At 58.2% G+C, this 112,127-nt stretch carries 108 protein-coding genes and 2 tRNA genes (2 of these 110 only partly in view); 55 read left to right on the top strand and 55 right to left on the bottom strand.

What is annotated here, in order from left to right:
• Both gltA and gltX read right to left on the bottom strand, forming a co-directional pair.
• Positions 1 to 1,187 carry the 5' portion of a citrate synthase gene (gltA, locus tag B30_RS07770; RefSeq protein ID WP_009571495.1) on the bottom strand. Its footprint begins 109 nt before the window's first position, so the window shows 1,187 of its 1,296 coding nt (coding positions 1-1,187); the start codon lies at positions 1,185 to 1,187; its stop codon lies beyond the left edge, outside the window.
• A 296-nt stretch (positions 1,188 to 1,483) separates the two neighbouring features.
• Entirely contained in the window at positions 1,484 to 2,941 is a 1,458-nt protein-coding gene (gene gltX, locus B30_RS07765) for a glutamate--tRNA ligase (protein WP_009571494.1), read from the bottom strand.
• Positions 2,942 to 3,032: 91 nt separating this feature from the next.
• Here gltX and B30_RS07760 point away from each other — a divergent pair, with 91 nt between their 5' ends.
• Entirely contained in the window at positions 3,033 to 5,183 is a 2,151-nt protein-coding gene (locus tag B30_RS07760; protein ID WP_009571493.1) for a ComEC/Rec2 family competence protein, read from the top strand.
• A gap of 88 nt (positions 5,184 to 5,271) precedes the next feature.
• Here B30_RS07760 and lexA read toward each other — a convergent pair whose 3' ends face one another.
• The 5 genes from lexA to B30_RS07735 form a co-directional block, all read right to left on the bottom strand.
• Positions 5,272 to 5,985, bottom strand: a complete 714-nt coding sequence (gene lexA / locus B30_RS07755; protein ID WP_009571492.1) for a transcriptional repressor LexA — start codon at positions 5,983 to 5,985, stop codon at positions 5,272 to 5,274.
• 387 nt (positions 5,986 to 6,372) lie between these two features.
• Positions 6,373 to 7,545, bottom strand: a complete 1,173-nt coding sequence (locus tag B30_RS07750; RefSeq protein WP_009571491.1) for a molybdopterin molybdotransferase MoeA — start codon at positions 7,543 to 7,545, stop codon at positions 6,373 to 6,375.
• On the bottom strand, positions 7,542 to 8,021 hold the full coding sequence (gene moaC, locus B30_RS07745) for a cyclic pyranopterin monophosphate synthase MoaC (protein WP_009571490.1): 480 nt from the start codon (positions 8,019 to 8,021) through the stop codon (positions 7,542 to 7,544). Before moaC ends, B30_RS07750 begins: the two co-directional genes overlap by 4 nt.
• A 13-nt stretch (positions 8,022 to 8,034) precedes the next feature.
• Positions 8,035 to 8,841, bottom strand: a complete 807-nt coding sequence (gene trpC / locus B30_RS07740) for an indole-3-glycerol phosphate synthase TrpC (RefSeq protein ID WP_009571489.1) — start codon at positions 8,839 to 8,841, stop codon at positions 8,035 to 8,037.
• 51 nt (positions 8,842 to 8,892) lie between these two features.
• Complete coding sequence (locus B30_RS07735; protein WP_009571488.1) at positions 8,893 to 10,077, bottom strand: cytochrome P450; 1,185 nt, start codon at positions 10,075 to 10,077, stop codon at positions 8,893 to 8,895.
• A 178-nt stretch (positions 10,078 to 10,255) separates the two neighbouring features.
• On the opposite strand from B30_RS07735, the gene B30_RS07730 reads away from it, so the two are divergent.
• The 6 genes from B30_RS07730 (at position 10,256) to B30_RS07705 (ending at position 17,902) form a co-directional block, all read left to right on the top strand.
• The gene (locus B30_RS07730) at positions 10,256 to 11,995 is read left to right on the top strand and encodes a sensor histidine kinase (RefSeq protein WP_232616904.1); all 1,740 of its coding nucleotides are present in this window, start codon (positions 10,256 to 10,258) and stop codon (positions 11,993 to 11,995) included.
• Positions 11,992 to 13,236, top strand: coding sequence for a sigma-54-dependent transcriptional regulator (locus tag B30_RS07725; protein ID WP_009571486.1), 1,245 nt, complete (start codon positions 11,992 to 11,994; stop codon positions 13,234 to 13,236). The genes B30_RS07730 and B30_RS07725 overlap by 4 nt, the downstream gene beginning before the upstream one ends.
• A gap of 113 nt (positions 13,237 to 13,349) precedes the next feature.
• The gene (locus tag B30_RS07720) at positions 13,350 to 14,360 is read left to right on the top strand and encodes a DctP family TRAP transporter solute-binding subunit (RefSeq protein WP_009571485.1); all 1,011 of its coding nucleotides are present in this window, start codon (positions 13,350 to 13,352) and stop codon (positions 14,358 to 14,360) included.
• 329 nt (positions 14,361 to 14,689) lie between these two features.
• The gene (locus tag B30_RS07715) at positions 14,690 to 15,694 is read left to right on the top strand and encodes a DctP family TRAP transporter solute-binding subunit (RefSeq protein ID WP_009571484.1); all 1,005 of its coding nucleotides are present in this window, start codon (positions 14,690 to 14,692) and stop codon (positions 15,692 to 15,694) included.
• Between the two features lie 106 nt (positions 15,695 to 15,800).
• Positions 15,801 to 16,502: a TRAP transporter small permease gene (locus tag B30_RS07710; protein WP_009571483.1), complete on the top strand. Its 702-nt coding sequence runs from the start codon at positions 15,801 to 15,803 to the stop codon at positions 16,500 to 16,502.
• 5 nt (positions 16,503 to 16,507) lie between these two features.
• Positions 16,508 to 17,902 carry a TRAP transporter large permease gene (locus B30_RS07705; RefSeq protein ID WP_009571482.1) on the top strand — a complete coding sequence of 465 codons (1,395 nt, stop codon included), beginning with the start codon at positions 16,508 to 16,510 and terminating at the stop codon, positions 17,900 to 17,902.
• An 80-nt stretch (positions 17,903 to 17,982) separates the two neighbouring features.
• Here the strand turns inward: B30_RS07705 and trpD are convergent, their stop codons facing one another.
• Both trpD and B30_RS07695 read right to left on the bottom strand, forming a co-directional pair.
• Positions 17,983 to 19,014: an anthranilate phosphoribosyltransferase gene (trpD, locus tag B30_RS07700; protein WP_009571481.1), complete on the bottom strand. Its 1,032-nt coding sequence runs from the start codon at positions 19,012 to 19,014 to the stop codon at positions 17,983 to 17,985.
• Entirely contained in the window at positions 19,011 to 19,598 is a 588-nt protein-coding gene (locus B30_RS07695; protein ID WP_009571480.1) for an anthranilate synthase component II, read from the bottom strand. Before B30_RS07695 ends, trpD begins: the two co-directional genes overlap by 4 nt.
• A 287-nt stretch (positions 19,599 to 19,885) precedes the next feature.
• On the opposite strand from B30_RS07695, the gene B30_RS07690 reads away from it, so the two are divergent.
• Both B30_RS07690 and B30_RS07685 read left to right on the top strand, forming a co-directional pair.
• Positions 19,886 to 21,346 (top strand): divergent polysaccharide deacetylase family protein, encoded by a 1,461-nt coding sequence (locus B30_RS07690; RefSeq protein ID WP_009571479.1) that lies wholly within the window; start codon positions 19,886 to 19,888, stop codon positions 21,344 to 21,346.
• A gap of 54 nt (positions 21,347 to 21,400) precedes the next feature.
• Positions 21,401 to 22,837 carry a S1C family serine protease gene (locus tag B30_RS07685; RefSeq protein ID WP_009571478.1) on the top strand — a complete coding sequence of 479 codons (1,437 nt, stop codon included), beginning with the start codon at positions 21,401 to 21,403 and terminating at the stop codon, positions 22,835 to 22,837.
• Here the strand turns inward: B30_RS07685 and B30_RS21695 are convergent.
• A complete protein-coding gene (locus B30_RS21695; protein ID WP_085952020.1) occupies positions 22,733 to 23,257 on the bottom strand; it encodes a carboxymuconolactone decarboxylase family protein in 525 nt (174 codons plus the stop codon). The genes B30_RS07685 and B30_RS21695 overlap by 105 nt on opposite strands.
• Positions 23,190 to 23,633 carry a MerR family transcriptional regulator gene (locus B30_RS07675; RefSeq protein WP_009571476.1) on the bottom strand — a complete coding sequence of 148 codons (444 nt, stop codon included), beginning with the start codon at positions 23,631 to 23,633 and terminating at the stop codon, positions 23,190 to 23,192. The genes B30_RS21695 and B30_RS07675 overlap by 68 nt, the downstream gene beginning before the upstream one ends.
• 153 nt (positions 23,634 to 23,786) lie before the next feature.
• On the opposite strand from B30_RS07675, the gene B30_RS07670 reads away from it, so the two are divergent.
• Entirely contained in the window at positions 23,787 to 24,557 is a 771-nt protein-coding gene (locus B30_RS07670; protein ID WP_009571475.1) for a DUF2189 domain-containing protein, read from the top strand.
• Between the two features lie 15 nt (positions 24,558 to 24,572).
• Here the strand turns inward: B30_RS07670 and B30_RS07665 are convergent, their stop codons facing one another.
• The 6 genes from B30_RS07665 to bcp form a co-directional block, all read right to left on the bottom strand.
• The gene (locus tag B30_RS07665) at positions 24,573 to 25,469 is read right to left on the bottom strand and encodes a DMT family transporter (RefSeq protein ID WP_009571474.1); all 897 of its coding nucleotides are present in this window, start codon (positions 25,467 to 25,469) and stop codon (positions 24,573 to 24,575) included.
• A 97-nt stretch (positions 25,470 to 25,566) separates the two neighbouring features.
• On the bottom strand, positions 25,567 to 25,701 hold the full coding sequence (locus tag B30_RS22640; RefSeq protein WP_269771040.1) for a hypothetical protein: 135 nt from the start codon (positions 25,699 to 25,701) through the stop codon (positions 25,567 to 25,569).
• A 266-nt stretch (positions 25,702 to 25,967) separates the two neighbouring features.
• On the bottom strand, positions 25,968 to 26,504 hold the full coding sequence (locus B30_RS07660; RefSeq protein WP_009571473.1) for a bactofilin family protein: 537 nt from the start codon (positions 26,502 to 26,504) through the stop codon (positions 25,968 to 25,970).
• Positions 26,494 to 27,798 (bottom strand): M23 family metallopeptidase, encoded by a 1,305-nt coding sequence (locus B30_RS07655; protein ID WP_009571472.1) that lies wholly within the window; start codon positions 27,796 to 27,798, stop codon positions 26,494 to 26,496. Before B30_RS07655 ends, B30_RS07660 begins: the two co-directional genes overlap by 11 nt.
• 299 nt (positions 27,799 to 28,097) lie before the next feature.
• Positions 28,098 to 28,949, bottom strand: a complete 852-nt coding sequence (locus tag B30_RS07650) for a ferritin-like domain-containing protein (RefSeq protein WP_009571471.1) — start codon at positions 28,947 to 28,949, stop codon at positions 28,098 to 28,100.
• Positions 28,946 to 29,404 carry a thioredoxin-dependent thiol peroxidase gene (gene bcp / locus B30_RS07645; RefSeq protein ID WP_009571470.1) on the bottom strand — a complete coding sequence of 153 codons (459 nt, stop codon included), beginning with the start codon at positions 29,402 to 29,404 and terminating at the stop codon, positions 28,946 to 28,948. The genes B30_RS07650 and bcp overlap by 4 nt, the downstream gene beginning before the upstream one ends.
• Positions 29,405 to 29,535: 131 nt before the next feature.
• Between bcp and B30_RS07640 the strand changes: the two genes are divergently transcribed.
• The 6 genes from B30_RS07640 (at position 29,536) to B30_RS07615 (ending at position 39,001) form a co-directional block, all read left to right on the top strand.
• A complete protein-coding gene (locus B30_RS07640) occupies positions 29,536 to 32,994 on the top strand; it encodes a YhdP family protein (RefSeq protein ID WP_009571469.1) in 3,459 nt (1,152 codons plus the stop codon).
• A 25-nt stretch (positions 32,995 to 33,019) separates the two neighbouring features.
• Complete coding sequence (queA, locus tag B30_RS07635) at positions 33,020 to 34,093, top strand: tRNA preQ1(34) S-adenosylmethionine ribosyltransferase-isomerase QueA (protein WP_009571468.1); 1,074 nt, start codon at positions 33,020 to 33,022, stop codon at positions 34,091 to 34,093.
• An 85-nt stretch (positions 34,094 to 34,178) separates the two neighbouring features.
• The gene (locus tag B30_RS07630) at positions 34,179 to 35,471 is read left to right on the top strand and encodes an MFS transporter (RefSeq protein WP_009571467.1); all 1,293 of its coding nucleotides are present in this window, start codon (positions 34,179 to 34,181) and stop codon (positions 35,469 to 35,471) included.
• A 119-nt stretch (positions 35,472 to 35,590) separates the two neighbouring features.
• Positions 35,591 to 36,199, top strand: coding sequence for a DUF924 family protein (locus B30_RS07625; protein WP_009571466.1), 609 nt, complete (start codon positions 35,591 to 35,593; stop codon positions 36,197 to 36,199).
• A 280-nt stretch (positions 36,200 to 36,479) separates the two neighbouring features.
• Positions 36,480 to 37,889, top strand: coding sequence for a dihydrolipoyl dehydrogenase (lpdA, locus tag B30_RS07620; RefSeq protein ID WP_009571465.1), 1,410 nt, complete (start codon positions 36,480 to 36,482; stop codon positions 37,887 to 37,889).
• A gap of 146 nt (positions 37,890 to 38,035) precedes the next feature.
• On the top strand, positions 38,036 to 39,001 hold the full coding sequence (locus tag B30_RS07615) for a LysR family transcriptional regulator (RefSeq protein WP_009571464.1): 966 nt from the start codon (positions 38,036 to 38,038) through the stop codon (positions 38,999 to 39,001).
• Positions 39,002 to 39,075: 74 nt separating this feature from the next.
• On the opposite strand, the gene B30_RS07610 is transcribed toward B30_RS07615, so the two are convergent.
• A complete protein-coding gene (locus tag B30_RS07610) occupies positions 39,076 to 39,435 on the bottom strand; it encodes a rhodanese-like domain-containing protein (RefSeq protein WP_009571463.1) in 360 nt (119 codons plus the stop codon).
• Positions 39,436 to 39,691: 256 nt separating this feature from the next.
• On the opposite strand from B30_RS07610, the gene uvrA reads away from it, so the two are divergent.
• Together uvrA and B30_RS07600 are read left to right on the top strand one after the other, a co-directional pair.
• Complete coding sequence (uvrA, locus tag B30_RS07605; protein WP_009571462.1) at positions 39,692 to 42,586, top strand: excinuclease ABC subunit UvrA; 2,895 nt, start codon at positions 39,692 to 39,694, stop codon at positions 42,584 to 42,586.
• 4 nt (positions 42,587 to 42,590) lie between these two features.
• Positions 42,591 to 43,013: an NUDIX hydrolase gene (locus B30_RS07600; RefSeq protein WP_009571461.1), complete on the top strand. Its 423-nt coding sequence runs from the start codon at positions 42,591 to 42,593 to the stop codon at positions 43,011 to 43,013.
• A 70-nt stretch (positions 43,014 to 43,083) separates the two neighbouring features.
• Here B30_RS07600 and B30_RS07595 read toward each other — a convergent pair whose 3' ends face one another.
• From B30_RS07595 to B30_RS07580, 4 genes are all read right to left on the bottom strand, one after another.
• Positions 43,084 to 43,710: a GNAT family N-acetyltransferase gene (locus tag B30_RS07595; protein WP_009571460.1), complete on the bottom strand. Its 627-nt coding sequence runs from the start codon at positions 43,708 to 43,710 to the stop codon at positions 43,084 to 43,086.
• An 18-nt stretch (positions 43,711 to 43,728) separates the two neighbouring features.
• A complete protein-coding gene (locus B30_RS07590; RefSeq protein WP_009571459.1) occupies positions 43,729 to 43,956 on the bottom strand; it encodes a hypothetical protein in 228 nt (75 codons plus the stop codon).
• 62 nt (positions 43,957 to 44,018) lie between these two features.
• Entirely contained in the window at positions 44,019 to 45,311 is a 1,293-nt protein-coding gene (serS, locus tag B30_RS07585; RefSeq protein ID WP_009571458.1) for a serine--tRNA ligase, read from the bottom strand.
• Between the two features lie 36 nt (positions 45,312 to 45,347).
• Positions 45,348 to 46,862 (bottom strand): pentapeptide repeat-containing protein, encoded by a 1,515-nt coding sequence (locus B30_RS07580; protein WP_009571457.1) that lies wholly within the window; start codon positions 46,860 to 46,862, stop codon positions 45,348 to 45,350.
• A 97-nt stretch (positions 46,863 to 46,959) separates the two neighbouring features.
• On the opposite strand from B30_RS07580, the gene B30_RS07575 reads away from it, so the two are divergent.
• The 9 genes from B30_RS07575 (at position 46,960) to B30_RS07535 (ending at position 53,788) form a co-directional block, all read left to right on the top strand.
• Positions 46,960 to 47,358 carry a VOC family protein gene (locus B30_RS07575; protein ID WP_040402005.1) on the top strand — a complete coding sequence of 133 codons (399 nt, stop codon included), beginning with the start codon at positions 46,960 to 46,962 and terminating at the stop codon, positions 47,356 to 47,358.
• A gap of 157 nt (positions 47,359 to 47,515) precedes the next feature.
• The gene (gene yajC, locus B30_RS07570; protein ID WP_009571455.1) at positions 47,516 to 47,839 is read left to right on the top strand and encodes a preprotein translocase subunit YajC; all 324 of its coding nucleotides are present in this window, start codon (positions 47,516 to 47,518) and stop codon (positions 47,837 to 47,839) included.
• A 75-nt stretch (positions 47,840 to 47,914) separates the two neighbouring features.
• A complete protein-coding gene (secD, locus tag B30_RS07565) occupies positions 47,915 to 50,542 on the top strand; it encodes a protein translocase subunit SecD (RefSeq protein ID WP_009571454.1) in 2,628 nt (875 codons plus the stop codon).
• A 99-nt stretch (positions 50,543 to 50,641) separates the two neighbouring features.
• The gene (locus B30_RS07560; RefSeq protein WP_009571453.1) at positions 50,642 to 50,995 is read left to right on the top strand and encodes an Mth938-like domain-containing protein; all 354 of its coding nucleotides are present in this window, start codon (positions 50,642 to 50,644) and stop codon (positions 50,993 to 50,995) included.
• A gap of 30 nt (positions 50,996 to 51,025) precedes the next feature.
• Positions 51,026 to 51,646 (top strand): heme ABC exporter ATP-binding protein CcmA, encoded by a 621-nt coding sequence (gene ccmA / locus B30_RS07555; RefSeq protein WP_009571452.1) that lies wholly within the window; start codon positions 51,026 to 51,028, stop codon positions 51,644 to 51,646.
• Positions 51,643 to 52,299, top strand: a complete 657-nt coding sequence (ccmB, locus tag B30_RS07550; protein WP_009571451.1) for a heme exporter protein CcmB — start codon at positions 51,643 to 51,645, stop codon at positions 52,297 to 52,299. The genes ccmA and ccmB overlap by 4 nt, the downstream gene beginning before the upstream one ends.
• Before the next feature lie 58 nt (positions 52,300 to 52,357).
• Complete coding sequence (locus B30_RS07545; RefSeq protein WP_009571450.1) at positions 52,358 to 53,095, top strand: heme ABC transporter permease; 738 nt, start codon at positions 52,358 to 52,360, stop codon at positions 53,093 to 53,095.
• Positions 53,092 to 53,247, top strand: coding sequence for a heme exporter protein CcmD (gene ccmD, locus B30_RS07540; RefSeq protein WP_009571449.1), 156 nt, complete (start codon positions 53,092 to 53,094; stop codon positions 53,245 to 53,247). The genes B30_RS07545 and ccmD overlap by 4 nt, the downstream gene beginning before the upstream one ends.
• Positions 53,240 to 53,788, top strand: a complete 549-nt coding sequence (locus B30_RS07535) for a DsbE family thiol:disulfide interchange protein (protein WP_009571448.1) — start codon at positions 53,240 to 53,242, stop codon at positions 53,786 to 53,788. The genes ccmD and B30_RS07535 overlap by 8 nt, the downstream gene beginning before the upstream one ends.
• Positions 53,789 to 53,884: 96 nt before the next feature.
• On the opposite strand, the gene B30_RS07530 is transcribed toward B30_RS07535, so the two are convergent.
• Complete coding sequence (locus B30_RS07530) at positions 53,885 to 55,165, bottom strand: O-acetylhomoserine aminocarboxypropyltransferase/cysteine synthase family protein (RefSeq protein WP_040402004.1); 1,281 nt, start codon at positions 55,163 to 55,165, stop codon at positions 53,885 to 53,887.
• A gap of 438 nt (positions 55,166 to 55,603) precedes the next feature.
• Here B30_RS07530 and arsC point away from each other — a divergent pair, with 438 nt between their 5' ends.
• Positions 55,604 to 55,945, top strand: a complete 342-nt coding sequence (gene arsC / locus B30_RS07520; RefSeq protein ID WP_009571445.1) for an arsenate reductase (glutaredoxin) — start codon at positions 55,604 to 55,606, stop codon at positions 55,943 to 55,945.
• A gap of 39 nt (positions 55,946 to 55,984) precedes the next feature.
• Here the strand turns inward: arsC and B30_RS07515 are convergent, their stop codons facing one another.
• Complete coding sequence (locus B30_RS07515; RefSeq protein WP_009571444.1) at positions 55,985 to 56,704, bottom strand: helix-turn-helix transcriptional regulator; 720 nt, start codon at positions 56,702 to 56,704, stop codon at positions 55,985 to 55,987.
• A 101-nt stretch (positions 56,705 to 56,805) separates the two neighbouring features.
• Here B30_RS07515 and B30_RS07510 point away from each other — a divergent pair, with 101 nt between their 5' ends.
• The 4 genes from B30_RS07510 to B30_RS07495 all read left to right on the top strand — a co-directional run bounded on the left by B30_RS07510 (position 56,806) and on the right by B30_RS07495 (position 59,544).
• Positions 56,806 to 57,429, top strand: a complete 624-nt coding sequence (locus B30_RS07510; protein WP_009571443.1) for a glutathione S-transferase family protein — start codon at positions 56,806 to 56,808, stop codon at positions 57,427 to 57,429.
• A gap of 88 nt (positions 57,430 to 57,517) precedes the next feature.
• Entirely contained in the window at positions 57,518 to 58,135 is a 618-nt protein-coding gene (locus B30_RS07505) for a flavin reductase family protein (protein ID WP_009571442.1), read from the top strand.
• 71 nt (positions 58,136 to 58,206) lie between these two features.
• Positions 58,207 to 59,004 carry a heme-dependent oxidative N-demethylase family protein gene (locus B30_RS07500; RefSeq protein WP_009571441.1) on the top strand — a complete coding sequence of 266 codons (798 nt, stop codon included), beginning with the start codon at positions 58,207 to 58,209 and terminating at the stop codon, positions 59,002 to 59,004.
• A 96-nt stretch (positions 59,005 to 59,100) separates the two neighbouring features.
• Positions 59,101 to 59,544 (top strand): EVE domain-containing protein, encoded by a 444-nt coding sequence (locus B30_RS07495; protein ID WP_009571440.1) that lies wholly within the window; start codon positions 59,101 to 59,103, stop codon positions 59,542 to 59,544.
• Between the two features lie 4 nt (positions 59,545 to 59,548).
• Here B30_RS07495 and B30_RS21325 read toward each other — a convergent pair whose 3' ends face one another.
• The 3 genes from B30_RS21325 to acnA form a co-directional block, all read right to left on the bottom strand.
• Positions 59,549 to 60,139, bottom strand: a complete 591-nt coding sequence (locus B30_RS21325) for a RipA family octameric membrane protein (RefSeq protein ID WP_442852427.1) — start codon at positions 60,137 to 60,139, stop codon at positions 59,549 to 59,551.
• Positions 60,073 to 60,279 (bottom strand): RipA family octameric membrane protein, encoded by a 207-nt coding sequence (locus B30_RS21320; protein WP_152002120.1) that lies wholly within the window; start codon positions 60,277 to 60,279, stop codon positions 60,073 to 60,075. The genes B30_RS21325 and B30_RS21320 overlap by 67 nt, the downstream gene beginning before the upstream one ends.
• A 122-nt stretch (positions 60,280 to 60,401) precedes the next feature.
• Positions 60,402 to 63,155 carry an aconitate hydratase AcnA gene (acnA, locus tag B30_RS07485; protein ID WP_009571437.1) on the bottom strand — a complete coding sequence of 918 codons (2,754 nt, stop codon included), beginning with the start codon at positions 63,153 to 63,155 and terminating at the stop codon, positions 60,402 to 60,404.
• A gap of 306 nt (positions 63,156 to 63,461) precedes the next feature.
• Between acnA and B30_RS07480 the strand changes: the two genes are divergently transcribed.
• Both B30_RS07480 and B30_RS07475 read left to right on the top strand, forming a co-directional pair.
• Positions 63,462 to 64,211, top strand: coding sequence for a DUF1223 domain-containing protein (locus B30_RS07480; RefSeq protein WP_009571436.1), 750 nt, complete (start codon positions 63,462 to 63,464; stop codon positions 64,209 to 64,211).
• A 113-nt stretch (positions 64,212 to 64,324) separates the two neighbouring features.
• Positions 64,325 to 64,984: a hypothetical protein gene (locus B30_RS07475; RefSeq protein WP_009571435.1), complete on the top strand. Its 660-nt coding sequence runs from the start codon at positions 64,325 to 64,327 to the stop codon at positions 64,982 to 64,984.
• Between the two features lie 24 nt (positions 64,985 to 65,008).
• Here B30_RS07475 and B30_RS07470 read toward each other — a convergent pair whose 3' ends face one another.
• The 5 genes from B30_RS07470 to purB form a co-directional block, all read right to left on the bottom strand.
• Entirely contained in the window at positions 65,009 to 65,950 is a 942-nt protein-coding gene (locus B30_RS07470; protein ID WP_009571434.1) for a lysophospholipid acyltransferase family protein, read from the bottom strand.
• 7 nt (positions 65,951 to 65,957) lie between these two features.
• Positions 65,958 to 66,857: a DMT family transporter gene (locus B30_RS07465; RefSeq protein ID WP_009571433.1), complete on the bottom strand. Its 900-nt coding sequence runs from the start codon at positions 66,855 to 66,857 to the stop codon at positions 65,958 to 65,960.
• Positions 66,858 to 66,944: 87 nt separating this feature from the next.
• Entirely contained in the window at positions 66,945 to 68,066 is a 1,122-nt protein-coding gene (locus tag B30_RS07460; RefSeq protein ID WP_232616902.1) for a flagellar motor switch protein FliG, read from the bottom strand.
• A gap of 175 nt (positions 68,067 to 68,241) precedes the next feature.
• Entirely contained in the window at positions 68,242 to 68,406 is a 165-nt protein-coding gene (locus B30_RS22125) for a hypothetical protein (RefSeq protein WP_157789797.1), read from the bottom strand.
• Between the two features lie 75 nt (positions 68,407 to 68,481).
• Positions 68,482 to 69,786: an adenylosuccinate lyase gene (gene purB / locus B30_RS07455; protein WP_009571431.1), complete on the bottom strand. Its 1,305-nt coding sequence runs from the start codon at positions 69,784 to 69,786 to the stop codon at positions 68,482 to 68,484.
• 204 nt (positions 69,787 to 69,990) lie between these two features.
• Between purB and B30_RS07450 the strand changes: the two genes are divergently transcribed.
• Complete coding sequence (locus tag B30_RS07450) at positions 69,991 to 70,491, top strand: GAF domain-containing protein (RefSeq protein WP_009571430.1); 501 nt, start codon at positions 69,991 to 69,993, stop codon at positions 70,489 to 70,491.
• A gap of 59 nt (positions 70,492 to 70,550) precedes the next feature.
• The gene (locus B30_RS07445; protein ID WP_009571429.1) at positions 70,551 to 71,015 is read left to right on the top strand and encodes a DUF6314 family protein; all 465 of its coding nucleotides are present in this window, start codon (positions 70,551 to 70,553) and stop codon (positions 71,013 to 71,015) included.
• Positions 71,016 to 71,088: 73 nt separating this feature from the next.
• On the opposite strand, the gene B30_RS07440 is transcribed toward B30_RS07445, so the two are convergent.
• The 4 genes from B30_RS07440 to B30_RS07425 form a co-directional block, all read right to left on the bottom strand.
• Positions 71,089 to 71,616, bottom strand: coding sequence for a hypothetical protein (locus tag B30_RS07440; RefSeq protein ID WP_009571428.1), 528 nt, complete (start codon positions 71,614 to 71,616; stop codon positions 71,089 to 71,091).
• Positions 71,617 to 71,715: 99 nt separating this feature from the next.
• Positions 71,716 to 72,141: a DUF1284 domain-containing protein gene (locus B30_RS07435; protein WP_009571427.1), complete on the bottom strand. Its 426-nt coding sequence runs from the start codon at positions 72,139 to 72,141 to the stop codon at positions 71,716 to 71,718.
• A 124-nt stretch (positions 72,142 to 72,265) separates the two neighbouring features.
• A complete protein-coding gene (gene glnA, locus B30_RS07430) occupies positions 72,266 to 73,672 on the bottom strand; it encodes a type I glutamate--ammonia ligase (protein ID WP_009571426.1) in 1,407 nt (468 codons plus the stop codon).
• Between the two features lie 71 nt (positions 73,673 to 73,743).
• Positions 73,744 to 74,082, bottom strand: coding sequence for a P-II family nitrogen regulator (locus B30_RS07425; protein WP_009571425.1), 339 nt, complete (start codon positions 74,080 to 74,082; stop codon positions 73,744 to 73,746).
• 262 nt (positions 74,083 to 74,344) lie between these two features.
• Here B30_RS07425 and B30_RS07420 point away from each other — a divergent pair, with 262 nt between their 5' ends.
• The gene (locus B30_RS07420) at positions 74,345 to 75,919 is read left to right on the top strand and encodes a bifunctional ADP-dependent NAD(P)H-hydrate dehydratase/NAD(P)H-hydrate epimerase (RefSeq protein ID WP_009571424.1); all 1,575 of its coding nucleotides are present in this window, start codon (positions 74,345 to 74,347) and stop codon (positions 75,917 to 75,919) included.
• 171 nt (positions 75,920 to 76,090) lie between these two features.
• Here B30_RS07420 and B30_RS07415 read toward each other — a convergent pair whose 3' ends face one another.
• The gene (locus tag B30_RS07415; protein ID WP_009571423.1) at positions 76,091 to 76,288 is read right to left on the bottom strand and encodes a hypothetical protein; all 198 of its coding nucleotides are present in this window, start codon (positions 76,286 to 76,288) and stop codon (positions 76,091 to 76,093) included.
• 272 nt (positions 76,289 to 76,560) lie between these two features.
• On the opposite strand from B30_RS07415, the gene B30_RS07410 reads away from it, so the two are divergent.
• Positions 76,561 to 76,645: transfer RNA gene (locus B30_RS07410), tRNA-Leu, on the top strand.
• 106 nt (positions 76,646 to 76,751) lie between these two features.
• Here the strand turns inward: B30_RS07410 and B30_RS07405 are convergent.
• Positions 76,752 to 79,283, bottom strand: coding sequence for a Hint domain-containing protein (locus tag B30_RS07405; RefSeq protein ID WP_009571422.1), 2,532 nt, complete (start codon positions 79,281 to 79,283; stop codon positions 76,752 to 76,754).
• A 335-nt stretch (positions 79,284 to 79,618) separates the two neighbouring features.
• On the opposite strand from B30_RS07405, the gene B30_RS07400 reads away from it, so the two are divergent.
• Positions 79,619 to 81,454 (top strand): Hint domain-containing protein, encoded by a 1,836-nt coding sequence (locus B30_RS07400; RefSeq protein ID WP_009571421.1) that lies wholly within the window; start codon positions 79,619 to 79,621, stop codon positions 81,452 to 81,454.
• Here the strand turns inward: B30_RS07400 and B30_RS07395 are convergent.
• From B30_RS07395 to B30_RS07365, 7 genes are all read right to left on the bottom strand, one after another.
• Entirely contained in the window at positions 81,420 to 82,358 is a 939-nt protein-coding gene (locus B30_RS07395) for an AEC family transporter (RefSeq protein ID WP_009571420.1), read from the bottom strand. The two genes, B30_RS07400 and B30_RS07395, sit on opposite strands and share 35 nt — an antisense overlap.
• Position 82,359: 1 nt before the next feature.
• Positions 82,360 to 83,160, bottom strand: a complete 801-nt coding sequence (locus B30_RS07390; protein WP_009571419.1) for an MBL fold metallo-hydrolase — start codon at positions 83,158 to 83,160, stop codon at positions 82,360 to 82,362.
• Positions 83,157 to 83,963: a TatD family hydrolase gene (locus B30_RS07385; RefSeq protein WP_009571418.1), complete on the bottom strand. Its 807-nt coding sequence runs from the start codon at positions 83,961 to 83,963 to the stop codon at positions 83,157 to 83,159. Before B30_RS07385 ends, B30_RS07390 begins: the two co-directional genes overlap by 4 nt.
• A 43-nt stretch (positions 83,964 to 84,006) precedes the next feature.
• Positions 84,007 to 85,173 (bottom strand): DNA polymerase III subunit delta', encoded by a 1,167-nt coding sequence (locus tag B30_RS07380; protein WP_009571417.1) that lies wholly within the window; start codon positions 85,171 to 85,173, stop codon positions 84,007 to 84,009.
• Positions 85,170 to 85,805: a dTMP kinase gene (gene tmk / locus B30_RS07375; protein ID WP_009571416.1), complete on the bottom strand. Its 636-nt coding sequence runs from the start codon at positions 85,803 to 85,805 to the stop codon at positions 85,170 to 85,172. Before tmk ends, B30_RS07380 begins: the two co-directional genes overlap by 4 nt.
• 25 nt (positions 85,806 to 85,830) lie before the next feature.
• On the bottom strand, positions 85,831 to 87,036 hold the full coding sequence (locus tag B30_RS07370; RefSeq protein WP_009571415.1) for a D-alanyl-D-alanine carboxypeptidase family protein: 1,206 nt from the start codon (positions 87,034 to 87,036) through the stop codon (positions 85,831 to 85,833).
• 103 nt (positions 87,037 to 87,139) lie between these two features.
• Complete coding sequence (locus tag B30_RS07365; protein ID WP_009571414.1) at positions 87,140 to 88,069, bottom strand: SPOR domain-containing protein; 930 nt, start codon at positions 88,067 to 88,069, stop codon at positions 87,140 to 87,142.
• A gap of 271 nt (positions 88,070 to 88,340) precedes the next feature.
• On the opposite strand from B30_RS07365, the gene B30_RS07360 reads away from it, so the two are divergent.
• The 8 genes from B30_RS07360 (at position 88,341) to B30_RS07325 (ending at position 96,280) form a co-directional block, all read left to right on the top strand.
• Positions 88,341 to 88,430 (top strand) — tRNA-Ser (locus B30_RS07360).
• A 148-nt stretch (positions 88,431 to 88,578) separates the two neighbouring features.
• Positions 88,579 to 89,769: a tyrosine-type recombinase/integrase gene (locus tag B30_RS07355; RefSeq protein ID WP_009571413.1), complete on the top strand. Its 1,191-nt coding sequence runs from the start codon at positions 88,579 to 88,581 to the stop codon at positions 89,767 to 89,769.
• Positions 89,756 to 90,070, top strand: coding sequence for a hypothetical protein (locus B30_RS07350; protein ID WP_009571412.1), 315 nt, complete (start codon positions 89,756 to 89,758; stop codon positions 90,068 to 90,070). Before B30_RS07355 ends, B30_RS07350 begins: the two co-directional genes overlap by 14 nt.
• 115 nt (positions 90,071 to 90,185) lie before the next feature.
• A complete protein-coding gene (locus B30_RS07345) occupies positions 90,186 to 90,398 on the top strand; it encodes a MerR family transcriptional regulator (RefSeq protein WP_009571411.1) in 213 nt (70 codons plus the stop codon).
• Complete coding sequence (locus B30_RS07340) at positions 90,398 to 90,817, top strand: helix-turn-helix domain-containing protein (RefSeq protein WP_009571410.1); 420 nt, start codon at positions 90,398 to 90,400, stop codon at positions 90,815 to 90,817. The genes B30_RS07345 and B30_RS07340 overlap by 1 nt, the downstream gene beginning before the upstream one ends.
• 114 nt (positions 90,818 to 90,931) lie before the next feature.
• Positions 90,932 to 91,954 carry a site-specific integrase gene (locus B30_RS07335; protein WP_009571409.1) on the top strand — a complete coding sequence of 341 codons (1,023 nt, stop codon included), beginning with the start codon at positions 90,932 to 90,934 and terminating at the stop codon, positions 91,952 to 91,954.
• Between the two features lie 97 nt (positions 91,955 to 92,051).
• Positions 92,052 to 93,626 (top strand): site-specific DNA-methyltransferase, encoded by a 1,575-nt coding sequence (locus B30_RS07330; RefSeq protein ID WP_009571408.1) that lies wholly within the window; start codon positions 92,052 to 92,054, stop codon positions 93,624 to 93,626.
• Complete coding sequence (locus tag B30_RS07325; RefSeq protein WP_009571407.1) at positions 93,623 to 96,280, top strand: DEAD/DEAH box helicase; 2,658 nt, start codon at positions 93,623 to 93,625, stop codon at positions 96,278 to 96,280. The genes B30_RS07330 and B30_RS07325 overlap by 4 nt, the downstream gene beginning before the upstream one ends.
• Positions 96,281 to 96,854: 574 nt before the next feature.
• On the opposite strand, the gene B30_RS07315 is transcribed toward B30_RS07325, so the two are convergent.
• Positions 96,855 to 97,757, bottom strand: coding sequence for a LysR family transcriptional regulator (locus B30_RS07315; protein ID WP_009571405.1), 903 nt, complete (start codon positions 97,755 to 97,757; stop codon positions 96,855 to 96,857).
• Between the two features lie 88 nt (positions 97,758 to 97,845).
• Between B30_RS07315 and B30_RS07310 the strand changes: the two genes are divergently transcribed.
• A complete protein-coding gene (locus B30_RS07310; RefSeq protein ID WP_009571404.1) occupies positions 97,846 to 98,859 on the top strand; it encodes an NAD(P)H-binding protein in 1,014 nt (337 codons plus the stop codon).
• Between the two features lie 82 nt (positions 98,860 to 98,941).
• On the opposite strand, the gene B30_RS22350 is transcribed toward B30_RS07310, so the two are convergent.
• The 4 genes from B30_RS22350 to B30_RS07290 all read right to left on the bottom strand — a co-directional run bounded on the left by B30_RS22350 (position 98,942) and on the right by B30_RS07290 (position 102,898).
• Positions 98,942 to 99,262, bottom strand: coding sequence for a hypothetical protein (locus tag B30_RS22350; RefSeq protein WP_009571403.1), 321 nt, complete (start codon positions 99,260 to 99,262; stop codon positions 98,942 to 98,944).
• Between the two features lie 480 nt (positions 99,263 to 99,742).
• Positions 99,743 to 100,855 carry an alanine dehydrogenase gene (gene ald / locus B30_RS07300; RefSeq protein ID WP_009571402.1) on the bottom strand — a complete coding sequence of 371 codons (1,113 nt, stop codon included), beginning with the start codon at positions 100,853 to 100,855 and terminating at the stop codon, positions 99,743 to 99,745.
• A 175-nt stretch (positions 100,856 to 101,030) separates the two neighbouring features.
• Positions 101,031 to 102,128, bottom strand: a complete 1,098-nt coding sequence (locus B30_RS07295; RefSeq protein ID WP_157789796.1) for a surface lipoprotein assembly modifier — start codon at positions 102,126 to 102,128, stop codon at positions 101,031 to 101,033.
• Positions 102,129 to 102,196: 68 nt separating this feature from the next.
• Positions 102,197 to 102,898, bottom strand: a complete 702-nt coding sequence (locus B30_RS07290; RefSeq protein ID WP_009571400.1) for a hypothetical protein — start codon at positions 102,896 to 102,898, stop codon at positions 102,197 to 102,199.
• A 363-nt stretch (positions 102,899 to 103,261) separates the two neighbouring features.
• Between B30_RS07290 and tig the strand changes: the two genes are divergently transcribed.
• From tig to B30_RS07275, 3 genes are all read left to right on the top strand, one after another.
• Complete coding sequence (gene tig, locus B30_RS07285; RefSeq protein ID WP_009571399.1) at positions 103,262 to 104,590, top strand: trigger factor; 1,329 nt, start codon at positions 103,262 to 103,264, stop codon at positions 104,588 to 104,590.
• A 198-nt stretch (positions 104,591 to 104,788) separates the two neighbouring features.
• On the top strand, positions 104,789 to 105,478 hold the full coding sequence (gene aqpZ, locus B30_RS07280) for an aquaporin Z (protein WP_009571398.1): 690 nt from the start codon (positions 104,789 to 104,791) through the stop codon (positions 105,476 to 105,478).
• A 93-nt stretch (positions 105,479 to 105,571) separates the two neighbouring features.
• On the top strand, positions 105,572 to 105,883 hold the full coding sequence (locus B30_RS07275; protein ID WP_009571397.1) for a hypothetical protein: 312 nt from the start codon (positions 105,572 to 105,574) through the stop codon (positions 105,881 to 105,883).
• Here B30_RS07275 and B30_RS07270 read toward each other — a convergent pair.
• The 4 genes from B30_RS07270 to rpsF form a co-directional block, all read right to left on the bottom strand.
• The gene (locus B30_RS07270) at positions 105,880 to 106,365 is read right to left on the bottom strand and encodes a lytic transglycosylase domain-containing protein (protein ID WP_100220067.1); all 486 of its coding nucleotides are present in this window, start codon (positions 106,363 to 106,365) and stop codon (positions 105,880 to 105,882) included. The genes B30_RS07275 and B30_RS07270 overlap by 4 nt on opposite strands.
• A 203-nt stretch (positions 106,366 to 106,568) precedes the next feature.
• Positions 106,569 to 107,174 (bottom strand): 50S ribosomal protein L9, encoded by a 606-nt coding sequence (rplI, locus tag B30_RS07265; protein WP_009571395.1) that lies wholly within the window; start codon positions 107,172 to 107,174, stop codon positions 106,569 to 106,571.
• A gap of 11 nt (positions 107,175 to 107,185) precedes the next feature.
• A complete protein-coding gene (rpsR, locus tag B30_RS07260) occupies positions 107,186 to 107,413 on the bottom strand; it encodes a 30S ribosomal protein S18 (protein WP_005852865.1) in 228 nt (75 codons plus the stop codon).
• 21 nt (positions 107,414 to 107,434) lie between these two features.
• The gene (rpsF, locus tag B30_RS07255) at positions 107,435 to 107,791 is read right to left on the bottom strand and encodes a 30S ribosomal protein S6 (protein WP_009571394.1); all 357 of its coding nucleotides are present in this window, start codon (positions 107,789 to 107,791) and stop codon (positions 107,435 to 107,437) included.
• A gap of 510 nt (positions 107,792 to 108,301) precedes the next feature.
• On the opposite strand from rpsF, the gene B30_RS07250 reads away from it, so the two are divergent.
• The 4 genes from B30_RS07250 to B30_RS07235 all read left to right on the top strand — a co-directional run bounded on the left by B30_RS07250 (position 108,302) and on the right by B30_RS07235 (position 111,032).
• Positions 108,302 to 108,586, top strand: a complete 285-nt coding sequence (locus B30_RS07250) for a hypothetical protein (RefSeq protein ID WP_152002135.1) — start codon at positions 108,302 to 108,304, stop codon at positions 108,584 to 108,586.
• A gap of 206 nt (positions 108,587 to 108,792) precedes the next feature.
• Entirely contained in the window at positions 108,793 to 109,722 is a 930-nt protein-coding gene (gene fabD / locus B30_RS07245) for an ACP S-malonyltransferase (RefSeq protein WP_009571392.1), read from the top strand.
• Between the two features lie 111 nt (positions 109,723 to 109,833).
• Entirely contained in the window at positions 109,834 to 110,571 is a 738-nt protein-coding gene (fabG, locus tag B30_RS07240) for a 3-oxoacyl-[acyl-carrier-protein] reductase (protein WP_009571391.1), read from the top strand.
• 227 nt (positions 110,572 to 110,798) lie between these two features.
• Entirely contained in the window at positions 110,799 to 111,032 is a 234-nt protein-coding gene (locus B30_RS07235; RefSeq protein WP_009571390.1) for an acyl carrier protein, read from the top strand.
• A gap of 102 nt (positions 111,033 to 111,134) precedes the next feature.
• Here the strand turns inward: B30_RS07235 and B30_RS07230 are convergent, their stop codons facing one another.
• A protein-coding gene (locus tag B30_RS07230; RefSeq protein ID WP_009571389.1) for a PilZ domain-containing protein crosses the window boundary here: on the bottom strand, positions 111,135 to 112,127 show its 3' portion. It continues 183 nt past the right edge of the window; the window shows 993 of its 1,176 coding nt (coding positions 184-1,176); its start codon lies beyond the right edge, outside the window — the gene reads right to left on this strand; the stop codon is at positions 111,135 to 111,137.

Raw genomic sequence — 112,127 nt, 5'->3', positions numbered from 1 at the left:
ATCCAGCCGACGGTGCGCGAGAGCGCAAAGATCGGGGTGAACATCGCAGTCGGGAAACCCATGGCCTCCAAAATGATGCCGGAGTAGAAATCGACGTTCGGGAACAGTTTCTTGTCGTGGAAATACGGATCGGCAAGCGCTTGTTTTTCCAACTCTTTTGCGACCTGAAGCGTCGGGTTGTTGTCCACACCCAAGAGTTCCAAAACCTCGTCGGCGGACTGTTTCATCACCGTCGCGCGGGGATCGAAGTTTTTGTAAACGCGGTGACCAAAGCCCATCAGGCGGAACGGATCGTTCTTGTCCTTGGCGCGGGCGATGTATTCCGGGATACGGTCCACGGTGCCAATTTCGCGCAGCATTTCAAGACAGGCCTGGTTGGCACCACCATGCGCCGGACCCCAAAGACAGGCGATGCCCGCAGCGATACAGGCGAACGGGTTGGCACCCGAAGAGGAGGCCAAACGCACGGTCGAGGTCGAAGCGTTTTGTTCGTGATCGGCATGCAGCGTAAAGATCCGGTCCATGGCGCGGGCCAGGATCGGGTTCACCACATATTCTTCGGCAGGGACCGAGAAACACATGTGCAAGAAGTTGGACGCGTAATCCAAATCGTTGCGCGGGTAGACCATCGGCTGACCGATTGTGTATTTATAGGCCATCGCCGCGATCGTCGGCATTTTTGCCAACAAACGGATGGTCGCCACTTCGCGCTGATGCGCATCGGCGATGTCGATCGAGTCGTGGTAGAAGGCAGACATGGCGCCGACAACACCGACCATAATGGCCATCGGATGCGCGTCACGACGGAAGCCGGTGAAGAATTTATGCATCTGCTCATGCACCATGGTGTGACGGGTCACCAGCGCCTCGAAGTCTTCCATTTCTTTCGCGGTCGGCAGGGCCCCGTAAAGCAACAGGTAGCACACTTCGAGGAAATGCGATTTTTCGGCCAGTTCACCGATGGTGTAGCCCCGGTGCAAAAGAACGCCTTCGTCCCCGTCGATAAAGGTGATGGCACTGTCGCAGGCGGCGGTGGAGGTAAAGCCCGGATCGTAAGTGAAAACACCGGCCTGGCCGTAGAGTTTTCGGATGTCGATCACGTCAGGCCCCACGGTGGGCGAATAAATCGGAAGATCGAAAGTCTTGCCGTCAAGCGTCAGGGTCGCGGTCTTTTGAGTGTCTGCCATGGTCGTTCCTTCGGTTGGCAACGGTGCCCTTTTGATCCGCGTCTGCAGACGCCAAAGGGCCGTTGGTGATCAGGCGAGCGCCCAAGAAACTCTCGGGCACCGTCTTGGCTTGGGAACCTCATATCTGGTTCCAGTTCCGATCCCGCGGGCGAGGGGGGCGCATATTCTGCGAGGCCTTACCCTACGGGCGTCCGAAGCCTGTCCAGCCTCGGCATAAATCTCATGTGACCGTCACCAAAACGCTTCGGTCACCACATGCCGAAGTGACCCTGATCTCAGGTGGTCTTTCGGCCAAATTAAGCAGTCCCGCCCGTTTGTTCAGGCTCACTTGCCATAAAATCCGCGATCCGGGCGAGGCTTTCGTCGCGGCCCAAAACCACCATCATATCAAGCACGCTTGGGGTTGCACTGCGGCCAGCGAGGGCGGATCTCAAAGGCGCGGCCACCTTGCCAAACCCGATCTCTTGCGCCTCCATAACGCGGCCGACAGCCTCCTCCAACGCGTCGCGCTCCCAGCTAACACTTTGCAGGTGCGGCGTCAATTCTTCCAGTATACCGTTGGATACTGAACCCACCAGTTTTTGCGCCTTTTCATCCATCGAAACAGGTCGATCCACCAAGGCAAATCGTGCTTTTTCAATGAGTTGCGGATATGTCTTGGCCGAGCCTTTGAGAAACGGCAGAGACGCCAAAAGCCGCGTTTGCTGTGCATCCGTCAATTTTGTCTCACCGGCGGCGGCAAGATAGCCGATGATTTCGCCCAAGATTTCGGCATCTTCCATCACCGCAAGATGCTGACCACAGATGTTTTCAAGTTTTTTGGTGTCAAACCGTGCCGGAGCCTTATTGATTCCATCCAGTTCAAACCACTCTTGCGCCTGCGCATCGGTGAAAAACTCATCATCGCCATGGCTCCAGCCCAGCCGTGCCAAATAGTTGCGCATCCCGGCGGCGGGGTAACCCATGGCCTGATATTCCTTGACCCCGGTCGCGCCGTGGCGTTTCGACATTTTCTTGCCATCAGGCCCAAAAATCAAAGGGATATGGGCATAAACCGGGAGGGGCCAGCCCATCGCAGTATAGATCGTCATCTGGCGTGCAGCGTTGCTCAGGTGGTCATCTCCACGGATCACATGGGTCACCCCCATGTCGTGATCATCGACGACCACGGCCAACATATAGGTGGGTGTGCCATCCGAACGTAACACGATCATGTCATCAAGCAATTCGTTCTTGAACGTCACCTCGCCTTGCACAGCGTCTTGCACCACGGTGACGCCCTCGCGCGGGGCTTTCATGCGGATCACATAGGGCGCATCGGGGTAGGTGCTTGGGTCGGCGTCACGCCACGGGCTGCGGTAGAGCGTGGATGTGCCCGTCGCCCGCGCTGCCTCGCGAAAGGCTTCGATCTCCTCTTGGGTGGCAAAACACTTATAGGCGGTGCCTGCCGCCAACATCTGATGCGCGACCTCGGCGTGGCGCCCGGCGCGTTCGAATTGGCTTACCGCCTCGCCGTCATAGTCCAGGCCCAGCCACGCCATCCCGTCCAAAATGCCCTGCGTTGCCTCGGGGGTAGACCGCGCCCGATCCGTGTCCTCGATCCGCATCAAAAACGTGCCACCATGGCCGCGCGCAAACAGCCAGTTGAACAGGGCTGTGCGGGCGGTGCCGATATGCATATCGCCGGTGGGCGAGGGGGCGATACGGGTAACGACAGGAGAGGTTTTGGCGGATGCGGAAGAGGTGGCGGACATGCGAGAATTAACCCTTTGGTAACCAAGATTGCGCCATGATGGCAGACAGGTGTTGAGCACGGAATAAGGGAACGGGGATAGGGAAACAAGGGTGCGCCTCTTCACGCTCATTGCACAGGTGCCTCTCGATATCGTCGACGCGCAACGCGGGCGGCTTTTCCTTTGGCTGCCCGTGTGTTTCGGCATCGGCATTGGCGTGTTTTTCGCCCAACCTCTGGAGCCCTCGGTCACCCTGCTGGGCGTGATCCTCGCCGGGGTCATCCTGGGCCTTTTGGCCCTGATCAAAACCCCGCCGCGCGTAGCCCCTCTGTTGATCGCGATGCTGACGGTTTCAATGGGTTTTTTCGCGGCAGGGTTGCGCAGCCATATGGTCGCTGAGCCGGTGCTGACCTTCCGCTATTACGGCCCGGTCGAGGGGCGGGTGATCCATATCGACCGCTCCGCCTCCGACGCCCTGCGCCTGACTTTGGATCGGGTCACGTTGCGGAACTTTTCCCCGGACCGCACGCCCTATAAGGTCCGTATTTCGCTGTATGGCGACCAAAGCTTTGTCGCCCCCGAACCCGGTATGCGCCTTGCACTGACCGCCCATTTGTCGCCGCCCTCCGGCCCCGCTGAACCCGGCGCGTTCGAGTTTCAACGCATGGCCTGGTTCGACAAACTGGGGGCGGTGGGTTACGCCCGCGTGCCCGCCCTGCGCATCGCTGACACCGATCGCTCGCTCACGCTTTGGGTCCATCGTCTGCGCCAAACCCTGTCCTCGGCGCTCCAATCCCAAATCCCCGGCCAACCCGGTGCCTTCGCCGCCGCCATCCTCACCGGCGACCGATCCGGCATCACCTTGGACACGGCCGAGGCCCTGCGCGGGGCCAACCTGTCGCATCTCTTGGCGATTTCAGGTCTGCATATGGGGCTTTTGACCGGGTCCGTGTTCTTTGCCCTGCGCCTCTGCCTCGCCATGATTCCCGGCGCAGCACTTACTTGGCCGCTCAAGAAAATCGCCGCCTCCGGTGCCTTGGCCGCAGGTCTGTTTTACCTCGCGCTTTCTGGCTTCAACGTCGCCACCGAACGCGCTTTTGTCATGGTTTCGGTCATGCTTGTCGCCGTGCTGTTGGACCGCCAAGCCATTTCCTTACGCGCCGTCGCCATTGCCGCACTTCTGATCCTCGTGTTGCGCCCCGAAGTCCTGCCCGAACCCGGGTTTCAAATGTCTTTTGCCGCCACCACCGCCCTTGTCGCGGTCTTCACTATCGTGCGTCGATTGCGGTTGATGTCGGGCTGGCCCACTTGGCTGCGCGGGATTGCCACGGTCGTTCTGTCCTCTGCCGTGGCGGGGATCGCCACCGCTCCGGTTGCTGCCGCGCATTTCAATCGCATCGCGGATTTCGGCCTGTTGGCCAATGTCATTTCCGTGCCGATGATGGGTGCTGTGATCATGCCCGCCGCCATTTTAGCACTCCTGCTGACGCCCCTCGGGCTTCAAGGCCTTGCCCTTGCCATTATGGGCGGTGGCATCCGGTGGATTTTGGCGGTGGCTCATACGGTCTCGGGCTGGGACGGCGCGGTCAGTCACCTTGCCGCCCCGCCGCCCGAGACCTTGCCTCTCATCGCGATCGGTGGGATTTTTGTTATCCTTTGGCGTGGGCGTGGACAGCTTTTGGGCATCTTGCCGGTGTTGGCCGGGTTTGTGCTTTGGTTCATGGCGGATCGCCCGGCGATTTTGATCTCGGATGATGGCAGTTTGATCGGTCGGATCGGGGCCGAGGGGCGGGTGCTGAACAAAGCCAAAGGCGCGGGCTTTGTCGCCTCTGTCTGGTTGGAGAATGACGGCGATTTTGCCGATCAAATCACGGCCGCCGCCCGCGATATGCCGGTTTTGGACCTGCCCGGTCTGAGCATCGCCCATGTCAGCGGACGAGGCTGGCAGGAGGCCACCCGCAGGGCCTGTGTCGACCATGATTTCGTGGTGATCAACCAGATTTGGCAGGAGGCAGTGCCGGAGGGCTGTCTTTTGGTGGATGTTGGTTTCCTACGTCAAAGCGGCGCTTTGGCGCTCTCGCCTCGGGGCGAGACGGTGGAGATGCGCACGGCCTATGCCACCTCCGGTGTGCGCCTTTGGAACACGCCCGCCTTGCGTGGGCCGCGCGGGGGCGAGGCGCGAGAGGTGCGCGATGCATTACCGCCCATGGTTTTGGGAGCACGGTTTGCCCCCGATACGGTGCGTTTGGCGAACAGGCAATAAACCGACGGAAACGAAAAACATGACGGAAACGAAATCATAAAAAACCGCCACCAAAGGGGACTTTGATGGCGGTTTTAGCAATGCGCGATCAATAGCTGCGGATCAGGCCCACAAGTTTGCCCTGTACCTCGACCTGATGGGCGGGCAATACGCGGGTTTCAAAGGCCGGGTTCGCCGCCTCCAAAGCCACCATATCGCCTTGGCGTTTGTAGCGTTTGAGCGTGGTTTCATAGCCTTCGACCATTGCCACAACGATGTCGCCATTGTTGGCACTTGAGGTCTCGCGGATGACCACAATATCGCCGTGGTTAATCCCGGCCTCGATCATGGATTCGCCTTTGACTTCAAGTGCATAGTGATTGCCGTGGCCGGAAAGCATTGACCCCGGCACAGCCACGTTCATCGTCCCGTCAGAGACCGCTTCAATCGGCACGCCCGCGGCAATTTTGCCCATGATCGGCAGGTTGATCGCAGAGACCACCTCCACATCCAAAGCATGGCTCGGCGGCGGGCTGTTGGGGTGGTCGCCGTCGATCACGCGCGGTGAAAATCCGGCGGAGGTCGGCGCGGTCGATGGCCCCCCCATGGATTCGGGCAGTTTCACAATCTCGATAGCGCGGGCGCGGTGGGCGAGGCGGCGAATAAATCCACGCTCTTCCAAAGCGGTGATCAAGCGGTGAATGCCCGATTTCGAGCGCAGATCCAGCGCTTCTTTCATTTCATCAAAGGAGGGTGGTACGCCGTCCTTGTGCATCCGCGTGTTGATAAATTCCAACAGCTGGAGTTGTTTGCGTGTCAGCATCTGCTCGGTCCTCTTCCCCGGTTCGGGATCGTTTGGTCCCGATTGGATCGGGCCGTGGGTCACGGCATCCCCCGAAAGCGTTTTGACCCAATGCACCGGCACGGACGGGATCACGCCCGAAATCCGCATCGTTAATTGGTCATTACGCCCAATCTGGCCCTTTTGTCCAAAGGCGACAGGTCCGCCATTGTCCGCGAGTCCCCAGACGGGTTTTGCACCATGTTCTAATAATGTTCTACCGTCGTTCCCGAAATGTGTCAACGTTCCTCTCCTTTTGGACCGCGCGGCTTTGGGCCTGTTGCGGAGAGAAGATGGGAGCTTGGTTAATTCGGCGTTAAAACGTACGGTCGATTTGGAAAATTTTATCAAAAGGCGCCTGAGTAAAATTCAGAGCGCAATATAGGTGACGATTTCTCCGCATATGCGCGCCGGATCAAGCGGCGGGCGGACCAAAAGCACATTGGCCGAGGACAGGATCGACATCAGCGAGCTGTCTTGGCGCTCAAAGGGGCGAATGCCGCCGGTTTCAAGCCGCGCCCGCATATAATGAGCCCGCGGACCGTTTGAGGAAATATCCTGTAAAAGCGGGGCTTTATGGTGCGGGGCAGGGGCGGCGGGCAGGCCTTGCATTGCGCAGAGTGCGGGGATCAAAAACAGCTTGGCCGTGACCAAAGAGGACACCGGATTGCCCGGCAGGCCGATCATCAAAGCCCCGTTCAACCGCCCCGCCATCAAAGGTTTGCCGGGCCGCATCGCCACTTTGTAAAACGCCCGATCCAAGCCCATGTCAGCGGCGACCTTGCCAACCAAATCATGATCGCCCACCGAGGCTCCGCCGATGCTGACGATCGCATCCGCGCCTTGGGCCAACTCAAACGTTGCGCGCAACGCGGTCTCATTGTCGGGCGCGATGGGCAACATCCGCGCGATCCCGCCGGCCTCTTCGATCATCGCGGCCAAGCCGAAAGAATTCGAGGCGATGATTTGCGACGGCCCAGGCGTTTCGCCCGGCATGACCAATTCGTCGCCCGTGGCGATCAGGGCCACGACGGGGCGGCGGCTGACGCGGACCTCGGGAATGTTCATCGCGGCCAAAAGCGCCACATCTTGCGCGCTCAGGCGGCGCGGGGCCGTGACCCGGTCACCGACGCGAAAATCGCCGCCAAGGGGGCGGATGTTGGTGTTCTCTGACAAGGTCTCGGTGACGGTGATGACATCGCCCTCGCGCGTCACGTCCTCTTGGATGATCACGCGGGTGACGCCCTCAGGCACCGGCGCGCCAGTGAAAATGCGTATGGCGCAGCCTTTGGACAACGTGCCGTCAAACCCGTGACCTGCGGCGGATTCACCGACAACGGTGAACTGCGCCCCCACGGGCACATCAAGGTCCAACACCCCGTAGCCATCCATCGCCGAAGAGGCAAAGGGCGGCTGGTCGCGTTTGGCCACGGCATCCTCGGCCAAGACGCGGCCATGGGCGTGGCGCAGCGGCACGGTTTCCAGCTCAAGTGGGCTGCACAGGGCAAAGATTTTGTCGAGTGCTTCCGCGACAGAAATCATTGACCCGCCTCATACACCCCGGATTTTCCACCCTCTTTGCGCAGCAATCGAGTTGGCCCGATTTCCATGCCTTTTTCGGCGGCTTTGAGCATGTCGTAGATGGTCAAGGCGGCAATCGAGGCGGCGGTGAGCGCCTCCATTTCCACGCCGGTTTGCCCCGATGTTTTCACCGTGGCGCGGATGCGCACGCCGGGTAGGGTCTCGTCAGGGGTCAAATCCAAGGTCACTTTGGTGATCGGCAAAGGATGGCACAAAGGGATCAGATCAGCGGTCTTTTTCGCCGCCATGATGCCCGCAAGCCGTGCGACACCCAACACATCGCCCTTTTTCGCCGTGCCTTGCACGACCAAGGCCAACGTCTCAGGCGTCATCGTGACCGAAGACTCCGCCACGGCCAAACGATCCGTGACCGCTTTGCCGGAAACATCGACCATATGGGCGTTGCCAGAGTCGTCAAAATGGGTGAGTTCGGCCATAAGCGCGCCTCCGTTACAGCGTGGCTGGGGCTGGGTTGGCCAAAAGCGCGCGGGTGGCGGCCTCGACATCGTCTTGCCGCATCAGGCTTTCGCCAATGAGGAAACAGCGCGCGCCATATCCTGCCATGTCGGCCAAATCTTCGGGGGTGAACAACCCACTTTCGCAGACTAGTGTGCGCTCGGGCGGCGCGAGTTTGGAGAGCATGCGGGTGGTGTCCAATGTGGTTTCAAAGGTCTTAAGATTGCGGTTGTTGATGCCCAGAAGCGGCGATTTCAACACCTGTGCCCGTTCCAATTCCTCGGCGTCATGCACCTCGACCAACACATCCATGCCCCATGCAAAAGCGGCATCTTCCAACTCAACCGCTTGCGCGTCGGACACCGAGGCCATGATGATCAGGATCGCATCTGCCCCCCAAGCGCGGGCCTCGGTGATCTGATACGGGTCATACATGAAATCCTTGCGCAAGACGGGTAGGGACACCGCCGCGCGGGCTTGCACCAAAAACTCCGGTGCGCCTTGGAAGGACGGCGTGTCGGTCAGCACCGACAGGCAGGTTGCGCCACCCGCCTCATAGGCGCGCGCGATGCTGGGCGGATCGAAATCCGGCCGGATCAAGCCCTTGGAGGGGGAGGCCTTTTTGACCTCCGCGATCAACCCATAGCCGGTTGTGGCGGCCTGTTGCAGCGCCAAGCCAAAGCCGCGCACGGGGCTTTGGGTCTTGGCTGTCGCCTCCAACTCCGAGAGCGGCACGGCGGTCTTTGCCGCAGCCACCTCTTCGAGTTTATAGGCTTTGATTTTATCGAGTACGGTTGCCATGGGGCAGGGATACCTTGGGTTGGGATCAAAGGAAAGATGTCAAACGCGCCATCAGGTTCGTACCATGAGCCGTTCCAGCCCATGAAAATGCCAGGTCTGGGCATAGCGCGGCACCTCAAGCAGGCGCAGGTTGGGGCAGCGGGCAAACAGGATCGGCAGGGCCACCCGCAATTCAAGCCGCGCCAAGGGGGCGCCGACGCAAAAATGAATACCGGCGCCAAAGGCCATGTTTTGTTTCACCGGACGGGTCGGATCAAACACATTAGGATCGTCCCACGCGTCATCATCACGCCCCGCCGCGCCGAGCAAAAGCCCGATCTTGTCGCCGCGTTTCAACGCTTGGCCCAAAAACGTGGTGTCCTCGTAGACCCAGCGTTGGAACAGATGCAGCGGCGGATCAAAGCGGATCACCTCTTCGATCACCCCGTCAATGCGCCCGTCCATGATCATCTCACGCGGGGTGTGATGTTCAAGCAGGGTCTTCACCGCGATGCCAAGACTGTGCACCGTCGCCTCATGCCCGGCATTGAGCAACAGGATACAGGTGGTGATCAACTCATCGGTTGACAGTTTCTCACCCTCTTCCTCGGCGGCAATCAGACTGGTGATCAGATCGTCGGCGGGGCTGGACCGGCGCTCGTCAACATAGCCGCGCATAAAGGCGGCAAACTCGGTGGCGGCGGTTGCCGCCGCCCTCTCGATCTCAATCGTGCGCCCCGGCGTGTAGACCGCGACCATGGCGTTGGACCACCCCAAAAGCTGTTCGCTCATCGCTTCGGGCACGCCCAAAAGCCGACAAATAATCCGCACCGGCACCATTTTGCAAAAGGCGGGCAACAGGTCAAAATCCGCATCTTGCGGGAAGTGGTCAATCAAATCATTGGTGATCTCTTCCAGATCGGGCACCAAGCCCTTGATCCGCCGGGACGTAAACGCCCGCAGCACCAGCCCGCGCAACCGCTTGTGCCGGTCGCCCTCAAGCTCCAACATCGAATGGTCTTCGATGTCATAAAACGGGCGCAGATGCACCGGGATGTCGGGCTCAAACCCGCTTGGCGCCTCGCGGCCAAACCGCGCGTCACGCAGCGCCATCGACACGCCATCATAGCCCGCAATCACCGGAAGGCCCAAGTCCTCCCACCACACCATGCGACCCGCCTCACGCAGGTGATCGTAAAACGGATAAGGATTTTGGACAAAACCGGGGTCGGCGGGGTCGCAGCTGAGTTTTTTCATTGTTTATGTTTTCGCGGTCTGTTTTTCAGGGTCTGTTTTTCATGGCGCGAACTTGTCGGGAACCGCTTTCCTTTGCAAGACAGGTTTTCTACTCTCGGTTCAGATGACCACAGAGCATACCCCAGCCCTTGATCCGGCCTCCCCCCCGGTCCACCCCCGCCTGTCTTGGGCGTTGGGGATGTTCGTCGCTGTCGTGGCCTTTGGGCTTTTGGTCTTTGGTCTGAGTTTTCGGGCGGGGTTGGATCAGGCGTCTGCACGGGGCGCATCTGATTTGGCCTTGGCCTCGGATCGGTTGACCACGGGCCTGCAACGCTACCGCGAATTGGCGGTGTTCCTGTCGGATCACCCCACTGTTTGGGCGCGGGCGCTCAGCCCCGATCAATCTGCGGACGTCGCCCGCGCCGCCACCGATGTGTTGCAAAATCTGGCGGATAAAACCGGCGCGCATTCGTTGATGTTGGTGGCCCGCGATGGGACTGTTTTGGCCGCGGCGGGCGAACAGACTCTGCCCAAAGGGGCTCAAGCCGCCTTTAACCGTGCCATGAGCGGAGCGTTGGGCGTGGCGCATTTTGTCGATACCGACCAGCAGCGCCGCTATGTGTTTGCCGCCCCGGTTTTTGATCCGGGCGGCCCGGCCCGCGCCGCCGTGATCGTCAACGTCAACATCGGCCTGTTGGAATGGGGCTGGCCGACCGAACCCTCGGCGATCTATTTCACCGATGACTATGGCGTGGTCTTCGTGTCCAACCGTTCCGAATTGGTGCTGCGTGGCGGCTTGGCCGGGCCGATGCCGGTCACCGCGCGCCGTCAGATTTCGGGCCATGATCTTTGGTTGCATGAGGCCGGGCCCTATATTCCCTCGCCCGCGCTGCACATCACCCAGCCCCTGCCGGTCGTCGGCTTGGAGGCCGAATTGCTGATGGATCTCAAACCGGTGATCGCGCTCTCAAGCCTTCAGGCCGGGATGGCGTCGGCGCTGGCTTTGGTCTTTGCGACGTTTTGGTTTTTCGCCCGTGAACGCAGACGCACCTTGGCCGAGGCCAACACACGGCTGGAGGCCCGTGTGGCGACCCGCACCCAGGCCCTGGAAATCGCCAACCGCGACCTGACCCGCGAGGTCACAGAGCGGCTTGAGGCCGAAGCCCGCCTCAAACGCGTCCAAGCCGATTTGGTGCAGGCCGGGAAACTTTCGGCCCTGGGCGAAATGTCGGCGGGGATCAGCCACGAATTGAACCAGCCGCTGATGGCGATCCGGTCCTTTGCCGAGAATGCACAGGCGTTTTTAGAGCGCGACAATGCGGCCAAGGCGGCGGAAAATCTGGGCCGGATTTCCGAACTGGCGCGCCGCATGGGCCGGATCATCAAAAACCTGCGCGCCTTTGCCAGACAAGAATCCGAGACCATCACCAATGTCGAACTGACCGCAGTGGTCGAGGCGGCGTTGGAAATGACCATGGGCAAGGTCGCGCGGGCGGGGGTCACTTTGGACTGGACGCCGGGGGAACCGGTCTGGGTGCGAGGCGGCGAGGTGCGGTTGCAACAGGTGGTGATGAACCTGTTGTCCAATGCGGTGGACGCGATGTCGGACAGTCCTGATAAACGGATTGAGATTCGCATATTTGCGGGCCAGGCGGGAGTCACACCCACCCGGCTGACTGTGGCCGACACCGGGCCGGGCATCGCCGAGCCGGACAAAATCTTTGATCCGTTCTACACCACCAAAGAGGTCGGCGCGTCCGAGGGCATGGGGTTGGGCCTGTCGATTTCTTACGGCTTGATCCAATCTTTCGGCGGGCGCATTCGCGGCGCCAATCGCGCCCAAGAGGGGCATCCGCCGAAGGGGGCGATTTTCACCATCGAATTGATCCCGGCACGTTTGACAGCAGGTTTGACACTGGCACAGGAGGCGGATGAATGAACCGGGCAGGGCGCGTGGAACGGGTTTTATTGGTCGATGATGACGCTTCGGTGCGTGAGGCCCTGGGGCAGACGCTGGAGCTGGCCCATCTCGTGCCGACCCTGGCGGGCAGCTATATCGAGGCTAAAGATCACATCACGCCCCGCTTTGAGGGGGTGATCGTATCCGACATTCGGATGCCCGGCAAAGACGGCTTTGCCTTATTGGAGTTCGCCCAATCGGTCGATGCGGAATTGCCGGTGATCTTGCTGACGGGGGAGGGCGATGTGCCGATGGCGGTGCGCGGCATCTCGTCTGGGGCTTTTGATTTTTTGGAAAAACCCTGCGCCCCGAAAGACTTGATTGCCGTGGTCGAAAAGGCGCTGAAAACCCGCGCGCTGGTGTTGGAAAACCGGCGGTTGAAACGGCAAGTGGCCCAAGGCGATGCCGCCGCACGGCTGTTGCGCGGCACCTCCGAGTTCTCCAAGCGGATGCGCGAAGAGGCCCGCGCGGTGGCGCGCTCCGCCGCCGATGTGTTGGTCACGGGCGAGCCGGGCGTGGGCACCGCGAAAATGGCCGAGGTGGTGCATTTGCTCTCGGCGGGCTCCATGGCGCCGTTTTTGAAATTTCCAGCCGTGTCGCAAACCCCCGAAAGCCTCGCCGCCGCCTTTGACGCCGCCAAGGATGGTTCGGTATTTTTGGATGAAATCGTCGCCCTGTCGCGTCCGGCGCAATTCGCGCTTTTGGAGCTGCTCGAAGGCCATGATCGCCCGCGCCTGATTGCGGGCACCTATGCCGATCTGCGCCATGAGACCATTGAAGGGACGTTTTCGCCCGATCTGTTTTACCGGCTTGAGGCGGCGGTGATCCGCATTCCGCCTCTGCGCGAACGGCGCGAAGACATCCCGACCTTGTTTCGTCATTACGTTGATATTGCTTGCGAGCAATCCGACCTGCCGGTGCCGGAGATCACGCCCGAGGTGATTTCCAACCTGATTGCACAGGATTGGCCGGGCAATGCGCGCAGCCTGATGAATGCAGCGATGCGCTTTGCCATGGGCTTGTCCGAAGGCGAGGCGCAAGAGGACGAATTGGGACTGGCCGAACAATTGGCGCAAGTCGAACGTTCGCTTTTGATCGCCGCACTGCAACGCCACGGCGGCAATGCCACAGAGGCGGCGAAGGGATTGAAATTACCACGTAAAACCTTTTACGACAAACTCGCGCGCCACGGCGTGCGGGCGGAATTGTATCGCGGTTGAGACCCTTGCTGTGCCTCTAAAGCATGATCTGATACCTTGCTAAAATATGCGACCTTTGTTTCCTGCCTCCAGTCCCGACCGAAAGCACGGGACGAAATACGGGAGGGAAATCCATGAGAAATTTGACCTGCGCCTTGGCCGCTGGACTGTTGACGCTGTCCGTCTCTGGCGCATTCGCCGGAACCGAGGGCTGTGATCCGGGCGAGATGGTGATCAAGTTCAGCCATATCGTGAACACAGACAAACACCCGAAAGGCATTGCCGCGACCCTGTTGGTGAACCGGGTGAATACAGAGATGGACGGGACCGCCTGTATGGAGGTTTACCCCAACGCCACGCTCTATAACGATGACCAAGTGTTGGAGGCGATGCTTCAGGGCGATGTCCAACTTGCGGCCCCGTCCTTGTCGAAATTCGAATCCTTCACCAAGCAATTCCGCATATTCGATCTGCCGTTCATGTTTAAAAACATGGAGGCCGTGGATGCGTTTCAGGCCTCGGACACCGGGCAGGCGATGAAAGAAGGCATGGTGCGGCGCGGGCTTTTGGGCCTTGAGTTTTGGCACAATGGCATGAAACAAATCACCGCCAACAGGCCGCTTGTCCTGCCCGAAGATGTGGCCGGGCTTAAAATGCGGGTTCAGCCCGCCGAGGTGATCATTGAACAGATGCGCGCCCTGAACGCCAATCCGCAACCGCTGGCCTTTCCTGAGGTCTACGGCGCGTTGCAAACTGGCGTCGTGGATGGTCAGCAAAACACATGGTCGAACATTTATGGTCAAAAGTTCCATGAGGTTCAGGACGGGGCAACCGAGACCAACCACCTGTTGCTTGACTATATGGTCGTGACCTCGGTCGATTGGTGGGAGAGCCTTGATGCGGATGTCAGGGATCAGTTTGCCACCATCCTTCATGAGGTGACCGTGGCGCGCAATGGCGAGTCTGAGCGGGTCAATCAGGAGGCCAAAGAGGGGATTTTGGCAGCAGGCGGTGTCGTGCGCACCCTGACGCCCGAACAGCGCCAAGCCTGGGTCGATGCGATGAAACCCGTTTGGAAAATGTTTGAGGCCGACGTGGGCGCTGACAATATTGCCGCCGCGCAGGACTTCAACGCGCGCAATTGAGCGCGATTGAACGCGATGTGTCCGACGCGTCAGGCGCTGAGTCGCGCAGGTCGCGATGTTTTGAGAATCTGTGATGTGTGCGGATTTTCGCACGTCTGAGAAATTTGGGCGTGTGGAGAACCGCACACCATGCAGGTGCAGCATGGCTGCTATGCGTTTGAGCCGTGCTGCAACCAAATGAAAAATAAAGGGAATTATAAAATTTTCATGCCCCCGTCACGAAACCTTGTTCCAAATCTCTTGCCCCTGTTTGGTCTGCCCCAGAGGTGTACGGGCCAAAATCGCCTGCACCGCGACTGACATTCGATTTCATGACAGGGAGGAAACCCATGAAATTTCTTGCAACCGCTGCCACCGCACTCGCGCTCACCGCAACCGGGGCTTTTGCCGATACGATGGGCTGTGATGCTGGCGAAATGGTGATCAAATTCAGCCATGTCACCAACACCGACAAACACCCGAAAGGCATTGCTGCGAACCTGTTTATGGAGCGCGTGAATGCCGAGATGGACGGCAAAGCCTGTGTCGAGGTCTACCCGAACTCCACGCTCTATAACGATGACCAAGTGCTGGAAGCGATGCTTCAGGGCGACGTTCAAATGGCGGCGCCGTCGCTGTCGAAATTTGAATCCTTTACCAAAGTCTACCGCATTTTCGATCTGCCCTTCATGTTCAAGAACATGGATGCCGTCGAGGAGTTCCAAAGCTCCGAAGTCGGTCAGAATATGAAAGAAGTCATGGTACGCCGCGGGCTTTTGGGCCTTGGGTTCTGGCACAATGGTCTGAAACAATTCTCTGCCAACAAACCGCTTGTGATGCCCGAAGATGCCGCAGGCCTGAAATTCCGGGTGCAGCCCTCCGACGTGTTGGTCGCCCAGATGGAAGCGCTCGATGCCTCGCCGCAGCCGATGGCCTTTTCCGAGGTCTACGGCGCGCTGCAAACCGGCGTTGTCGATGGTCAGGAAAACACATGGTCCAATGTCTACGGCCAGAAATTCTTTGAGGTTCAGGACGGCACCACAGAAACCAACCACGGCGTGCTTGACTATATGGTCGTGACCTCCGTCGATTGGTGGGAAGGGCTGGATGCCGACACCCGCGATCAATTGGCAACGATCATGAACGAAGTGACCGCCGAGCGGAACGCCGCGATTGCCGAAGTGGACGCAGAAAACCGTCAGGCTGTGTTGGATGCGGGCGGTGTGATCCGCGAATTGACCGACGAGCAACGTCAGGCCTGGGTCGATGTGATGAAACCGGTTTGGGCACAGTTTGAAGCCGATGTCGGCGCAGACAACATTGCCGCAGCCCAAGAGATCAATGCCAAACACTAAGGCGTAAGCCTTTGAACACGAACGGTTCCCGCGCATTTGACGCGGGGCCGTTTTCTGCATCCTTTGCCCGTATCCGGGCATCTGGGGCCAAAAGAGGGGGCCAGTGATGACACAATCTCAAGACAACCTGCCTACAACGCCCATCGCCGAGTTTTTCGACGCTTTGGAAGAAAACCTGATCGCTTTGATTTTGGGACTGATGACGCTGGTCACCTTTGTGAATGTGGTGATGCGCTACCTGTTCAATGACTCCCTGATTTGGGGGCTTGAGGTGGTGCTGATCCTGTTTGCGTGGCTGGTGCTTTTGGGCATCCCTTACGGGTTTAAAAAGACCTCGCATCTGGGTGTGGATGCAGTGATCAATATGCTGCCTTCGCGGGGGCACAGAATTTTGGCCATCCTTTCGGCGCTGGCCTGTGTCGTCTATGCGGCGCTTTTGATGAAGGGGGCGTGGGATTACTGGGCACCCTTCGCCGGGCTTCAACCCACAACAGGCCGCTGGTTCCCGACCGGCATCGACTCGGGCGTGCGCGACCGGGCGTTTTATGTCACCGATCAAATCCCGATGCTGGGGATTTTCCGCTGGTTAGAGGCGGCGATCAACTATGGCGACAGCTATGACAAGCTGCCCCGCGTTGTGCCCTATTTCATCATCCCGCTCTCCGCCGCCCTTTTGCTCTTACGCGTGGTTCAGGCGACGATCCGCATCATCCTCGGCACCCAGTCGATCCTGATCGTTTCCCATGAAGCCGAAGAAGACGTCGAGCGTGTCGCGGCCCATCCTGCGCACCCCGAATACGAGGAATAACCCCTATGGATGTCATCCTTCTTTTCGTCATGATCATCGGGCTCCTGCTGATCGGCGTGCCGATTGCGGTCTCTTTGGGCCTGTCCTCGATGATCTTTTTGTTGGTCTTCTCCGACACCTCCCTGGCCTCCGTCGCTCAATCTTTATACCAAGCGATGGCCGGGCATTACACGCTCCTCGCGATCCCGTTTTTCATCCTCGCCTCCTCCTTCATGTCCACAGGCGGCGTGGCCACGCGCATCGTGCGGTTTTCCATCGCATGCGTCGGCCATATGCATGGCGGTTTGGCGATTGCGGGCGTGTTTGCCTGTATGATCTTTGCAGCTCTGTCCGGCTCATCGCCTGCGACTGTGGTGGCCATCGGCTCCATCGTCATCGCGGCGATGCGCAAAATGGGCTATTCGCGGGACTTTGCCGCGGGCGTGATCTGTAACGCGGGCACTTTGGGCATCCTGATCCCGCCCTCCATCGTGATGGTGGTCTATGCCTCCGCCGTGGACGTGTCGGTCGGTCGGATGTTCCTTGCAGGCGTCATTCCGGGCATTTTGGCGGGCACGATGTTGATGATTGCGATCTATGTCATCGCGCGGATCAAGCACCTGCCAAAAGGCGAATGGGCGGGCTGGGGCGAGATCTACGCCTCGTTCAAAGACGCGTTTTGGGGCCTGATGTTGATCGTCATCATCATGGTCGGCATTTACGGCGTTCCGGGCCTCACTGGCGCGATCTTTACGCCGACCGAAGCCGCCGCCGTTGCCTCCGTTTATGCCTTCCTGGTGGCCTCCTTTGTCTATCGTGACATGGGACCACTGGCGGGGCGGAACGGGGCGGGACCGACCCCTTTGTTGCGAAAACCGCAGGCCTTGCTCACCGCATGGTTTCACGCAGACACGCGCCAGACCCTGTTTGATGCGGGCAAGCTGACCGTGATGTTGATGTTCATCATCGCCAACGCTTTGATCCTCAAACATGTGCTGACCGACGAACAAATCCCACAACAAATCGCCAATGCGATGCTGTCGGCGGGCTTCGGCAAAATCATGTTCCTGATCATGGTCAACGTCATTTTGCTTATTGGTGGCCAGTTCATGGAACCGTCGGGCCTGATCGTCATTGTTGCACCCTTGGTGTTCCCGATTGCGATTGAACTTGGGGTGGACCCGATCCATCTGGGTATCATCATGGTGGTGAACATGGAGATTGGCATGATCACGCCGCCGGTGGGTCTGAACCTGTTCGTCACCTCCGGCGTCGCCGGGATGCCGATGATGGCGGTGGTCCGCGCAGCCCTGCCGTTCCTCGCGATCCTCTTTGTGTTCTTGATCCTTGTGACCTATGTGCCGTGGATTTCGACGGTTCTACCGAATGCGTTGATGGGGCCAGAGATCATAACGAAGTGATCTGAGCCAAAGCACAGACATGAAAAAGGGGCCTCTTGGGGCCCTTTTTGTTTGAGTATTTATGTCACGGTAAAGGGGACTTAGTGCCGCGAGGTCAGTTCCGCCAGTGCGGTCAGGCGACCGATGGCCGCGCCCGAGGCGATGCTGTCTTTGGCAATCTCGACGCCCTCTTTCAGGGTTGCCGCCTTGTCGGCCACAACCAGTGCCGCTGCCGCGTTGAACAGGACCGCATCACGGTAGGCCCCCGCTTCGCCGTTTAAGAGCGCAATCATCGCGGCGCTGTTTTCCTGTGGTGTGCCGCCAAGGATGTCTTTCAGGCGATGCACCGGCAGGCCCGCGTCTTCGGGGTGGATTTCCATCGACTTGATCACGTCCCCCTCAAGAGCCGCCACCGCCGTTGTGCCAGTGATCGAGATTTCATCCATCCCATCCGCGCCATGCACCAGCCAGGCTTTTTCAGAGCCGAGCATTTGCAGCGTTTCGGCCATCGGAAAGATCAGATCGGGGGCGAAAGCTCCGGTCAGTTGACGTTTCACGCCCGCCGGATTGGTCAGAGGGCCCAAGATGTTGAAGATGGTTTTACAACCCAATTCGACCCGCACAGGCCCGACATATTTCATTGCCGGGTGGTGCATCGGTGCCATCATAAAGCCGATGCCAATCTCGCGCAGCGCCTCTTCGACCACGTCCTTGCCGACCATGACATTGACGCCACTGACCGACAGGGCATCGGCCGCGCCTGATTTCGAGGACAGGTTGCGGTTGCCGTGTTTGGCCACGGGCACCCCTGCGCCGGCGACGACAAAGGCGGTGGCGGTGGAGATGTTGAGCGTGCCCAAGCCGTCACCGCCAGTGCCAACGATGTCCATCGCGCCCTCGGGGGCCGTGACTTTAACGCATTTGGAACGCATCACCGAGGCGGCTGCGGCATATTCCGACACCGCCTCGCCGCGCGCGCGCATCGCCATCAAAAAACCGCCGATCTGGGCGTCGGTTGCTTGGCCTTCAAACAGAATTTCAAAGGCCTCCACCGCTTGCGACCGGCTCAAAGGCCCCTCGGAGGCGGCAAAAATCAGCGGTTTCATCGCATTGGGGTTTGCAGGTGCGCTCATGCCGCTTCCTCCGCTTTGAGTTGATTGAGAAAGGTGCCGATCATCTCGTGACCATGTTCGGATCGGATGCTTTCCGGGTGAAATTGCACGCCTTCAATCGGCAGGGTTTTGTGACGCAGCCCCATGATGGTGCCATCCGCCAATTCCGCCGTGACCTCAAGACAGTCGGGCAGGGTGGCGCGGTCGACGATCAGCGAATGGTAGCGCGTGCCTTGCAAGGGCGAGGGCAGGCCGGCAAAGACGCCTTTGCCCTGATGATAAATCTCGCCCATCTTGCCATGCACGATCTCATGACAGCGCACGACGTTGCCACCAAAGGCCTCGCCAATGGATTGATGTCCCAAGCAGACGCCAAACAACGGAATGCCCGCATCGGCTGCGGCATGAACCAAAGGCACACAAATGCCCGCCTCATGCGGCGTTTTCGGTCCGGGTGACAACACAATACCAGACGGGCGCAACGCCATGGCCTCTTGCACGTTCAAAGCATCATTGCGCACCACCTTGGCTTGCCACCCCATCTCGCCAATGTAATGGACGAGGTTGTAGGTAAAACTGTCGTAATTATCGATCAGAAGCAGCATCGCTTTGGTCCTTTGGCGTGACATGACGCGGTGAAATCCGCACATAAATCCGCACTGGCACCGGCCAAGCGCCGCGCGGGGAGAGTTTGTGGCATGAAAGGGGGATGATCCTTTGATAAAGCCGGGTTATACATGGTCACAAGGACCTCAGAGGGTCAAGGGGTTCGCCTTGATCAAAAAGGTGTAATCACGGCCTGATACCGCTGATCGTAAAAGGGCCGATAGAGCAAATGACAGGGCCGATGTGTGTGACACATCCGGCAACAGGGCAAGGAGCGCCAAAGACAATGGGGCGGGGAATTTTCACTGGGTTGATTTGGGGCGGTGTCGTTGGATTTGGAATCCTGACGGTCGCAAATGAGATCGTCGCACCTGTGACGTTGGAGATGACCCCAGTGGCGTCGGCCCCAGTGGCATCACCCCCTGCGTCCGCCGAGACGCAAGTGATCCCAGAGGGTACAACAGAGGCCGCCCCCGCCTTGACCACCGCGCCTGAGGGCGAGGACGCCCCGGAGATTGCCCCGGATATGGCCGCGGCGGACCCAAACCGGTCTGGCACCCAGCCTGATGTGCGCACGCCCGAGGGCCAGGAAACGCCGCCCGAGGCTGAAACAGCCGCCGCAGCCGCCCCGGACATCACCGCCCCCACCGGGCCACAATTCGCGCCCGACGACACAATGGAGACGGCGGCAAAAGCGCCCGCAATCGAACCGGTTTTGACCCCGCCGCTAGGGCTGGCCCCCGAAGCGGAAGCCCCAGACGCGCTCCCGACTGCGGAAGAGAGCGTGCCGGGATCAACGCCTGAAGGATCGGATGTCGCACCAAACATGCCCGGATTGCCGGAAAGCAGCTCGGTCGACACTGTGCTGATGGATACCACACCTGAGACGCCGCCGGTGCCTGGCGACCCGGTCCAAGAACAGACCGACAGTCTTCTGGCACCACAAGGCGAGACCCAACTGGGCGAAAAAGTTGGCTCTTTCACCGACCGGGACGACGCCCGCAAATCCTCGCGCTTGCCGTCTATTTCGGCGCAACCCACCCCGGATGACGCGGTCCCCATGGTACTGGCCGATGATCTTCCCGCCCTTGTGGCCTTTTCCGCCGATTATGCCGGGACACCAACAGGGCCGATGATGAGCATCGTTTTGGTGGATATTGCCGAGCTTGGCCCCAATGATCCGATCCTGTCCAAACTGCCGTTTCCGGTCACTTTTGCCGTTGATGCGGTGGCGGCGCGGGCGGGCGATCGGGCCAAGACCTACCGCGACAAGGGGCTCGAGGTCATGGCCATGGTGTCCTTGCCCGAAGGCGCGACACCGCAAGACGTCTCTGTGACCTTGCAACAGGCCGCTGAGCTTGTGCCGGTGTCTATTGGCTTTTTGGACGTCCCCTCGGGCACCTTCCAAAGCTCGCGCACCATCGCCGCCCAAGTCGTGGCCAGCGCCCAGGACAGCGGGCGGGGGCTTTTGACCTTCCCGCGGGGGCTCAATGCCTTGGAGCAGGAAGCCCAGCGGGCCGATGCGCCCGCCGCCCTTGTGTTTCGCGATTTCGATGGCCGCGGCCAAGACATCGCCGCGATCAAACGGTTCCTCGACCAAGCAGCCTTCCGCGCCAATATTGACGAGAAAATCGTCCTCTTGGGCCGCTCAAGACCGGAGACACTTCAGGCTCTGGCCGAATGGTCCCTGGGCAACCGCGCGGCGGCGGTCTCGATCGTGCCTCTGTCCTATTTGCTGACGCATTGAGTGCGTCATGATCTTGCCCACTGAAGCGGGAACACTGTAGGGGAGGAGGTGGAAATGAATGCAATTCTGCGCGTTTTGCTTTGTGTTTGGCTTGCTCTGCAGCCAGACCAGGCCGTGTCGCAGGAGTACGATCACCTTTTTACGCCCTTCACACCAAGTCACTACAGTCAAAATGAATTGCGTTTCTTGCAACTAGGGTTGGCACTGGAAGGTCACTACAATGGCCTTTTAGACGGAGCATGGGGCCGCATTTCCGACACTGCCATAACGCGTTATGCACGGGACACCTTTGATGAGGCACCCCTTGAAATACATGCAGCGCTCATCGCGTATTTGGCCGCCGATTTTTTGGAACGCGATGGTTGGGAGATCAGATATTATGACAGTTTAGGCCTGTCTTTTCTGATCCCGACGCAGGCGCTTATCGAAGCTCAATCCACGCCAAATTTGTTAAACTATGAGCACTCGAAAAGTTCGCTGAACTATTCCATCGGCTTTGGCGATTTACGAAAGGCCGAAGCATTGCATGAGTATGCGTACCGTTTTCACGCTGGGCCAAACCCCATATACACTGTGCGGAAACAGGGGATGGCGATCACCTCTGCCACAAACGCGTCCGGCCAAACGCTTTATGTACGATCACTGTTTTGGCAGGGGCAGTGGTCAACGCTGATGATTTCTGCCGAACGCCAAGACGCCGCCCTTTTGGCCGCTGTGGCGGCCAGCATCGCGACAGAGAAATACGCTCAGCTTTATGTACCCCGCGGAGGTTACCTTTTCTCCATTGCTGCGACAGCGGCGGATCTCCTTGATGCGGCAGAGCGGGACGGTCAAGAAACGGCTGTCGCCACTCCGCCCAGATCCTCTGAAGAAGCCTCAGATGGATCGTCTTCAGGCACAGGGTTTATCGTCTCTGACGCCGGACACGTTCTGACCAATGCGCATGTGGTTGAGGGATGCAATAGCCTTGAGGTCAATGGTATGCCCGCCGAGCTCATAACGGTCTCAACCAGCTTTGATTTGGCCCTTGTGCAATCATCGGATAGTTTAGGCACACAGATTGCGCCTTTTTCCCCATCCACCGCCCGCCTCAATCAAGACGTCATTGTTGTCGGATACCCGTTGGCCGGGTTGCTTGGCGGTGTGAATGTGACACGCGGGGCTGTTTCGAGTGTGACAGGCCTTGGGGGAGAGGAGACGACCATGCAAATCTCCGCTCCCGTTCAGCCCGGTAATTCTGGCGGGCCTGTCCTCTCTGACACGGGCGCGGTCTTGGGGGTTGTTGTGTCAAAACTCGATGCGATGGTGGTGGCCGATGCCATTGGAGATATTCCGCAAAACATCAACTTTGCGATTCGAGGTGAGGCAGCGCGTCTTTTTTTATCCCTAAACTCTGTGACGCCGGTGATGAGTGACATTATATCTCCACTTTCGCCCATTGAACTGGCTGAGCAGGCAACAAAATTCACGGTTTTCATCACCTGTGATTGATCCGCAAGAGGGGGGGTAGATCCCCTGATCCTCTCGACGTGCGAACACGGCCTTGGCTGCCGCAAAGCCGTTGAGCGCGGCGGGGAAGCCGGCGTAGATGGACATTTGCATCAGGATCTCGGTGATCTCCACCCGCGTCAGGCCGACATTCATCCCGGCTTCAATATGGACCTCCAATTGCGGGCGCGCTGTGCCCATGGCGCAAAGCGCGGCGATGGTGGCGATTTCGCGGTCGCGCAGGCTGAGGTCCGGGCGGCTGTAAATGTCGCCAAAGGGAAATTCCAACAGGTAGGTGGCAAAATCCGGTGCGATCCCGGCCAGCGAAGCGATGACGTTTTCGCCTGCCTCACCGTCAATCGCGGCCATGGCGGCCGTGCCGCGTTCCAGTCGGGTCTGTGGTGGTGTGTGTGTCGGTGTCATTTGAGTCTGCGTCATTTGGGTCCGTCCCTTCAGTCTCGCCATATCCGGCGATTTTGGTGTCGAGGACGGTGAGGGCGCTTTGTAGCTCGGCCAGATGTGCACGCACCCGATCGCGATGTTCGCTCAAAAGTGCGGCGCGCGCCGGGCCGGTGCTGTCGCCTTGGGCGCGCAGCCTGGCATAGCGGAGCATGTCGCGGATCGGCATTCCGGTGGTTTTCAACCGGGACAGAAACCCGATCCAGACCACGCTGTCTTCGCCATAATCGCGCCGCCCGGAGCCATCGCGATGGGCATGGGGCAAAAGCCCGATCCGTTCGTAATAGCGAATGGTGTGGGCCGTGATCCCGGTGCGTTTCGCCAAATCTCCGATCTTCATGCCACCCTCTTTTCTTCGACGCTTTTGACCCTAGGGCTTTGAGCGAACTCTAAGTCAAGAGCGGATTTGCACCTCACGCGTGCTTGACAGGCTGCGACATTTTGTCGTGAACTTGCGGCGAGGAGAACGGCGCAGAGCCGACAGGGAGAGTTTATGGAACAGGTTCAGGCGGTGGCTGCGGCCCCGGTGCCCGATGTGGCGCATTTAACGATCTCGGATTTACGCGCCGCCCTGCGCGGCGGCTGGCGCGATTTTCGCCGCGCGCCCGCTTTTGGGATTTTCTTTTCCGCCGTCTATGTGCTGATCGGGTTTGGGTTTGTCCTGTTTGGCGCGGGCACGGTGGCGTGGACCTTTGCCTTCTCGCTGGCCTTCCCGCTGTTTGCGCCCTTTGCCGCCGTTGGCCTCTATGAGGTTTCGCGCCGGATGGAGGCGGGGGCAGTGCTCGATTGGTATCAAGTCCTAAGCGTGGTGAAGGCCGAAAAAGACCGGCAAATCCCGTGGATGGGGGCGATCATCGTCATCTATGTGCTGTTCTGGTCGTTCTTTGCCCATATGCTCTTTGCGCTCTTCATGGGCCTCTCGGCGATGACCAATATCAGCTCTTCCTATGAGGTCTTCTTGACTCCGAACGGTTTGACCATGATCGCGGTTGAACTGGGCGTGGGCAGCCTGTTCGCCTTTTTGCTGTTCTCCCTCACGGTCACGTCCCTGCCGCATCTGTTGGACAAAGAGGTCGATTTCGTCACTGCCATGCTGTTGTCGTTTCGCGTGGTCAAAGACAATTTCTGGGTGATGTTGATCTGGGCCGGACTGATTGCGATACTGTCGATCTTGGCGCTGATCCCGTTGTTTTTGGGCCTGTTCATCGTCTTGCCGGTGATGGGCCATGCAACATGGCACCTCTACCGCCGGGCTTTGGTGTGACCCAGTTGCGCCGGATCAGGCGGCGCGCCGCCGCCGCGAACTGAGCATCAACAACACACCGGCACTGACAATCACTGCGCCCCCCGCCAGTTCCATCGCGTCGGGGCGCTCGCCAAAGACCAGCGCGCCCAGGATCATTGCGAACAACAGGCGCACATAGCGAAACGGCGTGACCACCGACAATTCGCCCATGCGCATCGCCATGGTGATGCCGGTGTAGGCGATCACCCCGACGACCACCGCCACTGACAAAAACGCCAGATCGACCAGCGAGGGCATCACCCACGCGCCGCCCCAGAGCAACAGGATCGCGCCCGAGGGGATAAGCGCGGCAAAGCCCGTGACGCCCAATTGCGCATAGGACAGGATCGGGGGCGCGGCGCGGGTGGCCAGATCGCGCCCGGCAAAGCCGATCATGCCCAGAACTGCCAATATCGACAGCGGCGTAAAGCCCGACAGCCCCGGCCTGAGCACCATCAACACGCCGACAAAGCCCAATGCGATCAAGGCCCATCGCAGCGGCGAGACCTTTTCGCGAAAGATCAAAACGCCGGCGGCGGCCACGACCAAAGGCGTGGCTTGCAAAATCGCGGAGGTGGTGGAGAGGGCGGTGAGCGCCAGAGAAAGGGTGAAAAACACCCGGCCCATCATTTCAAACAGGGCGCGAATGGCCATCACGCGGGTGAAGAGGATCGGGTGAAAAATCCGTTCGCGGCGCTGACGTGTCAGCAGGGCAAACACCGTCAAACCGCCCAGACCGAACAGGATCAACACTTCGCCCACCGGCACATGCGCGGTGACCGATTTCAGCGCCATATCCTCGATCGAGAACCCGGCCATGGCCATGACCATCAACAGCGCGCCGCGCAGATTTCCGGCTTTGAGAAGGGTCAGGTCAGGGGCGAGGGTCATGGCGGCTCCACTATAGCGTGCGCGCCACCATGACCGGGACGACTGTGGGCCTCAAGGGCAAAACAGCTTTGCAGTTTTGCACCCTGTCCCGCTCAGATCACTTGCCCTTTTTCTTTTCGCCCAAAGACATTGGCTTGGCCGCGCCAAAATTCGCTGTGGCCAAGACCTTGGTCTTTTCTTGTTTCGGCTTTTTGACTTCTTTATTGCCGCGCTTGTTGTCGCCTTTTCCCATGATGATCTCCCATGTCGATATGACCCTCCGGCGACAGGCCGAAGGGGTCTCCCTCAAGAAAATCAGGGTTGCCAGACGGGGGCCTCAAGAGGCGGGGACCAAGCCAGGGCGATGATTTCGGTGAGTCGCAAACGCCGCTCTCTGGGCGGTCGTGCTGACGATAATCTACGCCTGCGTTTGTATCTGCGCAAGTGAGCTGATCCGAGAGCCAGATATGAAAAAGGCGACCCGAAGGCCGCCTTTTAAAAGTCAAATATGAGACCCGATCAGGCGGGTTTGGCCGGTGCGGCGGCCGGTTCCGGTGCCTTCGCAGGCTGGGGTTTCGCCCCGCCGGCTTTCGAGCCGATCGACAAAGGGTCGTCAGCGCGCTGAACCGAGCCTTCAAAATGCGCACCGCTCTCAATCGCGATGGTTTTGTGGATGATGTCGCCTTCGACACGAGCGGTCGAGGTCAGGCGGACTTTCAAGCCACGCACACGACCGACAACACGCCCATTGACCACCACATCATCGGCAATCACTTCGCCTTTGATCATCGCGGTTTCACCAACCGTCAAAAGATGGGCGCGAATGTCGCCCTCAACCGTCCCTTCGATTTGAATATCGCCGGAGGTTTTCAGATTGCCCACGACAGTGAGGTCAGAGGACAGCACCGATGCGGGCGGTTTCGCCTTGGGGGCGGATTGGGAGAAGTCAGGCGCCGGAGTTTTCGGCAAGGCGGGCTTTGCAGCCGCCGCTTCGGGTTTCGTGACATCCTCGCCCTGTTTCGGGCCGGGTTCATTGATCCTGCTTTTAGAAAACATCGTTGGCAGCCTTAATGTAGATCATCGGGTTGACGGCCTTGCCCTGTACGCGGACTTCATAGTGGAGGTGCGTGCCAGTGGAGCGGCCAGAATTCCCCATAGCACCGATTTGCTCCCCACGCGAGACTCTTTGACCAACTTTCACAAGAAGTTGGGATTGGTGAGCATAACGTGTCTCAATTCCAAACTCATGTTGAATTTTTACCAAACGCCCATACCCCGAGGACCAGCCGGAAAATGTCACCACACCATCGGCAGTGGCATAGATCGGCGTGCCGTAAGCGGCGGCAAAATCCGTCCCCTCATGCATTCGCCCCCAGCGCGGGCCAAAGCCCGAAGTGTAACGGAAGCTGTTTTTGAGCGGCAGGGCAAAAGGGGCTTTTTGGGCGGCGATCCGGTAAATGTTGAGCTTGTCCATCTTGTCGATCAACGCATTGGCGCGCATCGAATCCGGGTCCATCATGCCGCCCTTGGTCGAAAATGTGATCGGGGTCAGTGGACCACCCTGACCGGAATAGCCGCGCTTGACCGTGGCGAGCATCGAGTCGACCGGCATCCCGGCGGCTTTGAACATTTTATCAAGCGGAGCGACGGACACGGTCATCGCATCTTCGAGCTGGGTGAAAATACGGTCGTTCTTTTCTTCCATCAGCTTGAGATCGGTTTCCAACACATCGGCCATTTTCATCGCCTGAGACGCGGTCAGGGCCATCTCGTCGCGTTCCGCCGCCGTATCGGCCAGCGCCACGGCCAACACATCGACGGTGCTTTCCATGTCCTGCGGCGTCATCCCCTTGGCCGCATTCGCGTCGCCGTTGAGTTTGGCCAAAACCTGTTCTTCGCTGATCTGCGCTTCGTCGCGGGCTTTCAACGCATCACGCAGATTGGCCTGAACCACATCCACGCCGGTTTCCAGTTCGCGCACACGCTCCTCAGAGGCCAAAAGCTGGGATTGCATGGCGGAGATTTGTTTGAGCGCGGTGTTAAAGCGCTCTTGGGCGGCGGCGGCCTCCGTGGCGCGCATGTCGCGTTCATGGGCCAGTTCCGCCACGCGATTTTCAAACAACACAAGATCACGTCCCGCCTGTTCGCGCAGATTGCCCGACCCGATGCTGTCCATCAAAATGATCGCGGAGGCGACGATCATCCATACGGCGATCAGCGAGGTTCCGGTCACGGCCACCAATTGCGTCAGGGGAGAAAGCCGCAGATAGCGGGTCTCAGAGTCAGACCGCAGAAACACCCGGCGTTCGGGGAGTCTGCGCTCAAGCATGTGATTGAGCTTGTGTATCATTGTTAGGCTAAAACCGTCCTCATTCCCATCTCTATCCGCTTCAGACCTTGTGAACTTTGAGTTTTGCACGTCTTTTGCGTGGCTTTTCCCAAATCGGCACTGACAAAAACAAGCGGTTGCACTCTGTTAGCGAACCAAGTCCAAGCGGGCAACGCTTTTGCCTCCCTGTCGGCGGTTTGGGCGAGCCATGGGCGGGAAATGACTGTTTGTGGGCGGTTTTTTGCCTATGTGAGCGCCACCATAGTGGGCGAATTTGCCCCCCCCCCGCGACCGCCTGCCGCAGGGGGGGCCTTGACGCTTTATCGCCAGGCGGCGGGCATCTCATCGGACAGGGGCCAATAGAAATCCGGCGGCATCCCGGCTTCGGCGCGTTTTTCGTCATTAAAGGGTGGCTTGGTGCCCGACGGGAAAAACCGGCGCACAAGGGCGTGAAACTCTTCGGTCGGGTCCAGTCCCTCGCGACCACAGAGAAAGTTAAACCATTTGGCGCCATAGGCGACATGAGACACTTCTTCGGCATAGATCACGTTCATCGCCTCCACCGTTTCGCGGTCTTTGGCGTTTTGGAAAATCTTGATCATGCCCGGTGTCACATCCAAACCCCGCGCCTCCAACACCATCGGCACCACCGCCAGCCGTCCCATGATGTCCTCCACCGTATCCTCGGCGGCGCGCCACATCCCCGCATGGGCAGGCAGGGCGCCATAAAAGGAGCCGAGCGCTTCAAGTCGATCACATATCAGGTTGAAATGTTTGGATTCTTCATCCGCCGCCTTGACCCAGTCGTCATAAAATCCAATCGGAAACGGCACATGGGTGAACCGCGCCACGATGTCCCAATGCAAATCCACCGCGTTCAATTCGATATGGGCAATCGCGTGCAAAATCGCGATCCGGCCTTCGGGACTGCCGGGTTTGCGCCGCGGCACATCGCGCGGGTCGAGCTGTTCGGGCTTGTCCGGGCGCGCCGGTTGCAAGGGCGGGGAGGCCGTGCCGATCTCAATCGGAGTGCCGTTTGGCGCGCGCGACTGTCGCCACATCTCGGCATAGCGGTGGCTGAGCGCGGTTTTCTCGCGCCCATCCGCCGTGCGCAGCACCGCCTCGGCCATTTGCGCCAGCGTCAGCGGCCCTGTGTTCAAAGTCGCGCTCATGCGGTGGCGACCGCAAGAACCTCGTCTGCGTGTCCCGTGACTTTGACCTTGGGCCAGACATGGGCAATTTTGCCGTCTTCATCAATGAGAAAGGTCGCCCGCACGATGCCCCAAAAGGTTTTGCCATACATCTGTTTTTCCGCCCAAACGCCATAGTCTTCGCAGACTGTGCCATTCTCATCGGACAAAAGCGGGATGCCGAGACTGTGTTTGGCGCAGAAATTGTCGTGTTTTTTGACGCTGTCTTTGGAAATGCCAAAAACCTGAATGCCCGCCGCGGCAAAGCCATCTTTGAGGGCGGTGAAATCCAGCGCCTCGGTGGTGCAGCCCGGCGTATTGTCTTTCGGGTAGAAATACAGCACCACTTTGTGCCCGCGCAGATCGGACAGGGCCACATCCGTGCCGCCATCGCGGGGCAGGGTGAAATCCGGGGCCATGGTTCCTTGGTCAAGCATGTCGATCTCCTTATAATGTCGTGTGAACACTTTTACGCGGTGAACAGTTTTACGCGTTGCACAGGCTTTCGGTTTCGTTTTAGGCCGCTTTACGACAAGATAAAACCAACACAAGCCTCAGAGCAGTTAAAATGAGCGAGCGTCCCCCCCCGGATCACACGTCGGAGCAAACGTCTGATCGCACGTCGGGCACCGACCCGGAACACAGCGCGGAGATGTCCGAAGCGCAGACCCCTGTGAGTGCCGCAGAGTCTCTGGCTGCGTCCGCCTCTGTGGACGCCTCCGCTGCGGGCGCGCCGCCCTTGGGGACCGAAACAGGGGAAACCTCCGCCGAGGCTCGCAAGCGCCTGCATCCGGCGCATCGCTTTGGCCTGTGGTCGCTTGCGCTCATGGCCCTTGTGGCGCTGTTCATCGGCATCGCGGTTCTGGCCTTCACCGGGCGGACCATCGTTTTGCCCGACATGATCACCTCGCGCATTGAGACAAAGATCAACTCTGATCTCGATGGCGCCAAAATCTCCATCGGCCGGATCGTGGTCCTGGTCGATAAAACCTTTGTTCCGCGTGTCACCGCCCGCAATGTCGGCTTGATTGATGGCTCTGGCGCAGAAATCGCCCGGCTGAATGAATTGCGTGCGGTGCTCTCAAAAGACGCGCTCAAACAGGGGCGGCTGCGGCCCGACACGCTGCGCCTCTCCGGCGCGCAGGTGACGGTGCGACGGCGAGCTGATGGGACATTTGCCTTGGATTTTGGCGGCGCGCAGGGCACGGCAGGTTCGGCCGCGGAAGTGTTGGAGGCGATTGACCGCGCCTTTTCCACCGAGCCCTTATCGAAAATCTCCCGCGTTGAAGCGCGCGAAATCACTGTCTCGCTGGAAGACGCCCGATCGGGGCGGTTGTGGCAGGCGACAGACGCTGCCGTGATCCTGCTCAACTCGGATGAAAACTTTGACATCACGCTGAATTTCGAACTGTTCAACGGCACCGAAGACCTTTCCGATGTCGAGGTCAGTTTTGCCTCGCAAAAAGGCTCTTTGGCGACGGTCATGTCGCTGAGCATGGACAATGCGCCCACCCGCGATTTCGCCCTGCAAAGCCCGGCTTTGTCGTTTTTATCCGTGGTGGATGCGCCCGTCTCCGCCGCCATGCGCGCCGAATTTGATACAAAGGGGCGGCTGGCGCACTATTCTGGCAAGCTTGCCATTGGCGCCGGTCAGATCGTTGCCGGGGAAGGGGCCAAGCCTTTGGCCTTTGAGGGGGCGAGCGGGTATTTTGACTATGATCCCACCAAAGAACGGATTGAATTTCCTCAGTTCAGCCTCAAAACCGACGCGCTCAACATCAGTGGGCGCGGCCATATTTTGCTGCGTGATTTTGATGGGGCCTGGCCGCAGGTCTTCACCAGCCAATGGCAGCTGTCCGAGCTGAAACTCGCGCCCGATGGCGTGTTCTCCGAGCCTTTGGTGTTCGATCAAGGCATGGCCGATCTGCAATTGCGGCTCGCGCCGTTTCGTCTTGAGATTGGCCAGCTTGATCTTAAACAGGGCGATCTATGGCTGCGCGGCACGGGGCGCGCTGCGGCCACGCCGGAGGGCTGGCAGGCCGGGCTTGATCTAAATGTCGATGCTGTGACCAACGCCGAACTCATGGCGCTCTGGCCACCGAAAGCCATCGCCAAAACCCGCGATTGGATGGCCGAAAACATCCACTCCGCCACCTACCGCGACCTCAATGCGGCGCTGCGGTTTGTGCCGGGACAAAGCGCGCCGACGCTGGCGCTCGATTGGCGTTTTGACGATCTCGACCTGCGCTATATCCCGGCGCAACCGCCGCTTTTGGGCGGGCATGGCTACGGGTCGATTTTTGGCAATGCCTTGACGGTGGTCTTGGATGGCGGCGCAGTCACGCCCCCGAGGGGCGGCGCGGTTGATATGGCGGGCACGGTGGTGCGCATCCCCAATATCACCGAAAAACCGGCGCGTTTGGACATCTCGTTGGCCACCCAATCGACGGTTGAGGCGGGGCTGTCCTTGGTGGCGGAAAAACCGTTTTCCGTGCTCAATGAGGCCGCCTTTGGCCCCGATGTGGCCAAGGGGCAGGCCAGTCTGCGCGGCGCGATTTCCTTTCCGCTCAATAAGATCGTCACCTTTGAGGATGTGAATTTCCTGCTCAATGGCACGCTGAGCGATGTGTCCTCGGATCAGTTGATGCGTGGGCAGGTGCTCTCCGCCGATCAATTGGCGCTGACTGTCGATCCCGCGGGGCTGACCCTTGCGGGGTCGGCACGGATCGGGACGGCACAGGCCGCCGGGCAATGGCGCAAAAACTTCGGTCCCGATCATCGTGGCTCATCGGATATGACCGGGCGGATCACTCTCAATCAGGCGCTTTTGGACACGTTCAAGATCGCTTTGCCGGACGGCACCGTGGCGGGCGACGCGACGGGGAGCCTGTCCGTGGCACTGCGTAAAGGCCAGCCGCCGAAATTCGACATTTCCTCTGACCTCTCGGGCATGCGGCTGAGTTTTGCGCCGCTCAAATGGGGCAAACCCGCCGGAACGCGCGGCACATTTACGATCTCAGGCACGGCGGGCGATCGGCCGGATATCACCAACCTGGCGCTCTCTGCGGCGGGGCTTGAGGCCACGGGCGGGCGGGTGACGTTGACGCCAGAAGGCACACTTGACCGGCTGGATGTGGATCGGTTCAAGCTGGGCGGGTGGCTTGATGTGCCGGCCTCCTTGGTCGGGCAGGGCGCAGGGCAGCCGGTCAAAGTCGAAATCCGCGGCGGGCGGCTTGACCTGCCGGAGGCCACGTTTGGCGGCTCATCGGGGGCGGGCACGGGCGCTGCGATTCCAATAGAGGTGCAGCTTGACCGGTTTGTGATCACCAAGGGCCAGGAGTTGAATGCCTTTTCAGCGCGCCTGTCCCTGGCGGACGGGGTGACAGGGTCTTTCCGGGGCGACCTGAACGGCGCGGGGACCTTGACCGGCACGGTGCGTCCCGGTCCCTATGGCCCAACGATCACCGCAACCTCGAAAGATGCCGGGTCCATCGTGACGGCGGCGGGGGTTTTGGAACGCGCCTCTGGTGGTGAATTGAGTTTTGGCCTGACCGCCTTGCCCGAAGAGGGCAGCTATGATGGTCGCGTGGTGATCCAAGACATCCGGGTGCAGTCCGCCCCGGCGCTGGCCGAGCTTTTGTCCGCGGTCTCTGTTGTCGGTCTGATTGATCAGATGACCGGGGCGGGCGGCATTCAGTTTTCGCAGGTTCAAGGCGATTTCACCCTGCGTCCGGGGCGATTGAGCATCCGCGATGGCACCGCCGAAGGCCCCTCTCTTGGCATTACCCTCGAAGGGCTTTATGACACGTCCGCAGGACAGGTGGATCTTCAAGGGGTCGTCTCGCCCGTCTATTTTATCAATGCTCTGGGGCAGGTCGTGGCACGCAAAGGCGAGGGGCTGTTTGGCTTTACCTATACGCTGACGGGGGATGCCAAATCGCCCGCAGTTGGGGTCAATCCGCTCTCCATCCTGACGCCGGGGGCGTTGCGTGACATCTTTCGTAAAAAGCCCGCCGGGGGCGAGTAACCCAATCCGCCTGAGGTGAGGCCCTATGAAACTGTCTGATTTCGATTTCGATCTGCCCGAGGCTTTGATTGCCACACGGCCCGCCAAACCGCGCTCTTCGGCGCGGCTTTTGGTGGCCACGCCAGACAGTATCACCGATGGTCATGTCACCGATCTTTTGCAATGGTTGCAGCCCGGCGATCGCTTGGTGTTGAACGACACCAAAGTGTTGCCCGCGCGCCTGACCGGCAAGCGTGGCCGAGACACGGCGCAGGGCTATCAAGAGGCCAAAATCGAAGTGACCCTGTTGGAGCCACAGGCGGAGGCGGGGCATGGCGGGATGATCTGGCGGGCACTGATCAAGCCGCTCAAAAAAATCAAAGAGGGCGAGGTGGTGCGGTTTTCCGATGAGCTGTCCGCCACTTTGGTGGCCAAAGACGACGGCGAGGCGATTGTCGCCTTTAACCTCAAAGGCGAGGATTTCGACGCCGCTTTGGCCGCTGCAGGCTCCATGCCCTTGCCGCCCTATATCGAGGCCAAGCGCAAAGCCGATGCCCAGGACAAAGAGGATTACCAAACCGTCTGGGCCCGCAATATGGGGGCTGTAGCCGCGCCCACCGCCTCGTTGCATTTCGATGAGCCGCTGCTCCAGGCGCTGGCGCAAAAGGGCGTGGAGTTCACCTATGTGACGCTGCATGTCGGCGCCGGGACGTTTTTGCCGGTCAAGGTCGACAATGTCGAGGATCACAAAATGCATGCGGAATGGGGCGAGGTCTCAGAAGGCGCGGCGCATGAGATCAACACCACCAAGCAAGGCGGCGGGCGGGTGATCCCGGTCGGCACCACGGCGCTGCGGTTGATCGAATCTGCCGCGCCCGCGCCCGGCGTGATCGCGCCGTTTCTGGGCGAGACCGATATTTTCATCAAACCCGGCTATTCGTTCCGCATCACCGACGCGTTGATGACCAATTTCCACCTGCCCAAAAGCACTCTTTTGATGTTGGTGGCGGCGCTGATGGGGCGCGAGCGGATGCGCGCGGTCTATGAACATGCTGTCGCTGAGGGCTACCGGTTCTTTTCCTATGGCGATGCTTCGCTTTTGCTGCCGCAAAGCGACTGAGGGCGAGAGACCCGATTTCTTCGAAACAAGTCCTCGCCGGAAAGCGCGGGTTTCCCTCCTCTTCGAATCCAAATAGGGTCCGGGAATGAAACAAGTTCTCGCCTCCTCCTCGCCGCTCCTGTTGGGCATTCTTTTACTGATGATCGGCAACGGTTTGCAGGGCTCCCTTTTGGGGGTCCGAGGCGGGCTTGAAGGCTTTTCGACTTTGGAAATCTCCATCGTCATGTCAGGCTATTTCCTGGGCTTTTTGGGCGGATCGCGTGCCGCCCCCTTGCTCATTCGCCGTGTCGGTCATGTGCGGGTGTTTGCGGCCCTCGGCTCCTTTATCTCTGCCGCGCTGATTCTGTTCCCGGTGGTCGCGGACCCATGGGTCTGGACCGCTCTGCGGGTCTTGTTGGGGTTCTGTTTTTCCGGCGTCTATGTGACCTCGGAAAGCTGGCTCAACAACGCCGCCTCCAACGAAGTGCGCGGCAAGGCGCTGTCGGCCTATATGCTGGTTCAGATGGTCGGCATTGTCGTTGCGCAGTGGATCTTGTCCCAAGGTGACCCCTCGGGGTTCGTTTTGTTCATCGTCCCCTCGGTCTTGGTCTCGATCTCTTTCGCGCCGATCCTGTTGTCTGTGACGCCCACACCCGCCTTTGAAACCTCCAAACCGATGACCTTCAAAAAGCTGTTTGAAGTCTCGCCCTTGGGCTGTGTCGGCATGTTTTTGATGGGCGGCGTCTTTGCCTCGCAAATGGCGATGGGGGCGGTTTATGCCACTCAGGCGGGGTTTTCTTTGGGCCAAATCTCCACCTTTATCGCCGCGATTTACATTGGCGCCGTGGCGTTTCAAATGCCGATTGGCTGGATTTCGGATCACATCGACCGGCGCAAAGCGATCTTTGGCGTTGCGGGCATGGGCACGGTCGCCTGTCTCGTCGGCATTCTGATTCCCGGCAACTATGTGCTTGTTTTGGGCATCGCTTTTGTCGCGGGCGGGGCGGCAAACCCGCTCTATTCGCTGCTGATCGCCCATACCAATGATTACCTCGATCCCGAAGACATGGCCGCCTCCTCTGGCGGGCTGTTGTTCATCAACGGGGTGGGCGCCGTCGGGGGGCCTCTGATCGCCGGTTGGTTGATGGGCAATATCGGTCCGCGAGGCTATTGGTTGATGCAGGCAGTGCTGATGGGAGGCGTGGCCGCCTATGCGCTGTGGCGGATGACCCGTCGCGCGGCCGTGCCGGTGGATGAAACCACGTCCTATGTCGCTGTGATGCCTTCTGCCTCGCCTGTGGTTGGGGAGATCGCCCAAGAGGTGGCGATTGAACGGGCCGAAGAGGCAAGCCATGAGGATGAGCAGATCACAGGCCTCAAAACGGCTGATGAGGCTTGAGGTTGGCATTTTCAGCAACATTGATAACAAATTACCCTAGGTAATTATAATTAACTTGCGCACCACTCTTTTGGATTGTAACGGTTTCATAACGATGACGCCGTCCAGAGGAGCGACTGATGGCCCAGACTCACACCCAATCCCCGCAGAAAACGCCAGAGGATATTCTTGCCTTTTGGCTGGATGAGTTGACCCCGGCAGATTGGTATAAGGTGGATGAGGCCCTTGACGCGCGCATCCGCGATCAGTTCCTCTCTACTTGGGAAAAGGCCCAGGAGGGCGCCTATTCGCTCTGGCTGACCCATGCCTCCGGCGCGCTGGCCTATATCATTCTCAATGATCAAATGTCGCGGAATATGTTCCGCGGGCAGGGACGCGCCTTTGCCTCGGACCGGATCGCCCTCACCGCCGCCAAGGCCGCGATTGATAAGGGCTGGGACATGCGCATTGATGCGCCCGCACGGCAGTTTTTCTACCTTCCGTTGATGCATTCCGAAAACCTGACCGATCAGGACCGCTGTGTGCGCCTGATGTTTGAACGCCTCTCGGATGAGCCTGACAATCTGCGTCACGCGCAGGCGCATCGCGAAGTGATCCGCATGTTTGGCCGCTTTCCATATCGCAACGCGGCTTTGGATCGGCGCACGACCAACCCCGAGGCGCAATTTATCACCTCCGGCGGCTATGGTACGGTGCTCAAAGACATGGCGGCGGCGCGCGCGGCCTGATCCGGGCGTGGTTTTCCGGGCTTTCAAACCTTCCCGTGTTATCTATGCGTCTACCGCTCAAGCTATGCGCTGAGCGGGACGCAGCCTTTCGGGCTGAGGGGCGCGCGCCCCGTTGCCACGATTTTCAAGATAGTTTAGCATCAAACTAAATTGTTTTGTCGTCGCTCGGGATCGCAGATCAACAGCAATGCGACGGCACGATTGAAATGGCGCGGGCCTTTTCGCTGACCCCAGACGGGAAGGCGAAAAGGCGTTGATTTTGGTTTCGGGAGGACCCTCCATGTCTGACACATTTTCTGGCACATCTTTTGACCTCGTGGTCATCGGCGCGGGCCCTGGCGGCTATGTCGCCGCGATCCGTGCGGCGCAGTTGGGGCTTAAGGTCGCCTGTGTCGAGCGCGAAAACCTCGGCGGGATTTGCCTGAACTGGGGCTGTATCCCGACCAAGGCGCTGTTGCGCTCCGCCGAAGTCTATCACCAAATGCACCGGGCCAAGGAATTCGGCCTCTCCGTTGACAACATCGGTTTTGATCTCGATGCCATCGTCAAACGGTCGCGCGGTGTGGCCAAACAGATGAACGCCGGGATCAAAGGCCTGTTCAAAAAGAACAAGGTCACGTCGATCATGGGCGAGGCCAAATTGGCCGGAAAAGGCAAGGTCTCCGTCAAAACCAATGATGGCAAGGACGAGATCCTGACCGCCAAAAACATCATCGTCGCCACCGGCGCGCGGGCGCGGCAATTGCCGGGGCTTGAGGGCGATGGCGACCGGGTTTGGACCTACCGCGACGCGTTGGTGCCCAAATACATGCCGAAAAAGCTGCTTGTTATCGGCTCGGGTGCCATCGGCATCGAATTTGCCTCCTTCTACAACACGCTTGGCGCTGACACGACTGTGGTCGAAGTCATGGACCGTGTGTTGCCGGTCGAGGACAAAGACATCTCCGCTTTCGCCAAAAAGCAATTCGTCAAACAGGGCATGACCATCCACGAAAAATCCGGTGTCAAACAGTTGGATCGGAGCAAAGACAAGGTCGTCGCCCATATCGAAATCAGCGGTAAAATCGAGAAACACGAGTTTGACACGGTGATTTCCGCCGTCGGCATCGTTGGCAATGTCGAAGGTCTCGGCCTTGAGGAGATGGGCGTCAAAATCGACCGCACCCATGTGGTCACGGACGCTTATTGCCGCACTGGCGTCGAGGGCGTTTACGCCATTGGCGACATCGCGGGCGCCCCGTGGTTGGCGCATAAAGCCTCGCATGAGGGCGTCATGGTCGCCGAACTCATCGCCGGTCTGCACCCTCATGCGATCAAGCCAAACTCGATTGCGGGCTGCACCTATTGTCACCCACAAGTGGCCTCTGTCGGTCTGACCGAAGCCAAGGCGAAAGAGGCCGGATATGAGGTCAAGGTCGGCAAATTCCCCTTTATTGGCAATGGCAAAGCCGTTGCGATGGGCGAGGCCGAGGGTCTGGTGAAAACCGTGTTTGATGCCAAAACCGGCGAGCTTTTGGGCGCGCATATGGTCGGCGCGGAAGTCACCGAAATGATCCAGGGCTACGTCATCGGTCGCGAACTTGAGACCACCGAAGAAGACCTGATGAACACGGTCTTCCCGCACCCGACCATGTCGGAAATGATGCATGAAGCGGTGCTCGACGCCTATGGCCGTGCACTGCATATTTAAGCTGACGCCGCTTTGAGTGAGAAAAGCGCCCCGGCTTCGGGGCGCTTTTTATTTGCAAAACCATATCGTTTCATAAATACATATGGGCAAAGCCTGCAAGATAGCGCGCCCCTTGTGCGCAAATAGATGTGATGTAATGTGTCAATATGACTGACTGGGATTCTCTGCGTTATATTCTCGCCGTTGCGCGTGAAGGTGGCCTGTCTGGCGCCGCCAGAGTGCTGGGCGTGAACCATGCCACCGTGTCGCGGCAATTGGCCAAGGCCGAAGACACTGCCGGAGTGCGGTTCTTCACCCGTCTTGCCTCCGGCCTGCAACCGACCGAAGCGGGGCAGGTGGCGATTGCCCATGCCGAAGAGGTCGAGGCGCGCATGGTCGCGCTCGATATGGCGCTCGCCGCTCGCGACGAGACCGAAGAAGGCGAGTTGAAAGTCACCATCCCGCCGCTTTTGGCCGACAATCATTTCGCGCAGGATCTCAAAACATTCAAAGAGCTGCACCCGGCTATTGATTTGCAAATCGTTGGCGCGACGGAGGTGTTGAACCTGCACCGGCGCGAGGCCGATGTGGCAATCCGGGTGACGCAATCGCCCGAGGAAAGCCTCTGGGGCCGGATGATGTCGTCGCAACGTGCCGGATGGTTTGCCGCCCCGAGTTTCATCGAACAGTATAAAGACGTGATCGAGGGGCGCGATACCGAAACGCATCTGCCTTATATCGCGTTTTTGGCCTGGGCGCAGACCAATCCGACCGCGCTTTTTGCCGATCTGCCAAGCTGTCGGGTGGCGATGCGTACCGATGATATGATCACGGCCATGGCTTTGGCGCGTCAGGGCGTGGGCATGGTTCGCACCGCGCATTTCCTGGGGGACAGCGACCCGCATTTGGTGCGGGTGCCGGGGCTGAAGCTGACCGATCATACGCCGCTTTGGGTCTTGACCCACCCGGACCTGCGCCATGTGCCGCGGGTGACCGAATTCATGCGCTTCATCGCCGGGCGGTTCACCGCGCGCCGGGGCTATTACATGGGCCCGGATGCCAGCTCTGCCGACACGGTCATTCGCCCGGATGGTGCGAAGTTTGAGGGCACGGTGTCTGAGGCCGCAGAATAATCCGTTCAATGTTAGACTGATAAAAGGCGGCCAAATGGTCGCCTTTTCTGTGTTTTACGCGCGGTGAAAGCGCGTTAGACGTTTACAACCTCACCACCAGCGGCGACCCAATTGTGCAGCCCGCCGAGGTTTTGCACATCCTCATGGCCCAGCCGTTTCAACAGGGAGGCGGCATTTGAGGAGCGCGCCCCCGAGGCGCAGTACAGTACCTTGGTAAGTTTCGTGTCTTTGAACGCGGGCAGGCAATCGGGCGAACGCGGATCACATTTCGCCGCAATCACCGTCAGCGGCACATGGATCGCGCCTTTGGCTGTACCCGTCATGTGCAACTCTTGCTTGTCGCGCACATCGACCAAGATCATCGTGCCTTGCGCCAGCCCGGCTTTGACCTCATCCACAGATATTTTCGGCCCACCGCCAAACAATCCAAACATCTCAGTTCACCTTTGCAATCTGTTGCATGTCTTGGCGCTGCTTCTAGGCCTTAGGGCAAGCGTGTGTCTGTGATGAAATCACCAAAGCCCTGTCCGGGCGTGCCGATGGTGGAAAAAACAGCACAGACGCCAAAAGTTCTTGTTACGTTCTTATTTTCCTGTTGGAACATAGGCCACGCTCGCCTAGATATGGGGAGCGGCTGCGCCGGGGCAAAGAGTCCGGTCAGATCGGGTGTGGACAGAGGGCAAGTGGGCTATGGTCGAACTCAAAACTATCGAAGTGCGCGGCGCGCGCGAGCACAATCTCAAAAACGTCGATGTGGATATTCCGCGTGACGAATTGGTGGTGATCACCGGCCTGTCCGGGTCGGGCAAATCCTCTTTGGCCTTTGACACGATCTACGCCGAGGGCCAGCGCCGCTATGTCGAAAGCCTGTCTGCCTATGCCCGCCAGTTTTTGGATATGATGGGCAAGCCGGATGTGGATCACATCTCAGGCCTGTCGCCCGCGATCTCGATTGAGCAAAAAACCACCTCGAAAAATCCGCGCTCGACCGTGGGCACGGTCACCGAGATTTACGACTACCTGCGCCTGCTCTTTGCCCGCGCCGGGACGCCCTATAGCCCCACCACAGGTGAGCCGATTGAGGCGCAACAGATTCAGGACATGGTCGACATCATCATGCGGATGGAGGAGGGCACGCGCGGCTTTCTTTTGGCGCCGATCGTGCGCGACCGCAAAGGCGAATACCGCAAAGAATTCTTGGAGTTACGCAAACAGGGTTTTCAACGGGTCAAGGTCGATGGCGCGTTTTACGAACTCGATGAACCGCCGACATTGGACAAGAAATTCCGCCATGACATTGACGTGGTGGTGGACCGGTTGGTGGTGCGCGAAGGTTTGGAAACGCGTCTGGCCGACAGCCTGCGCACCGCGCTTGATCTGGCCGATGGCATTGCCATTTTGGAGACCGCGCCAAAAGAGGGCGAGGGCGATCCAGAGCGTCTGACCTTTTCGGAAAAATTCGCCTGCCCGGTGTCGGGTTTTACCATTTCGGAAATCGAACCGCGGCTGTTCTCATTCAACGCGCCGTTCGGGGCCTGTCCGCAATGTGATGGGCTTGGGGTTGAACTGTTTTTCGACGAACGCCTGGTCGTGCCCGATGCGGCGCTCAAAATTGCCGACGGGGCCATCGCGCCCTGGCGCAAAGGCAAAACGCCCTATTTCCTCCAGACCATCGAAGCGCTGGCCAAACATTACGGTTTCAAAGCCTCGACGCCGTGGAAATCCATCCCCGAGGACGTGCAAAAGGTCTTTCTCTACGGCTCTGGCAAAGAGGAAATCCCGTTCCGCTATGATGACGGTGGCCGCGTCTATGAGGTGACCCGCAGCTTTGAAGGCGTGATCCCGAACATGGAACGCCGCTACCGCGAAACCGATAGCAATTGGGTGCGCGAAGAGTTTGAACGCTACCAAAACAACCGGCCTTGTGGGCTGTGCGGTGGTTATCGCCTGAATGAAGCGGCGCGGGCGGTTAAGATCGGCTCCGCTGTCGATGGGGAAACCGAACTGCTTCATGTCGGCCAAGTGGTCGAAAAGTCGATCAAACAGGCCTATGAGTGGACGCTCGGTGTGATGGACGCGCTCTCGCCGCAAAAACAAGAAATCGCCCGCGCCATCGTCAAAGAAATCCGCGAGAGGTTGGGGTTCTTGAACAACGTTGGCCTTGAATACCTGACCATGTCGCGCAATGCGGGCACCTTATCGGGCGGCGAAAGCCAACGCATCCGGCTGGCCTCGCAAATCGGATCGGGGCTTCAGGGCGTGCTTTATGTGCTCGATGAGCCCTCCATCGGGTTGCACCAACGCGACAATGATCGCCTCATCGGCACGCTGAAAAACCTGCGTGATCAGGGCAACACCGTGATCGTGGTCGAGCATGACGAGGATATGATCCGCGAGGCCGATTACGTCTTTGACATGGGGCCGGGGGCGGGGGTCCATGGCGGGCAAATCGTCTCCAAAGGCACGCCGCAAGAGATCGAAGCGGACGCCGCCTCGCTCACCGGGCAATATCTTGCGGGCACCCGCGAAGTGTCGGTGCCAAGCAAGCGGCGCAAAGGCAATGGCAAGACGCTGACCGTGGTCAAAGCCACTGGCAACAATCTCAAAGAGGTGACGGCGGAGTTCCCGCTGGGCAAATTCATCTGTGTGTCCGGCGTGTCCGGTGGCGGGAAATCGACGCTGACCATCGAGACGCTCTATAAAAACGCCGCCACCAAACTGAACGGCGCGCGGGAAACGCCGGCGCCGTGTGAGACGATCAAGGGCTTTGAGCACCTCGATAAGGTCATCGACATCGACCAACGCCCGATCGGTCGCACCCCGCGCTCCAACCCCGCGACCTACACCGGGGCCTTCACCCCGATCCGCGATTGGTTCGCCGGTCTGCCGGAATCGAAAGCCCGCGGCTATAAGCCGGGGCGGTTTTCGTTCAACGTCAAAGGCGGGCGGTGTGAGGCCTGTCAGGGCGATGGCGTGATCAAGATCGAGATGCATTTCCTGCCCGATGTGTATGTCGAATGCGAGACCTGTCGCGGCAAGCGATACAATCGAGAAACCCTGGAAATTCAGTTTAAAGGCAAAAGCATAGCTGACGTTCTTGATATGACGGTTGAAGACGCACAGGAGTTCTTCAAGGCCGTTCCGGTGATCCGCGAAAAGATGGATGCGCTGGTGCGTGTGGGGCTTGGCTATATCAAGGTTGGGCAACAGGCGACGACGCTGTCAGGTGGCGAAGCCCAACGGGTGAAGTTGTCGAAAGAGCTGTCGAAACGCGCCACGGGCCGCACGCTTTACATCTTGGACGAACCCACCACGGGGCTGCATTTCGAAGACGTCAAAAAGCTACTTGAGGTGTTGCATGAACTGGTCGATCAGGGCAATTCGATGATCGTGATCGAACACAATCTCGATGTGATCAAGACCGCCGATTATATCATCGACATTGGCCCTGAAGGCGGCGATGGCGGCGGGCGCATTGTCGCCTCCGGCACGCCCGAACAGGTGGCCGAGGTCGAGGCAAGCCACACGGGGCGCTACCTCAAACCGATGCTTGAAAAGATCAAAGCGCGCAAGGCGGCGGAGTAGCTTGATGAGCCAAACTGTGCCTCAAATTCCAAAACTTGCGGTGTTGGCGGTCTGTCTGCATGAGGGCAAATTCCTTTTGGTGCAGCGCCGCAATCCGCCCGATGCCGGGCTTTGGGGCTTTCCCGGCGGGCATGTCGAGCTTGGCGAGAGTTTGGTCGAAGCCGCCGCGCGTGAACTCCATGAGGAGACCGGCGTGACGGCCACGGCGGGCGAGGTGATCGGGCATGTCGAATTGATTGATCGCGATGGCGCCGAGGTGATGCATCATTTCCTTTTGGTCGCCGTGGCCTGTGCCTATAAATCCGGGGTGCCGCTGGCCGATGATGATGCGATGGCGGCCGCTTGGGTCAGCGCGGCAGATATGGCGGATCTGTCGCTTTCGGATCACGTCATGGACGTGGCACAACAGGCGTTGAAACGGACCTGAAAGGGGGCAGGCGAGGCGACGGAGGATGGCACACAGATGGTTTGTGACCTCGATGCTACGCTGCCCATCCTCACGGGCTGCGCGCCGCGTCCGCAACCGGGCTAAGAGCAAACCGCATTTCCGTCGCGCTTTGAAATCCAAACAGATGACGCAGCGGCCCGATCTGTGCGGTCTTTTGCGCGACAAACCCCTCACGGTCATACAGCGCATGGGCGCGGGGATTGATGTCGATCACATCAAGGCGGACGGCATGGCAGCCCTGTGCCGCCGCTTCGGTTTTGATCGCTTGCAAAAGCGTGGTGCCAATGCCCATTCCGCGGGCCTGCGGGGCAACAAAGATACCGTCCATGGTCAACACGCCGGGCTGAAGGTCGCGCTCTAATAGCGAGAGGCCGACAGCGCGCCAAAGCGCCCCGAGCCAGCCATAGGCCTGTGCCAAGTCCGACAGCCCGCCACCGACAAAGCTGCCTGTGTCGGTCTTAAACCCCGCAACGCCCAAAAGCGTGCCCTCTTCGTCCAGAACACACAGGGCATGTAACGGATCGGCCACCTGGGTGAGAAATTTCAGCGCCGTCTCTTCCGGTCGCATCAACAGACCTAGCTTGGCCTTGAACGCCTCCCAAAACAGGGCGGCGACTGTGGCGCGTTGATCTTCGGGAAACCCATGTTGGGCGATATGGCCTGATGGTTTGGACATAGGTCTTTCCGGCTCAAATCACGATTCTGCGCGCATCTTTGCGGACGGCGGCAAATGGATCATCGCCGCGAAGGCGGCGACAAAGGCCTCGCCCCAATGCGTACCCCAATTGTGTATCACACTCGCGATCAAAGCCCAAGCCCTGCCCAGCCGATAGAGCGGTGCATTGCCCAGTGCTTTGTCCTGTGCATTGCCCTGTGGAACCGGAAAGAGCAAGGAGTCATAGCCGCCAAAACTGGCGGCCATAGCGGGGCTGGAATGGCAAGGGTGCCGTTTGTCAGACGATCATGCGAGGTGCGGTTGGCCCGTTAGGCCAAGACGCCCTCGACGGTCAGGGTCAATTTGCCGCCCAAGTATGGCGCAAGCACGTCGGGTAAGGTCACTGAACCATCGGCGTTTTGACCGTTTTCCAGCACCGCAATCAAACACCGCCCCACAGCCAGACCCGAGCCATTGAGCGTATGTACAAACTCCGGTTTTCCGCCATCGGCGGGCTTGAACCGCGCGTTCATGCGGCGGGCTTGGAAATCGCCTGTGGTCGAGACCGAGGAGATTTCGCGATAGGTGTTTTGGCCCGGCAACCAGGCCTCAATATCAAAAGTGCGGCGCGCGCCAAAGCCCATGTCGCCGGTGCACAAGGCCACCGTGCGGTAGGGCACGCCGAGCTTTTCAAGGATGCCCTCGGCACAGGCCAACATGCGTTTTTGTTCGGCATCAGACGCGTCGGGGTGGGTGATCGAGACCATTTCGACCTTTTCAAACTGGTGCTGACGCAACATGCCCGACGTGTCACGCCCGGCCGATCCGGCCTCGGAACGGAAGCACAGCGAATGCGCGGTCATGCGGATCGGCAACGCGGCCTCGTCCAAAATATCATTCGCGACCGAATAGGTCAGTGGTACCTCAGAGGTCGGGATCAACCACCAGCCGTTGGTGGTCTGATAGCTGTCCTCACCGAATTTCGGCAACTTATCGGTGCCATACATCGCCTCATCTTTGACGATCACCGGCGTGTTGATCTCCGTCAGGCCGTTTTCGTCGACATGGGTGTCGAGCATGAACTGCGACAACGCCCGGTGGATGCGCGCGACAGCGCCTTTGAGCATGACAAACCGTGCGCCGGAGATTTTTGCCCCGGTTTCGAAATCCATCGCCTTGGAGACGGCTGTGATGTCGTAATGTTCTTTCGGATCAAAATCGTAGCTAGGCACATTGCCCCAGCGCTTGATCTCGACATTCTCGTCCTCATCCTTGCCGTCGGGCACGTCGGCGGCGGGCAGGTTGGGGATGCGGGCCAACATGTCGGTGAGCTTGGCGTCCTCGTCCTTGGCTTCGTCCGTCAGGCGGGCGATTTCTGCCTTTTTCTCGGCCACAAGCGCGCGCAGGCGTTCAAATTCCGCCTCGTCGCCCTTGGCCTTGGCGGCACCCACAAGTTTGGAAGCCTTGTTCTGTTCCGCCTTGGCATCCTCAGCCGCCGCAATTTTAGCGCGCCGATCCGCGTCGAGCGCCAGCACCTCGGACGACACCCCAGACAGCCCCCGCCGCGCCAAAGCAGCGTCAAATGCGTCAGGATTTTCGCGAATGGCCTTGATGTCATGCATCGGAGTGGTCCTCAGAAGTGGTGAATCATTGTCGCTTTATTGCTTATATTTCTTGAAAGTGTAACCGCGAGTTTCTTTCCAAGAAGACCATTGTTCAGCAACATTGAAATCGTAAGTGGGTAAGTAACGATCTTCCCAGTTTAAAATGCCTACCCTTGGATCATTTGCGATTTGAGACATGATTTGAGAAATAAAATTTTGATGTTCAGCAGATGCTGAAGATGGCTTCTTAAGCAAGTCCAGATTTGATTGCAAAAATAGCGAATAGTCGAATGATTTTTCAACAGTTAATGAGGACAAGAAGACAGGGCTTGAATTCAGCGCATCACGTAAATCTTGGTGATCCAAATGCGTCTCTACGAGGTTTGCATAGGCCAGATTTACTCTCGGCCCGTAATTGAGGTTTTCAATGAGGCGTGACCCTTTAAAACTTGCTCTGAAAAGGTTTGCGCCTTCAAAGGATGTGCCGGGAAGCAGACGATCAGAAAAAATTGCCCCCTTTGCGTCCACGTCTTTGAGGTTACAACGGATCATAGAGCCATCATCTAATGTTGAGTTTTCAAATTCGCATCCGCTGAAGTCACAGTCGGTTAAATGGGCCTCCCCAAACCATGATCCGCTAAAGTCTAAACCAGAAAAATCCAGATTTTTGCCAACGAATTTTTGAAAATTGCAGCCAGCGAGAGATATGGTCCCCATTCCCGTCTTTATTTCTTTCTCTCTCTGTTTTTCTGTCCGCCTACCAATGACTGTTAAAGCCGTCTGAATGTCTACGGATAATCTAGGGATATCTCTATGGTCTGTTTTATCTGTGCTCCCAGTATAATTCGGTAAGCCGGGTCTAGCTTTGTTGATCGCGCCCTGCGCCGGGGAGTTATCTCGAATGTAACTGCATAAGATTTCCATAATTTGGACATGATCACGAAGGCTGTCTTGGGCTATTCTTTCAAGGGCGAAAATCGCGCCGACGCGAACCTCGATATTCGGTTCTGTCACGTCCTCGATGATTGGCTTCTTAAAGTCAGGTTTGTTCTCTGCGTTATCTTCGTAAAGGAGGTCGCCTTTTTTGTTCCTGCGTTGGCGTCTGACCTGTTTTGTCGCGCCGAGGCCTTCAACAGCCTTATTGATCCTATCCGTAATATGACCCTGCTCCGCCGTCTTTGTCTGACGCTCAGTCGTCCAAACTCGAAGCAGCGCAAGCGGCGTTCCGATGATTCCACCAAGTGCGGTCAACAGCCCGACGAACGACAGTACATACCAGCGCAGGTTGTCACTGCCTTCTCTGATGGTGTCGCCGGTCACTATTTTCCAGCCGACTTGTCCAAGCATGAAGAGGACAGACAGGAACAGCAGGATCAGGACCGGGGAGAACAGAACGGAAAACCAGCCCAGAGCATTGAGCCAACCCGTTTCTGAAAACCTCAGAGGTTTGGAGGGGCCGGTTTTCTGAACCTGCCCAAGCAAGACCCCCACAGAGATCACGCCTAAAATGATCCATGGAACCCATGGGGTGGACAGCATCTGGGTCAGGCGATTCATAAAATCAGTCATGCAAAGGCTCTATGCAAATGGCAATGTCTTCCCCATATGAAACTCAAACCCTCTCTATGAAAAGCCCAAAGGACCAATCCCCGTGACAGATACGCCCATGACAGCCAAAGCCATTCACTCCTGTATCCGTGTCTTAGATGAGGCGCGCTCGGTGGCGTTTTATCAGGCGGCGTTTGGGTTGACCGTGGCGGAGAAATTGGATTTCCCGGATTTCACGTTGATCTACCTGTCAAACCCAGAGTCTGCCTTTGAGTTGGAACTGACCATCAACAAATCCACCACCGAGCCTTATGATCTTGGCAATGGCTATGGCCATTTCGCGGTGTCGGTTAAAGATCTTGCCGAAGAGCATGCGCGGATGGAGGCGGCGGGGCTGAACCCCGGCAAAATCGTCGATTTCGCGCCCGCGGGCACCCGTGTGGCCAAGTTCTTTTTCATCACCGACCCGGATGGCTACAAGATCGAAGTGATCGAGCGCGGCGGGCGGTTTTTGTGAGCCGTTTTTGATGTCGTTTTATCGACGGATGACAGGCGCGTGAAACGTGGCGGGCATTGCTTGCCAAGGTCCAAGGCCCACTATAGGGTGCGCGGCGACTTTATGGGGTGGCGAGGGGCCGCTCTGACAGATGAATGACTGACAAAAGGACGACCAAATGTTCGTAACTCCTGCCTATGCTCAAGCTGCCGGTGGCGCTGCCGCTAACCCGATCATGCAATTCGCACCGCTGATTGCGATTTTCGCGATCATGTATTTCCTGATGATCCGCCCGCAGCAAAAGAAAGCCAAAGAGCATCGCGCGATGATTGAAGCTGTGCGCCGGGGCGACGAGGTGATCACCGCAGGTGGTTTGATGGGCAAAGTGGCGAAAGTGCGCGAAGATGGCACGCTTGAGGTCGAGATTGCCGAGGGCGTGAAAGTGCGCGTTCAAAAAGGCACGCTGGCCAACGTGGTGTCAAAAACCGAACCGGCCGCTTAAGTCCCAAAAACATCCAAGGCCCGGGCACACGCGCGGGCCTTTCCCTTTTCAGACCAAATCGCTCAGGCTCCCAACATGCTGCAACTCCCTCTTTGGAAACGGATCGTCATCTGGGGGCTCGTCGCCCTTGGCCTTTTGGGGGCGCTGCCAAACGCCTTTTACCCGCGGGTCGAAGGCCATAATGACGCCATTGCAGCGATTGAAAAATCCGGCGAGACGCCCGAACGCGCCGCAGCGCGCGACGCCTGGCCGTCGTTTTTGCCGTCCAATCTGGTCAATTTGGGCCTTGATTTGCGCGGTGGGGCGCATCTTTTGGGCGAAGTTGAGGTTGCCGAGGTCTACGGCGCACGGATGGATGCGCTTTGGCCGGATGTGCGCGATGCGTTGCGTGATGAGCGCGCCACGGTGGGCACGATCCGCCGCATTGACGCGCCTGCGGGCCAGCTCCGCGTGCGTATTTCCGAACCTTCCGGCATGGAAGCCGCACTCGCGAGTGTCCGCAAACTCGGCACGCCGGTGGTGTCGCTGACCTCTGCGGGGCAAAATGACATCGACGTGTCCGCCACGGGGGACGTGATCACCATTCAATTGTCGGAAGCTGAAAAAGCCGCCACCGATGATCGCACTTTGCAGCAGTCGCTCGAAATTATCCGCCGCCGTGTGGACGAGGTCGGCACGCGCGAACCGACAATCCAGCGCCAAGGCGAAAACCGCATTCTTATTCAGGTGCCGGGCATCGGCTCCGCCGCCGAACTCAAAGCCCTGATCGGCACCACCGCGAAACTGACCTTTAACCCGGTCGTGGGGCGCACCACCAATCCTGATGAGGCCCCCGGCGCGCGCAATTTCATCGCGCCCTCTGTGAATGAGCCGGGTGTGTATTACATCCTCGAAAACACCGCCGTTGTGTCCGGCGACGAGTTGACCGACAGCCAGCCAGTGTTTGACCAAAACGGTCGCCCGGCGGTGTCGTTCCGGTTTAACCCGACCGGCGCGCGCAAATTTGGCGATTACACGGCGGCCAATGTCGGCGCTTTGTTTGCCATTGTGCTCGACAACGAGGTGATCTCCGCTCCGCGCATCCAAGATGCCATTCGCGGTGGTTCGGGCCAGATCACCGGGTCCTTTACGGTAGAGGAAAGCACCAATCTTTCGGTGTTGCTGCGCGCGGGCGCACTGCCGGCCAAGATCAACTTTTTGGAAGAACGCACCATCGGGCCGGAACTCGGCGCCGACAGTATCGCCGCCGGACGCATCGCCACGGTCGTCGCCTTTGCCGCCGTGCTTTTGTTCATGGGCGTGTCCTATGGGTTGTTTGGCCTCTTCGCCAACCTCGCGTTGATCATCAACGTCGGGCTGTTGTTTGGCCTTCTCTCCGCCATTGGCGCCACATTGACCCTGCCGGGCATCGCCGGGATCGTCCTGACCGTCGGCATGGCGGTGGACGCGAATGTGTTGATTTTCGAGCGTATTCGCGAGGAATTGAAAACCGCCAAAGGTGTGGGGCGCGCGATTGAGCTTGGCTATGAAAAGGCGCTTTCGGCCATTATTGACGCCAACATCACCACCTTTATCACCGCCGCGATCCTGTTTGTCATGGGCTCTGGCCCGGTCAAAGGCTTTGCCGTGACGCTGGTTCTGGGTCTGATCACCTCGGTGTTCACCGCGATCTATGTGACCCGCGCCATGGTCGTGTGGTGGTACGGTCGCAAAAACCGCAAAGGCTGGACGCTCAAGGGTTTCCAACTTGTGCCGGGCGAAACCACCATCGATTTTTTCAAACGCGCCAAGGCGACCTTTGGTCTCTCCGCGGTGTTGGTCGTGGTCTCTGTTGTCGCCTTCTTGGCCATGGGCCTGAATTTCGGCATTGATTTCAAAGGCGGCACCACCATTCGGACCCAATCCGAAACCGCCGTTGATGTTGCCGAATACCGCAGTGCCATGTCGACGCTGGGGCTGGGCGACATTTCGATCACCGAAGTGTTCGACCCGAATTTCGCCGAGGACCAACATGTCGCCATGGTCCGCATTCAGGCCCAGGACGAGGTCGAAGCGATCACGCCGGAAACCATCGCGGCCGTCGAAGCCGCGCTTAAAACCGTCGATCCGTCGATCACCTTCCCCTCCGTCGAATCCGTCGGGCCGAAGGTGTCGGGCGAATTGATCTGGACCGCGGTCGAAGCTGTGGCCGCCGCCATCGTCGCCGTGTTGTTCTACATCTGGCTGCGGTTCGAATGGCAATTTGCCTTGGGCGCGGTCATCGCCCTGGTCCATGACGTGGCGATCACCATCGGGATTTTCGCGATTTTGGGCATTCAATTCGACCTGACCATCATCGCCGCCCTTTTGACCATCGTCGGGTATTCGCTCAACGATACCGTGGTGGTGTTTGACCGGGTGCGGGAGAACCTGCGCAAGTATAAGAAACTCGAACTGGGCGGGGTGTTGAACCTGTCGATCAACGAAACCCTGTCGCGCACGATCATGACCTCGGGCACCACTTTGGTGGCGCTCATCGCGCTCTTGGTCCTGGGCGGCGACGTGATCCGGGGCTTTGTGTTCGCCATGACGCTGGGCGTTGTGGTTGGGACATGGTCGTCGGTGTTTGTCGCCTCCAACATTTTGTTGTGGCTTGGCGTCAAACGCGACTGGGACAAGAAAGAGCCGACTCCGGGCATCCAAACGGACGGCAGCGCGGTGTGATCGCGTCGCCTTAGGATGAGTATTTAAGTCACGATAAAGAGGTCCGCCGCCCGCGCGGGCCTTTTTGCCACAAAATGAGCCACGAAGAGGAGCCGTATCATGCACTTCAACGAAATGCCTTTTGAAGACGCGATCCCAGTGGAGGGCTATGGCCCCGGCATGTTCCGCATCGCCGGACAGGTGCATCAGGGGGCTGTGCTTTTGTGTGGGGCCAAGGTGGTGCCTTGGGGCGGCTATGCCGACCGTGACAGCCTGTTGGAGTTGAAGGACCAGATTGATTTCATCATCATCGGGACAGGTCCAGACATGACCCATTTGCCAAAAGAGTTTCGCGAAGTGTTTGAGGCGGCAGAGATCGGGCTTGAACCGATGGCCACTCCCACAGCGGCGCGCACCTACAATGTACTGGCCTCCGAGGGGCGTCGTGTCGCAGTTGCACTTTTAGCGGTGTGAGACGCGGGTAAGGCCGAGTAGGGTGGGCGGATGAAGCTGATTTCTGTGAAAAATCTGACGGTGGCGCGCGGCGGGATGCCAGTTCTTGAGGGGCTGAATTTCGACGTGTCGACAGGCGAGATTTTGGTGCTGCGTGGCCCCAATGGCGTGGGCAAAACCACGTTGCTGCGCACGCTCGCCGGGTTGCAACCGCCCTACGAGGGCACGGTTGACGCTGCCCCTGATACGGTTGCCTATGCGGCCCATGCGGACGGGTTGAAATCAACGCTGACCGTGCGCGAGAACCTGATGTTCTGGGCCGGGGTTTATGGCGGTCGCGATATTGAACCGGCTCTGCGTGATTTCAATTTGGACAGCTTGTCCGAGCGTCCGGCGGGCAATCTCTCCGCCGGGCAAAAGCGTCGTTTGGGATTGGCGCGGCTAATGGTCACCCACCGCCCGGTCTGGGTCTTGGATGAACCCACCGTGTCGCTGGACGTGGCCTCGGTGGCGCTGTTCGCGGCGGCCGTCAAAGCCCATCTGGCCTCTGGCGGCGCGGCCATCATCGCCACCCATATCCAATTGGGCTTTGAAGAAACCGTGTTTGACGTCACCCCCTATAAAGCCCGCATGGACGTGGTGCGCGACGATTTTGATGAGGCGTTTCTATGATCCGGCTGTTTTGGCGCGACCTCGCATTGGCGTTTCGGTCTGGCGGCGGATTTGGCTTGGGTCTTGGGTTTTTCCTGATTTTGGTGACGCTGGTGCCCTTTGGCGTGGGGCCAAATTCCGAACGCCTGATGGCGATTGCGCCGGGGATTTTGTGGGTTGGGGCGCTGCTTGCCTGCCTTCTTTCGCTCGACCGGATTTTTGCGCTGGATTTCGAGGATGGGTCGCTTGATTTGCTGGCCACCGCACCAATCCCACTTGAAGGCGTGGTCGCGGTCAAAGCGCTGGCGCATTGGATCACCACCGGCCTGCCTTTGGTGCTTGCTGCCCCCGCATTGGGGTTTTTGTTGCATCTGGACAGTGCCGCCTACCGTTGGCTCATGGTCACGCTGCTGATCGGCACGCCCGCACTGTCGTTCATTGGTGCGTTTGGCGCGGCGCTGACCGTGGGGCTCAAACGCGGCGGCTTGTTGATGAGCCTCTTGGTTCTGCCGCTTTACATCCCGACCCTGATTTTTGGCGCCGAAGTGATCCGTCGCGGTGCGGGCGGGTTTTTGGTGGCGACACCTTTGGCGATGCAGGCCGGGATCACCGCCGGATCGGTGGCTTTGCTGCCCTTTGCCGCAGCCGCCGCCATTCGGGTCGCTTTAAGGTGAGTTGAGATAGCGCGCCGTTGCCCGTAAGGTGACGCGCGATCAAGGGAGATGAGGATCAATGGCATCCATCTGGGAATGGGCAAACCCGCGAAAATTCATGGCGTGGACGGACCGGGCTTTGCCGCTTTTGTCGGTTCTCTCGGCCTGTATTTTTATCATTGGGTTGGTTTGGGGGTTTTTCTTTACCCCCGATGACTATCGTCAGGGCGCAACGGTCAAAATCTTTTACCTGCATGTGCCAAGCGCGATGATGGCGATCAACATCTGGGGGATGATGTTGGTGGCCTCTCTGATTTGGATCGTGCGCCGTCACCATGTCTCCGCGCTGGCCGCGAAATCCGCCGCGGCGATTGGCATGACGATGACGTTGATTGCGCTCATCACCGGGGCGATTTGGGGCAAGCCGATGTGGGGGACCTATTGGGAATGGGACCCGCGGCTGACCTCGTTTCTCATCCTTTTATTGTTTTATATCGGATACATGGCGCTCTGGGAGGCGATTGAAAATCCCGACACTGCTGCCGATCTGACCTCGGTTTTATGCCTTGTCGGCTCGGTCTTTGCGTTGTTGTCGCGCTATGCGGTGAATTTCTGGAACCAAGGCCTGCACCAAGGCGCGTCATTGTCACTCGATGCGCAGGAAAACGTCGCCGATGTCTATTGGTACCCGGCCTTGGTCGCCATTGCCGGGTTCATATTACTGTTTGTCACGCTTGTCCTGCTGCGCACCCGGACCGAAATCCGCGCGCGGCGTTTACATGCGTTGGAGATGCGCGAAAGGGTCCAAGGCCAATGATGCCAGATTTGGGAAAATACGCGGGCGATGTTTTGGCCGCTTACGGGATCACAGTTTTGCTTTTGGCGGGGCTGATTTGGCGCTCTTTGGCGCGATCCGTGAAAATGAAACGCCTGTTGAAACAGGCAGAGGAGCGTCGCACTCATGGCTAAGATCAATCCTTTAATGGCTTTACCTCTTGTTGTTGCGCTGGTTTTTTTCGGTCTTGCTAGGTTCGGCATGGGGCGCGAAGATGCGCAGCAATTGCCAAGCTCGCAACTGGGGCGCGACACGCCCTCCATCGCCTCGGTCACGCCTTTGGGCGATCTGCCGCCTTTGAGTGATGAGATGCTGGACCTGCCCGGCGTCAAACTGGTCAATTACTGGGCCTCTTGGTGTGCGCCCTGCCGCGCCGAACACCCGCAACTCAAGATGTTGCAAGAGGCGGGTGTGACCATTTATGGCATCAATTACAAAGACGAAGCGCCGAATGCTTTGGGCTTTCTCGACGATCTCGGCAATCCCTACACAGCGATTGGCGCGGATGAGCCGGGGCGCACCGCGCTTGAATGGGGTGTCTATGGCGTGCCAGAGACCTATGTCATTGATGGAGAAGGAAAAATCTCCTACCGCTTTGCCGGGCCGATCACGGTTGAGATCATGGAAAAATACATCAAACCCGAGATCGCGAAGGCGGCGGGTGACGCAAACTGAGATTTGTGCGCTCTACAAACAAAGTTCAATCGTCCATATGCGCAAAGAAAAACCCGCCAGAGTCTGGCGGGTTTTGCAATTTTATAGGGATAAGATTTAAGACAGTGCCGCGTCCAAATCCGCGATCAGGTCATTGGCATCCTCAATCCCGATCGACAGACGCAAGACATTCGGGCCTGCGCCCGCTTTGATCAATTCGGCTTCGGTCAACTGGCTGTGGGTCGTGGACGCCGGGTGAATGACCAGCGAGCGGGTGTCGCCCAAATTGGCCACATGCGAGAACAATTCGAGCTTCGCGACCGTATCGACACAGGCCTGATAGCCGCCTTTGAGCGCCACGGTGAACAATGCCCCCGCCCCGCGCGGGCAAATCCGGGTTTGCAGATCGTAATAGGGGGAGGAGGGCAGGCCAGCGTAGGTCACCGCCTCGATCCGATCATCGCCTTCCAACCAGCTCGCAATTTCACGCGCGTTTTGGACGTGTTTTTGCATCCGCAGGCTCAGGGTTTCGATCCCCATCAGCGTATAATGCGCCGCTTGCGGGTTCATCGTCATGCCGAGATCACGCAACCCAATGGCGATGGAATGGAACGTAAAGGCCGCAGGGCCAAATGTGTCCACGAAATCAAGGCCGTGATAGGCGGGTTCGGGTTCGGACAGGGACGGGAATTTGCCCGAGGTGGCCCAGTCAAACGTGCCGCTGTCGACCACGCAGCCGCCGGTCACCGTGCCATTGCCGGTGAGGTATTTCGTGGTCGAATGCACCACCAAAGTGGCGCCGTGTTTGATCGGGTTGCACAGATAGGGCGTGGCCGTTGTGTTGTCGACGATCAACGGCAAGCCCGCCGATTTGGCAATCGCGCCAAGCGCGTCGAGATCGGAAATCACGCCACCGGGGTTGGCGATGGTTTCACAGAAAATCGCGCGGGTGTTGTCGTCAATCGCGTCGCGCACCGCGTCGAAATCGTCGAAATCGACGAATTTCGCCGACCAGCCAAAGCGTTTGAAGGTCTGGGAAAACTGCGTCAGCGTGCCGCCGTAAAGCCGGGTCGAGGCGACAACATTGCAGCCCGGCATCATCAACGGAAACAGCGCCATGATTTGCGCCGCGTGACCGGACGAACAGGTCACGGCCCCCGCGCCGCCTTCAAGCGCGCAAATCCGGTTGGCCAGCGCCATCACCGTCGGGTTGGTCAGGCGCGAATAGATGTAGCCGACCTCTTCAAGGTTGAACAGGCGCGCCGCATGGGCCGCGTCTTTGAAGACATAGGATGTGGTTTGATAAATCGGCACTTGGCGCGCGCCGGTGGTGGGATCTGGTTCGGTGCCTGCGTGAACTTGCAGCGTGTCAAAGCCCAGTTTTCGGTCTGTCATGATGGTCCTCCCATTCGCGATTTGGGCGACCCTACCATGTGTTTAGGCGGTTTCAAGCATCGACGTTCTCAAGATGATTATGAAGGATGCGTAAATGTCCCGGCTCACCACCACCCGGAGGGATGAGGGGGATGGTGATGAGCCGGGTCGCGAGAACATCGCAATATCGGGCCCTGAGAGAGGGCAGGGCATGTGGAAAAGGCGCTATCCCGCCAAAATCATCACGGCAAAGAACGGGACGAGCAACAAAACTTCGCCAGTGGGCAGCGGAATATGAGAGAGCAGGTGTTTCATGAATTTATATTTAGGGGCGAAAGGTTAACGTGTGATAACCGTGAACAGGGGTGGAACGAAAACAATCGGTTTCCTGATTTGTTCATATTGCCCCCTGGGACGTCTCGACCCATTCTGCGTTTCAAACTCAGGTTGAAAAGGCGCGCCATGACAACGATCTATCACAATCCCCGCTGTTCCAAATCCCGCGAAACCTTGGCGCTTTTGCGGGCCGAAGGGATCACGCCCGAGGTGGTGCTCTACGTTGAGACCCCGGTGTCACGCGCCAAATTGGCCGAGCTTGTGGCCCGCTCCGGCCTGTCTGCGGCGGCGTTTTTGCGGGCCAACGAGGCGGAGGCAAAGGAGATGGGTGTGAGTGCGACATCAGACCCAGAGGCGATTTTGGACGCCATTGCCGCCCATCCGCGCCTGATGGAGCGGCCGATTGTCGAGACAGCCAAAGGTGTGGCGCTGGGGCGGCCACCCGAGGCGGTCAAAGCGGTGCTTTAAACGCTACCTCTTGCCGTTCTAGATGATTTTACGCCGTTGTCACAGGCTGGGGCGATCACCGGCCGGGGCGATCACATGGCGGGTTTTCAATTCGGCAATATAGTTGCGTAAAAGTCGGACGCGGTGGGGGCGAAAACTCTCGTCCAAAAGTGTGAAACCGGCGATCGAACTGACGATGAATTGCCGAAATGCCCGTCTGAGTTGGCAAGACGCCAAGAGCATCAATTCGTGGTCCAGATAGACAATGGCCAAGGGCCAGATCACGCGGTCGCTCATCACACCCGCGCGGTCGCGATAGGTGATTTGGATCGCGCGCTCTTGCCAACAGGCCTCGCGCAGATCGGACATATCCACCGAGGGCACCGCAGGTGTTTGATAGCGATGCACAAGGCCCACGGCATGATGGATGTGGCGTTGCTTGTCCTCGGGCAGGGTGGCGGTGATTTTGGCCAATGCATCGCGCGCCGCCTGTGCCAGCGCCGGGTCGCCACGATGTTGCACCTCAGAGAGGCCCAGGACCAACGCTTCAATCTCCAACTGACTTAATGTCTGGGGAGGCAAAGCGATGTCCTCGGACAGGGTAAATCCCAACCCCGCTTCACCCTCGATCCGCGCGCCTGCAACACGCAGGCTCTCAATATCGCGGTAAAGCGTGCGTTCAGAGACGCCCAACTCCTCCGCCATCCGGGCCGCCGTGACCGGGGCGGGCAGGCAGCGAAACAGGTGCATGACACGAAACAGGCGGTCAGATTTGCTCATATGTGCTCCTTTCGCCTCATCCTCCAACATGTCTCCTGACGGAAACTGTCAGCAGCAGGGTGCCAGAGTGTTGGTCATACGCAAAGCAAAAAGGACATCCCATGCTGACGCTTTATCACTCTCCCAATTCGCGCTCGACACGGATCATCACCCTGTTGACGGCCCTCGATGTCATGGATCAGATCGACATCCGCCTCACCGACATACCGCGTCAGGACGGTTCGGGCGGGCGCGATCCAAACAATCCCCATCCTGAGGGCAAGGTGCCGTTTTTGGTCACCGAAGACGGCGAGACGATCCGCGAAACCAATGCGATCATGCTGTACCTTTGTGATCGGTTTCCCTCCGATTTCGCGCCCAAAGTTGGGGCGCCGGGGCGGGCGACGATGCTGTCTTGGATGGCGTGGTATGGGAATGTGTTGGAACCGGTCTTTGTGCTCAATGTCGCCGAGATCAGCCATCCGGTGTTGACCTCAACCTTTCGTGGCTTGCCGGAGGCAATCACTGCGCTGGCGGCAGGGTTAGAGGGCCGCGATTACCTTTTGGGCGCGCGCTATAGCGTCGTCGATCTGCTTGTGGCCTCGCCGTTCTTGTGGTTCCCGCAGGCTTTGCCAGACGTGCCGGTGATCAAGGACTGGGTGGCCCGCTGTGGGGCTCAGCCGGCCATCGCGCAAACCGCCGCGTATGAGGCCGAGGCGCAAAAAAGCCTCACCGAGATGGCATAAATCACGCAAGCGCCGGGGGAGGCCCCTCGGCGCGTTGCCAATCCGCGCGCAGTCTGCTTGTTTGGGCCGAACCGATGGAGAGGTCCCGATGCAGTTCGATTTCACCACACTTCCCGCCCGCGATCGCTATCGCCTGTTGACCAATTTTGTTGGCCCTCGGCCCATCGCCCTGGTCACGACCCGCAATGCGGACGGTAGCAACAACGCCGCTCCGATGTCGTTTTTCAACGTCATGTCCTCCGATCCCGCGCTTTTGGTGCTGGGCATCGCCTCTAAACCGGATCAGGAAAAAGATACTGCCGCCAATATCCGCCGCAGTGGCGTCTGCGCCATTCACATGGTCGATATGGCTTTGGCGGACACGATGTTGATCGCCGGGCTGTCGGTGCCCAATGGTGTGGATGAGCTGTCCTTGGCTGGGGTCGAGACCACGGATTGTGATGCCGTTGACGCGCCGCGCATTGTGGGCGCGTCTTGCGTGTTTGAATGCCGGGTGGAGCGGATTTTGGACTGGCCGAACCGGGTTTTGGTGATCCTTGAGGTGGTGCGGATGCATGTGCGTCGGGACTGTCTGGACAGTGAAGGCCGCTATGTGGACCCCGAGACCTATCAACCGATCGCGCGGCTGCATGGCGATGCTTATATCACCTCGGATCGACAGTTTGAGCTGACCGCCCCGGCCTTGGAAAGCGTGTTCAAACCCTGATCTTGCTGGCCTCATCCATGATATGATCTGGCCTCTTTCCGCGCCCCTGTTTCCGGTGCAGTCTAGGGTCTATGGAACAGATTCTACAGACAAAACTGAGCTTTGCCCCCTGGGTGGACCCGCGCACCCGGCGGTTGCCGGGGGTGGTGCCGTTTGAGCTTGAGACTTGGCTTGAGGTCGATACGGCCTACGGTGCGCAAATGGCGTTGCGCGATCATTTGATTGCGACCCAGCCCGATGAGGTCATGGGGTTGGATGAGAGCGCCCGGCCAGCCGCCGAGGAATTATATGATATGGTGTTGGGGCTTTTGCCGGGCTTGGGGTTTGCGGCCTCACAAGACGCGGTGACCCGTCCCGATGGCGTCACCGTGCCGCTGAATCGGGGCGCGCCGATCAAGACCCTCGCCCGGCTGATGCAAAATGATTTCTGCCTGATGCAACCGGACCCGAGCGGCGCAAGCCGGCAAAGCGTGCTGACCGGCGGCGCGCTGTGTTTTCCCTCGGGTTGGCGTCTGTCGGAGAAATTCATGAAACCGATGTTGCGGATTCACCAACCGATTGCGGCCTATACGCCGGAACTGGCCGCGCGGGTGCAGCGGCTTTTGGACGGGGTGCAGCCGGGACGGGGGCTGATGCGCGGCACCGCCTCGCGCTCGGACGCGCCTCTGAGCGATCCACGCTCAGAGGGCGACTTGCGCCATGGATCACATCAGTCGCGCTATATCCGGGTGGAGCGCCAAAGCCTTGTGCGCCTGCCGAACACACGGGCGGTGGTGTTCACCATCCATACGCAAGTGGTCCTTCCCGAGGCTTTGACCCCGGATCAAGCCAAGGCACTGGCCGAGTTTCCCATTCGCCTGGCGGATTGAGATCGGACGTCTGGCAGAACAGACGTCTGACCGCTCGGCTACTGACACATTGTGTCAGGGGGGATGGGGAAAGATGCCTCATCAAGGAGGCAAATCATGCGCAAATACTGGATCGGCGTCGCTGCTGGCACCCATGTGGCGAAAGGGGTGGCGGAAGGCTTTGCCCAACTCGGCCATGGCAAACAGGCGCCAGTGCAACGGCTCTCTATTGGCGATTGGATCGCCTATTACGCGCCGCGCGAGGGCTTGGGCGAGGGCGCACCGGTACAGGCGTTCGTGGCCATAGGCGAGGTGACAAGCCTGGTCTACCAAGCGCAACAAGCCCCCGGCTTTTGCCCCTATCGCCGCGATGTTGCCTATGTTGCAACGGCCAGACCAGCCCCCATTCGTCCGCTTCTACCACGCCTTAAATTTATCCCGGATCAAACCCATTGGGGCATGCCGTTTCGACGGGGTGTCTTTGCGGTGTCACGCGATGATTTTGCGGTGATTGCGGGCGCGATGGGTGTGTCGGTGCCCGCGGAGGTGGGGCTTTTGTGACAGGTTATTTTTTGCTGTGAGGTTCGAAAATGTGAGGTCTTTTATAGAGCTGAAAAGTTTCGCTGCTTATGACGGGCTTATCGAAGGTGTCATCATCGGGATCTCCGTTCTTAAAACCCTTCCAAGCATAGCTTCCACGTAATTGAACAGTAAAAAAGCTGAGTGCGAGCAGTCCGAGTATGAAACAAACAAGCGTACAGGCCATTGCAGGCGGGCTGCCTTCAACTTGATAGATCGCTGCCGATCCGAATGCCAAATAGGCGATGCACCAGAAAACCCCAATCACGAGAATGACGTAGCTGTTTACTTTCGACACACTATATGGGCGATCTAATTTTTTTCTGGATGGAAAGAACTTGTAGATATCGCCAACAACATAGGGTTCCAAAATATCAACATAGGCTTCCCAATTCGCCTGCCAAAATTTAGCTCCATTGGACATCATGGCCCATAGGGCTGTAACAATGCATCCGGTTAAGCTGATCAGGGCCATATAGCTGTGCTGCCACACCCCCAAAGTTGCCGCGCTTAAAACGATACCGACAGTTGCAAAAACGAAACTTGGAAGCCCCAAAAATACGTTGCGCGTTTCCAGTAGAGTTCAATTTCAAAATCGCGGTTCTTATGCGCTTGGCAGTATGCCGCCTTTGTTTTTTCCAGATCAAGCCGCCCTGTTTCATCGGCCAGGCCAAGTCGTTTAAAAAAATCTAACTTATAATCTGTGTCTTCGGTCATGCGTGGTTTCCAATGCATGTGAGGGTTTTTTGTTCAGTCTAACTCCCTTCACCGCAGTCTCAAATACTCAAACAAAAAGCCCCGCCTAAGCGGGGCTTTTCTATCTCAACCTGCGTAAAACCTTACGATTTGGCGAGGTTACGCAGCACGTAATGCAGCACACCACCGTTTTCGATGTATTCGATCTCAGGGGCGGTATCGATGCGGCATTTGACTTGGATGACCTTCACAGTGCCGTCCGCATAGGTGATCTCGCAGGGCAGGGTTGCCAGCGGGGTGACCGTGTCGAGGCCAGTGATGGAGACGGTTTCGTCGCCGGTCAGGCCCAGAGATTTGCGGGTGTCGCCGCCGGTGAATTCGAACGGCACCACACCCATGCCAACCAGGTTGGAGCGGTGGATCCGTTCAAAGCTTTCGGCGATGACGGCTTTGACACCCAAAAGCGCCGTGCCTTTGGCCGCCCAGTCACGCGAGGACCCCGCGCCGTACTGTTCGCCGGCAAAGATCACCAGCGGAGTGCCGGCCTCTTGGTAGGCCATGGAGGCATCGTAAATGGCCGCCTGTTGCCCATCCGGACCCTTGGTGTAGCCGCCTTCGACCCCATCGAGCATCTCGTTTTTGATGCGGATGTTGGCGAAAGTGCCGCGCATCATGATCTCGTGGTTGCCGCGACGCGAGCCGTAGGAGTTGAATTCACGGACCGGAACTTGGCGATCAATGAGGTATTTCCCTGCGGGCGTTGTCTGCGCAAAGGAGCCTGCCGGAGAGATGTGGTCGGTGGTGACCATATCGCCCAGGATGGCAAGGACTTTGGCGTCTTTGACGTTGTGGATCGTGCCTTTTTCCGCCGCCATGCCTTGGAAGTAAGGCGGGTTCTGGATGTAGGTCGAGGTCGGCGGCCAATCGTAGGTCTCAGAGCCGGAGACATCCACAGCCTGCCATTTCTCGTCGCCTTTGAACACATCGGCGTATTTCCTGAGGAAGGCTTCGCGGGTCACGGTTTTCTCAACCAGCTCCGAGATTTCCTCATTCGTCGGCCAGATATCTTTGAGGTAGACGTCATTGCCATTACTGTCCTGACCAAGCGGTTCGGACGTGAGGTCAATGTTCATGTCACCGGCGATGGCATAGGCCACCACCAGGGGCGGGGAGGCGAGGTAGTTGGCGCGCACATCAGGGGAGATCCGGCCCTCAAAGTTGCGGTTGCCCGACAACACAGCGGTGGCCAGCAAATCACCATCTGAGATGGCTTTGGAGATCTCTGGCTGAAGCGGACCGGAGTTGCCGATACAGGTGGTACAGCCGTAGCCGACGAGGTTAAAGCCGATGGCGTCCAGATCCTCGGACAGACCTGCCGCATCCAGATATTCGGTCACAACCTGAGAGCCAGGGGCCAGCGAGGTTTTGACCCAAGGTTTGCGGGTCAGACCCAATGCGCGCGCTTTGCGTGCCACAAGGCCTGCGCCGATCATCACATAAGGGTTGGAGGTGTTGGTGCAAGAGGTGATCGAGGCGATCACGACAGAGCCATCGCGCAGGGCGTAGTCTTGGCCGTCGACAGCTTGCGATTTGCGCGGATCTTTGGATTTCCCGTTAGAGGGGGCAGGACCTTCGGAGGCCATTTTTTCAGCCGCAGCACTGGTGTCGATCCCGCGATATTCGGTCACAACATCCAAAAAGGCAGGAGCCGCCTCAGTGAGGGCCACGTAGTCTTGCGGACGTTTCGGGCCGGAAATAGCTGGAACGATTTCGCCCATGTCCAACTCAAGCGTCGAGGAGTAGATCGGGGCATAATCCGCACCGCGCCAGAACCCGTTCTCTTTGGCATAGGCTTCAACCAAAGCGATGCGATCTTCGTCGCGGCCGGTTTGTTTGAGGTAGCGCAGGGTTTCATTGTCGATCGGGAAGAAGCCGCAGGTTGCGCCATATTCCGGTGCCATGTTGGCGATGGTGGAGCGCTGTGCGATTGGCAGTTTGTCCAGGCCTTCGCCGTAGAATTCAACGAATTTGCCAACCACGCCGTGAGCGCGGAGCATTTCGACGACTTTGAGCACGAGGTCGGTGCCGGTGGTGCCTTCGACCATTTCGCCGGTCAGTTTGAAACCGACAACTTCTGGGATCAGCATGGAAATCGGCTGACCGAGCATCGCGGCTTCGGCCTCGATGCCGCCCACGCCCCAGCCCAAAACGGCCATGCCGTTGACCATGGTGGTGTGGGAGTCGGTGCCGACGAGCGTATCGGGGTAGGCCACTTCGACGCCGGTTTGGTCGGTGTCCGTCCAAACGGTCTGTGCGAGGTATTCGACGTTTACCTGGTGACAAATGCCGGTTCCGGGCGGCACAACGCGGAAGTTTTCAAACGCGGTCTGACCCCATTTGAGGAACTGGTACCGTTCCATGTTGCGTTCATATTCACGGTCCACGTTCATCTGGAACGCCCGCGGGTTGCCGAATTCGTCGATCATCACCGAGTGGTCGATCACGAGATCGACAGGCACCAGCGGGTTGATCTTTTTGGCGTCGCCGCCCAGGGATTTGATGCCGTCGCGCATGGCGGCGAGGTCAACAACGGCGGGCACGCCGGTGAAATCCTGCATCAACACGCGGGCCGGGCGATAGGCGATCTCGCGCGGGTTTTTGCCGCCATTGGCGCCCCATTCAGCAAAGGCTTTGATGTCGTCGGTGGAGACGGAGAACCCGCCATCTTCAAACCGAAGAATGTTTTCCAGCACCACTTTGAGTGAGGCGGGCAGGTTGGAGAAATCGCCAAATCCTGCGTCCTGCGCAGCGGGGATCGAATAATAGGCGATTTTCTTGCCGTTCACAGTGAGTTCGCGGCGGGTTTTTGCGGTATCTTGACCGACAACTACAGTCATGGGGTTGGCCTCCCTTAGAGTGTCAACAGGGTTATGCTGCCCTGCTTTTGGCCTATTGGCCGAGTCCATTCAAGAGGGGAGATGCATTTTTGTGTGCAATGGTATACAAAAAAACCCGCGTGCCCGCCTCGCGTCGCTCAATCCGGGCGAATTGGCGCTTTTCTTATGAAAGAAGTCGGATATATCGGGGCGCGCATGGCGTGTTTTGCCCCTGCGGTCTTTACGCCACTGTAACGGTTTCTCGCAAAACCTTGATTGGCACCTGCGTTCTCACATCGTTATGCAAGGGACAAAGACGGAGACATCATGCGACAATTTATGGCAGGCCTCACCTTCGCGGTCCTTTCCGGTGTGATCACCGGAACACTTCCGGGCGCTCTTGTCGCCCAGGACATTCAAGGCAGTGCCACACAGAGCAGGTCCGCTCTGGTCGTCGTCGAACTTTTCACCTCCCAAGGCTGTTCCTCCTGTCCTCCCGCCGATGCCATGATGGCTGAACTTGCCACCCGCGACGATGTTCTGCCGCTCTCGCTGCATGTCGATTATTGGGATTATATCGGGTGGCGCGATGCCTTTGCCCAACCACAATTCACCGACCGGCAAAAAGCCTATGCCCATGCCGCCGGGAAACGTACCATCTATACGCCGCAAATGATTGTACAGGGGCTGGATCACCTCGTCGGTGCCAAACCCATGCGCTTGGCCGATCTCGTCGCTCATCATCACGCCAGCCCCGCCGCCCCTGTCACCCTTTCTGTACTCCGTGCGGGCTCAGCCCTGACCGTGACGGCTCTCCCCACCGGGCCCTTGCCGCCGTTGATGCGGATGTACCTCGTGCGTTACCTCCCATATGCGCGTGTCGACATTGAACGCGGCGAAAATGCCGGGCGTGTGGTGGATTACACCAATGTCGTCACCCAATGGACCTCTGTGGCCGATTGGGATGGCACGGCGCCATTCTCCGTGACCCTCGATGTTCCTGGCAAAGATCGCACCGCTGTGATCCTGCAAGCCGCAGGTCCCGGTCCGATCCTCTCGGTCGCCCGCGCCGACTGAAGCGCGTCCCGTTTCAGACATGTGAGCGTTTTAACAGGCTCTAAAGGATTTGCGGTTAGGCTTGCGGTTGACAAGGAGATATCCCTTGTCGCGCATCCCACTTTGGAGGTCACATGCCGCTGTTCCGCTTTCTTGCCCTGATTCTCGCTGCCGCACGGACGAAAACTGGCCCTCATGCGTTGGCCACCGCTTGCGCCTGTCTGGGGATGACGCTGTTCAGTGCCGCGCCGGTCTCCGCCGCCTCTGTCGGGTTGAATTCGCCCGAGGCAAAACTGGCGCTCCAAGCCTATTTTGAACAAACGATCCTGCCCTGGCTGTCTGAACCCACACTTCTGGGGGCCATTCGTGATCAAAACGAAACCACCGCCGGTTTGAGCGAGGCGGACGTCCTTCAACTTGATAAGACGTGGCGGGCCCAAGTGGGCACAGAGGATCAACCTATGGTCGATCAGGTGATCCACAACAATGTCGCGGATTTTTTCATCCACAGCATTGCTGACAACGGGGGCATTATTGCCGAGATTTTCATCATGGATGCCAAAGGCCTGAACGTGGCGGCCTCTTTGCCGACCTCGGATTACTGGCAGGGCGATGAGGCGAAATTCCAACAGACATTTTTGGTCGGTCTGGATGCCATCCATGTTGGCGATATTGAGTTCGATGCCTCGACAGGCGTGTCACAATCGCAGATTTCGGCCACAATCACCGATCCGGCGACCGGCGAGCCAATTGGTGCGATCACGGTTGGGGTGATTGCCGATATTTTGATGTGAGCTGTTGAGGGCGCCAAAGCGGCCCTATGCCTCGGGCGCTTCGTCTTGCGCATGCGCCATTTCGGCCAATTGGTCTTCCAGACGCTCCGGTTTCCACCGTCGATGGATCCAAAACCACTGTTCCATATGCTGACGGGTCACCGCCTCCAAACTGTCGTTGAGCGCCTGCGTCATCATCTCCGGATCGCCATGCGGAACGGGGGCCTCGACTTGCACCCGGAATGTCAGCCCATCCGGCTGCCGAATGCCATAGATGGGCACCAAAAGCGCATCATATTTCAACGCCAGTTCGGCCGCGGACAAAGCGGTGCGGGCGGGTTTGCCGAAAAACGTCAAAATCGGCCCGGCATGGACATAGACATCCACCAAGAACCCAATCATCCCGCCGGATTTCAAATGGGCCAGCAATTTGGCATAGCCTTTGCGTCCGCGCGGGAACAGCGGCTGACCGATGGTGCCAATCGCCTTGACGTAATGGGCGTTATAAAACTTGTTTTTCATCGGGTTATAGAGCGATCCAATGTCATAGCCTTTGGCAATCAACGCAGCGCGGGGGACGTCGTAATTGCCAAAATGCCCGGTCAAAAGGATCACCGGCCGCCGCGCAATGCGGGCCTGTTCAATGATTTCAACGCCGGGGCCCTCAAAGGTGACATCCTTCATCCGGTCGATGAAATCCACGCCGGAATAAATCTCGATCAATGTGCGACCGGCATTGTCCGCCACGGCACGCGTCAGCCGTTTGACCTCAGATTCTGGCAGTTCGGGCATCACATGCGCCAGATTTTCGCGCACCCGCCGATTATATCCGGCCAAGGGTGCCACCACATGCGCCATCACCCAGCCCATCATCCGCACGCGCGTTTGATAGGGCAGTGCGAGTGCGGCACCCAAAACCCCACGGATCAGCAGATTTTCAAGGTACTGTCCCAAGGACCCCTCGACATCGGCGCGTTTGATTTTCATGGCAGGCTCACTTTGGGGGCAGGTTTACAGTCGGAGAGACGCGGCTCTGTTTCTCGCGGTGCCAGACATAAAGCCCGGCCGCCACGATCACAAGAGCGCCGACCACAGTCCAAAAATCGGGCAGTTGGTGAAAGAAAACCATGCCCCAGCCCGAGGCCGCAAGCAATCCGGCATAGGAAAACGGCGCGATGGCGGAGGCCTCCGCCGCCGCATAGGCCCGGATCATCATCCATTGCCCAACCGCGCCGAGCGCGCCCATCACAGCCATCAATATCAGTGCCTCGCTGCTCGGAGCAATCCAGCGAAACGGGACAATCAGGCTCATGATCGCGGTGCAGATCAGACCGGAATAGAGCAGGGCGGTGAACGGGTTTTCCTTGAGGCCGATGTAGCGTGTCGACAGGGCATAGCCCGCCAAACAGACCGCCGACCCCAAGGGCCAAAGCGAGGCGAAAGAAAACACCGCGGCCCCAGGTCGGATGATGATCAACGCGCCGATCAGGGCCGCGATGATCCCCATAATGCGGCGCGCGCCAACGGTTTCGTCCAAAAGAACCGCGGCCCCCAGTGTGATCAAGACAGGGGCCAGATCGGCCACGGCGGTGGCTTCGGCCAGCCCTTGGGTTTTCAGCGCTGCGAAAAAACATGCGGCGGCCGTGAGTTGCAGGAGCCCGCGCAGAATTTGGAGGTTTGGATGTTGGGTTTTGAGCAAGGTTCTGAGCCTTGGCGCAAAAAGCACCACCAAAATCAACAATTGCCCGCCGTATCTGGCCCACAGGATTTGCGACAGGTCGATCTCCCCGCTCAACCGTTTGGCCACGGCATCCATCAGTGAGAAAAATGTCACCGAGGTGAGCATGAAAAGAATGCCGCGTGACTGCGCGGTGAGAGTTGAGAACCATATCATGGCGTGACGCTAGGTCTGAGGATCGGATTTGTCCATATGGTCCAAATGCAATGGGCATTTGCATCAGGGACGGTCGACCTGCGCAGCTTACTCTTCGTCGCCGGTCAAAAGGAAAATCTCCCCAGTGGATTCGAGGTCACGGATGACGGCAACAACGGCGTTCATGGCCTCCTCGGCATCCGATTCTTTGACCTTGCCGAGGGTGTCGATTTCTTCGCGCAGGCCATCAGCCATGCGTTTGGACATGTTGGACAAGATAAAGTCGGTGGAGGCCGCCGCTTCGCCCGTGGCCCCCGCGAGGGCTTTGATCAGCATGTCTTGTTCAACCCCGCGTACCACTTTGGCGACATCTCGGCCATCAATACGGGTGGCGATATTGGCAAAGGTAAAGATATTGCGCCGCACTTCTTCGGCAAAGGCTTTATCGGTCTCATCCAAGCCCTCAAGCACCCCGTCACGGGTGGCGGAACTGGAGAAATTGAGGATCGCGCCGACCCGTTCGGGCGGGTGGTCGGCAAAGGCTTGCGGCGGTTGGGCGTCCAGTTGCGAGGCGATGGAAATGCCGATGCGTTGAACCACGGCCGGAGAGATCGAAGAGGTCAGAGAAATGGCATAGGCGATGCGGCGCGCACGTTCACCCGGTAACATCGACATCAACTGTGCCGATTTTGAGACTTTGAGTTTGGACAAAAGCACCGCGCCGACTTCGACGCTTTCCTCTTGCAGCACAGGCATCAGGCGGGAAATGTCGATGTCGGAAATGCGCTCCCAGGGATCACCGGTCAAAGAAAATCCGGCATTTTTACGCAGTTTTGAGGCGGTGGTGGCCGAGATCGTGCCATCCAAGACATTGAGCGCGCCCTCAAGCCCGCCGGGGAAGGACAGGCCAATGGCCTCAAGCTCCTCTAAGAATTCTTCGACGACAGCGGCCAGCGTGTCCTTGTCGATATAGCGCAAATCGGTCAGTTGATGGGCCAATTCGACCTGCATTTCCTCGGGAAAATGGGCCAAGGGCAATTTGATGTCCTGAGCGGCGAGCAGTTTGACGATGACTGCGGCTTTCGCGCGTTTGGACAGTTTGGCGGGCATCCGCGAGATGGGCGAGGGCATGTCAAACCCGCCCATATCTCCTATGTTGCCAAAATCGCCGATCGACCCGAGGTCAGGAAGAGACCCCATGTCATCCGAAATTTGAGGAAATCCTGCCACGTGCGCCTCTTGATTTGGGTGTTTGGTGATTCACCGAAGTACGGGGCTACATTGGGCGATCAACCTTAACGTAACGCTACCAGATACGGGTCAACGGCCCGATTGCGCAGGATTTTATCTAAATTTTGATCTGTGATTGACCGGCGGCCAAACTCAAGCCCGCGTCACGCCAAAATCAGCCCATCACCTGTTCGACGCAGGTACCGGTTTTACTGTCCCAGACGAGCCCTTCGGCACAGGAGGCCAGTTTTTGTTCGTGCGGGCAGGTGAGGTCCTGAGCCCAAACCGGACTGGACAGGGACATCAGGCAGGCGAGGGCGGTGAAGCTGCGTTTCAACATAAAACTCTCCCAAAAGCGGTGGCCTTTGGAAGAGCATATCACAGAATCAGCCGGTTTTGGAGCGCCGGGCGGCGCTTAGGCGCCAAACACCCGTTTGAAAATCGTGTCGACATGTTTGGTGTGATAATCCATGTCGAATTTCTCGTTGATGCCGTCGACGCCTAAGGCGGCCACAACCTCTTCGTCAGCCAAGAGGAGGTCACGGAAATCCAGACGCTCTTCCCAAACTTTCAGCGCGTTGCGTTGCACCATGGAATAGGCGTTTTCACGCGACACGCCGGCTTGAGTCAGAGCCAGAAGCACACGTTGGCTCATCACAAGACCGGGGAATTTGTTCATATTGTCGAGCATGTTGTCCGGGAAGATCAACATCTTTTCGACCACACCAGCCAGGCGGTTGAGGGCAAAATCGAGCGTCACGGTGGCGTCCGGGCCTATGCCGCGTTCGACGGAGGAATGCGAGATGTCGCGTTCATGCCAGAGCGCCACGTTTTCCATCGCGGGGATTACGGTCATGCGGACGAGACGGGCAAGACCGGTGAGGTTTTCGGTCAACACCGGGTTTTTCTTATGCGGCATGGCGGAGGAGCCTTTTTGCCCCGCGGAGAAAAACTCGGCCCCCTCAAGGACCTCGGTGCGCTGCATGTGGCGGATCTCGATGGCGACGTTTTCAATCGAAGATGCGATGACCCCCAAGGTGGCAAAGAACATGGCGTGACGGTCGCGCGGAATGACCTGGGTGGAGATCGGTTCGGGTTTGAGGCCGAGTTGCGCGCAGACATGCTCTTCGACGGCGGGGTCGATATTGGCAAATGTGCCGACCGCACCGGAGATGGCGCCGGTGGCCACCTCTTCACGGGCGGACTGAAGGCGGGCCTTGTTGCGGTCCATCTCAGCATAAAAACGGGCAAAGGTCAGACCCATCGTGGTGGGTTCTGCGTGGATGCCGTGGGAGCGACCAACACGGACGGTCATCTTATGCTCAAGCGCGCGGGTTTTCAGCGCGGCGAGCAATTTGTCCATATCCGCCAAAAGGATGTCGGCGGCGCGCACAAGCTGGACGTTCAGGCAGGTGTCCAAAACGTCGGAGGAGGTCATGCCCTGATGCACGAACCGGGCCTCATCCGCGCCGACATGTTCGGCCAGATGGGTGAGAAAGGCGATGACATCATGCTTTGTGACAGCTTCGATCTCGTCAATGCGGGCGACATCGAATTCGACATCTTTGGCTTTCCAGACGGCGTCGGCGTTTGCCTGCGGGATCACGCCGAGCTTGGCCTGCGCATCACAGGCGTGGGCCTCGATCTCGTACCAGATTTTGAATTTGGTGGCGGGTTCCCAGATGTCGACCATCTCTTTGCGGGAGTAACGGGGGATCATGGCAGTCCTTTCGTGTACGCAAACGCTCGCGCGCCTCATACGCGTCTGAGGGGCCAAGAGCAAGTCTATGCGCATCCGGCAGGTGTGACCATGCATGAGGATCATATACAAGGAAACGATCAAATCGCTTTGGGGTTTGGGCAAGAACGTGGTATCTTGTTGCGGTGATGTTTGAATGGTGTGGATGGGAAGTGGACAAGTGCTGTGTTTGATTTTGCCGACCCCAAGCTGATGAGGTTTGCGCAGCAGCTGCATGACGAGATTCTGCCCTCCGGGGTGGTGATTTTTCGTGCCCGTGCCGGCGAAGTCGCGCCGAATCTTGAGGTTTTGGCCAACACCAGTCACCCCGTGGACCGGAAGCTGGACACATTGCTCGTGCCCCGTCTGACCATTGGCCATCTTGTGATCGAGATGAACCATGAATTGATCATCGACGATACGCTCTCTCATCCGCTGGTCAAAGACAGTGATGCGGTCACCGAAATGGGGATCATGGCCTATATCGGCGTGCCCTATCGTCTGAACGGACAGGCGGTTGGCGGCGTGTCCGTGGTGCATCAACATCGCCGCCAATGGGCCAGCGAACATATTCAGGCCGTGCGCGATGTGGCGCGACAATTGGATATTATTGTTGCGGACCGACATGCGCGTGGTCTGGTTGGTGCGGCCTTGCCAGACGTCAGCATGGATTCGCCCTTGCCGTGATCCGGTGTGGCCTCTCTCATCTCCTTTGATCCTGTGTGCGCCCGCGCTATAGAGGAGACATGACGCTTCAGCTTGCCGATTTTACAGGACTTTGGACGATCTCGCGCCAGATCGACGACCGCCGTGCCGCCTCTGGACAGGGTGCGGCACGGCTTGCGGGAACATGTGATTTTACCTTGGATTCAGAAGGGCTTATGCAAGAGGAACGCGGGCTTTTGTACATGCCCGGCGTCGACACACCGTTTGAGGCGGCCCGCCGTTATCTCTGGCGCGCAGAAGGCGCTTTGATCACGGTGTTTTTTGACGATGGCCGATATTTTCACAGTTTCGATCCGTGCCAAACCCATCCCGAGGCTTACCATGATTGCACCCCGGATCGCTACGAGGTGCGCTATGATTTTTCGAAGTGGCCGATTTGGCGGGCGCGTTGGCGCGTGATCGGCCCGCGCAAGGATTACGTCAGCGTGACCGAATATTGGCGCGCGCCCTCGGGCGGTGCTGGATTAAACGGTACAGCGTATTGAATGCGTGGGCCGGGGGCACAAGCGCCATGATCGCTTTCCGGTCGCGCTGTCCTTTTGCTTTGTGTCAAACGCTTTAGTCGGCATGCTGCGGGGCGGGGCCGGGGGGCGGGACGCGGATATAGTCGGGGGCCTCTGCCAACAGGGCGGGCTGTGCCGGCTCGGGCGCATCCACTTCGGCCTCAGCCGTCGAAAATCTACTCATGCCGCGTTTCGGCACCGGGTTGAGTGCCAGTGGTGGCGGACTTTTGCCCGCATCATAAAGCCGAATGCCATAGGTTTGCGCAGTGCTGCCATAGATATAGAGATCACGCGGGCCCAGAACGCTGCCATTCGGCCATGTCGGGTGACCATTGTTGATGTCGCCCGTCAAAATATGCTGATCGCGTTGCCACAACAGATGATAGCGCTGGCTGGCATAGAAAAAGACCCGCATGAATTTATCCGCCGGGTGGGTGAAGCTGTGCCACGGGATCGGGATGTCGCAGGTCACGACGCCGCCTTTCGGCAGGGTCAACACATCGCCGCGTTCAAACTGACGGATTTCGATGGATGAGTTGCTGTGATTGACGACTTTCGTCACTCTGGTGATTTCTAAAACCATGATTACTCCCCCTTAAGATATGTTCATCAGGCCAAGGCGCAATATCGGTTTCAAGGGGAATTTCGCCCGGAGAGTAAAGGGCGGACAGGGGGCCGTTGCTCAGAGGGCCCCCGTCAACCGCACGCCCGCAAAGCCGCCCTGCGCCACATCCGTGCACAGATCGGCCCAGTCGCACCCTTGGCAGGCGATGCGGACATGCCCACTGGCAAACCCCGCCCTCAGTTGCGAAAGCCGGGTGGCATTCAGGGTCAGCCTTACCCCGACCGTGATCTCAAGCCCCAGCCAAGCCCCCGCATCGCGCGCCGCCAAGGCATCGCGCGCGCCCACGCTGTCCCCATGACAATGCGCGCCGTCCTCAGTCAAAAGCGGCGCGCAAATGTCATCCGGCCCGTCCACGATTTCAATTTCCTCTCCTTCGGACATCCGCCCAGCGATCCGGTCATAGTTTTGAACAAAATCAGGGGAATACCCTTTGCCCACATAGGTGAGCAGGCACAAAAGGTGATGCGGGCGGAGATGGATCATGTGCCAATCATGGTGGAGCGTGGTTCGGGACGCAAGATGTGCCCAAAGTTTTGGCGTTAAAAGACCTCAAAAGAAAAGGGCCCCCGAAGGAGCCCTTTCCAAATCTTTATACAACCGACTGCGATTAGCAGGAGTAGTACATTTTGTACTCGATCGGGTGCGGTGTGTGCTCGTAGGCGTACACTTCTTCCCATTTGAGGGCCATGTAGCCTTCAAGCTGGTCTTTGGTGAACACGTCGCCAGCCAGCAAGAAGTCCATGTCGGCTTCCAGCTCTTCAAGTGCTTCGCGCAAGCTGCCGCAGACCGTCGGGATCGCGGCCAATTCTTCTGGCGGCAGATCGTAGAGGTCTTTGTCGGACGAGGGGCCCGGATCGATTTTGTTTTTGATGCCGTCGAGGCCAGCCATCAACAGGGCCGCAAAGCACAGGTACGGGTTGGCAGACGGGTCGGGGAAACGAGCTTCGACGCGTTTGGCTTTGGGGGATTCCGACCACGGAATACGCACACAGCCCGAGCGGTTGGATGCGGAATACGCCCGCAGAACCGGAGCTTCGAAGCCCGGGATCAAGCGTTTGTAGGAGTTGGTGGACGGGTTGGTGATCGCGTTCAACGCTTTGGCATGTTTCAAGATGCCGCCGATGAAATACAGCGCCTCTTGCGACAGATCCGCATATTTGTCGCCTGCGAACAACGGTTTACCGTCTTTCCAGATCGACATGTTGACGTGCATCCCGGTGCCGTTGTCGCCAGACATCGGTTTCGGCATGAAGGTCGCGGATTTGCCATAGGCATGGGCGACGTTGTGCACGACGTATTTGTATTTCTGGATCTCGTCCGCCTGTGTGGTCAGCGTTCCGAAGATCAGACCAAGCTCATGCTGACAAGAGGCCACCTCGTGGTGATGCTTATCCACTTTCATGCCCATATTGGCCATGGTGGTCAGCATTTCGCCACGAATGTCCTGAGCGTCATCAATCGGGTTGACCGGGAAATAGCCGCCCTTGATGCCCGGACGATGGCCGGTGTTGCCCATTTCGTATTCGGTGTCGGAGTTCCACGCACCGTCAAGCGCGTCGATCTGGTAGGACACTTTGTTCATCGACACGGAGAATCGCACATCGTCGAACAGGAAGAATTCAGCTTCCGGGCCACAGTAGAAGGCGTCACCGATGCCGGAGGACTTCAGATAGGCTTCGGCTTTTTGTGCGGTGCCGCGCGGGTCGCGCTCATAGGCTTCGCCAGTGTCGGGTTCGACCACGGAGCAATGCACGCACATGGTTTTTTCCGCGTAGAACGGGTCGATATAAACCGAGTCCGGGTCCGGGATCAGTTTCATGTCGGATTTGTCGATGGATTTCCAACCGGCGATCGACGACCCGTCGAACATAAACCCGTCTTCAAAAAAGCCTTCATCGATTTCGGTGTAGCGCAGTGTGACGTGCTGCAGCTTGCCGCGCGGATCGGTGAACCGCACGTCGACGTATTGAACGTCTTCGTCTTTGATGGTCTGGAGAACGTCTTGGATGCTCATTGTGACCTTTTCCCTCTGAGTTAGAAAACATGAATTGACATGAGGGCAGTTCACTCCGCCCCATGCCCCCCTTACAACGCGTCTTGGCCAGACTCGCCGGTGCGGATACGAATGGCTTGTTCGACCGGACAGACGAAAATCTTGCCGTCACCGATCTTGTCGGTTTTTGCCGCCGCAACAATCGCCTCAATCGCGCTGTCGACCTGATCGGCGGCCAGCACAACTTCGATTTTCACTTTCGGCAAAAAGTCCACGACGTATTCTGCACCGCGGTACAGTTCTGTGTGGCCCTTTTGGCGCCCGAACCCCTTCACCTCGACGACCGAAAGACCCTGAACGCCAATGTCTTGTAGCGCCTCTTTCACTTCGTCGAGCTTGAAGGGCTTGATGATCGCTTCGATCTTTTTCATCGACCTTCGACTCCCTAAACTTGGTTCGCTGACTGTCAGACCATTTCTCATCTGCCGCCACAATCGACTAGGCTGGACTAAGCGAGAAAGCCCCACAGGATTCGCATGGCTCTGCTTATAATTTGTGCGATGAGAGTTTAAAATGTGCAAAAATAAAACTTTTGAGGAAAACTATGGCGGAACTTTTGACCAGTGCCCAAATGCGCGCCATTCCCACTGCGCCTTCAGGCGCGGTCGCACCAGTTGAGCGGAGGCCAAAACGATGACCGAACTTCTGACATCGGCCCAAATGCGCGCCATTGAACAGGCCGCGATTGCCTCCGGGTCGGTCACCGGACTGACCCTGATGGAACGCGCCGGGCAGGGTGTCGTGGACGCCATCCTGGACGAATGGCCCGAGCTTGCCCTGAGTTCTTATAAAGCTGTCGTGCTCTGTGGTCCCGGCAACAATGGCGGCGACGGATTTGTCATCGCCCGCCTCCTGAAACAGCGCGGCTGGGGCGTGGAGGTGTTTCTCTATGGCGACCCCGAAAACCTCCCGCCGGATGCGCGGGTGAATTATGAGCGGTGGGGGGGAATGGGGGGCGTGTCGCCCTGTGAGGATGAAGCGTTTGATGGGTCATTTCCGACAGATGATCAGCCGACCATTGTGGTCGATGCGCTTTTTGGCACGGGTCTTACGCGACCCTTTTTGTCATGCCGACATCTCTCAATGTTGCTTAACACCTGCCAGAGCCATTGGGAGGTGCGGCATAGTGGGCCGCGCGTTGTTGCCGTAGATGTGCCAAGTGGATTATGTGCTGACTCTGGAAAATGGCTGGGGGACGATCAGCCATTAGATTTTGCGAACGTCGCAAATCTTACGGTCTCGTTTCATTCAAAGAAATTGGGTCACGTTTTGGCGGATGGCCCTCAGTGCTGCGGCAAAACGGTCGTCGCGGAGATTGGATTGAGACATGCAATGGAGCCCTCGTACGTTCTTTCGATCAATCATAGTTCGCAACCAGATTTTCTGACAAAACGGGCGAGCCAACACAAATACACCCATGGTCATGCCCTCGTCCTCTCTGGCCCCTCGGGCAAAACCGGTGCGGCGCGTCTCGCCGCCCGTGCGGCCCTGCGGGTCGGGGCGGGGCTTGTGACCCTTGGTACAGCTCATGAGGCTCTGATTGAAAATGCGGCGCATTTGACCGCCATTATGCTCGCGGAGATTGATGGGGCTGAGGCGCTGACCGAAACGCTCAAAGACAGCCGTATCAACGCATTTTGCGTCGGTCCGGGCTTTGGTGTTGATCGGGCCGGGGCGTTTCTACCTGTTCTGCTGGCCGCCAAGCGTCCTACGGTGCTTGATGCCGATGCGCTCACGGCGCTCTCGCAGGACGAAGGCCTGTTTGCCGCCCTACATGACACATGCGTCCTCACGCCCCACGCCGGGGAATTCAAACGGCTGTTCCCGGACATTGCCGCCAAACTCGACGCGCCCGCCACCACAGGTCCGGCCTATTCCAAACTCGATGCCACCCGTGAGGCCGCCAAACGCGCCGGGAGCGTGGTTTTGTTCAAAGGCCCCGATACCGTGATCGCCTCTCCCGATGGCCACGCTACCGTCAACGCCGCCGTGTATGAGCGGGCCGCCCCATGGCTTGCCACTGCCGGGTCTGGCGATGTGTTGGCCGGGATCATCACCGGGCTTTTGGCGCGTGGGCACTCCCCGCATCAAGCCGCCGAGACCGGCGCCTGGCTTCACACCGAGGCCGCGCGCAGCTTTGGCCCCGGTTTGATCGCGGAAGATTTGCCAGAGGAATTGCCGAAGGTGTTTCGTCAGCTTGGGCTATGAGTATTTGGGCTGCAATGAAGGATGCGGCACATTCTTTCAGGCTTTCGGGTCCAAATCCGCAAAATCCGGGGCGGTACAACAGCAAGACACGAAAAAGCGCGCCTGAAAGAGAGGTCTCTTTCTAAGGCGCGCCGAAAAATACGTCACTTTTGTCAGGAATTCGGCCGAAGATCAGGCGGCGAAGGGCAATCCGCTCTCGCTCATCACCAAAATGCCACCCGCGTAAATCGCTTCTTCGCGCTCAAATACCAATTTGAATCGTTTCGGCGCCAGCGTGTCGATGTCGCGCAACCGACGCATTCCGGCGCGGGTGATGATCCGATCACCCGGTTCAAGGTATTCAACGGGCAGGATGCCATCAGCTGTCATAACCTCAGTCCCCATGGGCAAGCCATTGGCGTAATTGGATAAAATGTCCTGCACGCGAAGTCGCTGAGGCGGAGTCCTCCCCTCATTACGCTCATTCTCGTGCCCGCTGCCGTTATCGGTCATGTCAGGGCCTTATTATGCTACTGCCTCAGTACTATGACCCAGAATATGGTAATATTTGGTTACGGGATAGGATTTTTTATGATTTGCCCCGCGATACCCGTATTTTGTGGCTGGCATCGGGGGGGGCAGTTTGCTAATTGAAGCGCCACGCGGGTGTGGCGAAATTGGTAGACGCACTAGATTTAGGTTCTAGCGCCGCAAGGCGTGGGGGTTCAAGTCCCTCCACCCGCACCAAACACGTTCCTATGGAAAGTGCAGACCATCCCCAAAATTTGTTCATGACGTGTAGACGCGGTCGAGATTTGTTGGCTTGAACGCACCAGATTTCCATTCAGTGGCTTTAGGCGACCAAAAGTCCCGCCTCATGTGCTTTGAGGCATTTGCGTGCGGTGTCGCCATGGCCTGAGGGCAGGGCGCGCAGCTCTGGGAACAGGCCAAATAGCTCGTCGCGCGCTGCATCTGCCACGCCGGTGAGCGAGTAATCCGAGACGTGGAAACTTTCGGAGGGGGCGTCTTCGGCAAAGATCACCTCATGGGCGTCAAACATCAGGTGGTAATAGGTGACAATCCCGCCGATACGGCGCCGGATCGTGCTGTCATTGATCAGGTGCTTGGCGGCAGCAAAGACCTCGGAGGCACCAAAATGCATCTCCGCCTGCCAGCCTTTCAGCAGCATCCGGTGCTGGGGCGAGACGATCAGGGTGTCGGAATTGCCCAAAGCGCCTTTGGCAATCTCGATCGGGGCAAACCGGCCGACGGCGGGGACTTCGCGCGCGCCAATCCAGCGCAGCGGTTGCGGGCCATGATCGAGCGTCAATACCAGATCACCGAGCTTCAGGTCTTCGACCCGACGCGGGCCATAGGGTGTGGCCACGCGGGTGCCTTTGCCAAAGCAAATCACGGTTTCGATGTTGGAGAAATTGATGACTGTGCCATCGACCAATGTCAGGGAGCCACTTTCGGGATCGACCGCGTCGTAGACAATTGAGCCGTGCACGAAATTGGAGCCCAACTGAGACAGGTCCAACACATCGCCCGCACCACTGTCACCGGTTTCAGAGCCGACGATATTGATCGCATTGCCGTCCAACTGCGACGGGTCGAGGATGATCGTGTCATTGCCCTCGCCGCCGGTGATCGTGTCGCCGCCACCGGCGTAGATCGTATCGTCGCCGTCGCCGCCATCAATCAGATCGGCCCCTGCGCCGCCAATGATCGTGTCATTGCCCGTGCCGCCATAAAGTTCGTCGTCACCGCCAGCGCCATCGAGGTAATCATTGCCCGCACCACCATAAAAGACGTTGGTATAGCTGTTGGCACCGTCGGTGCTTTGGCCGTCGAAGCCGGTCAAAGTGTCGTCAAACTCCGACCCGATGATGCCATCAATGCCGGAGCCAGTGTCGCCCGTCGCATCGCCGCCGGAGTAGGTGCCGGTTGCCAGATTGACGCTCACCCCCGCGCTTGAGGCGGAGTAATCAACGGTGTCCTGACCGGAGCCACCACTCATACTGTCGCTGCCTGCGCCGCCGATGAATGTGTCATCGCCTGTGCCGCCGTCCATCGTGTCGTCGCCAGCGCCGCCGATCAGCATGTCATTGCCGTCTTCGCCAAAGAGCGCGTCATGGCCGTCACTGCCATCAAGGACATCATTGCCGGTGCCAGCGTAGACCGTGTCGTCGCCAAGACCCGCGTCAATCGTGTCATCGCCTGCGCCCGCGTCGATCACATCGTCATAATCGGCATAGATCGCATCAAAAGTGACGTCAGAAATATTGACGCCCTGATATCCGGTGTCGGCATTGCCATAGGTGATGGTAAACGACGAGACAGGCCCTGAGATTTCGACCAAGATCGCGCCGTTTGCGTTTCCGGCGGTGATCCCGGTGGCATCTGCGGTGCCGGTGGCCGTGTCGCCCGAAACGGAGACGGCCCCTTCGGAGGTGATCGTGACCGCAACGGGATTGCCGTCGGCATCAACCGCCGTGATGGTGATCGTATCCGTGAAACTGTAAACGTCGAGATCACTGATCCGGAAAGAGACATTTTGCACCTCGTCGGCCATAGCCCCGGTCGCAGAGGAGAAATCGAAGGTCAGGCTGGAGGTGTCAGAGCCGCCGCCAGGACTGTTGTCGCCCAGCAAAAGCACCGAGCTGTCCCGGTCGAAATCGCTGTTTTCGGTGTAAAGGGTTTCATTTGATATGGTGGCAGACTGGCCCGGTCCCAGGTCGGTATAGCTGACATCAACTTGCACACCGTTGATGTCGGTCGACAGGCCACCCGCAATCGAACTGCCGTCTGAGCCGAGGGTTTCCCAACTGAACGTGCTTTCAACCGCGATGCCCTGATCCACCATTTCACCTTGGGGGTCTTGGGTGGTGGTGCTGTTGATCGTGTCGTCGCCCGCGGTGCCTTCGATGATCCCATCGGTGTAATCGGCATAGCTGAACACCTGATCCGGGGTTGAATCCGTGGCATCGGGCAGGGCGTCATAGGCGACGACCTGATAGGTATGTCCCGGAATCAGCGGCGATTCAGACAGGGTATATGTGCCTGCCGCCGCCCCATTTTCGACATCGAGGGAGGCGATTTGAAACACTTCGCCCGTGGTCATGTCCTTGACGGTCCAAACGGCTTCGGCGTCAATATTCGATCCGGTGGAGGTGTTCGCCCCTACGGTCACGGTGCCAGTTGTGCCGCTTTCCCCGGCATTGTCGTCGGTCAGCGCCGTTTGATTGACGCCTGTGCCCGTGTCGTTGATCAACGCCGAGCCTGCGGCCACGCTGGGGCCAGCATAGGTGAATGTCGATCCGGTCGAGGTCGACATAAAGCTCGTCGGGGTGATCGTATAAAAATTCAGGTCATAGACGGCCATGGGAGTCCACTGGGTACGAGGTCAAAATCCAACGCCCGCACAAAGCATGCGTTTCAGCACACCTTTGCGGATCTTGGTTAATGCTCTGACGCTGGTTTGAGGCGGGATTGGGGCAGGTTTGAGCAATTCATGTGAAATTTGGAGGCTTATTCAGGGGGGGGCGGCGGAGTTTGCCGTCACAGGCCTTTGGTCCCACCCCATAATCTCACGCCATTCGGCGGCAATAAAATCAAATTTTAGCAAGGTTGTCGGCGCGGATTCACCTTTTATCAGCACTGGTTTTTTAACGTTAATCCCGCTGTGCTGGGCCCTAATGCGGCCTTTTTGGGGGGAAGATGTCGACCTACACTCTTCGGGGATATGCTCTAAGTGATTTTTATTCGTCCACGGGCTCTGCAACGGTTGCTCCGGGCGATGTCATCCAACTTGCGCCCACTTGGGACGCGGCCACTGATTATCTTCAGGTCAACGTCACCGATGATGAGGGGCTCTTTCACGGTGACGCCAATTTTGATGAGGTTGGCAGTGACAGCAACCAATTGGGGACCATTAAAGATTCGTCTGGCAATACCTTAGCCAGCGGTCGGATTTACCTCGAAGATCGCATCACCCTCTCCGATGGCGAGGGCAATATTGTCTATGTCTATGTGGTCGAAATTGGCGGCGGTGAGCAAGCGATCCTCACCAACCCACCCATCGTTCCCGGCGTCACCTATTCGGTCTCCGCCGTGGACAACGTCGATACCAGTTTGGGAACCGTCCCCAATTACAGTGATTTTTCCTGGTCGCCCTATGATGCCGCAACAGGCCAGACCTATGACGGGGGTGGCTTTTCCGATCAGATCGAAGCGGGGGGCGGGAATGACACCGTCTACTCCGGCGGCGGCGCCGATACCGTCTATGGCGGCGATGGCAACGATACGATTTACTATGGAACGGGCGGCGCGACCCAGTCGGACGGCGACACGGTGTATGGCGGCAAAGGCGATGATCTCATTGATGACGTCGGCGGCTCGGAATACGTTTACGATGACACGCTCTATGGCGGAGGCGGCAACGACACCCTCTACGGCGGCGGCGGTCATGATGAGATTTATGGCGGCACGGGGGACGACTTTATCGCCGGTGAAACGGGTCATGACGAGCTTTATGGCGGCGATGGCGTCGATATTATTTATGGTGGTGAAGGCTATGACATCATCGACGGTGGCACCGGGAATGACACGCTCTCGGGCGGGTCTGAGGAGGATGTGTTCGTCCTTCAGGACGGCTCAGGTTTTGATGCCATTACTGATTTTGACATGGGGGATGATGATCTAAACGGCCTCACCAATGATCAGTTTGATGTCTCCGCCTTGACCGACACCAATGGCAATCCGGTCAATGCATGGGATGTGGTGGTCGGCGATGATGGGGCCGGTGGCGCGGTTTTGACCTTTCCGAATGGCGAAAGCGTCACGCTTTGGGGCGTCGCGCCCTCACAGGTCGATACCGCGCCGGAACTCTATTCCATCGGCATTCCCTGTTATGTCTCGGGCACCCGGATCATGACCCCTTCGGGTGAAGTGCCTGTCGAAAATTTGCGTGCGGGGGATCTGGTAGCGACGCTTGGGGCCGGACCGCAGCCGGTGTTGTGGCATGGCAAGCGCTGCCTGGGGCGTGATATTTTGGCTGAACATCCCGAACTTTTGCCGGTGCTGATCCGCGACGGCACGTTTGGCAATCGCGGCGATCTTTTGGTTTCGCCGCAACATGGGATTTATGTGCCTGACCCCCGGTTCAGCCCGGATGCGGGCGCGCACCGGGTTTTTGCACGTGCCAAACATCTGTTGTCGACACAGGCGGGGGTGCGCGTGGCGCGTGGCAAACGGGAGGTGTGCTATCACCACCTGTTGCTGCCGCGTCATGCGGTGATCGTCGCAAATGGGGCCCTGTCGGAAAGCCTTTATCCCGGGCGCTTTGCGTTGTCGGGGTTTGACCGCGTGGCAAGGGCCGAACTTTTCGGTCTTTTCCCCGCGCTCGAAGCGATCTTGCGTGTGCCATGTGCCGGTTTTGATCCCGTCAAGGCCGAGCTTGTGACAACACAGATATACGGTCCGCCCGCGTATCCCTATCTGACCGGGGCGCGTTGCGCCATTATGGCAAGATCGCCAGCCAACACCAGATGGTGATGATCGACAGCGCTGTGGCAATCAACACCGACGAGGCGGCCACTCGTTTCGCAACCCCGTACATATTGGCGAACAGATAGGCATTGACGCCGGGTGCCATGGCGGCGGTGATCGTGGCGGACCGCAGAGGCGGGGTCGCAAGACCAAAGCCAAAATGCGCCAAGCCATAGGTGACGGCCGGGTGCAGGACGAGTGAGGCGAACACCGCCCAAGCGATGACGCGCATGTCGCCTTCGGGCCGATAGCGCAGCAACACACCGCCCAACCCGAACAGCGCCGCCGGGATCGCCGCTTTGTTCATCATAAACACCGCGTCCCAGATCGGTTGCGGCAAGCGGATGCCGCCAACATTGACGATCCATCCGGCCAAAATGCCCAAAACCAAGGGATTTCGCAGTATCGCAGTGCCGATTTGCCGGATCAATCGCATCGCCGAAAGACCCTGACCCGCCGTGCGTGCCAGCTCCATCGCAGTGATGCCAATGGCATAGAGCAGCGGCGCATGGATCGAAATGATCGCGAAATTCCAACTCAGCGCATCGGCCCCATACGCGCGCTCGGTGATCGGGATACCAAGCAACAACGAATTGGAAAACAACCCGATGAACCCGATGGCGACACTGTCCGTCAGGTCGCGTTTGAACAGGTAGCGCGCGCCCAAAAAGCCAAAAATCCCGCCCGAAAACGCCCCTGCGTAAAAGGAGATCAGGATTGGTGGGTGAAAATTATGCGCCAAATCAATCCGGGCAATGCCGGCGAACAACAGCGTCGGCACGGCAAAGTTTTGAGCGAATTTCATCACCCCGTCGATGGTCGCATCCGCCACCCACCGCCGCCACGCCGCCACATAGCCAAAGCCAATGACGATGAACACCGGCAAGATGACGTCGATCAGTGCTTGCATGTCAGATCGCGCCCGTGATGGGCAAGACCATGCCATCATGGGCCGGGGTGATATGATCGGCGGTCTCGGCGTCGACCGTATCGTGATCAATGTCGACATGCATATTGGTCAACACGGAACGGCGGGGGGCAAGGCGGTCGATCCAGTCCAATGTGAGCGCCAAATGGGCATGGGACGGATGTGGTTTATAGCGCAGCGCGTCGATCACAAAGGTATCAAGCCCGTTGAGCAGGGGCCAACTTGCCTCATGGATCGTGAGCACATCTGGGATATAGGCCAGATCGCCGATGCGAAAGCCAAGGGCGTCGATCTGACCGTGATTGACCGGGATCGGTGTAAAGGTGATCGGCCCGCCGGGACCGTCGATGGTCACCGGGCCGCGAATGGCATGAAGGTCCAAAATCGGCGGATAATTCGAGTCCTCGGGCTGCACAAAGGCATAGCCAAAGCGTGAGATCAGATCGTTTTCCGTCTCACTGTCGGCCCAGACTTTGACCCGCTCGCGCATGTTGAACACGATCTGGCGCAGGTCATCGAGACCATGGACGTGATCGGCATGGGGATGGGTGTAAATCACCCCATCGAGCCGCGCTGTGCCCGCCATTAACAACTGTTCGCGCATGTCGGGCGAAGTGTCGATCAACACGGTGGTGGTGCCGCCGGGGCCGTCCCGTTCGACCAAAGCCGAACAGCGCATCCGGCGGTTTTTGGGGTTGTTCGGATCGCAATCGCCCCAAATCCCGCCAATGCGCGGCACACCGCCCGAAGAGCCACAGCCTAAAATGGTAAAACGGGCGCTCATTTCGGACCCTCGGGGAGCACGGCCTTGGTGAACAGGCGTTCGAAATTGGCCTCGGTGAGGGCGGCAAACGCGGCGTAGTCCATGCCAAAGGTCTCGGCGGCGATGGCGGCGGTTTTGGCGGTGTAGGCCGGTTCATTGCGCCGTCCGCGATGCGGCGGCGGGGCCAGATAGGGGCTGTCGGTTTCGACCAGAATGCGGTCTTTTGGCACGTCACGGAAAATGTCGCGGAGCTCACCGGATTTCGGAAACGCCGTGATCCCCGACATCGACAGGTAACAGTTCAACGCAAGCGCCGCCTCCGCCAAGGCACGCGAGGAGGAAAAACAATGCATGACGCAGGGATAAGCGCCGATCTTGTATTCTTCGGTCAACAGTTGCGCCATGTCCTCATCCGCGCCACGGGCATGGATGATCAGCGGCAATTGGGTCTGGCGCGCCGCCTCGATATGCAGGCGCAGACTGTGCTTTTGCACCTCGGCGCTTTCGGCGGTGTAATGATAATCCAGACCTGTTTCGCCAATGGCGACAAATTTCGGGTGCTGCGCCAGTGCCACCAAGTCCTCAACCGTCACCATCGGTTCCTCGGCCACGGACATCGGATGGGTGCCCGCCGCCCAAAACACCGGCGCATAGGCCTCGGAGATGGCTTTGACTTGGTCGACGTTTTTCAGCTTGGTGCAGATCGTCACCATCCGGTGCACGCCTGCGTCCATCGCGCGGGCGATCACCGCGGGCAATTCCTCGGCAAAGTCAGGGAAATCAATGTGGCAATGGCTGTCAGTGATGAGGGGAGGCGTGGTCATGGGGCTGCTCTAAATCTGTCTGGCCGCGCCCTGCGCAACCGCCTTATCCAGCGATCCGGGTGGCCGTGTCATTGATCTTGAATACCATATCTAGGATCAAGGCGGCGGGGTCAAGGTTGACGGCCTTGGCATGGGCGGCGCGGGCCGAAAGCTCTTGTTGTAACACCGCCCAATCGCGGGCAGCAAAGCCATCGGGGGCCAAGCGACGCATCACATCGGCCTCACCGGGGGCGGCCTCGACAATCGGCGGACGTCCGGCTCCGGTGCGGGCCAGACGGGTCAAAAACCGATCCATCAACCCAAGGGTCAATTCGTAACGGTCCACATTGGCCGGACCGACACAGGCCTCGGCCAATTTCAACGCCCGGCCCCGATCCAACTGGGGCAGGGTGGCAAACAGCGCCACCACATCGCGATAGGCGGCCAATCCGTCCAAATTCGTCAAGCGCAGCGCCTCCCCAACTGATCCGGCTGACAGTTCAGCCAATGCGTCTGACTGCTCTGCGCCGTCAAAGCCCGCCGCGTCAAGAGCGCGGGCCAAATCATCAGGCACAAGCGGGCCAAGACGCAATTCGCGACAACGCGAGCGGATGGTCGGCAAAAGCCGGGTCGGTTGATGCGAAATCAGCAAAAGCGTGGAATGTTTCGGCGGCTCTTCCAAGGTCTTGAGCAGGGCGTTGGCGGCGGAGACGTTCATCTCATCGGCGCTGTCGACAATCACCACGCGGCGCCCGCCGTCGGCGGCCGACATTTGGAAAAACCCATTGAGCTTACGGACTTCATCGACGGAAATCCCGGCGCCGAATTTGTTTTTCTTCTCATCCCAGGTGCGCCGGATCAGGCACAGACGCGGTTCAGCCAATTGTGCCGAGCGGCGATAGATCGGGTTGTCATGGCCGATGTCGAGATGGGTGGGGACAGGCGGGGCCTCGCCAAAAAGACCCGCCCCCTCTCCGGTATGCCCGTCTTGGCCCTCAACCGGTTGAGACAGCAAAAACCGGGCAATGCGCCATGCGAGCGTGGCCTTGCCGACGCCGCGCGGGCCGGTGATCAGCCAGGCGTGATGCAGGCGATGCGAGGTGAAAGCCTCAAGGAAAGCGGCCTCGGCATGGGCTTGACCAAACAGCGTCGTGGTTTTGCGCGGATGCGGCGCTCCGGGGGCGCAATCGGCCTCGGGCAGTTCTTCGATCTCGCCAACGGGGGCTCTCATGGCTGGGCCTGTTGTGGCGTGCCTGCGCTCAGGCGGGTGGTGACCAGATCGGCCACCTCGCGCGCCACCACGTCAATGTCGCGTCCGGCGTCAATCACGGTGAAGCGTGGGTAGGTCTGCGCCAGTGCCAAAAACGCGGCGCGGCATTTTTCCTGAAAATCCTGACCGAAATCTTCAAACCGCTCTTCGACGGTTTGGCGGCCCTTGGCACGGGCCAATCCAAGGGCGGGGTCCATATCAAACAACAGGGTCATGTCCGGTTCGATCCCGATCATCTCGTCATGCAAACGGTTGACCTTGGCCTGAAGATCGCCACGGGTGACGCCTTGGAACACGCGGGTGGAATCGGCGAAGCGATCACAGATCACCACCTGTCCGGCGTTCAGCGCGGGGAGGATGGTTTTTTCCATGTGATCGCGGCGCGCCGCGGTGAAGAGCAAAATTTCGGTCTCCGCCGACCAACGATCCGGGTCGCCTTCGAGCACCAGCGCGCGGATTTCTTCGGCACCTTTGGAGCCGCCCGGTTCGCGGGTGTGGATCACGTCAAAGCCCGCCGCGCGCAGAGTCTCGGCCAAAAGCCGGGCTTGGGTGGACTTGCCGGACCCGTCGATGCCCTCGAAACTGATGAACATGGCGCTCCTGTCGGTGTTGGTTCGTCTATTCGGACACGGCCAATCCCGTTTGTCCCTCCAACTTGTCCTTAAGCACCACGAAGGCGGTGCGCAAGCGCGGGACCAACCCGCCGCGCGCGATGGAGCGGTCTGCGATCAAGGGAATGCGCGCTTCGGGCAGGTCCTGGCGTGCGATCACCAGCTCGGCCAAAACATCGCCTTGGGTGATCGGGGCCTCAAATGGGCCAGTGTAGACCACCTTTGCGCTGCCGTCCTCAAGTTGGGAGCCGGGCAGGAGCACCGAAATATCTTCGCCCGCGACCAAACCGACCTCGGTGTCATCACCCATCCAGACCTGCGCCTTGGCAAATTCATGGCCCTTTTCGGCAATGGGTTTTTCGGCGAATTGGCGAAAGGCCCAGTTGACGACACGCTCAGATTCCTGCGCCCGATCCGCCATCGAGTCGAGCCCCGAGAGCACAAACACCACCCGGCGTGTACCTTGCGTGGCCGAGCCGACCAGACCATATCCGGCCTCCTCGGTGTGGCCGGTTTTCAGCCCGTCTGCACCAATGCCAAGTTTCAACAGCGGGTTGCGGTTGTGTCGGTTTTGCGGCGCGCGGTTGTCATAGGGGAATTCCAACTGACCAAAATAGCCGTAATATTCCGGAAATTCGGTGATCAAGCGGATCGCCAGCGTACCCAGATCCTGCATTGACATCCGTTGATTTGGGTTGGGCCAGCCGGAGGCATTGGCAAAGGTCGAATTGTTCATGCCAAGCGCCTTGGCGCGGTCATTCATCAGGCGGGCGAAATTGTCCTCGGTACCGCCAAGCCCCTCTGCCACCACGACACAGGCGTCGTTGCCCGACAGCACGATGATGCCCTGGATCAGGTCTTCGACACTGGGACGATCGGTTTCGTTGAGAAACATGGTGGAGCCGCCAATGCTTTTGGCCCGGGTTGAGACAGAAAACTGAGTGTCCAATGTCACCCGACCATCACGCAGGGCCTCAAATAACATGTTAAGCGTCATCAGTTTTGACATCGACGCCGGCGGCAGCGGGGTTTGGGAGTTTTTGTCCATCAACAGCGTTTCGCTGGTCAAATCATAGACCCAGGCCGCCCCCGCCCGCGTTTCAAAGGCGGCGGCGGGCGTAGCGGCACCCGTCAGGGTGAGGCAGACAACGAGGCTTTGGGTAAAGCGACGAAAGATGCGGCGAAACGTGGTTTGAGGTAGCGTGCGGAACATGGAGAGGTATCAATCCTTGGTCTTATGGCCAGAGGGGACGAACAAGGGCCATCGGTGCGGCGGCCCCCATCGGCCTCTCGGGGTTCGGGCTTGGAACAGGCCCTTAATGGGTCACAGAATAGGCATCCGTGAAGCCCGCTTTTTTCACTTTTTCGAGAAGAGCGTCGCGTTCGGAGGCGGAAGACGCCGGGCCGACCACAACGCGCCAGAAGGATTTGCCGTTGGAATCGCCGGGTTTGACGGTCGCGACAAGCCCTTGCGAGGCGAGCATTTGAACGGTGCGTTCGGCATTGGCCTCGACCGAGAAAATTCCAATTTGCAAATAGGGTTTGTCCATCGTCGTTGCCGCAGCTTTGGGCGCGGGTGGTTTTGCGGTGGCAACGGGAGCTGGGACGGGCGCGTCGATCGCGTCCAAAGTGGCGGCGACGTCGGCGATGGGGTCATCCAAGGGGGCCGCCGCGATGGCTTCCGCTTCGGCGATGGTCGCCACGGTTTCCGGCTCTGGGGCCACTTCTTCGCGCCGCAACGCGGTGATGTTCAACTCGGCCGGAGATCCCGCCAACATGCCAAGCGCGTCGGCCGCATCAGACGAGACCTGAACGCCGGGGCCGGGGGAGGTGACTTCGCGTTTGAACAGCGCGCCGATGACGAATTTGCCATTTTCGGTGTTGCGAATGATCACGCGTTCGGGGTCTGTGACCTTGGCATGGGCCACCCAAACCCCGCCGAGCGACGGGCGCCCGTCCCAAAGGCCCTTGTCGGTGACCTGAAACACATCGGGCGCTTCGACGTCGCGCTCAACCAATTTGGTCGACGTCGAGGCGGGCGCGGGGCCGTTTGCCGGCGCTTTCAAGCTTTCGAAAAAACTTTGCCCGTCTTGACAGGCCGCAAGGGCAAGGGCGGAGGAGACCAACAAAGCCAGACGCAATGTGCGTGAGAAACTGCCTTTGGATGTGATGTAGCGGTCGGCCTGTGCGGTTTGCCCGGCCTCTGCGTGCCCTGCGCGCATGGAATTGCCCATGATATTGCCCATGTTGTTGCCCCGTGATCCCTTATGCGTGCCTGTTGCGGCACGGGTCTTATTTGCTCTGATCAGTTCTGCTCAGTTTCAATGTGCTCTTCCGGCCTGACACGGCAGGGGCGCACATAGATTGTGTGCAGTCTAACCTCAGAGCCCCAAACTGGAAAGCCCCGCGTGCGGTGTTGGGCGAAAATCGGCGGAGGAAAGGTAAAGAAGTGAATGTCATGGGTTTTAGAATCAAAACAGGGAGGCTAATCCTGTCCGAACCCGCTTTACGGCTCTAGGAGGAGTGGCAGAGTGGTCGAATGCACCGGTCTTGAAAACCGGCGTGCGTGAAAGCGTACCGTGGGTTCGAATCCCACCTCCTCCGCCACTGAACAGTTTTATCCGCTTTGAACAGGTCGCCTTGAGCGGCCTTTTTATTTGTTTATCATGCGGTTATGTGGAGTTTCCTTTTTGTTGGATTTCTTTCGATTTGTCCCATATGCTTTCCTTGAGTGGTATAAAGTGTGGTATGATTTATGGCGGCGCTGGCTGGCAAGCTCACGAAAAAACTGGTGGAGAACCTAGGGCCGGGGCGGCACGGCGATGGCAACGGGCTTTATCTGGTGGTCGATCCCGGCGGCGCACGGCGGTGGATTGTGCGCGTGACGGTCAAGGGGCAGAAAAATCGCAAAGGCGCGCCCCTGAGAACGGACTTTGGCCTTGGCGGTGCCGATGTGGTCACGTTGCACCAAGCGCGGGATCGGGCTTTGGAATATCGGCGCATGGCCAAACAGGGCTTGAATCCGCGTTTCAACGCATCCCGCGACATTCCGACATTTGAAGAAATCGCCCAACAGGTTCACATCGACCGCATGCCGACGTGGAAAAACGCCAAGCACGGGCAACAGTGGATCAACACCTTGCGCGATTATGCCTTTCCCAAGATCGGGCGCATGCCAGTCGATAGTATTGATCAGCCTGAAATCCTGATGTGCTTGTCGCCTATCTGGACGGAAAAGCATGAAACCGCCCGGCGTTTGGCTCAGCGCCTCAAGGTGGTGTTGGATGTGGCGAAGTCGAAAGGCTTTCGATCCGGTGAAAACCCGGTGACCGCGATCAAAGACGCGGGCGTTTTGCCGAAGGTGGTCAAAAAGGCCAAACATCACAATGCGATGCGGTGGCAGGATGTACCAAACTTCTATGCCGATTTGTTCGGACGCGATGCGATGGCGGCGAAAGCGTTGATGTTCACCTGTTTGACCGGCTCACGCACGGGGGAGGTTCTTGGGATGCGCTGGGATGAATTGGATTTTATCGCGCGCTTGTGGACCTGTCCGGCGGTACGCATGAAAACCGGCGATGATCACCGGGTGCCTCTGAGTGATGAAATGCTGGCAATCCTTGAGCCGCTGAAAGCAATGCAGTCCGAATATGTGTTTGAAGGTCAGAAACGGCACAGGCCGCTCTCAAACATGGCCATGTTGATGCTCTTGCGCCGCATGGGTGTCGAGGGCGTGACCGTTCACGGGTTCCGCTCCACCTTCCGAGATTGGGCCTCAGAGGTCGCCAATGCGCCGCGTGAGGTTGCTGAAATGAGTTTGGCACATAAGGTGGGGTCAGATGTAGAGCGGGCCTATGCGCGATCTGATTTGCTGGATAAGCGGCGGGTGTTGATGGAGCGTTGGTCCGGGTTTGCAACTCACCGGAGTTTAAATGGGCAAGCATGACTCCGTTTTGCAAGCTTTGCGCTTTGTTCTTTGCGAAAAAGTTTATCCGAGGCGGCTTGATTTAATGCGCAACGACACTCGAGCCGCAGAAGTAGTTGAGAGTTATGTGAGCATAATAAGTGAATTCTATGCAGATGCCTATTTTAAAAACCCTGCAAAGCGCACGCCTTTCGAAAAAAACGCTTACAATGTATTTTGGAAAATACGGCCTCTAAATGGTTTGTCGAAAGACACGCTCAGGAAATATATTGCTGAGCTTTGGGCGAAAGGCGCGTTCGATCAGAAAATTTTGTTTAAGTAAGTCAAGGTGTTTTAAGTTAAATTTCCAATTTGGAAAATATGCATTTAGCCTATTCGCGGTTTTGAAATTTTGTGAATATTGGGCATCACCGATAAAAATAAAAAACAGGTGATACATGACAAACCTATTCGAACAAAACCGAAACTACGTCCTTGGCGATCCCGAACTTGAGATCATTGGCGACCGCGACAAGCTGGCACAATGGCGTCACAAGGGCATGGGGCCGGCATTTTACCGGCTGGGCCGCAAGATTATCTATCGTGGCGCGGACCTCAACTCTTGGGCCGAAGCGAACCGGGTTGAGCCTGTCGCGGGTGGTCAGAACTGATGACCAAGCGCGTCACGTCGCGCCGGGTCAAAATTCACCGCCAATACACCTATGATCAGGCCGCAATGGCGCTGGGCGTGTCGCTCCAAACGGTGCGGGGGTGGCGTAGGGAGGGCCTTCCTGTCCTAACGTCCAAAGTCCCGCATTTGATCATCGGTGCAGAGCTAAAGGCGTTTCTGGATCGGCGCTCCACCAAATCCAAGCTCACCCTCACGCTTGAACAGTTCCGCTGCATGCGCTGTGGCGGGCCTGTCGCGGCCTATGGCGGTATGGTTGATTACACGCCCTTCACATCAGAAAGGGGCGTTCTCTCGACGCTCTGCGCGACCTGTGAGGGGGCTTGCACCAAGTTCGCGAGCCGGGCGCAAGTCGATGCTCTCTCGCACATCCTGTCGGTGACGTTCTGCAATAGCCGGTGAGCCTAAGAGAACCTTTCAAACCTAGCGTGAACCATCACTTTCGGAGACCCGCACAACACGTCGCGAATATGGCTCTGAATCTCACCAAAACTGGCCATTCCAAGGAGCAATCACATGGCAAAGCGGATTGAAGACAACGAACGGATCAAATGGGCCTATGCGCTCTATTTGCGCGATGCCAAAGGGCAGGATCAAAAATCCATCGACAAGGCGCTGGCCGCGATTTGGCGTTTTGAGCAAAGCACCAATGGCAAGCCGTTTAAAAAATTCCACCGGCTGCAAGCGTCTGGTTTCAAAGATCACCTTGCACGGGCCAAGAACACGCGGAACGGCAAGCCGTTGGGCGTTAGTACGGTGGATGCAACCCTGCGTTTGGTTCAGGCGTTCTTTCACTGGCTGGCCAGTCAACCGGGCTACAAAAAGGCCGTGACCTATGCCGATGTGGAATATTTCAACAACACGATGAAAGCCGCCCGTGTCGCCCACGCCAAACGCGACATTCCCTATCCGTCGATGCAGCAATGCGCCCATGCCTTTCAGGCGATGCCAAACGGCACAGAGTTCGAGAAACGCGACAAGGCGCTTTTTGCCTTTTTCATGTTGACCGGCGCGCGCGATGGGGCGGTGGCGTCTTTGAAACTCAAACACGTCAATGTCGAGACCGGGCAAGTGTTCCAAGACGGGCGGGACGTGAACACCAAATTTGCCAACACATTCCGGTGTCAGTTTTTCCCGGTCGGTCCCGCCTATCGCGATTGCTTTGCGGCGTGGGTCACATATCTGAAATCCGAAAAACTGTTCGGCCCGACGGATGCGCTCTTTCCCAAGGCCAAAATCGCCTATGTGGAGGGGCAGGGCTTGGTCAATGTCGGGCTGGACAGGGTGGGCTATAGCGGTTCCGCCAAGCTAAACGAGATCATCCGCACCGCGTTCGCCGTGGTCCAAATGCCCGCGTTCACCCCGCACAGTTTCCGCAAAACACTGGTCAAACATGGCGACGAGGTTTGCACCTCCCTAGAACAACTCAAGGCCTGGTCGATGAACTTGGGCCATGAGAACTTGGCCACAACGGTCAATTCCTATTTGCCAGTGTCGGAGCATAGGCAATTGGAGATCATCGGCAAAATGGCGATGTAAGCCGAAAGGCGTTTGTGCCTCACGGGTTCGCCCGCTAATCTCCCCCGGAATTGTCCCGGCCCAGCGCCGGGGAGCGACTTGGGACGGGTGGGAATTTATGCCAACATTGCGATGGATGACGCGGGACGATGATGTGCGGGCAGCGGAAAAGGTGCCTTACCGCCTGTTAGAAGAAGACCCCGCTTTGGGCTATGGCGACCGCGACACCGGCAATATGATGATCCAAGGCGACAACCTTGAGGCGCTCAAATCCCTGTTGCCGTTCTATGCGGGCCAAGTGAAATGCATCTATATCGACCCGCCCTATAACACCGGATCGGCGTTTGAGCATTATGACGACAACCTAGAGCACTCCAAATGGCTTGCGATGATGTGGCCCCGGTTGGAATTGTTGCGCGAATTGTTGTCTGAGGATGGGTCGATTTGGGTAAATATTGAAGATCGGGAAGGTCACTATTTAAAGGTTATTTTGGATGAAGTTTTCGGACGGAGAAACTTTATGCAAGGCGTTGTATGGAGCCGTAAAGTTTCCCCGGCAAATGATGCAAAGTATTTTAGTAATGATCATGATTACATTCATGTTTTTTCTAAAAATATGGAGTTTATCAACTTAAACAAACTTGAGAGAGAAGAAAAACACAACAAGCATTATACCAATCCAGATGACGACGTGAGGGGGCCATGGAATAGCATTACCTTTACCGGCAACAAAAATCGTCATGAGCGGCCAAACCTGTATTATGCGGTTATAAATCCTAACACAGGCGAAGAAATCTATCCTCCTGAAAACCTAACTTGGCGATATGGAAAGGATAGAGCTGATGAAATGCTTCGCGGTGGATTTTTTTATTGGGGAAAATCAGGTACATCTAAGTCACCTAGGATCAAGCAGTTTTTAAGCGAGGCTAAACCTGTAATTCCGCGAAGTGTATGGGGGCATGATGATGCTGGCCACACCCAAATGGCAATGTTGGAGCAACGGGCATTAGGCGGCCCGCCATTCGGTACGCCTAAACCGGAGCTTCTATTGAAAAAAGTCCTTTCCATCGCCACAAACCCCGGCGACCTCGTTCTAGACTCCTTCCTAGGCTCTGGCACAACCGCCGCCGTGGCGCAAAAAATGGGTCGCCGGTATATCGGCATTGAAATGGGCGATCATGCCGTGACCCATTGCGTCCCGCGTCTGCAAAAGGTGGTGGACGGTGAACAGGGCGGGATTTCCAAGGCGCAGAACTGGCAGGGCGGCGGCGGTTTTCGCTTTTTCCGTCTGGGCAGTCCGGTGTTTGACGAAACCGGCCAAATCCAACCCGACATTCGCTTTGCCACCTTGGCCGCGCATATTTGGTTTTCCGAGATTGGCGCACCATGGACCCCCCCGTGGACCGCGCCGAATGATGTGACGCCGTTTCTTGGGTCACATGCGTTTGGCGATGCGGGGGCAGGGCGCGCGCTGGGCGTGGCGCTTTTGTACAATGGCATTCTTGGCGACAAGTCGATCAATGGCGGCAACGTATTGAACCGCAAGACGCTCAAAGTGATCCGTGAGGCGGCGGGGGGCTATGATGGCCCGCTGGTGATCTACGGCGAACGCACGGTGTTGTCCGAGGCGTCCTTGGCGGATGAGACTATCACATTCAAACAGACCCCCTATGACGTGAGGGCGCGGCGATGAAACTTAAGAAATATCAACAACAGACCATCGACACGCTTGCGACCTATTTCAAAGAGGCGCGGGTGCGTGGCCCGAAAGTGGCCTTTGAGGCGATCACAACAGAGGAAGAGCAAGCCAAGCGGTTGCGGGGCCGTGGCGGCGTTTATAGGCCGATTAAGGGCCTTGAGGCGGTGCCTTATGTGTGTCTGCGTTTGCCCACGGGGGGCGGCAAGACCTTGCTTGCGGCGCATTCCATCGGCCTTGCGCGCGATTATTGGTTGGAACGCGAATATCCGGTGGCAGTGTGGCTTGTACCCTCTGACACGATCCGGCGGCAAACGGTTGAGGCGCTCAAAGACACGCGCCATGCGTATCGTCGGGCCTTGGATGACACGTTTGAGGGCCGGGTGCGGGTGTTTGATATTGCCGATTTTACCCAAGTGACGCCACAAGATTTGCGCGCGCAGCTATGTGTGTTCGTCGGCACGATCCAAACGCTTAAGGTGAGCAACACCAATGGCCGCAAGGTCTATCAGGACAATGAGTTTCTTGAGCCACATTTTAGCACGGTGTCGCCGAACACACCGGGTTTGGAACGCAATGAGGAGGGGTCGCGCAAAGGCGAAATCCGCTATTCTTTCGCGAACCTGTTGCACCTGCACCGCCCGCTTGTGATCGTGGATGAGGCGCACAGCGCGGTCACGTCACTGTCGTTTGAAATGCAGCAACGGATCAACCCGTCTGCGATTGTCGAATTTACCGCGACCCCCAAGGATCGGTCGAACATCCTGCATTCTGTCACGGCGCAAGAGCTTAAAGACGAACAGATGATCAAAATGCCTGTCGTGTTGGAAGAACACACGTCTTGGCAATCGGCGGTTAATGGCGCGATTTTGAAGCGCGCAGAGTTGGCCGAAATCGCGGCAACGGATACGGAAAATTATATCCGGCCTATCGTGTTATTTCAGGCGCAAAACAAGGATCAAGAGGTCACTGTTGATGTGTTGCGCGATCACTTGGTTGAGGTCAAAGGCATTCCGCCCGAACAGATTGCGGTGGTGACCGGGAACCAACGCGAGTTGGACGGGATCGACCTCAAAGACCCGGCGTGTCCAATTGAATATGTGGTGACGGTACAAGCGCTCAAAGAAGGCTGGGATTGTTCGTTCGCCTATGTGTTCTGTTCGGTCGCCAATATCAGTTCGGCGGGTGCTGCGGAGCAACTTTTGGGCCGTGTCTTGCGCATGCCCTACGCCAAAAAACGCACGGCGGCGGCGCTCAACAAATCCTATGCCTGTTTGAACTCCCCGGCCTTCCAAGACGCCGTGCGCGGCCTTGTGGATCGTCTGGTTGATATGGGGTTCGAGGAAAGCGAAGTTCAGGACAACATAGAACACGCCCAGCCCGAATTGCTGGACGGAATGTTCGGGCGTCAAACCAAGCCGCGCCCAAGTTTCTCCGTGTCGCTTCCTGCGCCAGTTGAAGAGCTGAAGGGAATTGAGCTTGCCGCGCCGAATAAGGTCAAAGTTGCACCGGATGATGAGGGCATGGCGCGCGTGTCGGTGACAGATTTTCCCACGCCGATTGAAGAAAAGGCGATCTTTGCGCAAATGCCGGAAAAGCACCACGGCGCGTTCAAAGAAGGGTTGGAGCGGTTCAAAGAGGAAAACAAACTCTTGGCCTCACCTGCCCAGCGCGGGGAGGTATTTGTTGCGCCCCGTTTGATGGCGCATGTTCAGGGCGATCTTTTGTTTGCGGACAATGAACGCTTTTTTGAGTACCACGAATGGGCGCTCAAAGATCATTCGCACCAATTGTCTGAGAGAGAATTTTCGGTGCGTCAGGTGGCCGATACGTTTGAAATTGATCTGGATGGCGACAAGCTCAAGGTTGAGTATTCGGATCAATCCGAACAGTTGATGTTGGATATTGGTGTCGATGGCTGGACCGAACGCGGTTTGGTTCTTTGGTTGGATCGAAAGGTGCGGGATCGTTTTATCGGGCAAGGCGAACTTGTAAGTTGGCTCACGGCTGTTGTGTCGCACCTTATCAACACGCGAAAGATACCTCTGGCCGCTTTGATGCGGTGCCAGTTTGTTTTAGCTCGGTGTTTGCAGAAAAAGTTAGAAACGATTTATGACCAAGAGCGATCTAAGAGCTTTCAAATGAATCTGTTTGCACCTGAGGCGCAACCGGAACTCAGCTTTGAAAACGGTTTCCGGTTCTTTGATGGCATGTTTGCCGGGGTGCGGATGTATCGCGGGCGTCAGTCATTCCCGAAACACTTTACCGGATCAAACCAAATTCCCGCTTTCGATGGGAAGGGCGATGATGGTGGCGATGGAGAAGAGTTCCGGTGTGCTGTTGCCTTGGACAGCTTGCCTCAGGTGAAACACTGGATCAGGAATGTGTCAAAACATCCGAACGCCTTTTGGTTGCCTCTGTCAGGTGGAAAATTCTATCCTGATTTTGTGGCGGAGTTGGTTGATGGCCGAACTTTTGTTGTCGAGTACAAAGGCGACCATTTGAAAAATGACCCGGAACAAATTGCCAAGGTCACCATCGGCGAACTGTGGCAGCGACAAAGCGGGGGCAAGGCTGTGTTTCGGCAAGTGGTCAAAGAGGATGACAACATGGATATGCGCGCGCAAATGATTGAGGCTATCGGCGGATAGAGAAGGGGCATTTTGACCCCTTTTCGAAACCTCGTGTGGTATTTTTTGTGGTATAAAATTTTCAGGTAAAATATTTTCACAATAAGATCAAATAATTGACGGATATGTATTGCGGACACCTCCTCCGCCACTTATTTATGTTAACATCTTGTTTTTAAAGGGGTTTATGCGGATTTATGTTCGCGTTTTCCCGGTCGTTCCCCACTTTGCGATAAATTCAACTCTGCTGTTCATCCTAGCCTCGCTAAGGAAGCAAACCTTGGGATGAAATTCAGGGTCTATAAAACGGTCAAGTTTTTCGGGTATGGCAAGGCGGGGTTTGGCGCGCGTAAGGGGGGCGTAGCTCATGTCTGGTGCTCCGACCCTCACGACGCGCGTGCGTTTCGTCATCCGCCTCGCGACCGTCGCGAGATCAAGCGTGACCGAATATTGGGCGAGATCTCAACAAAATGAGCATCATGATGCTGTTATAAGTTCCTAAGATCGGGCTTTACGCTGAATCAGGCGGCGAAACCGTGGAAAATATCGGCGACATCGGGAAAATGGTGAAGTTTTCGCCGCTCTGCATTGGAGGTCACTGCTGAATGTGCGGGCGGTTGCCATAGGCCTCAAACGCCTCGACCAGATGATCGAAGAGTGCCGCGACGCGCGGTAGATGACGCAGATTCTCGTGCGCCACGATCCATGTCGGGAGTTGTGGAAGATCTATGTCCGGCAACAGGCGTTCCAGTTCAGGGTAACGCGCCGCCGTGGAAATCTGCGTGACGGCAATGCCAAGGCCGGCGCGAGCGAGTGCGAGCTGCGCTGGATGGCTGTCCGTCCGCGCAATCCAGCGAATGCGGGCCGGGTCATCAATCAGCGCGGCAACGGCCAAGTCCCCGCGATTGCGATCCGGTCCGATGAACAGATGGTTGCCGATCTCGGCCTTTGAGCCGGGACGGCCATAGGCCTCCAGATAATCACGATGCGCGAAGAAGCCGAGAGGGATCGAAGGCACCTTTTTCGTCACAAGGGCGGATTGCTCCGGGGGATGCATCCGCACCGCGACATCGACCTGCTGGTCGAGCAGGTCCGCGCTGGCATTACTCAGTTCGAATTCGACGGTGAGTTGTGGATACTTGTTGCGCAGGCTGCGGAGCATGGGCGGCAGAACCTCGATCCCCACGAATTCGGAGACACTGAGCCGAACCCGGCCTGCCGCCATTGTCGAATCCGCCGAAGCTGCGCGCAGCATGGCCTCTGAGGCATGTGCCATTGCGCGGGCGGGTGCGGCCATTGCCTTGGCGGTCGGCGTGGGTATCAGCCCATGCACCGACCGGGTGAACAGTGCCGCGCCAAGCAGAGCCTCAAGCCCCTCGATGCGCGCGCGCATGGTCGGTTGGGACAGCCCCAAGCGACGTGCAGCAGCCGACAGGCTGCCGGTTTCCATCACGGCCAGAAAGGCACACTGATCGTTCCAATCTACGGTCTTGCTCATAAATTTCTTATAAGCAGTTAGCAAAGAATTGGCAATTTTCTTACAATCAAATTTAACCGAAGCTCTCCTCATCCAAAGGAGATCACTTATGGTTCAGACTGTTTCTACAAATGCAGGCCGCGGGGCGACCGATCGGACCGCTCTCGTTCTTGGCGCCACTGGCGGCGTTGGCGGGGCTATCGCCGCCAGGCTCATCTGCGAGGGATGGCAGGTCCGCGCCTTGTGTCGGAACACCGAAGCGGCCACATCCGGCTGGCGGCATAATTGTCCGACACCGCAGTTCATCGCTGGTGATGCGATGGACGTGGCGTCCGTCATTCGCGCGGCCACGCTGGGAGAGGGTGTTGCGGCTATCGTCCATGCCGTCAATCCGCCGGGCTATCGCAACTGGTCGTCGCTGGTGCTGCCGATGATCGACAACACGCTTTCAGCCGCCCGGGCGACTGGCGGCGCCCGCATCGTGCTGCCCGGCACGGTCTATAATTACGACCCGGCACGCACCACCGTGATTGATGAGAACAGCCCGCAGAATGCGCGCACCACGAAGGGCAAAATCCGTGTCGCGCTAGAGCGGAAACTGGCGGACGCGGCCCCGGAGGTCCCTTCGCTCATCGTGCGCGCAGGCGACTTCTTCGGCCCGGGAACGCGGGCGAGTTGGTTCACGCAGGCGATGGTGCAGCCGGGACAGCCGGTGCGCAAATTCACGAGCCTGGCGTTGGGCGTTCCCCATGCCTATGCTTATCTGCCCGATCTCGCGGCGACCTTCGCCGGCCTTATGGCAATCCCCGAACAATTGCGTGCCTTTGAAACAGTGCAGTTCGCGGGTCATTGGGATGCGACCGGCACGCAGATGCGCGATGCGGTTCGCCGGACCGTGGGCAGCGATGTGCCGGAACGCGCCTTCCCTTGGTGGATGATGCGTCTCGCCGCCCCCTTTGGCGGGTTTCCAAAGGAAGCCCTTGAGATCGAGCCGGTGTGGAAACATCCCATGCACTTCGACAATCACCGTCTCGTGGACCTGCTCGGTGTCGAGCCGCATACGCCGCTTGACCAAGCCATTGCGGCGGCGTTGTCCGACATGGGTTGTCTGGCCCGACGGTAGGCGATGCCCACCTTACCCAAGCCTGACACCCCGGACAAGGAGACGGAAGATGAACGGGAAGACCTATCTGATCGCGCAGGCGCTAGGCGCCGCGGCGTTCAACGCGCGCTGAAATGCAGCCTATGCCACCTGATTCTGGCGCGGCGAGACTGTGCTGTCGCTTGACCGGATCGGCCGACGCCTTGAATTCATGGGCCGTCTTCGATTCAATCTTTCTGGACATGCGTTTTCTCCTTGGAAGTGGAATTTCGGTTGCCGCATCTTCGGCCGTCAAAAGATCGTCAATGGCTTGAAGCCGGTTCGCCCAGAAGGCTTGCTGAGACGTGATCCATTGTTGAACCTCAGACAGCGGTTCGGGGCGAAAGTGCAATATGCGCCGCCGAATAGGATCGGCGAGCGCCATGAGCGTTCTGTCCTAGTCCGCCGATGGTCCTTTGTCTCGCATAATTCACCCTTTTGGGTAAACTAAGTGCAGCGCCGTCCGGCCAGTCAAGCGGGCGGAGCGCCTAACGGGGCGGGGCTCGTACTGATTGGAGGGCGATGATGTTGGCGTGGTTTTCTGTTTCGCCAGCTTCGGTTCGCCCTCGCCAATGAACAGGTATGATCCGGTTTGAATAGATTGCCTTTTGCGGTCTTTTGCGACGTGTCCCATGCGCTTTCCTTGAGTGGCACAAGGGAGCGTCGAGACTGATGGACGGTAAGACCTATGAACAGTTAGGTCGGCAAAATCTGGACAGAAGACGCAACGCAGCCAAACCCGGACGACGATCACGCCAGAGGATTTCTGTGTCCATGGCCTCCCATTTGCCCATCGCAGCCCCTTACGTTCGCCGGGATCGGCCCACCCGTCCAAAGACAGGCGGGCCTTGGTGGTTTGAACGGCTTACAGCACGCTTTCGGCAGGCACCGCGCTGAGGCCCAGAGCTGTGCCAACGGCGGCGTAGGTCAGTTGGCCGGCATGGACATTGAGCCCGTTCAAAAGGTGGGGATCAGTGCGGCAGGCCTCTTTCCAGCCCTTGTCGGCCAAGGCCAACACAAAGGGCATCGTGGCATTGCCAAGCGCCAGCGTCGAGCTGCGCGCGACCGCGCCGGGCATATTGGCGACGCAGTAATGCATCACCCCATCGACCTCATAGATCGGGTCTTGGTGGGTGGTGGCACGCGAGGTTTCAAAACAGCCACCTTGGTCAATCGCCACATCGACCAGAACCGCACCGGGTTTGAGCTCTTTCAACTCATCGCGGGAGATCAGTTTGGGGGCGGCAGCACCGGGGATGAGGACCGCGCCGACGATCATATCGGCCGCGCGGGCCAATTCCATGGTTGCGGCTTTGGAGGCGTAGCCGGTTTTGAACATGCCGCCGAATTGATCGTCCAGTTGCCGCAACCGGGGCAGGGAGCGATCCAACACGGTGACATCCGCGCCCATGCCCGCCGCAATCCGCGCCGCGTGGGTGCCAACAACCCCGCCGCCGATGACCAGCACACGCGCAGGCGCCACGCCCGGCACACCGCCCATCAAAACGCCGCGCCCGCCATTAGCCTTTTGCAGGGTCCATGCGCCAACTTGCGGCGCCAAACGACCCGCCACTTCGGACATCGGTGCCAAAAGCGGCAAGCCGCCGCGGGCGTCGGTCACGGTTTCATAGGCGATGCAGGTCGCGCCAGAGGCCAAAAGCGCCTTGGTTTGGACGGGGTCGGGGGCGAGGTGCAGATAGGTGAAGAGGATTTGACCGGCGCGCAGCAGAGCACATTCGACCGGCTGCGGCTCTTTGACTTTGACGATCATGTCGGCGCGCTCAAAGACAGAGGTGGCGTCGGGGGCAATCTCTGCTCCGGCTGCGATATAATCGTCATCGGTGAACCCCGCGCCAACCCCCGCGCCGGTTTCGATCAAGACGGTATGGCCATGTGCTACGGCTTCGGCCGTAGCGTCGGGGGTGAGGCCGACACGGAATTCTTGGGGTTTAATCTCTTTCGGGCAACCGATGCGCATAAATATCTCCTGTTGGATTGCGATGTGGTTGCCGAGAGTTTCACCCGATTTTGGGGAGATATCGTGCCGAAATGAAAGGGTGCTGGGTGAAATATGGGAGGACATGCCGATTTTTGGAGGAAATATGGTCGATATTTGCGCTGCAATGCGGCGTCGCCGGGGCTTTGTTCCAGGCCTAGAAATCGCGCCTAAACGAGAGGGCACAATCGACCGCGTTATAATCATAAAGCGCCACGTTTGAGCCGTGATCGCGTAGGGTACAAGAGAGCATGGGGGAGGTGTCGCGGAGTTTGAGCTTGGCATGAGACAGGCCCAAACTCACCTCATTGACTTGATCCTCACGGGCATAGGACAGCGCGGTGAACGTGTCATCGTAGGACCGTAACGTGGCGGCAGCACCCAATTCCCAAGACAGGCCAGAGGCGGTGGTGCGGCCATAGCGTGCGCCCAATTTGATCGACCGATAGGACAGGCTTTCACGGGTGAGATCGGCCTGTTCCAGAGTGCCTTGAACAGTGATCTGGGATTTGCGGGACAGAGGGTGCGTGTAGCCGACGGACAGCGCGGTGGTGAGGCCATCGCGATAGGCGTAATAAGCCTCATCGGAATTGCGGTCACTGGCGGTGAACGACCCACGTAGGGTGTCACCGGAGGCGAGTTTTCGCGCCGCAGACAGGGAGAGACCGAAGGCGGTCCAATCGAGCGACGGGTCTCCATCATGTTCAGAATATTGTGCCATGTCGCGGAACAGGCTGAACGCGTAAGTGGCCCCGGTGTCGTACCACTCGTGGCCCACCCTCAGGCGTAGAAAGGCCGAAGACAGGTCGCGGTCACTGTAGAGGTTGCCGCCAAGATCCACACCAATCGAGACTTCCCGCCCCGGCTGATAGGCGCGGGCGGCGCTGGTGGAGAGGGTGAGGTTGAGGCCAAGGCCACTGTGATCTTTGCCACTGTCACCGAGATAATAGGTGTCACCGTCAGTGTAAAAATAACTCTTCGAGCTGGCGCGTTTGAGGTTGGTTGAGGGGGCAAGGGCGGCCGAGGTGCCAAAGGTGAGGGGCTTGCCGTCCCGTAGTTTGGCCAAGGCTTTTTGATAGGTCAGGCTATGGGACGGATGATCCGTGTCGGTGAACAACAACCAACGCAGGCGGTCGTAGGCGTTCTCTTTTTTGCCCGTCCGTGCATCGGCTTGCGCGCGGGCGAGGTTTGCGATCACCTCTTGCGGTTCAAGTGCGTGCGCGGGGAGAGGCAAAAGGGGAAGGGCAAACGCCATCACGCAAGCGGCAAACAGTCTCGGTCTGCGCGCAAGCCTTGCGTGATATGGCATCAGGCGCATCGCGCTTATTCGCCGCTGCACAGGCTTTCACAAACGACAAAGCCGGTTTCGTTTCCGTTTGGGGAAACAAAGTCGTACCCATCGGTGAGGTCATAGATTGTGCCCGTGGCGTCCCCGACCACGGTGATGTTGCCACCAAAATTGCCAATGGCGCCCAATTCGGTGAGCGCCCCATCCGTGACCGTATAGAACGTGCCCGTCATATCGACGTAGAGATCATATTGGGTGCCATCAGTGCGGGTCAAAATTCCATCAAAATGGCTTGCGATACCGTCCCCACTCACGGTGCCCACATAGGTCATTGAGCCGCTGAGGGGTTCGGCGGAGCCCTCGGAATGCGCGCCGCTTGCATCATCAAAGGCAATGAAGTTGTTGGTCATGGAACCAGACACCGTGTCATTGCCGAAATTCGCGGTCATCGACATTTCACCAAGGATCGCGTCGGTGCCGAGCAGGTCATCGGATTGGATGCCATAAATGCCGCTCATTTCGACCGTGTCACTGCGCGCATTGGCGGCGGAGGCGCCCAAAGCACTGGCGGTGGCGACCAAATCGTTGTCCACGATGGCGTCATGGGCGGCGTTGTAGGTTTCATAATCACTTTGCGACGTCCCGGAACTGTTGGAGTCCGCGTCTCCTCCGGCGGTGCCGCAGGCAGCAAGGCTAAAAACAATCAAAGACAGGCCGGTAAACGTCGAAATATTCATAAAGTCCCCCAGAGGATACGGGTTTTATAGTGGTCTGGTCGACCTTTCGGGGGCGAACTTGTGGTCCGGGATGGTCGGCGTCCCGGAGGGTGAAAGCATCCAATGTCAGAGGGTTAACCGATGACAGGCCGGGGGTCGATGAAAACTTGTGCCTGAGTGCATGCCAACGATCATCTTGATCCTCACTGTGACCTTTGTTCCACATCACAGGAGCGGAACCGGCTTGGCGCCTTGGGCAGCGAAGGCTGGTTGTACCGGATGGTTGGAATCGCCTTGCACGATTGGCATTGACCCCCTAGAAGGGCGTCTGATTTAGTGGTCGCCTTGTTGCGGCCTGAGAGAGACGTAAGAAGGACGCCCAAGATGCAGGTCACCGAGACCCTGAATGAAGGTCTGAAGCGCGGCTATCAGATCACGATCACTGCCGCTGAGCTTGACGCCAAAGTCAATGCAAAGCTTAAAGAATCTCAGCCTGAGATCGAAATGAAGGGCTTCCGTAAGGGCAAAGTCCCGATGGCGCTTTTGAAAAAGCAGTTCGGCCCGCGTGTGCTGGGCGAAGCCATGCAAGACGCTGTTGATGGCGCGATGAACGAGCATTTTGAAGCCTCCGGCGACCGTCCGGCGCTTCAGCCCGATGTCAAAATGGATGCGGGCGAAGAGTGGAAAGAGGGCGACGACGTTGTTGTCACCATGACCTACGAAGCTCTGCCTGAGATCGCCGAGACCGACCTGTCCGGTGTGAAACTTGAGAAACTGGTGGTGAAAGCCTCCGATAAAGAAGTTGACGATGCTTTGGCCAACCTTGCCAAAACCGCGCAGAACTTTGCCGCCAAAGACGGCGCGGCCGAAGATGGCGATCAGGTAGTGATCGACTTCTTGGGTAAAGTCGACGGCGAGCCTTTTGAAGGCGGCGCAGCCGAAGATTACCCGCTCACGCTGGGCTCCGGGTCGTTTATTCCAGGTTTTGAAGAGCAGCTTGTCGGCACCAAAGCCGGCGAGGAAAAGAACGTCGAAGTCAATTTCCCCGAGGAATATGGCGCCGAGAACCTGGCTGGCAAAGCCGCTGTGTTTGAATGCAAAATCAAAGAGGTCAAAGCACCTGCGGATGCTGAGATTGATGATGAGCTGGCGAAAAAATTTGGTGTGGAAGATCTCGCGACCCTCAAAGGTCAAATCGCTGAGCGTCTTGAGGCCGAATATGCCGGTGCGGCGCGCGCTGTGATGAAACGCGGTCTTTTGGACCAACTCGACAGCCTCGTGTCCTTTGACTTGCCGCCGTCCTTGGTCGAAGCCGAAGCCAAACAGATCGCGCACCAACTGTGGCACGAAGAAAACCCGGACGTGCATGGTCACGATCACCCGGAAGTCGAGGTGACCGAAGAGCACACCACGCTGGCCGTACGTCGCGTGCGCTTGGGTCTTTTGTTGGCTGACATCGGTCAGAAACAAGAGCTGCAAGTCTCTGACGCCGAATTCACCCAAGCGGTGATGACGCAGGCCCGTCAATACCCGGGTCAAGAGCGCCAGTTCTTTGAATTCGTTCAGCAAAACCCGCAGATGCGTCAACAAATCCAAGCGCCTTTGTTCGAGGACAAAGTGGTGGATTGGATCGCTGAGCAGGCCGACGTGACCGAAAAAGAGATCTCGAAAGAAGAGCTCGAAAAGGCTGTTGAAGCTCTCGACGAAGAGTAAGACAGGCCACTCGTTTGAATGAACGAGGGACAGATCAAGCCGCTCCAGAAATGGGGCGGCTTTTTTATGCGCACCTCTTTCCGCGGCATGGATGCGCTTTAGGGTGCCCTAAGGGAATGGCTGCAACATTGGAAATTTTCCCCATGCGCGATCCTGTGATCCTCACATATGCGTGAGCATCACATTTGGAGAAAGACGATGTTGAAGAAACTTATGGCCGAAGGTGTCGGCACGTTTTGGTTGGTCTTTGGCGGCTGTGGCAGCGCGATTTATGCCGCCGGGGCGCCGGACGTTGGGATCGGTTGGCTGGGCGTGGCACTGGCCTTTGGGTTGACGGTTTTGACCATGGCCTATGCGGTCGGGTCGATTTCCGGCGGCCATTTTAACCCGGCCGTCACGCTGGGTCTGGTGGTGGCAGGGCGTCACCCGGCGGGCGAATTGCCGGCCTATTGGGGCGCGCAACTGATGGGGGGCATCCTTGCTGCCGCCGCCCTCTATGCCATTGCCTCCGGCCAGTCCGGGTTTGAGGGCGTGGGCGGCTTTGCCTCCAACGGCTATGGGGTCTTGTCGCCAAACGGCTATGGCATGACGGCGGCTTTGATCATTGAAACCCTGCTGACGGCGGTGTTTTTGATCATCATTTTGGGGGCAACCTCGGCGCGTGCTCCGGCAGGGTTTGCGCCGATTGCCATCGGGCTTGGCCTGACGTTGATCCACCTGATCTCGATCCCGGTGACCAACACATCGGTGAACCCGGCGCGCTCGACCGCAGTTGCGCTTTTTGCCCAGACCGATGCTTTGGGCCAGCTTTGGCTGTTCTGGGTCGCGCCCCTTGTGGGGGCCGTGATCGGGGCTGTGATCTGGAAGATCATGTCCACCGAGGATTGAGGCTAAGACCCGCGCATGAGAAGACCGCCCGTTTGACGGGCGGTTTTTTGTTGGATAAGGCCTGACAGGACACAGGGCGAAGGATGTCAGAGAATGCGCTTTTGGCTTTTATGCATGCTGATGATGCCAGGGACGGCACAGGCGATTTCGCCGGAATGGACGGCTGAGAAATGCGTCCGGTTTGAACGGGCTTGGGATATGGCGACAGATGGTGAGACGATTGACGGGCTAAGCCTGGAGTTCATCGCAGCCAACCGTGTATTTCTTGAGGCGGGCTGCGCCATTCGAGGGGCGGTGTGCCCGAAAACGCCGGAAGAGCGAGAGCTTGCAGATATGCTGTCGCTTATGGCTGTGGCTGAGGGAGCGACGGGGTCGTTTCTGCCATTTCGCTGCCTTGCAGACTAACTTCTGAGGCCCGTTTCATAAAGCAGGCCCTTTTTCTTGGCCTCGTAGTAATAGCCTTTCGCATACCATTTCATCGCGGTGTCAACATCGCCATCGGCCACGATGTAGGCCCCGCGCAGGTATTTTCCAGCGTATTTCAGGTTCACATTCGGGTCCAAAAGCTCGCTTGGCGGGCCGTCATGCCCCATGGTGCGCGCGGTTTGCGGCAAGATTTGCAGCAGGCCGTAATAGGGCCCGTTGCGCGCCTCCGGGCGATGGGTGGATTCGCGGATGGCCTGACGATGGACCAATTCACGCGGGATTTGGTAGGTGTCGGCCCATTTGTTGATGAGCTGTCGCAGTTCCGGCGTTTCGTTGGGGAAAAGCGGCGGGTTATAGCCGCCGCGGCTGACCTCTGGTTCTCGCTGGCCGCAGGCGGTGAGCGCGAGGGTCGAGAAGGCGAGAGTGGACAGCATAAAGGCGCGGCGGGTCGGGTGAGGCATGTAAGATCTCCGAAAGCTCTTGGGGACAAAACCACGGGCGCTGTGTTTCGCCAAGACCCGAAGCGTCGAGGGCAGGGGCATCGGCAAGGATACGCTGAGGCGTGAAGCAATGGGACCAAGATAGGGGCGGGACTGGCGTTGCCAATCGCCACAAAAAAGCCCCGCCATATTGGCGGGGCTTTCTGATCGGAGAGACGAGAAGATTAGGCTTCGTCGGATGCCGGAGCAGAATCGTAATCGTCGTCGTCATTTGCAGCCGAACCCATATCGTCGAAGAGTTCGGAGATTTCGAATTCAGCCTGAGCTTCGGCTTCAGCGGCGAGTTCCTGAATGGATTTGCCTTCGGCCTGAAGCGTTGCTTCTTCGACAGAGCGCGCCACGTTGAGAACGATGGTGGCGTCAACTTCCGGGTGGAGCAGGACGTGCAACTCGTGCAGGCCAAGGTCCTTGATCGGAGCTTTGAGAGCGATCTGTTTGCGATCGACGGTGAAACCAGCGGCTTCGGCAGCGTCTGCAGCGTCACGCGGGGTGACAGAACCATAGAGCGAACCAGAATCGGAAGCGGACCGAATCACAACAAAGATCTGACCGTCGAGTTTGGCGGCCGCGGCTTCGGCTTCTTTTTTGGTTTCCAGGTTGCGGGCTTCGAGTTGCACTTTCTGAGCTTCAAACGCCTTGATGTTGGCGTCGGAGGCGCGGAGCGCTTTCTCTTGCGGCAAAAGGAAGTTGCGCGCGTAACCGTCTTTGACGGAAACGACATCGCCCATTTGACCGAGTTTGGCCACGCGTTCGAGAAGGATAACTTGCATGTGCTTTCTCCTTACTTCACGGCGTAGGGCAGCAGGGCGAGGAAACGGGCGCGTTTGATGGCGCGAGCCAGCTCACGCTGTTTCTTCGCAGAGACTGCGGTGATACGACTTGGCACGATCTTGCCACGCTCAGAGATGTAGCGCTGAAGAAGGCGGGTGTCTTTGTAGTCAATCGCGGGCGCGTTGTCGCCGGAGAACGGGCAGACTTTGCGACGGCGGAAAAATGGTTTAGCGGCCATAGGTTAGGTCCTTTCCTAAGATCAAGGGCGACGCGGGCGGCGCTCTTCGCGCTCGTCACGTTTCTGCATTTGGACGGACGGGCCTTCTTTGTGCTCGTCGACTTTGATGGTGAGAATACGCATCACATCATCATGCAGACGCATCAGGCGTTCCATTTCCTGCACGGCTTCCGACGGGGCGTCGGTGCGCAGGAAGGCGTAGTGGCCCTTGCGGTTTTTGTTGATCTTGTAAGCCATCGTTTTGACGCCCCAGTACTCGTGCTCGACGAGTTTACCGCCGTTGTCGGCGAGGACGGTGCCAAAATGTTCGATGAGACCTTCGGCCTGCGCGTTGGACAGATCCTGACGCGCAATGAAGACATGCTCGTATAGCGGCATGGAGACTCCAGTTCATAAATCAAGCGCATTTCATAGGGCGGGCATTTTGGCCTTTTCACGGCCCGTCCACGAGAGGCTGCGCGGTTCACATGTCGTGTGAAAAGGATGTGCCCTTATACGCATCTTGGGGTTTGGTTCAAGGTCCAAATTACGCAGAGCGGCGCCGAACCCATGGGGGATGCATGCCTTTCTTAACCATTACTTAAGGGGCAGTGAAGCGTGATGTGGAAGTCTTGAGAAGATGGCTTGAGAAGATGGCGATGGCCACATCCGGTCGTCACGATGTGACGGGGCCGCGTTGATGCCATGTCTTTTAAAATTTTATGAAAATATGCGATGATAAAAACGGTAAATAATCCGTCGTTAAGGCACTGTGTTTGGGGGGATTGTTCATATTAATATATTAATTTTAAACACTAAAGTTGATTTTAGGGTCATTAACCAATGCCTGATCTTTTGCTGGATATTGCCCCTACGTCAGGCGTTACTCTGCGGGCAGAGATAAAGGTGATGACCATGTATTTTACACGGATGAAACTGAACCGCGTGGCCGGAAAACCCGATGCCGTATCTGCCGTACCCTATTGGGCCTGGGGGCAGGGCGTTTTCTTTGCTGCGGTCTTTGCCGTTGTGTTGGCTGGCTTTTTGGGCATGGCTGCGGGGGCGAATTTCGATTTTTCTGGCGCGCTTGAAGACCATATCGACGCGATTGAGGCGGGACGCATCCCGTGCCCGATCCATGATGGCATGGTGCATACCCTGGAGGGGCCAAAATATATCAGAAATCCGAGTTGAACCGCGGCGGTCGAGTCATGGTGTGCCTGAACATTTGACCTGCATTTGATCCGTATCCAATCTAGTCTTACGATCGCGGGCCGGTGCCGGTTCGAAATGCGCCTGCTCGGGCTTGCCGCGCGCCTGTTGGGCGGGTAGACCAATGCCCAACTTAAATCCAAATGAAAACATGGCCGCCTTCAGAGCGGCATATGGAGGGGGCGAAGATGACGCGCGCATTCGTGTTTCCGGGGCAAGGGGCTCAGACGATTGGGATGGGCAAGGCTTTGGCCGAGGCTTATCCCGCAGCAAAAGCGATTTTTGATGAGGTGGATGAGGCGCTTGGCGAAAAGCTCTCAGTGCTGATTTGGGATGGTGAGATCGAGGCGTTGACCCTGACGCAAAACGCCCAACCGGCGCTGATGGCGACCTCTTTGGCGGCGCTACGTGCGCTTGAGGCCGAAGGCTATGCGGTAACGGATGCCGCCTTTGTCGCCGGGCATTCTCTGGGCGAATATTCCGCATTGGCCGCGGCTGGATCTTTGAGCATTGGCGATACCGCACGGCTTTTGCGCATTCGCGGAGAAGCGATGCAAAAGGCTGTGCCCGTCGGAGTGGGCGCCATGGCGGCGCTTTTGGGGCTGGATTTTGAGGCGGTCAAAGAGATCGCCGAAGAGGCCGCCCAAGGACAGGTCTGTCAGGCGGCCAATGACAATGATCCGGGTCAAGTTGTGGTTTCTGGCCACAAAGAGGCGGTGGAACGCGCGGTCGAGATCGCCAAGGGCAAGGGCGCGAAACGGGCCGTTTTGCTGCCAGTGTCCGCACCGTTCCATTGTGCTTTGATGAGGCCTGCGGCGAATGTGATGGCCGAGGCCCTTGATAATGTTGATATTCATGTGCCTGTCGTGCCGCTGGTGGCCAATGTGCGTGCCGCTGCCGTGACGGACCCGGCGACGATCCGATCGCTTTTGGTTGAACAGGTGACGGGGTCCGTGCGCTGGCGTGAGAGCGTGGGCTATATGGCGGCGCAGGGCGTCACCGAGATGTGGGAAATCGGCGCGGGCAAGGCGCTGTCCGGCATGGTGCGGCGGATTGACAAGAGCATCGTCTGCACAGCCATCGGCACGCCCGAAGACATCGCGAAACTGAAAAGTTAAAGGGGAGGGGCGCGGCCCCTCGCCGGACCTTTTGCAAGGATCGGCTCACCACGGGATATTGCCCGGAATATTGAAAGACAAAAGAAGCAGGACGCTTCGGGAGAGAGTCACATGTTTGATCTGACAGGAAAAAATGCGCTGGTCACGGGGGCATCGGGTGGCATTGGCGGCGCGATTGCCAAGGCGCTTTATGAGGCGGGGGCCACAGTTGCGCTGTCTGGCACACGGGTTGAGCCGCTGGAGGCACTGGCCGCAGAATTGGGCGCGCGCGCCCATGTGTTGCCCTGCAACCTGTCCGACAAAGAGGCGGTTGAGGCGCTGCCGAAACAGGCGGCTGAGGCGATGGGCTCGGTTGATATTTTGGTCAACAACGCCGGCATCACCCGTGACAACCTGTTCATGCGGATGTCGGATGACGAATGGGACAGCGTGTTGAACGTGAACCTGACGTCGACGATGAAGCTGTGCAAAGGCGTGATGCGTGGCATGATGAAGGCGCGTTGGGGCCGGATTGTGAATATTTCTTCGATCGTAGGCGCGACGGGCAACCCCGGTCAGGCCAATTATGCGGCCTCGAAAGCGGGCATGGTCGGCATGTCGAAGTCGCTGGCCTATGAGGTCGCATCGCGCGGGATCACGGTGAACTGTGTGGCGCCCGGATTTATTGCCACGGCGATGACGGACAAATTGAGCGACGATCAAAAAGGCAAGATCAACGCACAAATTCCGGCGGCACGGATGGGCACGCCGGAAGAGATTGCGGCGGCCGTGGTGTATTTGGCGTCGCAAGAATCCGGGTACACCACCGGGACCACGTTGCATGTCAACGGCGGGATGGCGATGCTTTGAGCGTAAAAAAGCCTTTTGGCATGTTGGGTCCAACGTGGGGTCACAAACCATTTGCCACGGGGGAGGATTGTGCTATGAGCAGCGAAGATTGGGCCTTGGGAGCGAAAGCGACCATGGTGTATGCCGTAGCGAAGACTTGAGTATCGTTTCGCAATGGACATGTAAGAAGAGCGGCCCAAGGGCCAAAGCTAATGTGGGCACTTCGCCCCAAACTATGAGGAAAGAACATGAGCGACATCGCAGATCGCGTGAAAAAGATCGTTGTCGAGCATCTCGACGTTGAAGAGGACAAAGTGACGGAAACGGCGTCCTTCATCGACGATCTTGGCGCTGACAGCCTCGACACAGTTGAGCTGGTTATGGCTTTTGAAGAAGAGTTTGGCATTGAGATTCCGGACGATGCAGCCGAGACCATCCAGACTTTTGGCGACGCAGTGAAGTTCATCACGGAAGCCTCTTAAGTCGGCTTTGATCCTAAATCAGGATCGTAAAGTTTTAAAACGGCGCTGTTTTACAGCGCCGTTTTTATTTTGCATGAGCCTCTTTGAGGGGAGAGCGATGGATCAGGCGGCCAGATCAGGATCTGGTGAGGGGGTGTCATCCAGTGCGTCCTCGCCCCAATCCGAGGACAGGAGCGCCTGTTTCAACGCTGCCGCGTCATAGGCGGGCGGGATAAAATTCTGGCCAAGGGCCTGCGTCTTGGCGCGCTCAGAACTGATTTTTTGGGCAAACTCCTCCAAAAGGTATTTCATCTCAGCCTCGGTGAGCAGTTTGTCAAATTTCACACCGATAAAATAATTGCTGCGCCACATCACGCGGGCTTTGCACACAACAGGGCCGATGGTGAGTTTGATTTTCTGGCGGTCGCGCAGTTCCAGCGTGGTTTCGAGTTTCGCGCCGATTTGGCTCAGATCGAGCACCTCACCGAAAACCGGCAGGATTCCATCGAAAATCACCACAGGCAGGGTGCAGGGATAGCGGGTGGCGCGGCGTTGCACGATGCCATAGCGCATCCACGCCCAAGAGGTGATGGCGGAGATGAAAGTGAAAATCCCAAGGGCAAAAGCGGCGTTTCCCGAGGGGCTTAGGGTCACAGGCGCGGCGACGGAGGGCGGGGCAACCGCAGGGCGGAATTCATCGAAATTTTCGGGGTCGAAGGTCAGGGCTGTAGGGGCGGAGGAGGCATGGTCTTCAGAGGCCACGACATCGACGATTTCTTTGATGCCCTCGCGAACACGACGCAGGAATGTTGATTTTTGCTTGCCATCGGCTTCGAGAAAATCCGGAGCATCGGGGTCGCATTCGGTTGCGGAGAGGAAATGTGACAAGCTTTGAGATTGTGACGAAAAGCGCGGGTCCGTGCCGTAGCGCTTGGCCATTTCGCCCCAATTGTCACGCTGTAGATCCAGCAAGTGGTGGCGTGAGGTGATGAAATCAAAAAGAGCTTGTTCGTTGGCGCCTAAGTCCGCCGCGTTGATTTGTTTGAGCAATTTGTCGCGCTCGTAACGGTCCATTTCAGTTCGGAAGATGCGGGCAGCTTGGAGTTCGTCGGCGGT

The sequence above is a fragment of the Celeribacter baekdonensis B30 genome (assembly GCF_000299875.1).
GTDB lineage: Bacteria > Pseudomonadota > Alphaproteobacteria > Rhodobacterales > Rhodobacteraceae > Celeribacter > Celeribacter baekdonensis_A.
This window is presented reverse-complemented; position numbering and strand designations above follow the sequence as displayed.

What these genes read in the sequence shown, in the direction of transcription:
- acnA (WP_009571437.1), bottom strand. Translation starts at nt 63,155, where the DNA reads ATGACTGTAGTTGTCGGTCAAGATACCGCAAAAACCCGCCGCGAACTC.
- B30_RS07380 (WP_009571417.1), bottom strand. Translation starts at nt 85,173, where the DNA reads ATGAGAGCCCCCGTTGGCGAGATCGAAGAACTGCCCGAGGCCGATTGC.
- B30_RS07625 (WP_009571466.1), top strand. Translation starts at nt 35,591, where the DNA reads ATGGCCCAGACTCACACCCAATCCCCGCAGAAAACGCCAGAGGATATT.
- B30_RS07295 (WP_157789796.1), bottom strand. Translation starts at nt 102,128, where the DNA reads ATGGCGTTTGCCCTTCCCCTTTTGCCTCTCCCCGCGCACGCACTTGAA.
- B30_RS07475 (WP_009571435.1), top strand. Translation starts at nt 64,325, where the DNA reads ATGCCGCTGTTCCGCTTTCTTGCCCTGATTCTCGCTGCCGCACGGACG.
- B30_RS07685 (WP_009571478.1), top strand. Translation starts at nt 21,401, where the DNA reads ATGAATGCAATTCTGCGCGTTTTGCTTTGTGTTTGGCTTGCTCTGCAG.
- B30_RS07735 (WP_009571488.1), bottom strand. Translation starts at nt 10,077, where the DNA reads ATGAAAAAACTCAGCTGCGACCCCGCCGACCCCGGTTTTGTCCAAAAT.
- ald (WP_009571402.1), bottom strand. Translation starts at nt 100,855, where the DNA reads ATGCGCATCGGTTGCCCGAAAGAGATTAAACCCCAAGAATTCCGTGTC.
- B30_RS07355 (WP_009571413.1), top strand. Translation starts at nt 88,579, where the DNA reads ATGGCGGCGCTGGCTGGCAAGCTCACGAAAAAACTGGTGGAGAACCTA.
- lpdA (WP_009571465.1), top strand. Translation starts at nt 36,480, where the DNA reads ATGTCTGACACATTTTCTGGCACATCTTTTGACCTCGTGGTCATCGGC.
- trpC (WP_009571489.1), bottom strand. Translation starts at nt 8,841, where the DNA reads ATGGCAACCGTACTCGATAAAATCAAAGCCTATAAACTCGAAGAGGTG.
- B30_RS07725 (WP_009571486.1), top strand. Translation starts at nt 11,992, where the DNA reads ATGAACCGGGCAGGGCGCGTGGAACGGGTTTTATTGGTCGATGATGAC.
- B30_RS07545 (WP_009571450.1), top strand. Translation starts at nt 52,358, where the DNA reads ATGGCATCCATCTGGGAATGGGCAAACCCGCGAAAATTCATGGCGTGG.
- B30_RS07650 (WP_009571471.1), bottom strand. Translation starts at nt 28,949, where the DNA reads ATGAGCGCGACTTTGAACACAGGGCCGCTGACGCTGGCGCAAATGGCC.
- B30_RS07750 (WP_009571491.1), bottom strand. Translation starts at nt 7,545, where the DNA reads ATGATTTCTGTCGCGGAAGCACTCGACAAAATCTTTGCCCTGTGCAGC.
- B30_RS22350 (WP_009571403.1), bottom strand. Translation starts at nt 99,262, where the DNA reads ATGGCGCTCGCCGATCCTATTCGGCGGCGCATATTGCACTTTCGCCCC.
- B30_RS07695 (WP_009571480.1), bottom strand. Translation starts at nt 19,598, where the DNA reads ATGCTGCTTCTGATCGATAATTACGACAGTTTTACCTACAACCTCGTC.
- fabD (WP_009571392.1), top strand. Translation starts at nt 108,793, where the DNA reads ATGACGCGCGCATTCGTGTTTCCGGGGCAAGGGGCTCAGACGATTGGG.
- B30_RS07420 (WP_009571424.1), top strand. Translation starts at nt 74,345, where the DNA reads ATGACCGAACTTCTGACATCGGCCCAAATGCGCGCCATTGAACAGGCC.
- queA (WP_009571468.1), top strand. Translation starts at nt 33,020, where the DNA reads ATGAAACTGTCTGATTTCGATTTCGATCTGCCCGAGGCTTTGATTGCC.
- fabG (WP_009571391.1), top strand. Translation starts at nt 109,834, where the DNA reads ATGTTTGATCTGACAGGAAAAAATGCGCTGGTCACGGGGGCATCGGGT.
- tmk (WP_009571416.1), bottom strand. Translation starts at nt 85,805, where the DNA reads ATGTTCATCAGTTTCGAGGGCATCGACGGGTCCGGCAAGTCCACCCAA.
- B30_RS07730 (WP_232616904.1), top strand. Translation starts at nt 10,256, where the DNA reads ATGTTCGTCGCTGTCGTGGCCTTTGGGCTTTTGGTCTTTGGTCTGAGT.
- B30_RS07465 (WP_009571433.1), bottom strand. Translation starts at nt 66,857, where the DNA reads ATGATATGGTTCTCAACTCTCACCGCGCAGTCACGCGGCATTCTTTTC.
- B30_RS07315 (WP_009571405.1), bottom strand. Translation starts at nt 97,757, where the DNA reads ATGAGCAAGACCGTAGATTGGAACGATCAGTGTGCCTTTCTGGCCGTG.
- rpsR (WP_005852865.1), bottom strand. Translation starts at nt 107,413, where the DNA reads ATGGCCGCTAAACCATTTTTCCGCCGTCGCAAAGTCTGCCCGTTCTCC.
- B30_RS07345 (WP_009571411.1), top strand. Translation starts at nt 90,186, where the DNA reads ATGACAAACCTATTCGAACAAAACCGAAACTACGTCCTTGGCGATCCC.
- B30_RS07575 (WP_040402005.1), top strand. Translation starts at nt 46,960, where the DNA reads ATGACAGCCAAAGCCATTCACTCCTGTATCCGTGTCTTAGATGAGGCG.
- gltX (WP_009571494.1), bottom strand. Translation starts at nt 2,941, where the DNA reads ATGTCCGCCACCTCTTCCGCATCCGCCAAAACCTCTCCTGTCGTTACC.
- B30_RS07435 (WP_009571427.1), bottom strand. Translation starts at nt 72,141, where the DNA reads ATGATCCATCTCCGCCCGCATCACCTTTTGTGCCTGCTCACCTATGTG.
- B30_RS22125 (WP_157789797.1), bottom strand. Translation starts at nt 68,406, where the DNA reads ATGTTGAAACGCAGCTTCACCGCCCTCGCCTGCCTGATGTCCCTGTCC.
- B30_RS07370 (WP_009571415.1), bottom strand. Translation starts at nt 87,036, where the DNA reads ATGTTCCGCACGCTACCTCAAACCACGTTTCGCCGCATCTTTCGTCGC.
- B30_RS07595 (WP_009571460.1), bottom strand. Translation starts at nt 43,710, where the DNA reads ATGTCCAAACCATCAGGCCATATCGCCCAACATGGGTTTCCCGAAGAT.
- B30_RS07710 (WP_009571483.1), top strand. Translation starts at nt 15,801, where the DNA reads ATGACACAATCTCAAGACAACCTGCCTACAACGCCCATCGCCGAGTTT.
- B30_RS07445 (WP_009571429.1), top strand. Translation starts at nt 70,551, where the DNA reads ATGACGCTTCAGCTTGCCGATTTTACAGGACTTTGGACGATCTCGCGC.
- B30_RS07495 (WP_009571440.1), top strand. Translation starts at nt 59,101, where the DNA reads ATGCGCAAATACTGGATCGGCGTCGCTGCTGGCACCCATGTGGCGAAA.
- B30_RS07270 (WP_100220067.1), bottom strand. Translation starts at nt 106,365, where the DNA reads ATGCCTCACCCGACCCGCCGCGCCTTTATGCTGTCCACTCTCGCCTTC.
- ccmA (WP_009571452.1), top strand. Translation starts at nt 51,026, where the DNA reads ATGAAGCTGATTTCTGTGAAAAATCTGACGGTGGCGCGCGGCGGGATG.
- B30_RS07340 (WP_009571410.1), top strand. Translation starts at nt 90,398, where the DNA reads ATGACCAAGCGCGTCACGTCGCGCCGGGTCAAAATTCACCGCCAATAC.
- B30_RS07660 (WP_009571473.1), bottom strand. Translation starts at nt 26,504, where the DNA reads ATGTTTTCTAAAAGCAGGATCAATGAACCCGGCCCGAAACAGGGCGAG.
- B30_RS07610 (WP_009571463.1), bottom strand. Translation starts at nt 39,435, where the DNA reads ATGTTTGGATTGTTTGGCGGTGGGCCGAAAATATCTGTGGATGAGGTC.
- B30_RS07615 (WP_009571464.1), top strand. Translation starts at nt 38,036, where the DNA reads ATGACTGACTGGGATTCTCTGCGTTATATTCTCGCCGTTGCGCGTGAA.
- B30_RS07250 (WP_152002135.1), top strand. Translation starts at nt 108,302, where the DNA reads ATGACCATGTATTTTACACGGATGAAACTGAACCGCGTGGCCGGAAAA.
- B30_RS07425 (WP_009571425.1), bottom strand. Translation starts at nt 74,082, where the DNA reads ATGAAAAAGATCGAAGCGATCATCAAGCCCTTCAAGCTCGACGAAGTG.
- arsC (WP_009571445.1), top strand. Translation starts at nt 55,604, where the DNA reads ATGACAACGATCTATCACAATCCCCGCTGTTCCAAATCCCGCGAAACC.
- B30_RS07590 (WP_009571459.1), bottom strand. Translation starts at nt 43,956, where the DNA reads ATGGCCGCCAGTTTTGGCGGCTATGACTCCTTGCTCTTTCCGGTTCCA.
- B30_RS07330 (WP_009571408.1), top strand. Translation starts at nt 92,052, where the DNA reads ATGCCAACATTGCGATGGATGACGCGGGACGATGATGTGCGGGCAGCG.
- B30_RS07600 (WP_009571461.1), top strand. Translation starts at nt 42,591, where the DNA reads ATGAGCCAAACTGTGCCTCAAATTCCAAAACTTGCGGTGTTGGCGGTC.
- B30_RS21320 (WP_152002120.1), bottom strand. Translation starts at nt 60,279, where the DNA reads ATGACCGAAGACACAGATTATAAGTTAGATTTTTTTAAACGACTTGGC.
- B30_RS07510 (WP_009571443.1), top strand. Translation starts at nt 56,806, where the DNA reads ATGCTGACGCTTTATCACTCTCCCAATTCGCGCTCGACACGGATCATC.
- B30_RS22640 (WP_269771040.1), bottom strand. Translation starts at nt 25,701, where the DNA reads ATGGGAAAAGGCGACAACAAGCGCGGCAATAAAGAAGTCAAAAAGCCG.
- B30_RS07580 (WP_009571457.1), bottom strand. Translation starts at nt 46,862, where the DNA reads ATGACTGATTTTATGAATCGCCTGACCCAGATGCTGTCCACCCCATGG.
- ccmD (WP_009571449.1), top strand. Translation starts at nt 53,092, where the DNA reads ATGATGCCAGATTTGGGAAAATACGCGGGCGATGTTTTGGCCGCTTAC.
- B30_RS07665 (WP_009571474.1), bottom strand. Translation starts at nt 25,469, where the DNA reads ATGACCCTCGCCCCTGACCTGACCCTTCTCAAAGCCGGAAATCTGCGC.
- B30_RS07515 (WP_009571444.1), bottom strand. Translation starts at nt 56,704, where the DNA reads ATGAGCAAATCTGACCGCCTGTTTCGTGTCATGCACCTGTTTCGCTGC.
- tig (WP_009571399.1), top strand. Translation starts at nt 103,262, where the DNA reads ATGCAGGTCACCGAGACCCTGAATGAAGGTCTGAAGCGCGGCTATCAG.
- B30_RS07720 (WP_009571485.1), top strand. Translation starts at nt 13,350, where the DNA reads ATGAGAAATTTGACCTGCGCCTTGGCCGCTGGACTGTTGACGCTGTCC.
- moaC (WP_009571490.1), bottom strand. Translation starts at nt 8,021, where the DNA reads ATGGCCGAACTCACCCATTTTGACGACTCTGGCAACGCCCATATGGTC.
- aqpZ (WP_009571398.1), top strand. Translation starts at nt 104,789, where the DNA reads ATGTTGAAGAAACTTATGGCCGAAGGTGTCGGCACGTTTTGGTTGGTC.
- B30_RS07655 (WP_009571472.1), bottom strand. Translation starts at nt 27,798, where the DNA reads ATGATACACAAGCTCAATCACATGCTTGAGCGCAGACTCCCCGAACGC.
- B30_RS07640 (WP_009571469.1), top strand. Translation starts at nt 29,536, where the DNA reads ATGAGCGAGCGTCCCCCCCCGGATCACACGTCGGAGCAAACGTCTGAT.
- B30_RS07505 (WP_009571442.1), top strand. Translation starts at nt 57,518, where the DNA reads ATGCAGTTCGATTTCACCACACTTCCCGCCCGCGATCGCTATCGCCTG.
- B30_RS07275 (WP_009571397.1), top strand. Translation starts at nt 105,572, where the DNA reads ATGCGCTTTTGGCTTTTATGCATGCTGATGATGCCAGGGACGGCACAG.
- B30_RS21695 (WP_085952020.1), bottom strand. Translation starts at nt 23,257, where the DNA reads ATGACACCGACACACACACCACCACAGACCCGACTGGAACGCGGCACG.
- B30_RS07480 (WP_009571436.1), top strand. Translation starts at nt 63,462, where the DNA reads ATGCGACAATTTATGGCAGGCCTCACCTTCGCGGTCCTTTCCGGTGTG.
- lexA (WP_009571492.1), bottom strand. Translation starts at nt 5,985, where the DNA reads ATGCTGACACGCAAACAACTCCAGCTGTTGGAATTTATCAACACGCGG.
- bcp (WP_009571470.1), bottom strand. Translation starts at nt 29,404, where the DNA reads ATGCTTGACCAAGGAACCATGGCCCCGGATTTCACCCTGCCCCGCGAT.
- yajC (WP_009571455.1), top strand. Translation starts at nt 47,516, where the DNA reads ATGTTCGTAACTCCTGCCTATGCTCAAGCTGCCGGTGGCGCTGCCGCT.
- B30_RS07290 (WP_009571400.1), bottom strand. Translation starts at nt 102,898, where the DNA reads ATGAATATTTCGACGTTTACCGGCCTGTCTTTGATTGTTTTTAGCCTT.
- trpD (WP_009571481.1), bottom strand. Translation starts at nt 19,014, where the DNA reads ATGAGCGCACCTGCAAACCCCAATGCGATGAAACCGCTGATTTTTGCC.
- B30_RS07670 (WP_009571475.1), top strand. Translation starts at nt 23,787, where the DNA reads ATGGAACAGGTTCAGGCGGTGGCTGCGGCCCCGGTGCCCGATGTGGCG.
- B30_RS07675 (WP_009571476.1), bottom strand. Translation starts at nt 23,633, where the DNA reads ATGAAGATCGGAGATTTGGCGAAACGCACCGGGATCACGGCCCACACC.
- B30_RS07500 (WP_009571441.1), top strand. Translation starts at nt 58,207, where the DNA reads ATGGAACAGATTCTACAGACAAAACTGAGCTTTGCCCCCTGGGTGGAC.
- B30_RS07440 (WP_009571428.1), bottom strand. Translation starts at nt 71,616, where the DNA reads ATGGTTTTAGAAATCACCAGAGTGACGAAAGTCGTCAATCACAGCAAC.
- B30_RS07335 (WP_009571409.1), top strand. Translation starts at nt 90,932, where the DNA reads ATGGCAAAGCGGATTGAAGACAACGAACGGATCAAATGGGCCTATGCG.
- B30_RS07325 (WP_009571407.1), top strand. Translation starts at nt 93,623, where the DNA reads ATGAAACTTAAGAAATATCAACAACAGACCATCGACACGCTTGCGACC.
- ccmB (WP_009571451.1), top strand. Translation starts at nt 51,643, where the DNA reads ATGATCCGGCTGTTTTGGCGCGACCTCGCATTGGCGTTTCGGTCTGGC.
- B30_RS07715 (WP_009571484.1), top strand. Translation starts at nt 14,690, where the DNA reads ATGAAATTTCTTGCAACCGCTGCCACCGCACTCGCGCTCACCGCAACC.
- glnA (WP_009571426.1), bottom strand. Translation starts at nt 73,672, where the DNA reads ATGAGCATCCAAGACGTTCTCCAGACCATCAAAGACGAAGACGTTCAA.
- B30_RS07310 (WP_009571404.1), top strand. Translation starts at nt 97,846, where the DNA reads ATGGTTCAGACTGTTTCTACAAATGCAGGCCGCGGGGCGACCGATCGG.
- B30_RS07235 (WP_009571390.1), top strand. Translation starts at nt 110,799, where the DNA reads ATGAGCGACATCGCAGATCGCGTGAAAAAGATCGTTGTCGAGCATCTC.
- B30_RS07690 (WP_009571479.1), top strand. Translation starts at nt 19,886, where the DNA reads ATGGGGCGGGGAATTTTCACTGGGTTGATTTGGGGCGGTGTCGTTGGA.
- B30_RS07560 (WP_009571453.1), top strand. Translation starts at nt 50,642, where the DNA reads ATGCACTTCAACGAAATGCCTTTTGAAGACGCGATCCCAGTGGAGGGC.
- serS (WP_009571458.1), bottom strand. Translation starts at nt 45,311, where the DNA reads ATGCATGACATCAAGGCCATTCGCGAAAATCCTGACGCATTTGACGCT.
- uvrA (WP_009571462.1), top strand. Translation starts at nt 39,692, where the DNA reads ATGGTCGAACTCAAAACTATCGAAGTGCGCGGCGCGCGCGAGCACAAT.
- B30_RS07395 (WP_009571420.1), bottom strand. Translation starts at nt 82,358, where the DNA reads ATGCAAGCACTGATCGACGTCATCTTGCCGGTGTTCATCGTCATTGGC.
- secD (WP_009571454.1), top strand. Translation starts at nt 47,915, where the DNA reads ATGCTGCAACTCCCTCTTTGGAAACGGATCGTCATCTGGGGGCTCGTC.
- B30_RS07415 (WP_009571423.1), bottom strand. Translation starts at nt 76,288, where the DNA reads ATGACAGCTGATGGCATCCTGCCCGTTGAATACCTTGAACCGGGTGAT.
- rplI (WP_009571395.1), bottom strand. Translation starts at nt 107,174, where the DNA reads ATGCAAGTTATCCTTCTCGAACGCGTGGCCAAACTCGGTCAAATGGGC.
- B30_RS07400 (WP_009571421.1), top strand. Translation starts at nt 79,619, where the DNA reads ATGTCGACCTACACTCTTCGGGGATATGCTCTAAGTGATTTTTATTCG.
- B30_RS07630 (WP_009571467.1), top strand. Translation starts at nt 34,179, where the DNA reads ATGAAACAAGTTCTCGCCTCCTCCTCGCCGCTCCTGTTGGGCATTCTT.
- B30_RS07405 (WP_009571422.1), bottom strand. Translation starts at nt 79,283, where the DNA reads ATGGCCGTCTATGACCTGAATTTTTATACGATCACCCCGACGAGCTTT.
- purB (WP_009571431.1), bottom strand. Translation starts at nt 69,786, where the DNA reads ATGATCCCCCGTTACTCCCGCAAAGAGATGGTCGACATCTGGGAACCC.
- rpsF (WP_009571394.1), bottom strand. Translation starts at nt 107,791, where the DNA reads ATGCCGCTATACGAGCATGTCTTCATTGCGCGTCAGGATCTGTCCAAC.
- B30_RS07390 (WP_009571419.1), bottom strand. Translation starts at nt 83,160, where the DNA reads ATGAGCGCCCGTTTTACCATTTTAGGCTGTGGCTCTTCGGGCGGTGTG.
- B30_RS07705 (WP_009571482.1), top strand. Translation starts at nt 16,508, where the DNA reads ATGGATGTCATCCTTCTTTTCGTCATGATCATCGGGCTCCTGCTGATC.
- B30_RS07385 (WP_009571418.1), bottom strand. Translation starts at nt 83,963, where the DNA reads ATGACCACGCCTCCCCTCATCACTGACAGCCATTGCCACATTGATTTC.
- B30_RS07535 (WP_009571448.1), top strand. Translation starts at nt 53,240, where the DNA reads ATGGCTAAGATCAATCCTTTAATGGCTTTACCTCTTGTTGTTGCGCTG.
- B30_RS07470 (WP_009571434.1), bottom strand. Translation starts at nt 65,950, where the DNA reads ATGAAAATCAAACGCGCCGATGTCGAGGGGTCCTTGGGACAGTACCTT.
- B30_RS07350 (WP_009571412.1), top strand. Translation starts at nt 89,756, where the DNA reads ATGGGCAAGCATGACTCCGTTTTGCAAGCTTTGCGCTTTGTTCTTTGC.
- B30_RS07365 (WP_009571414.1), bottom strand. Translation starts at nt 88,069, where the DNA reads ATGGGCAATATCATGGGCAATTCCATGCGCGCAGGGCACGCAGAGGCC.